Here is a 115343-nt window from a genome sequence, read left to right as displayed (position 1 = left end):
GTTCGACCAGGGCGGGCTCGTCCCAGAGGCGGACGACCCCGATGACCGCCATCGCCGGGTAGTCGCGGCCGGCCAGCCGGCGCCAGACACGGCCGAGTTCGGGCGCATGAGTGCGGTATGCATCCACGTCGACCGTGTAGACCGTCACGCGGGCCAGGTCGGCCGGGGTGCCGCCGGATGCGGCGAGGGCCGCCAGGAGGTTGGCCAGAGCGCGTTCGAATTGCTCGGGCAGGGTGTCCCCGACCACCTTGCCCGAGGCGTCGAGCGCGGTCTGGCCCGCCAGGAAGACCAGCCGGGAGCCGCTCGCGGCCACGGCATGGGAGAAGCCCGCCGGCGGGGAGAGCTCCGCCGGGTTGATCCGCTCGAGGCTCACCGGTACAGCTCCTTCGCGATGATCGTGCGCTGGACCTCGCTCGCGCCCTCGTAGATGCGCGGGGCCCGGACCTCCCGGTAGAGGTGCTCCAGCAGGTGGCCGCGCTGGAGGGCGACGGCCCCGTGCAGCTGGACCGCGTGGTCCACCACGTACTGGGCCGTCTCCGTGGCCAGGAGTTTCGCCATCGCCGACCGGCGCGGGACGTCCGGCGAGCCGGCGTCGTACGCGCCCGCCGCCGCGTAGACCAGGAGCCGGGCGGCCTCGGTGCGGGTGGCCATCTCGGCCACCCGGTGGCCCACCGCCTGGAGGTCGCCCAGTACCCCGCCGAACGCGGGCCGCGCCGCCGTGTAGGCCAGGGTCGCGTCCAGGGCGGCCCTGGCCATGCCGACGGCGAAGGCGCCCACGCTCGGCCGGAACAGGTTCAGCGTGTCCATCGCCACCCGGAAGCCCCGGCCGGGCTCGCCCAGCAGGTCCTGCGGGCCGACCGGGACCCCGTCGAAGGACAGCCGGCCGATCGGATGCGGGGAGAGCATGTCCAGGGGCTCCCCCGACAGGCCGGGGCGGTCGGCCGGGACCAGGAAGGCGGTGACCCCCTTGGCGCCCGGACCCTCGCCGGTCCGGGCGAACACCGTGTAGAAGTCGGCCTCGGGGGCGTTGGAGATCCAGCACTTCTCGCCGCTGAGCCGCCAGCCGTCCCCGCCGACGCCACCGTCCTGTACGGCCTCCAACGCCAGCGCCGCCGCGTCCGAGCCCGCCCCCGGCTCGCTCAGCGCGAAGGCCGCCACCGCGCGCCCGGCCCGCACCTGCGGCAGCCAGCGCGCCCGCTGCTCCGGTGTCCCCGAGCTGAGCACCGGATGCGCCCCCAGGCCCTGGAGGGCGAGGGCCGTCTCGGCCTCCGTGCACCCGTACGCGAGGGATTCGCGGAGCAGGCACAGCTCCAGCGCCCCCGAGGTGAACACCCGCTCCAGCAGGCCCAGCTCACCGAGTGCCGCGAGCAGCGGGCGGTTGACCCGTCCCGGCTCCCCCTTGTCGGCGAGCGGCCGCAGCCGGTCCGCCGCCAGCGCGCGCAAGTGCCCGCACCACTCCTCTTGTTCCGCCCCGAGCGCGAATCCGGTCATCCGAATATCCCCGCTTCTATCGCGTCCTGTTGACTGCCGTCACCATCACGATACGCTCGTAGCGCACGTGCACGGCCTGCTCCGCCACTTCGGTCCCCCACCCGGGGGCCGCTGCCGTTGCAAGGGGGCGAACCCGCCTTGGAGCTCAAGCCTTCCGCCCACGCCGACACCTTCGCGCGCGACCACCTGCCGCCGCCCCACGCCTGGCCGCGGCTGCTGTTCGAGCTCCCCGAGCTGGCCTACCCGGACCGGCTCAACTGCGGCGCCGAGCTGCTCGACACCACCGTCGCCCGGTTCGGCCCCGACCGCCCGGCCTTCCGCAGCGGCACGGGCGAGGTGTGGTCGTACGGGGAGCTGCGCGAGCGCGTGGACCGCCTCGCGCACGTGCTCACGGCCGACCTCGGCGTGGTCCCCGGCAACCGGGTGCTGCTGCGCGGCCCCACCGGCCCGTGGCTCGCCGCCTGCTGGCTGGCGGTGATGAAGGCGGGCGCGGTGGCGGTGACGGTCCTCGCCCAGCAGCGGGCGCAGGAGCTGGCCACGGTCTGTGCGATGGCCCGGGTGCAGCACGCGCTGTGCCATGTGGGCGTGCTGGACGACCTGGCCAAGGCCGAGGTGCCCGGCCTGCGGATCACCCCGTACGGCGGCGAGGCCCCGGACGACCTGCTGCGGCTGGCCGACCGGCACGAGGAGCCGTTCCGCGCCGTCGAGACCTCCGCCGACGACGTGGCCCTGATCGCCTTCACCTCGGGGACCACCGGCCGCCCCAAGGGCTGTATGCACTTCCACCGCGATCTGCTCTCCGTCGCCGACACCTTCTCCCGCAACGTCCTGCGCCCCCGCCCCGACGACGTCTTCGCGGGCAGTCCGCCGCTCGGCTTCACCTTCGGCCTCGGCGGCCTGGTCGTCTTCCCGCTGCGGGCCGGCGCCTCCGCGCTGCTGCTCGACCAGGCGGTCCCGCGCCGGCTGCTGCCCGCCCTCGGCGCCCACCGGGTCACGGTGCTGTTCACCGCGCCCACCGCGTACCGGGCGATGCTGGACGACCTGGGCCCGTACGACGTGGGCGCGTACGACCTGTCCGCGCTGCGCCGCTGCGTCTCGGCGGGCGAGAACCTCCCGGCGGCCACCTGGCAGGCCTGGTACGAGCGCACCGGACTGCGGATCATCAACGGCATCGGGGCCACCGAGCTGCTGCACATCTTCATCTCCGCGGCCGACGAGGACATCCGTCCGGGTACGACCGGCCGCGTGGTGCCGGGCTGGCAGGCGCGGGTGGTGGACGCCTCCGGCCGCCCGGTCGCGGACAACGAGCCGGGGCTGCTGGCCGTACGCGGTCCGGTGGGCTGCCGGTACCTGGCGGACCCGCGGCAGGAGGAGTACGTACGGGACGGCTGGAACCTGACCGGGGACACCTACGTCCGCGATCCGGAGGGCTACTTCCGCTACGTCGCCCGCGCCGACGACATGATCGTCTCGGCGGGCTACAACATCGCCGGCCCGGAGGTGGAGGAAGCCCTGATGCGCCACCCGGATGTGGTGGAGGCCGCGGTCGTGGGCCGCCCGGACGAGCGACGCGGGCAGATCGTGGTGGCGTACACCGTCCTGCGGGCGGGCGCGGCGCTGACGGAGGAGGCCCTGCGCACGTTCATGCGGGCGGAACTGGCCCCGCACAAGTGCCCGCGCTCCTTCGTCTTCCTCCCCGCGCTCCCGCGGACCGCGACGGGGAAACTGCAGCGGTTCCGGCTGCGCGACGCCGCGAGCCCGGGCTGACCGGCAAGACGCCCCCTACAGTGAACCCGTGGTCGAACAGCACACCCCGCGATCCCTGATCGTCACGTTCTACGGAGCCTACGGGCGGGCCTTCGAGGGCCCGGTCCCGGTGTCGGCGCTGGTCCGCCTGCTGGGCGCGGCCGGCGTGGACGCCCCGTCGGTCCGCTCGTCGGTGTCCCGGCTGAAGCGGCGCGGCTTCGTGCTGCCCGCGCGCGCCGCGGACGGCTCGCCGGGGTACGAGCTCTCGGCGGAGGCGCGTCAGCTGCTGGACGACGGCGACCGGCGGATCTACGGGGACCGCGACGCGCACCCGCCGGGGGAATGGCTGCTGGCGGTGTTCTCCGTACCGGAGCAGGAGCGGAGCAAGCGGCACCTGCTGCGCTCGCGCCTCGCCCGGCTCGGCTTCGGCGCGGTGGCGCCGGGGGTGTGGATCGCCCCGGCCCACCTGTACGAGGAGACCGGGCACACCCTGGACCGGCTGCACCTGACGGCGTACGTGGAGCTGTTCCGCGGCGGCCACCTCGGCTTCGCCCCGACCACCGAGTCGGTGGCCCGGTGGTGGGACCTGACCTCGCTGGCCAAGCAGCACGAGGAGTTCCTCGACCTGCACGAGCCGGTGCTGCGCGCCTTCCAGTCGGGCCGGGAGCCCACTCCGGAGGAGGCCTACCGCGGCTACCTCCTGGCCCTGGACACCTGGCGCCGCCTCCCGTACGCCGATCCGGGCCTGCCGCGCGAGCTGCTGCCGGCGGACTGGCCGGGCGACCGGGCGGCGGCGGTCTTCGCCGAACTGCACGCCCGGCTGCGGGACATCGGGGCGGGGTTCCTGGAACCGTAGGTGCCCGGTCGTCCGATCCTTCAGGGAGAAACTGATGTGCGTGGGGAAACGATCCGGCGCCATCATGAGCCATGACCTGGACCTTCACCCATGACCTGGCGGCCTATCTGGCCGCGGCGGGCCCGGCCGTGGCCGGCGAGCCCGTCGCCAACACCTCCCTGCTGACCGTGACCGACGCGCTGGAGCGGCGCGGCCTGGACGCGTACGGATCCGCCGAGCCCTTCTTCGGCTGGTGGACCGGCGCCGACGGGAGCGTCGCCGGCGCCCTGCTGTGCACCCCGCCGCACCCGCTGCTGATCGGGGCGCTGCCGGACGAGGCCGTCCGGGGCCTGGGGGCCGCGCTCGCCGCCGAGCCGCTGCTCGCCGGGGTCGAAGCACTGATCGCCCGCCGCCGCGACGCGGAGGCGCTGGCCGCGGCCTGGGGGAGGCCGAGCGAGGTCACCGAGGAGAACCGCCTCTACCGGCTCGCCGGACTCGTCGCCCCGGATCCCGCCCCGGCCGGGCGGGCCCGGACCGCCACCGAGGCCGATCTGCCGCTGCTGATGGACTGGGCCGGCGCCTTCAAGCGGGAGACCGGGGAGCCGGGCGGCCCCTCCGAGGCCTTCCTGCGCGACCGGCTCTCGTACGGGGGCATGCTGATCTGGGACGATGCCGGGACGCCGGTGTCGATGGCCGGGTTCTTCCGCCCGATCGGCTCGGCCGCCCGCGTCGGCCCGGTGTACACCCCGCCGGAGCTCCGCGGCCGCGGCTACGCCGCCGCGGTCACGTACGCGGTGAGCGAGGCGGCGTACGCGGCCGGAGCCTCGGAGGTGCTGCTCTTCACGGACCTGGCCAACCCCACCAGCAACGGCGTCTACCAGCGCCTGGGCTACACCCCGGTCGAGGACCGCATCGAGGTGGCCGCCCTCTGAGAGGGCAGCAGCGGTATGAGGGCAGCTGGATGAGGGCAGCTGGATGAGCCCCCCTCAGCCGCGGCCGGCCGGCGGTTTGCGGCTGCCGGCCCGGTAGGGGGCGGGCCAGGGGGCCGCCGGGCCGGCGTAGGACTGGTCGGCCGCCGCGTGCAGGGTCCAGTGCGGGTCGTACAGGTGGGGGCGGCCGACGGCGCACAGGTCGGCGCGGCCCGCCAGCAGCAGGGAGTTCACGTCGTCCCAGGAGGAGATGGCGCCGACGGCGATGACCGGGACGCCCAGCGCGTTGCGGATCCGGTCCGCGTACGGGGTCTGGTAGGAGCGCCCGTACTCGGGGGCCTCGTCCGCCACCACCTGGCCGGTCGACACGTCGATCGCGTCGGCGCCGTGGGCGGCGAAGGCGGCCGCGATGTCCACCGCGTCCTGGGCGGAGGTGCCGCCCGGGGCCCAGTCGGTGGCGGAGATGCGGACGGTCATCGGGCGGTCGTCGGGCCAGACCGCGCGGACCGCGTCGAAGACCTCCAGCGGGAAGCGGAGTCGGTTCTCCAGCGGGCCTCCGTAGGCGTCCGTACGGTGGTTGGTGAGCGGGGACAGGAAGCCGGACAGCAGATAGCCGTGGGCGCAGTGCAGTTCCAGCAGGTCGAACCCGCAGCCGGCGGCCCGTACCGCGGCGGCCGCGAAGTCGGAGCGGATCGACGCCAGGTCCTGCGCCGTCAGCGTGCGCGGGACGGCCGAGACGCCCGGCCGGTAGGGCGTGTCCGAGGCCGCCACGACCGGCCAGTTGCCCTCCGGGAGGGGGTCGTCCATGCCCTCCCACATCAGCCGCGTCGAGCCCTTGGGACCTGAGTGGCCGAGCTGGACGCCGAGCGCGGTGCCGGGCGCGGAGGTGTGCACGAAGTCGGCGATCCGGGTCCAGGCCGCCGCCTGCTCCGCCGTGTACAGGCCGGTGCAGCCGGGGGTGATCCGGCCTTCGGCGGACACGCAGACCATCTCGGTCATCACCAGGGCGGCCCCGCCGAGGGCCCGGGCGCCCAGGTGCACCAGGTGGAAGTCCCCGGGCGTCCCGTCGCCGTCCTGCGCGGAGTACATGTCCATCGGAGAGACCACGACCCGGTTGCGCAGGGTCAGCCCGCGCAGCTTCAGGGGCGTGAACATCGGCGGGGTGTCCTCGTCCGGGCAGCCGAAGTCCCGTTCCACGGCCCGGGTAAACCGCTCGTCGCGCAGCCGCAGGTTGTCGTGGGTCACCCGGCGGCTGCGGGTCAGCAGGTTGAAGGCGAACTGCCGGGCGGACTGGTCCACGTACCCGGCGAGTTCCTCGAACCACCGCATGCTGGCGGCGGCGGCCCGCTGGGTCGAGGCCACCGCCGGACGCCGTACGGCCTCGTACGCGGCCAGGGCGGCGGGCACGTCTGGCTGCGCCGCCACGGCTTCGGCGAGCGCGAGCGCGTCCTCCACCGCCAGCTTGGTGCCGGAGCCGATGGAGAAGTGCGCGGTGTGCGCCGCGTCGCCGAGCAGGACGACGTTGCCGTGGGACCACCGCTCGTTGACGACCGTACGGAACTCCGTCCACGCCGAGCGGTTGCCGTGCAGCGGCCGGCCGCGCAGGGCCTCGGAGAAGATCTTGGCGCAGCGGGCGGCCGATTCGTCCTCGTCGCACAGGTCGAGGCCGGCGGCCCGCCACACCTTCTCGTGCATCTCCACGATCACGGTGGAGGCGTCCGCCGAGTACGGGTAGGCGTGCAGCTGCATGACGCCGTGCTCGGTCTCGGCGATCTCGAAGCGGAACGCGTCGAAGGCGAAGTCGGCGGCGAGCCAGATGTAGCGGCAGTGCCCGCTCGTCAGGGTCGGCCGGAAGTGCGCGGCGCCGCTCTGCCGGGTCGGGCTGTGCACGCCGTCGGCCGCGACCACCAGGTCGTACGAGGCCGCCAGCAGCGCGGCGGCCGGCGCCCCGGTGCGGAAGCAGAGCTTCACCCCGAGCCCGGCGCAGCGCTCGTGCAGGATCTCGAGCAGCCGGCGCCGCCCGATGGCGGCGAAGCCGTGGCCGCCGGAGGTCAGCAGCCGCCCGCGGTGGACGATGTCGATGTCGTCCCAGCGCACGAATTCCGCGCCGAGGGCGGCGTAGACCACGGTGTCGGCCGCTTCGATGCCGCCGAGGGTCTCGTCGGAGAGCACCACGCCGAAGCCGAAGGTGTCCTCGGGGGCGTTCCGTTCCCAGACCTCTACGGTGTGGCCCTGGCGGGCCAGCAGTGCGGCGGCGTACAGGCCCCCAGGGCCGCCGCCGACGACGGCGACCCGCAATGCGCTGCCGACCCGCATGGTGCCCGCAGCCATGGCGCTACCTGCCCTTCCACTCCGGGGGCCGCTTCGTGGTGAAGGCGGCGTGGAACTCGGCGTAGTCCCGGCCGTTCATCAGCAGGGCCTGGGTGTTGGCGTCGAGCTCGACCGACGCGGCCAGCGGCATGTCGAGCTCGGCGGTCAGCAGCGCCTTGGTCTGCGCGTACGCGAGGGCCGGGCCCGCCGCGAGGTGCGCGGCGAGTTCGGCGGCCCGTACGCCGGCCTTGCCCTCCTCGGTGACCTCGCTGAGCAGGCCGATGCGCTCGGCCTCCGGCGCGCGTACGGGCTCTCCGAGCATCAGCAGCCGAGTGGCGTGGCCGAGGCCGACGACGCGGGGCAGCAGGTAGGCGGCGCCCATGTCGCCGCCGGAGAGGCCGACGCGGGTGAAGAGGAAGGCGAAGCGGGCGGTGGGGTCGGCGATCCGGAAGTCGGCGGCGAGGGCGAGGACGGCGCCTGCCCCGGCGGCGACCCCGTGCACGGCGGCGATCACCGGGAAGGGGCATTCGCGGACGGCCCGCACCACCTGGCCGGTCATCCGGTTGAAGTCGAGGAGCTGGGCGGTGTCCATGGCGAGGGTGGCGCCGATGATCTCGTCGACGTCCCCGCCGGAGCAGAAGCCGCGGCCCTCGCCGCCGAGCACGAGGGCGCGTACGGACCGCTCCCGGGAGAGTTCGGCGAGCAGGTCGCGCAGGTCGGCGTAGGCGCCGAAGGTGAGGGCGTTGAGCTTCTCGGGGCGGTCGAGGGTGACGGTGGCCACGCCGTCCTGCCGGGTCACCCGCAGGTGGCGCCACTGTTCGGTCGCTGCTGTGGAACCGATGAAGGGGCTCACACGATCGACGGTATCACCGCATCGTGACTGCCGTCACAGAAACGCGACACATGGGTGAGGGTGTGCGCCCCACGCGCGCCGAAAGTCCCGAACGCCCCGACCGCAGTCCGTCGCCGCGGGCGCCGGGGTGGCCTACGGCGACGCCCCGATCGAGCTGCCGACCCGGCCCGCATGACTATGCGGCGCCACGCAGTGTCAGCCCGAACTACCCGAACTAGGCGCCGACCGGCCGGGCGAGGGTCGCGACGAGCACGGCCTTGATGGTGTGCAGCCGGTTCTCGGCCTCGTCGAAGACGAGGGAGTGCGCGGATTCGAACACCTCGTCCGTCACCTCCAGCGACTCCAGCCCGTGCCGCTCGTGGATCTCCCGGCCGACCTTGGTGCCCAGGTCGTGGAACGCGGGCAGGCAGTGCAGGAACTTCACGTCCGGGTTCCCGGTCGCGCGCAGCACGTCCATGGTGACGGCGTACGGGGCCAGGGCGCCGATCCGCTCGTCCCAGACCTCCTTGGGCTCGCCCATGGAGACCCACACGTCGGTGGCGACGAAGTCCGCCTGGGCCACGCCCTCGGCGACGTTCTCGGTCAACGTGATCCGGGCCCCGCTGGCGGCCGCGAGCCGGTGCGCCTCCGACACCACCGACTCGGCCGGCCAGTAGGCCTTCGGCGCGACGATGCGTACGTCCATGCCGAGCAGCGCACCGGTCACCAGGTACGAGTTGCCCATGTTGAAGCGGGCGTCGCCGAGGTAGGCGAAGGTGATCCGGTCCAGCGGCTCGGCGCAGTGCTCGGTCATGGTGAGCACGTCGGCCAGCATCTGGGTGGGGTGCCAGTCGTCGGTGAGCCCGTTGAAGACCGGCACGCCGGAGTGGGCGGCGAGCGCCTCGACGGCCGCCTGGCTGTCACCCCGGTACTCGATGCCGTCGAACATGCGGCCGAGCACCCGCGCCGTGTCCTTGACCGACTCCTTGTGGCCGATCTGGGAGCTGGCCGGGTCGAGGTAGGTGGTGTGGGCGCCCTGGTCGGCGGCGGCGACCTCGAACGCGCAGCGGGTGCGCGTCGAGGTCTTCTCGAAGATCAGCGCGATGTTCCTGCCCTCGAGACGGCGCTGCTCGGCCCCGGCCTTCTTGGCGGCCTTCAGGTCGGCGGCGAGCTCGATCAGGCCGCGGAACTCGGCGGCGGAAAAGTCGAGCTCCTTGAGGAAACTGCGGCCGACGAGGTCGGTGGCCATCGGGGCACTCCAGGGTCGCACTGACAGGGGATGCTGGAAGTGTATACGCTCTTCTGCATTGATATACAGCCCCCCATCCGCCGGTCCGCCGGCCTCCGTTTCCGCCGGTCCCCGATTGCGCGGCCCTCCGGTTCCCCTCCGGGTCAGGCCGGGTCACGCTCCACCGGGCAGCTCATGCACCGCGGCCCGCCCCGGCCGCGCCCCAGCTCGCTGCCCGGGATCTCGATGACCTCGATGCCCTCCTTGCGCAGGTGTGTGTTGGTCGTCACGTTCCGCTCGTACGCCACCACCACCCCCGGCTCGACGGCCAGCACGTTGCAGCCGTCGTCCCACTGCTCGCGCTCCGCCGCGTGCACGTCCTGCGTCGCGGTCAGCACCCGGATCGAGTCCAGCCCGAGCGCTGCCGCGATCGCCCGGTGCATGTGCTCCGGCGGATGGTCGGTCACCTTCAGCTCCTGCAGGCCGGCGCCCGGCTCGATCGTGTAGGAGCGCAGCATGCCGAGGCCCGCGTACTGGGTGAACGTATCTCCGTCCACCATCGTCATCACCGTGTCCAGGTGCATGAAGGCCCGCCGCTTCGGCATGTCCAGCGCCACGATGGTGGTCGCCGAGCCGGCCGCGAAGAGGCCGCGCGCGAGCATCTCCACCGCCTGCGGCGTCGTCCGCTCGCTCATCCCGATCAGCACCGCGCCGTTGCCGATGACGAGCACGTCGCCGCCCTCGATCGTCGACGGGTAGTCCGCCTGCCCCTGCGACCAGTAGTGGAAGGCCCCCGAGGAGGTGAACAGCGGGTGGTGCTTGTAGATCGCCTCGAAGTGCACCGTCTCGCGCTGCCGGGCCGGCCAGCGCATCGCGTTGATGGACACGCCGTCGTAGATCCAGGCGGAGGTGTCCCGGGTGAACAGGTGGTTGGGCAGCGGCCCCAGCAGGAAGTCGTCCAGCTCCATGACGTGGAAGCGGACCGACACCGGCTCGGCGTGCCGCTCCAGGTACTCCCGCTTGGTCATCCCGCCGACCAGCGCCTCGGCCAGCCCGGTCGCCGGCAGCTGGTCGAAGACCGCGCGCAGGTGGTCGGTGGCGAGCGGCCCGTACTCCTTCTCGTCGAACACCCGGTCCAGTACGAGGTGTCTGGCCTCCGGGATGTCCAGGACCTCGCACAGCAGGTCGCCGAAGAGGTGCACCTCCACGCCGCGGTCGCGCAGGACGTCCGCGAAGCCGTCGTGCTCCTGGCGGGCCCGGCGCACCCACAGCACGTCGTCGAAGAGGAGTGCGTCCTTGTTGCTGGGTGTGAGCCGCTTCAGCTCCAGGTCGGGCCGGTGGAGGATGACGCGGCGAAGCCGCCCGGTCTCGGAGTCGACATGGAATCCCATGGCGTACACGTTCGCAGACCGGACGGCTTTTTGACGTGGCGTTCGCTCAGGAGACCGAGCGGAACCGGCAGCCCCTGCAGGCCCGGCAGCCCCCGCGGGATCAGCGCAGACCGAGGAGTGCCGTCGGGGTCCCGATCAGCTCCGGGGTGGTCAGGCCGAGCTTGGGCACGGTCAGGTCCGGGATCCCGAAATTGTCGCCGTTCGGCATCGTCAGCGGGGCGCCGACGACCGCACCGGGGGTGCGGGCGAGCAGGTCGGTGGCCGGAGACTCCAGCGTGCCCTCGCCGTCCGTCTTCGGGTCGCCGAGCAGGTTCGGCACCGGCGTGCCGACCAGGGTGCTGCCGAGCTCGGTGCTGACCGGCAGCACCGGGAGGATCGGGCTGGGGAGCAGATCGCCCGTGTGGTACCGGGGGGCCTCCGGGGCGCCGACGACCGGCACCGGCACCGCGGTGGCCACGCGCGGGGTGTCCACACCCAGCGTGGTCTTCACCGCCTCCAGGGGCACAGCCACCGGCACCGAGTCGGCCACGGCCGGGGTGGCCGCGCCGGCCGCAGCCATACAGGTCATGAGTGCCGCAATGCTTCCGCGCGCGGTCATCTTCATAGGTGACGTTCCGTCCTTCCAGGGTCGCGGACATTCCGCTGCCCTGGATGAACGATCCCGCCGGTGGTTTTCCCGGCGTTCTTCGGGAAAGTTCCCCCATACGACCTAATTCGGGGCCGTACGGGGGCCTCACCTTTACGGCGGCGTGCGACGCGCCGTCACCCTCCGCGTCACTGCCTCTGCGTCACACCTCGGAACACCGCTGCGTCACAACCTGGGGTCGACCGGCTCCGATTCGAGGGCGAGCACCCCGAAGACCGCCTCGTGCACCCGCCACAGCGGCTCCTCGGCCGCCAGCCGGTCCAGGGCCTCCAGCCCGAGCGCGTACTCGCGCAGGGCCAGCGAGCGCTTGTGCCCCAGGAACCGCTGGCGCAGCTTCTCCAGCTGCTCCGGACGCGTGTACTCCGGGCCGTAGATGATCCGCAGGTACTCGCGGCCGCGGACCTTGATGCCGGGCTGGACCAGGCGGCCCTTGCCGTCCCGGGCGTACGCCTGGAGCGGCTTGACGACCATGCCCTCGCCGCCCGCGGCCGTCAGCGCGAGCCACCAGTCGGTGCCCGCACGTACGGAGTCCTCGTCGGCGGTGTCGACCAGGATCCGGCCGGTGCGGCGCAGCAGCCCGGTGCCGGCCGCCTCGTCGGCGGCGACGAGCCGGTCGAGCCAGAACAGCTGCTCGTCGTGCGCTACGTCGGCCAGTGAGCGCCCGGCTGCCGCCAGGAGCTGGAAAGGCGCGAACCGTACGCCGTCCAGCCCGTCGGTGGTCCAGCAGTAGCGCCGGTAGGCGTCGGTGAACCGCTCGGCGTCGGCGGCCCGGTCCTGCTGGCGGGCGAGCAGATCACCGGTGTCGATGCCCCGCCCGGTGGCCGCGGCCAGGGCGGCGAGGGCGTCCGGGAAGACGGCGCGGGAGGCCGCGCCGACGGCGGCGTACTGGTTGCGCAGCAGGCCGGTGGACTTCAGCGACCAGGGCAGCAGCTCCCCGTCCAGCAGCAGCCAGTCGGTGGCCAGCTCCTCCCACAGGCCCGCGTCGGTGATGGCGCCGCGGAGCCGGGCGAGGACCTCCTCGGTGACCTCGGGGTCGTGGAAGAAGGGCCGGCCGGTGCGGGTGTAGACGGACCCGGTCGGGCCCTCGACGCCGAAGCGCTCGCGGGCCGTCTCGGCGTCCTTGCAGACAAGGACGGTGGCACGGGAGCCCATGTGCTTCTCCTCGCAGACGACCTGCGCGATGCCGTCCTTGCGGTACTGGGCGAAGGCCTCGGCCGGGTGCTCCAAATAACCGCCCTCCTGCGAGGTGGCCGTGGGCGCCATGGTGGGCGGCAGGTACGGGACCAGCCGCGGGTCCACCGCGAAGCGGCTCATGACCTCCAGGGCCGCCGCCGCGTTCTCCTCGCGCACGGTGACGTTGCCCAGGTGCCGGGTCTCGACGATCCGGCACCCGTGGACGTCGCCCAGGTCGAGCGGGCGCCCGTCGTGCCCGCCCGGCACCTCGGTGGCGAGCGGCCTGACCGGCTCGTACCAGACCTTCTCGGCCGGCACGTCGACCAGTTCGCGCTCGGGCCAGCGCAGGGCGGTCATCTTCCCGCCGAAGACGGCGCCGGTGTCCAGGCAGATGGTGTTGTTGATCCAGGCGGTGTTCGGGACCGGTGTGTGGCCGTAGACCACGACGGCCTTGCCGCGGTAGTCCTCGGCCCACGGGTAGCGCACGGGCAGGCCGAACTCGTCGGTCTCGCCCGTGGTCTCCCCGTACAGGGCGTGCGAGCGGACCCGGCCGGAGGTGCGGCCGTGGTACTTCTCGGGCAGGCCAGCGTGACAGACCACCAGCTTGCCGCCGTCGAGGACGTAGTGGCTGACGAGGCCGCGGATGAACTCCCGTACCTCCTCGACGAACTCCTCCGGCTCGTGGGACAGCTGCTCGATGGTCTCGGCCAGTCCGTGGGTCTGCTGGACCTTGGAGCCCTTCAGATAACGGCCGAGCTTGTTCTCGTGGTTCCCGGGCACGCACAAGGCGTTGCCGGACTTGACCATGCCCATCACGCGCCGCAGCACGCCGGGACTGTCCGGCCCGCGGTCGACGAGGTCGCCGACGAAGACCGCGGTGCGGCCCTCCGGGTGGGCGCCGTCCTCGTACCCGAGCTTGCCCAGCAGGGTCTCCAGCTCGGAGGAACAGCCGTGGATGTCGCCGATGATGTCGAACGGGCCGGTGAGGTGGGTGAGGTCGTTGAACCTCTTCTCCCGCACCACCTCCGCGCTGTCGGCCTCTTCGGCCGAACGCAGCACGTGCACCTTGCGGAAGCCCTCGCGCTCCAGTCCGCGCAGCGAGCGGCGCAGGTCGCGGCGGTGCCGCTGGATGACGGCGCGGGGCAGCCCGGCCCGGTCGGGGCGGCCGGCGTTGCGTTCGGCGCAGACCTCCTCGGGCATGTCGAGGACGATGGCGATGGGCAGTACGTCGTGCGCGCGGGCGAGCTGGACCAGCTGCCGGCGGGCCTCGGACTGCACGCTGGTCGCGTCGACGACGGTGAGGCGGCCGGCTTCCAGCCGCTTGCCGGCGATGTAGTGGAGGACGTCGAAGGCGTCCCGGCTCGCACTCTGGTCGTTCTCGTCGTCGGAGACGAGGCCCCGGCAGTAGTCGGAGGAGATGACCTCGGTGGGCTTGAAGTGCTTGCGGGCGAAGGTCGACTTGCCGGATCCGGTGGCCCCGATCAGGACGACGAGGGACAGGTCGGTGACGGGAAGTACGCGCGTGCCGGTCGTGGTCATGCGACCTCACCCTCCTTCTGGATATCGATGCTGATCTGAGTGAAAACGGCCATCTGGGTGGGCGGCCCCACCTCGGGGTCGTCGTCGCCGACGGGAACGAACTCGGCGGCGTACCCGTACCGTCCGGCGACCTCGTCGGCCCAGGTACGGAACTCCGCGCGGGTCCACTCGAAGCGGTGGTCGCCGTGCCGGACGTGCCCTGCGGGCAGGGTCTCCCAGCGGACGTTGTACTCGACGTTCGGGGTGGTGACGAGGACGGTGCGGGGGCGGGCCGAGCCGAACACCGCGTACTCCAGGGCGGGCAGCCGCGGCAGATCGAGGTGCTCGATGACCTCGCTGAGCACGGCCGCGTCGTACCCGGTCAGCCGCTTGTCGGTGTAGGCCAGCGAGCCCTGGAGCAGCTGGACGCGGCTGCTCTGCCGCTCCCCCATCCGCTCGAGGCGCAGCCGTTTGGCGGCCATGCCGAGGGCCCGCATGGACACGTCGACGCCGACGATCTCGGTGAAGGCCACGTCCTTGAGGAGGGCCTGCACCAGCTGGCCCTGTCCGCAGCCGAGGTCGAGGACCCGGGCCGCGCCTGCGGTGCGCAGCGCGGCGAGGATCGCCTCGCGCCGCTGCACGGCGAGCGGCACGGGCTTCTCCTCGATCTCACCCACGGCGTTGTCGAGCTCCTCGACCTCACTGCCGTCGGCCTCGGCCAGCCGGACCAGTTCCAGCCGCTCCAGGGCGTCGCGGGTCAGCTTTTTGTGGCGGGCGAGATAACGGGCGCTGATGAGTCCGTTCTCGGGGTGCGCGGCGAGCCAGCCGTCCCCGGCACGCAGCAGCTTGTCGACCTCGTCGGGCGCGACCCAGTAGTGCTTGGCGTCGTCGAGCACGGGCAGCAGGACGTAGAGCTGCCGCAGGGCGTCGGCGAGCCGCAGCTCGCCCTCCAGGACGAGCCGTACGTACCGGGAGTCCCCCCACTCGGGGAACTGCTCGTCGAGCGGCACGGGTTCGGCCTGTACGAGGTCCCAGCCGAGCGGATCGAACAGCCGATGGACGAGCTCCGTCCCGCCGCGCGCGGGCAGCGCCGGTATCTCGATCCGCAGCCGACGCACCTGGCCCGGCAGCTCGGGCCGGGCGGCGCACTTGGCGGCCAGCGCACTGCGGAAGACGGAACTGAGCGCGACGGCGAGCAGCGAGGAGGCCGCGTACGGGCGGTCGTTGACGTACTGCGCGAGCGCGGCGTCGGGCGCCCCGCCCCGCCCCTTGCCCTGCCCGCGCCGCACGAGCGCGACGGGATCCACCTCCAGCAGCAGAGCCGCCGTGCACCGCGCATCCGTGGCCTCGGGGTAGAAGACGTGGGCGGTGCCATGGGAGGTGGAAAAGGCCTGCACCTTCCCGGGATGCTTGTGCAGCAAAAAGCCCAGATCGGTAGCCGGGTGCTCAGCACTGCCAGTGGTGGAGATCGTCAGGAACATGCAGCTCAGCATGGACGCAGCCCGCTACCGGGGGCCACCGGATTTCTCACCGGCACCGCCCGCGCCCGGTCCCACGGATCCCGATCCGGGCAAGTGCCCGACTCCGGCAGCTCGGCATCGGGCGGGCCCTCTTCCGGGGGATCCGCATCCGGGAGATCCGCATCCGGGGGTTCGTCCTCCGGGGGCTCTTCCTCCTCCGGCGGGCGCAGCAGCGGCGGCGCAGGCGCGGGCACCATCACACCCGGAGCGTTCTGCTCCCCGGCCGGGGCAACCGGCGTCAGCAAGAAGGGCGTCGTCTACACCTGCAAGGGTCCCGGTCAGGCCCGCTGGCGCCCCTGACCGGTCCCACCCCCCGAAGTCCATGCGGCCAGTTCGGCGATGTCGGGCGGGCCGATGCGGCAGCAGCCGCCCAGGAGGCGGGCTCCGGTGCGGGTCCAGGCCTGTGTCGGCCAGGGGGCGGGGTCAGGCGGGGCTTGCCAGGTGCCGGTGGCCGGCTTCCAGACGGAGCCGTCGTTGGGGTAGGCCAGGAGCGGCTTGGCGGTGACGGAGGCGGCGGCCTCGAGGGCGGGCAGCACGTCCGCCGGGGCGCAGCAGTTGACGCCGAGGGCGATGATCTCCGGGGTCTCGGCCGCGAGGGCGAAGGCCTCGGGGAGGGGCTGGCCGGCGCGGGTGCGGGCGTCGGCCACGGTGTAGCTCAGCCAGGCGGGCGCGCCGGTGCCGGCGAGGACGGTGAGGAGGGCTTCGGCCTCGTCGGCGTCCGGGATGGTCTCCAGGGCCAGGACGTCGGGGCCCGCCTCGAGCAGCGCCTCGATGCGCGGGCGGTGGAAGGCGGCGAGCTCGCGCACGCTCAGCCCGTACCGCCCGCGGTACTCGGAGCCGTCCGCGAGCACCGCCCCGTACGGGCCGACCGAGGCGGCGACCCAGACCTGGTGGTCCGCGGCGTCGGCCGCCCGGGCGGCGAGTGCGACGCTGCGCTGCAGCAGGGCGGTGGTCGCGGCCCGGTCGTGGCCGTGGGCGGCGAAGGCCTCGTACCCCACCTGGTAGCTGGCGGTGATCAGTACCTCGGCGCCGGCCCGCGCGTACGCCGTGTGGGCGGCCTCCACCTGGTCCGGCCGCTCGGCGAGCACCCGGCCCGACCAGAGGCCGCCCGACAGGTCGCAGCCCTGGTCGGCGAGCTGGTTGCTCAGCCCGCCGTCCAGGAGCACGACCCTGCGGGCCAGGGCTTCGGCGAGCGGGCCGGACGCGCGGGGCATCGGTCGTGCGCCTCCCTCAGCCGAGCTGGGACAGCACCTGGGCCGAGATCAGCTCCAGGTGGTCCAGGTCGTCGAGGTCGAGCAGCTGGAGGTAGACGCGGGAGCTGCCGACGGCCGCGTAGGCGCCGATCTTCTCCACGACCTCGGCCGGGGAGCCGGCCAGGCCGTTGGCCTTGAGCTCGTCCACGTCCCGGCCGATGGCGGCGGCGCGGCGGGCGACCTCGGCGTCGTCCCTGCCGACGCACACCACGAGGGCGTTGGAGTAGACGAGGTCGTCGGCCTTGCGCCCGGCCTCTTCGGCGGCCGAGCGCACCCGGCCGAACTGCCGCTCGCTGTCCGCGATCGACGCGAACGGCATGTTGAACTCGTCTGCGTACCGGGCGGCGAGGCGCGGGGTGCGCTTCGCGCCGTGGCCGCCGATGAGCACGGGCACCTTGGCCTGGGCCGGCTTGGGCAGCGCCGGGGACTTCTCCACCTGGTAGTGGGTGCCGGCGTAGTCGAACGTGGCGCCGGGTTCGGTGGCCCACAGGCCGGTGACGATGGCCAGCTGCTCCTCCAGCCGGGCCATCCGCTCCGCCGGGAACGGGATGCCGTATGCCTTGTGCTCCTCCTCGAACCAGCCTGCGCCCAGGCCCAGTTCGACCCGGCCTCCGGACATCTGGTCGACCTGGGCCACCTGGATGGCGAGTACGCCGGGCAGCCGGAAGGTGCCGGCCGTCATCAGCGTGCCCAGCCGGATCCGCCGCGTCTCGCGGGCCAGGCCCGCGAGGGTGATCCAGGCGTCGGTGGGCCCGGGCAGGCCGTCCCCCGAGCCCATCCGCAGATAGTGGTCGGACCGGAAGAACGCGTCGAAGCCCAGGTCCTCGGTGGCCTTCGCGACGGTCAGGAGGGTGTCGTAGCCGGCGCCCTGCTGGGGTTCGGTGAAAATACGGAGATCCATACCTCCCATCCTGCCTCCCCCGGCCGCCTCCGGCAGGCGCCCCCGTCCCACCCCGGCAGGGTGAATCTGCGTCAAGCCGGCGGCCCACCCCGCACCCGGCCAGTGACCAGCCCGGACGGGGATCGTTGGCTCGGACGGAGCCGGACCGCCCGGCCCGCGCGCCGGCGGCCCATCGCCGGTGCGTCCACCGCCCCCTTCCGCCGTGGAAGGGCCGGGGCCGAGGAGGCCGCCATGTCCCACGAGGCCGTGCCGGAGACCCGCCAGCAGAACGAACAAACCGGACAGGCAGCACCTGACCACGCACGCGAGGAGCCCACGACGGCCGCCCAAGGCGGCGCGCCGAAGGGCCTGCTGCAGCAGATGGAAGAGCTGATGGCGGCGCTGAACGCCGACCTGTCGCAGCTCGACGCCGACCTCCAGTTCTCCACGGACCGCACCCCCGGCACGCCGCCGGCCCCGGGCAGCCGTACCCCCGAGAGCGAGCGCCCGTCCTACCGGTCGTACTGACCGTGCGGGTCCCGTCGCGCGCGGCGGGACCTCGACCCCGTTCTCCCGTCGTACGCCCGCTCCCGTCAGGCCACGCCCGAGGCGGACCCCCGTTCGCGGACCGCCAGGCGCCGCAGGACGGCCCGGACCCGGTCGCTCGATTCGTCGGCCGCGTCGATGGACTCTATGCACTGCCAGTACAGGCCTTCGTCGTCCGTCGCACAGGCCACCCCGACCAGGGCTATCCCCACTTCGCCGAGCAACGCCTGCAGTCCGAGCAGAGCCTGGCGGACATCCACCACCTCGGTCAGCTGCGCCGCTCTCGGCGGATAGTCGGGCGCGCTGCCCTCGCCGCGCAGGGCGGCTCTGTCGAGCACCCCGCAGCCTCTGCCCCCTGCTTCACCCAGTCCCCGCGCCTCCGATCTCAGCTCCGGCGGCCCGGTGACCGCCAGCCAGCTCCCTATCCCCTGCGCGAGCGCCTGGGCCTGCCAGGCCTCGCCCACGATGTCCATCGCCGCCCCGCTCTGCGCCAGCGCGTGCCGGCCGGCCGCGATGAGCCGTACCGCATCCATATGCCGTCCCCCGTCCGCACGACATCCGCCGTTCTCACCACTACCCAGAGTGAGGGCAATGAGCCAGTAAAGCCAGGGGTATTCGGAAATCTATGGACACAAACATGGTTGTGGACGACGCCATCACTCCGAAGAGTGACAATTCGATGTCGGAGGCCCCGTTACCGGGAAGCGGAGCTCGTTCCTCTCGATCTTCGCGGCGAGCGCATCCAGCACATCCACCCCGAGGACCTCACAGAATTGCAGCAGATACGCCAGCACGTCGGCCACCTCATCGGCCACGCGGTGCGCGGTGTCCGGCTTCTCCATGACCTTCGCCGACTGTTCCGGGGTCAGCCACTGGAAGATTTCGACCAGTTCGGAAGCCTCCACGCTCAGCGCCACGGCCAGGTTCTTGGGCGTGTGGTACGGCTCCCAGCCGCGCGCGGCAGCGAACTCGGCCAGCCGCCGCTGCAGTTGTTGCAGCCGCTCGTGCGGGTGCAGCTCGTCCCCGTGCTGTACGTCCTGCTCATCGCTCATGGCGTCAGGTCTATCACCGTCACCCCCGGGGTCACACGGGCGGCCGCGGCCGTCTCCTCCCCCACCGCGGCGACCAGGCGGACATGGCCGCGGCCGCAGCACAGCAGGGCCAGCCGCAGCAGCTCGGCGTTCTGCCGCCGGTCCAGGCCGCGGTCGAAGCCGTCGGCGAGGACGGTCAGCGCCTGCCGGGCGGAGAGCAGTTCGGCGGCCGGATCCATGGCCAGCACCCCCGGACCGGTCAGCAGGACCAGCGCCAGCGCGAGGAACCGGAGCTCGCCCGCGCCCAGCCGGCCCAGTTCCGTGGCGGGCCCGGCGGAGCCGCGGTCCAGCAGCGCCGTGACCGGGCCGTGCGCGGGGGCCCGTACGTCCAGGCCCGCCACCGGGCCCGAACAGCCGGTCCGCGCCGCCGCGGCCAGCAGCGCATGGCGGGTACCGCATTCGTGGCGGGTCCGGCGCAGTACGTCGGCCAGGTTGGCGCAGTCGCCGAGCAGCCGGCCCGCGCCCGGCGGGACGGGGGCCCGCATCCGGTCCGGGCGCGGGTCGCAGGGGAACACCGAACGCAGGGCCACCACCATCTGCTCGGCGGCGGCGAGGACCTGCCGCTGTCCGGCCGTGGCGCCGGCCACGCGCAGCGGGAGCAGGGCGGTGCCGAGCCGGTCGTCGGGCAGCGGGGCCCGGGTGACGCCGATGGCCCCGCCGGTCAGCCAGGAGGCCTGGACGGAGCGCCGGCCGGGGTCGCGCAGGGCGGTGCTGAGCAGGATCTGCCCGTCCACCGAGAGCCGTTCGCCGACGATCCGCAGTGCGGGTTCGGCCTGGACGGCGAGGTCGAGGCGGACGGGCCCGGCCGGGCCGTCGACGGTGCAGCCGATGCGGAATCCGCGCCGCCCCTCGCCGTCGGGCAGGGCCCGGTCGGGGATCCGGGCCCGCGGGTCGGGAAACGCCTCCTCCAGGGTGGCCCCGGATCCGAGCCCGGCCAGGGCCTCGTAGGCGGCGAAGGCCTGGGACTTGCCGCTGCCGCTGGGCCCGGTCAGGAAGGTCACGGGCCCGAGCGGGATGACGGCTGCGCGGTGCGCCCCGAAGGCGGAGAGCCGCAACTCGGTGACGGCGGGACGGTGGTGCACGACGGCAGGCGGGAGCACGTGGTCGGCAGGTACGGCGGATAACCCGGCAGGCGCAGAAGCCGTGGCTCCCTGCGCGTCCAGGTCCAAGGTGGCGTCCATGCGCCGGACGGTACGGCCCGCCGGACCCCGGGTGGGGCCGGCGAACCGTTCCGTCGAGGCGACCTTCCTACGATCGGGGGACGGCCGCGGCCGCGATCCCCTCGACCTCGGTCCCGACGGGCGCCAGCAGGAAGACGTTCCGGTCGACCCGGTGCATCCCGCTGCCCAGTCCGAAGACCACGCCGCTGCTGAAGTCGAGGATCCGCTTGGCCACTTCGCTGTCGGCGCCGGTGAGGTCGAGCAGCACCGGGATCTGCGCGATCAGGTACTCGGCCACCTCCCTGGCATCGGCGAAGATCTGGACCCGGATCACGACGAAGCGCCGCTGTTCCGCCGCGGCAGCTCCCGGCGCCGTGGGGATCGTGCGGTGGTCCACCCGGGAGGGCCACTCGTTGCGACTGCGCAGGGGGACCACCTGCGCGAGCCCCTCCCACTGTTCGTCCGTGACGTCGTACCTGCTCACCGGGCCGCCTCGGCCGTGCGCTTCATGTGCATCCCGCCATCCTCTCGCGTTTCACCCGTTCAGCCCAACAACGACACGAGCGACGCAGGGTACTCCTGCGAAAGCGAATGAGTTAGGTTAGGCATACCTAAGTCACTCGCCCAGGACGATGGAGATCCGCATGCGCATGTCCGGTGCTGCCCCTGCCACCCCGGCCGCCGGCCGGCCCACCGACGCCGAGCGGGTCCGGTCGATCCTGGTCGCCGCACACTCCATGACCGTGGTCACCGACGGGCTGCGCAGCGAGGTCCGCCACCTCGACGGGGCGGACCCGATGGGCCGGCTGCACCTGCACCCCGGCGAGCCCGGCGGCGACGGCGAGTACCGGCCGTCGATCCGGCTGGAGTTCACCGACATCGCCCCCACCCCCGTACGGGACCGGGTGCGCGCCCGCGTCACGATCCTGGGCCGGCTGCTCTCGCCCTACACGGACGAAGGCGCCGACTCCACCTGCATGGAATTCGGCCGCGCCGTCCTCGAGACCGCGGAGGGCCGCTCGTACGTCGGCCTCGAAGAGCTCGACGCGGCCTGCCCCGACCCGCTCGCGCCGTTCGAGGGCGGGATGCTCACGCACCTCTTCGACGACCACGCCGAACTCGTCACCCTCCTGCTGCGACTGGTCCAGCCGCTGCCCACCGGCGCGATCCTGCGGGTACTGCCGCTCGCCATGGACCGGTACGGGATCACCCTGCGCCTGGAGCAGCGGCGCGGGCACCGCGACGTACGGCTGCCGTTCCCCTCGCCGCTCGACGACGTCGAGCAGTCCGGGGTGCAGATCCAGGCTCTGTTCAGCGCGGCCCGGCGGAGCTCGCACCGCAACAGCCTGCCCGCCTGAGGAATACGTCCGTAAGGGGTTCCGTTGGGGACGATCATGAAGGCAATCACGTACAGCGCATATGGAACTTCCGAGAACCTCACGCTCGTTGACGTACCGCAGCCCAAGGTCGGCCCGGGCGAGGTGCTGGTCCGGGTGAAGGCAGCCGGCGTGAACCCGGTGGACTGGAAGCTCGCCGCCGGATATCTCGACCCGATCCTCGAAGTCCGCTACCCGGTCATACCCGGCTGGGACGTCGCCGGAGTCGTCGAGGCCGTCGGCCCCGACACCTTCGACCATGCGGTCGGCGACGAGGTCTACGGGTACGTCCGCAAGGAGTGGGTCGAGCTCGGCACTTACGCCGAACTGGTCACCGCCCCCGTCCGGACGCTGGCCCGCAAGCCGCGCGAGCTGACCTTCGAGCAGGCCGCGGGCATCCCGCTGGCCGGCCTCACCGCGTACCAGTCACTCGTCCGCGTGGGCCTCAAGGCCGGCGAGACCGTGGTCATCCACTCCGCGGCCGGCGGCACCGGCTCCCTCGGCGTGCAGATCGCCGTCGCGCTCGGTCTGCGCGTCATCGGCACGGCCGGCGCGCACAACCACGACTACCTGCGCTCGCTCGGCGCCGAGCCCGTCCTGTACGGGGAGGGCTTGGCGGACCGGATCCGCGCGCTCGCCCCCGAAGGCATCGACGCGGGGCTGGACTTCTTCGGGGACGGCGCCGTCGAGATCCTCCAGTCGCTCGTCAAGGAGCGCAGCCGAGTGGTCTCCATCGCCGACTACGAGGCCGCGGCCAAGGGCGCGCACCAGCTGTGGGTGCGCCCGGACACCGCCGACCTGACGTTCCTCGGGGAACTGGCCGACGCGGGGAAGCTCACGGTCAACGTGGAGCACGCACTGCCGCTCGCCGAGGCCGCGAAGGCCTGGGAACTCAGCGCGGCGGGCCGCACGCGCGGCAAGATCGTCCTGACGGTCTGACGGCGTTCTGCCGCGGGCCGCCGGAGTACGGGTCTCCGGCGGCCCGCGGCAGAGCGGGTCAGGGAGCGGGGTCCATCACGAGGCGGCCTCCGCATACCGGTTCGCCGGGCGCGGGAGGCCGTAGTTCTCGCGCAGGGTCGTGCCGGTGTACTCCGTACGGAACAGGCCGCGCTTCTGCAGGATCGGCACGACGTGGTCGACGAAGGCGGTCAGCCCGGTCGGCAGGACGGGAGCCATGATGTTGAAGCCGTCGGCGGCGCCTTGGGTGAACCACTCCTCCAGCTGGTCGGCGATCTGCTCGGGCGTGCCGGCGAAGACGCGGTGGCCGCGGCCGGCGCCGAGGCGCGCGATCAGCTCGCGCAGGGTGAGGCCGTCGCGGCGGGCCAGTTCGGCGACGAGGGTGAAGCGGCTCTTGTTACCGTTGATGTCCCGCTCCTCGGGGAGCTCGGGCAGCGGGCCGTCGAGGGGGTGGCCGGTGAGGTCGGTGCCGAGCATGCCGGAGAGCTGGGCGAGCCCGTACTCCGGCACCTGGAGGTCGGTGAGCTCCTGCTCCAGGGCCTTCGCCTCGGCCTCGGTGGAACCGATGACGGGCGCGATTCCGGGGAGGACGAGCAGGTCGGACCCGGTGCGGCCGTACTTGGCGAGGCGCGACTTGAGGTCCTTGTAGAAGGTCTGCCCGTCGGCGAGGGTCTGCTGGGCGGTGAAGACGGCCTCGGCGTACTGGGCGGCGAACTCCTTGCCGTCCTCGGAGGACCCGGCCTGCACGAGGAGCGGGTGGCCCTGCGGGGAGCGGGGCACGTTGAGCGGGCCGGCGACACCGAAGTACGTGCCGCGGTGGGCGGCGGGGTGCAGCTTGGCGGTGTCGGCGTAGATGCCGCGCTCCTTGTCGAGAACGATCGCGTCGTCCTCCCAGCTGTCCCAGAGCTTGGTCGCGACGTCGAGGAACTCGCGGGCGCGGTCGTAGCGGAGGCTGTGCTCGAGGTGCTCGTCCTGGCCGAAGTTGCGGGCCTCGTCGACGGTGCCGGAGGTGACGATGTTCCAGCCGGCGCGGCCGTTGCTGATGTGGTCGAGCGAGGCGAACTTGCGGGCGAGGTGGAACGGCTCGTTGAAGGTGGTGGAGACGGTGGCGATGAGCCCGATGTGCTCGGTGACGGCGGCGATGGCGGAGAGCAGGGTGAGCGGCTCGAACCCGCCGAGGGCGTTGTAGCGGGCCTTGCCCCAGAGGGCGAGCCCGTCGGCGAAGAAGACCGAGTCGAGCCGCCCGCGCTCGGCGGTCTGTGCCAGCTCCTGGAAGTACCGCAGGTCGGTGACCCGCTCGGGGCTGCTGCCGGGGTGCCGCCAGGCGGCGTCGTGGTGCCCGGCGTTCATGAGGAAGGCGTTGAGGTGGAGGGTCCGGGGTGCGGTCATGGTGGTGTTCCTCGGGTCGGTGAGTCTGATGTGCCGGGCCCGAGCCCAGCCCCGCACCGCGATTGAGGCGCGGGCCGGGAGTCCGGGCCCGTAGGGCGTCAAGCGGCCGGCACGCGCCAGAGGCTGAGGCGGCGTTCGATCACGACCAGCAACTGGTTGAAGGTCACGCCGATGGCGGAGATGGTGACGATGCCCGCGTACATCTGCGGGATCGCGAAGTTGAACTGCGAGGCGTTGATCAGATAGCCGAGGCCCGCCTTGGCGCCGATCATCTCGGCCGCCACGAGGACCAGGATCGAGACCGCTCCGGCCAGCCGGATGCCGGTGAACACGGCCGGTACGGAGGCCGGGAGGATCACCTTCTGGAACAGGCGGGGCGTGGAGAGGTCCATCGACCGCGCGAGCCGGATCAGAGTGGGATCGGCGTTGCGGACCGCGCTGATGGTGTTGAGCAGCACGGGCCAGACGCAGGCGTAGACGACGATCGACACCTTCGAGGTCTCGCCGATGCCGAGGAGCAGCACGAAGACCGGGAGCAGCGCGAGGGCGGCGGTGTTGCGGAAGACCTCCAGCAGGGGCCCGAGGAAATCGGCGAGGGGCCGGTACCAGCCGATGAGCAGTCCGAGCGGGACGGCGACGGCCACGGCGATCCCGAAGCCGCCGAAGGAGCGGATCAGGCTGGCCTGGGCGTGTTCGGCGAGCTGGCCGTCGACGGCCAGCTCCCACCAGGCCACCGCCACCTCGCTGACGGGCGGCAGGAAGGTGGCGTCGACCAGGCCGGCCCGGGGGGCGATCTCCCAGAGGGCGATCAGGGCGAGGATCGCTGCGCTGCGGAGGCCGATGGCCTTCAGCACCCGTACGACGGCCCGCGCACCGGTCGCGGCACGGGCGCGGCCGGGAGCCGGGGCCTGGGCGTTCCGGGCCGGGGCCTGGGCGTTCCGGGCCGGGGCCTTGCGGGTCGAGGCCTTCCGGGCCGGGCCGCCGGCCGCGGCCGGGTCGGTCCCGGTGGTGGACTCGGACGGGGCCGGGGCGAGCCCCGCGGCGACCCCGGGCGCGGTCGCCGCCTTGCGGGTCGCAGTGCCCGCCCGAGCGGGTTCGGCCGGGGCCGTGAGGCCTGCCGCGGCCAGGGCGGTGGTGTCGGTTCCGGTGGTCATGCTGCTGCCGCCTCCTTCTCCAGTTGCTGGGCTCGGGCCACCTCGTCGTGGAGGAGGTTCCAGATCTCGTGCCGGTAGCGGGCGAACTCCGGGCTGGACCTCAGGGCCTCCCCCACCAGTCCGTCGCTGTCGGCGAAGGAGACCGGGACGACCTCCTTGACCCGGCCGGGCCGGGAGGTCATGACGGCCACCCGCTGCCCGAGGTAGACGGCCTCCTCGATGCCGTGCGTGATGAACACGACCGTCTTGCCGGTGCTCTGCCAGATGCGGCGCAGTTCGTCCTGGAGCGATTCGCGGGTCTGCGCGTCCAGCGCCGCGAAGGGCTCGTCCATCAGCAGCACGTCCGGGTCGTACGCCAGCGAGCGGGCGATCGCCACCCGTTGGCGCATGCCGCCGGACAGCTGGTGCGGGTGCCGGTCCTCGAAGCCGGTCAGTCCGACCAGGTCCAGGAACTCCCGGGCGCGGGCGGCCCGCTGCCGGCGCGGCACGCCGGTGGCCTCCAGGCCGAACTCGACGTTTCCCTGGGCGGTCCGCCACGGCAGCAGCGCGTACTGCTGGAAGACGGTGCCCCGGTCCAGGCCCGGCCCGGTGACCGGCTTGCCGTCCAGCAGGATCCGCCCCTCCGTCGGCTTCGTCAGTCCGCCGAGGAGGTCCAGGAGGGTGGACTTGCCGCAGCCGCTGGGGCCGACGACGACGAGGAACTCACCGCTGCCGATCTCCAGGTCGATGCCGTCGAGGGCGGTGAAGTCCCCGAACGTCTTGTGCACTCCCTCGAACACGATCTTCGCCATTGCGGCCGTCACCCCTTTCCGTATGCGTTGAACTCGTTGGTGTAGAGGTCGGACGGCTTGAACTGCCCCTGCTTGATCTCGCCGCGCTCGCCGAGCCAGTCGAGCCAGAGCTGGAACTCCTTGTCGGGTATCCGGCCGCCGGTCTCCGCGATCCCGTAGGAGCGCCAGTACTGCAGGGCGGTGGTGTCCTCGTTGCGGCCGCGCTTCTTGACGATCTCGGTCATCCGGGCGACGGCCTCCTCGCGCGGGGTGGTGCGGGACCACTCGATGGCCTTGGCCACGCCCGTCACGAAGGTCCGTACGGTGTCCGGGTTCTGCTTGATGAAGCGCTCGGTCATGATGTAAGTGCCGGCACTGAACGCGCCGAGCAGATCCACATCGGTGAACAGCGGGCGGATGCCGCCGGAGGCGACCGCCTTGTCGCGCAGGATGCCGGTGAGCACCCCGACCTCGATCTGCTTCGCCCGCAGCGCCTGTTCGGTGTTGACGGGCGGTATGACCAGGGCCTCGACCTTGGCCGCGTCCGCCTTGGAGAGGCCGTTGCGGCTGAGGTAGGTGTCGAGCAGCGCCTGGTAGTGGGCGCCCAGGGTGTTCATGCCGACCTTCTTGCCGATCAGGTCCCGGGCGGAGCGGATCGGGCTGTCCTCCAGGACGAAGTAGCCGGCGTAGGAGTACTGGTCCGAGCCGTAGGAGGAGATGACCGCCTTGATCGGCGCCTTTCCGGCGGCGAGCTTGATGACCGCGCCGTTGAAGGCGCTGCCGAAGTGGGTCTGGCCGGTGGCGGCGGACTGGATGTCCTGTGGGCCACTGATGGTGTTCCCGACCCATTCGAGGGTGACGTCCTCGAAGTAGCCGAGGTCGGCGGCGAGTTCGGGGAGCGTGACCGCGCCGACGGCGCCCTGGTACTTCAGGTTCTTGATCTGCGAGCCGGAGCCGGAACCGCCGCCGGAGGCGGTGGCCGTGCCGCAGCTCACCGCGGCAGCCGAGATGCCGAGCAGGGTGAGGAACTGGCGTCGGGAGGTGCGCGTGGAGGTGAGGGCTGCGGGCATGGCGGTTCCTTGTCCGGTGTGCGGGATCGCGTGGTCGGGGGTGTCGTTACGGGGCGGTCGCGAGTGCGGCGCGGGCGACGGAGGCCGCGGTGTCCAGCGCCTCGGCGAACTCGTCGACGGCCTGGAAGAGGTCCAGCTCCGCCTCGGGCCGCAGCCGGTCGGGGCCGGTCCCGCGCTCCACGGAGGAGTCCAGGACGAACCGCCCGGCGGTGACGTGCCGGGCGCCGAGGGCGGCGAGTACCGGGCGCAGGGCGTAGTCGAGGGTCAGGACATGGGCGAGGCTTCCGCCGGTGGCGATCGGCAGAACCGTTTTGCCGGCCAGCCCGTCCTGCGGGAGCAGATCGAGGAAGGCCTTGAGCAGGCCCGTGTACGAGGCCTTGTAGACCGGGGTCGCGACGATGATCCCGTCGGCCTCGGCGACGGCTTCGAGGGCCCGGCGGATCTCCGGCTCGCCGCGGCGGGCGGAGAGGAGGTCGGCGGCGGGGAGCTCCCGTACGGCGAGGTGGGCGGTGTCGTACCCGGCGTGGGAGAGGCGGCGCAGGACGTGGTCGGCGACGACGGCGGTACGGGAGTGCGGGGAGGGGCTGCCGGACAGGGCGAGCAGGGTGGGCACGGGGCCTCCTTGGGGCGTCGTACGAGCGGGCGGGCGGGGCGGGTCGGGCGCCGGCTGGTCAGGCGCCGGCGGATGCGCCGGAGGGGATGCCGAAGGACGGGTCGGGCACGGTCTCGGGGCTGATCAGGCGGGACGGGACCCCGTCCGGGCCGACCGGGACGTCGCCGTCCACCGTCACGCGGCGCAGGGTGCGCTCGTGCTCGTCGGAGTCGTCGACGCCGTAGTGCTGGGTGGCCCGGTTGTCCCAGATCGCGACGTCGCCGGCCCGCCACTGCCGGCGGACGGTGTTCTCGGGGCTCTCGATGTGCGCCTGGAAGAGGTCGAGGAGGGCACGGGAGTCGCGGCCGGTGAGGCCCTTGATCCGCTGGACGAAGTTGCCGAGCAGCAGGGTGCGTTCGCCGGTCTCGGGGTGGACGCGGACGACGGGGTGCTCGGTGAGGAACTCGGTGGAGGTGAACACCTCGCGGTACTGGGCCAGCGCCTCGGGGAGGGCGTCGGGCTTCAGGGCGGCGTAGTCGTACGCGTTGGAGTGCACGGCGCGCAGGCTGTCGGCGAGGCTGCGCAGCGGCTCGGGGAGGTTGGCGTAGGCGGTGGCGGTGTTGGCCCAGAGGGTGTTGCCGCCGTACGGGGGGATCGTGACGGCGCGGAGGATGGAGAAGGCGGGGTAGGCGGGGACAAAGGTGACGTCGGTGTGCCACTGGTTGGCGCGGGCGCCGTGGTGGGAGTCGATGCCCAGGGCGTAACGGCCGTCGGCGGAGGGCACGGTGGGGTGGGCGACGGGTGTGCCGAGGAGTTGGGCGAAGGCTTCGTGGCCGGCCTCGTCCAGGTGGTCCTGGTCGCGGAAGAAGACGACCTTGTGGGCGAGGAGCGCGGCGCGGATCTCGGCGACGACATCGCCACCGAGCTCCCCACCGAGCCGCACACCCCCGATCTCGGCACCGATCCGCCCACCGATCCGGGTGACGGTGAGCTGGGTACGGGTGGCAGTGCTCATGGGAACTCCCTTGGGTTGGTATCCGTAGTGGAGGAATGGAGCACGGGCAGACCTGTCGGCCGGGGACCGTGGGCCAGGCCGGTTGACCGAGGCCGAGGCCATGGACAGAGACAGAGGTGCCGCGAGCGAGGCCGGCCTGTGCCGGTTGACGGCGAGGCGAGCGCCGGAGGCCGGGGCCGGGTCGACCGGAGGCTGGTGAGCGGGAGGCCGGGTCAGCTTTGGGCTGGGTGGCCGGACTGAGCCGGTGGCCGGTAGGCCGGGGCCGTACGGACCGGACGCTGGTTGGCCGGGGCCGACAGACCGGAGAGGCCGGTAGGCCGTGGCCGGTCGGACCGGACGCTCGTGGACCAGGGCCGGAGGGCGGTCGGCGAGAGGGGAGAGGCCGGCGCGGAGCCGGGCAGTTCCGGGCCGGGTGGCCGACGGCCGGTTCGGGGGAAGGCCGAACGGTCATCGGTCAGGGCCCGGGGCGGCGCCTAAGCGCGGCGCGGGGCCGGACAGCGGCCCGGACACGAACCCGGCGCGGTACAGGAGCCGGGGGTGTGGAGCCGCGGGGCGGGAAGCTCGAACGCGGACATGGCTCGGAGACTGTCAGCGGCCCGGGCAGCGGTCAAGCCCCGCCCGGCAGGCCGGAACCACCCCCGCCCGAAGCTCCCACCCACCGCGGCACACTGGCTCTGACCTGGCCCTATGCCTTCCCGGGAACGCGTCGCGCAATGCTCCGCGGCGGCCGAAAAGCATGGCCGGATTTCATGCCCCTGCAACGCGACCGCCACGCGTTCGCCGACACCGCCGTCCGTCGCCGCCGGTTCGGATGCCCTCGGGACCGAACCCGCACCCGCCAGGTACTCGCCCGCTCAGGGCGCTCTTTCGTGACCCGACCCGTCTCACATGAGAGGGCGAGATCACACCCTGTCGTTATAGTGGTTCCCAAGGTGACCCCCCTAGCATTCGAGCCATGACGGTCCTGCCTGATGACGGGCTCTCCTTGGCCGCCGAGTTCCCTGACGCGACGCATGAGCAGTGGCAGCGCCTGGTAGAGGGCGTTCTACGCAAGTCCGGCAAGGATGTATCCGGCGATGCTGCAGAAGACGCGTTGTCCACAAAGCTCGAGGACGGGCTCACCACCCGCCCGCTGTACACCGCGCCCGAAACGGCCGCCGAAACCGGTTTCCCCGGGTTCGCTCCGTTCGTCCGGGGCGGCAGCCCCGCGGGCGGTGCCGCCGGCGGCTGGGACGTGCGGCAGCGGCACCTCGGCACTGATCCCGCACGGGTGAACGAGGCCGTTCTCACCGACCTCGAGAACGGGGTCACCTCCATCTGGCTGTCCCTGGGCGGACCCGGCGGGCTCCCGGTCGACGCGCTCCCCCGCGCCCTCGACGGCGTCTACCTCGACCTGGCGCCCGTCTCCCTGGACGCCGGAGCCGAATACGCCGACGCCGCCCGCGCCTTGCTGCGCCTGTACGCCGAGCGCGGGGTGGCCCCCGAGGCCGCCCACGCGAGCCTCGGCGCCGACCCGCTGGGCCACGAGGCCCGTACGGGTGAAGTCCTGGACCTGGCCGGCGCCGTCGGGCTCGCCCGGGAGGCGGCCGCGCACTGGCCCGGCGTCCGCGCCCTCGCCGTCGACGCCCTGCCGTACCACGAGGCCGGCGGTAGCGCAGCCGAGGAGCTGGGGCTGTCCCTGGCCACCGGCGTCGCCTACCTCCGTGCTCTGACCGACGGCGAACGCACGGCCGACACCCTCGACGTCCAGGCCGCCCTCGGCCAGCTCGAGTTCCGCTACGCCGCGACCGCCGACCAGTTCCTCACCATCGCGAAGTTCCGCGCCGCCCGCCGCCTGTGGGCCCGGATCGCCGAGGCCTGCGGGGCCCCCGACGCCGGCGCCCAGCGCCAGCACGCCGTCACCTCGCCGGTGATGATGACCCGCCGCGACCCCTGGGTGAACATGCTGCGCACCACCGTCGCCTGCATGGCGGCGGGCGTGGGCGGGGCCGACTCGGTCACCGTGCTCCCCTTCGACCACGAGCTGGGCCTGCCGGACGCCTTCGCGCGCCGCATCTCCCGCAACACCTCCACCATCCTGCTGGAGGAGTCGCACCTGGCCCGCGTCATCGACCCGGCCGGCGGCTCGTACTACGTCGAGCAGCTCACCGACGAACTCGCGCACGCCGCCTGGGAGTTCTTCCAGACGATCGAGAAGGCCGGCGGCCTGGCCGCCGCCCTGCGCTCCGGGCTGGTCGCCGACCGGCTCGCCGCGACCTGGGCCGAGCGCTCCAAGAAGCTCGCCAAGCGCCGCGAACCCATCACGGGAGTCAGCGAGTTCCCGCTGCTCTCGGAGAAGCCCCTCGACCGCGAGCCCGCCCCGGCGGGTCCCACCGGCGGGCTGCCCCGCGTACGGCGCGACGAGGCGTACGAGGCGCTGCGCGCCCGCAGCGACGCCCACCTGGCCGCGATCGGGAACCGCCCGCGGATCTTCCTCGCCGCGCTGGGCCCGGCGGCCGCGCACACCGCGCGCGCCACGTTCGCCGCGAACCTGTTCCAGGCGGGCGGCATCGAGGCGGTACACGAGCCGGTGTCGGTGAACCCGGCGACGGCCGCCGAGGCCTACGCCGCGAGCGGCGCGGACGGCATGGCCGTGCTGTGCTCCAGCGACGCGCTGTACGAGGAGCAGGCCGAGGCGGTGGCCGAGGCCCTGCGCGCGGCCGGTGCGACGACCGTGTTCCTCGCGGGCAAGCCCGGCACCTCGGCCGGCGCCGTGGACGAGTACGTCTTCGCCGGCTGCGATGCGGTCGCCGTGCTGTCCTCCGTACTCGACCGGATGGGAATCGCGCTGTGAGCATCCCCGATTTCTCCGCGCTCGCTCTGGGCGGCGGCGCCTCCGCGGCCGGCTCCGAGGACCAGTGGCGTGCGGCGGTGAAGGAGTCCACCGGGACCGCCGCCGGCGACCTGCTGTGGGAGACCCCCGAGGGCATCGGCGTGAAGCCGCTGTACACGGGCCGGGACCTGGAGGGCCTGGACTTCCTGCAGACCTACCCGGGCATGGCCCCGTACCTGCGCGGCCCGTACCCGACCATGTACGTGAACCAGCCCTGGACGATCCGCCAGTACGCGGGCTTCTCCACGGCCGAGGAGTCGAACGCCTTCTACCGGCGCAACCTCGCGGCCGGCCAGAAGGGCCTGTCGATCGCCTTCGACCTGCCCACGCACCGCGGCTACGACAGCGACCACCCGCGCGTCACGGGCGACGTCGGCATGGCGGGCGTGGCGATCGACTCGATCTACGACATGCGGCAGCTCTTCGACGGCATCCCGCTGGACAAGATGACGGTGTCGATGACGATGAACGGCGCGGTGCTGCCGGTCCTCGCGCTGTACATCGTGGCGGCGGAGGAGCAGGGCGTCTCCCCCGAGAAGCTCGCCGGGACCATCCAGAACGACATCCTCAAAGAGTTCATGGTCCGCAACACCTACATCTATCCGCCCAAGCCCTCGATGCGGATCATCTCCGACATCTTCTCGTTCACCTCGCAGAAGATGCCGCGGTACAACTCCATCTCGATCTCCGGGTACCACATCCAGGAGGCCGGGGCCACGGCCGACCTGGAGCTCGCGTACACGCTCGCGGACGGCGTGGAGTACCTGCGCGCCGGACAGGCCGTCGGGCTGAACGTGGACGCCTTCGCGCCGCGCCTGTCGTTCTTCTGGGCGATCGGCATGAACTTCTTCATGGAGGTCGCGAAGCTGCGCGCCGCCCGGCTGCTGTGGGCGCGGCTCGTCAAGCAGTTCGACCCGCAGAACGCCAAGTCGCTGTCGCTGCGCACCCATTCGCAGACCTCCGGCTGGTCGCTGACGGCGCAGGACGTCTTCAACAACGTGACGCGTACGTGCATCGAGGCGATGGCGGCGACCCAGGGGCACACCCAGTCGCTGCACACCAACGCCCTCGACGAGGCGCTCGCACTGCCGACGGACTTCTCGGCGCGCATCGCCCGCAACACCCAGCTGCTGCTCCAGCAGGAGTCGGGGACCTGCCGGTCGATCGACCCGTGGGGCGGCAGCGCGTACGTCGAGAAGCTGACGTACGACCTGGCGCGCCGGGCCTGGCAGCACATCCAGGAGGTCGAGGCGGCCGGCGGCATGGCGCAGGCGATCGACGCGGGCATCCCGAAGCTGCGCGTGGAGGAGGCCGCGGCCCGTACGCAGGCGCGGATCGACTCGGGGCGCCAGCCGGTGATCGGCGTGAACAAGTACCGGGTGGCGAACGACGAGCTGATCGACGTGCTCAAGGTCGACAACTCCTCGGTGCGCACGCAGCAGATGGAGAAGCTGCGGCGGCTGCGCGAGGAGCGCGACGAGGCTGTCACGCAGGACGCGCTGCGGGCGCTGACGAACGCGGCCGAGCGGGGGGCCGGGCAGGGCATGGAGGGCAACCTCCTCGCGCTGGCGGTGGCCGCGGCGCGGGCCAAGGCGACCGTGGGTGAGATCTCGGACGCACTCGAGAAGGTGTACGGGCGGCACGCGAGCCAGATCCGTACGATTTCGGGTGTGTACCGCACCGAGGCAGGCGAGTCCCCGAACGTGGAGCGCACCCGTGCGCTGGTCGACCGGTTCGAGGAGGCGGAGGGCCGCCGTCCGCGTGTCCTGGTCGCCAAGATGGGCCAGGACGGCCACGACCGCGGCCAGAAGGTGATCGCGACCGCCTTCGCCGACCTGGGCTTCGACGTGGACGTCGGCCCGCTGTTCCAGACCCCGGCGGAGGTGGCCCGTCAGGCCGTCGAGGCGGACGTCCACGTGGTGGGCGTGTCGTCGCTGGCGGCCGGCCACCTGACCCTCGTACCGGCGCTGCGCGAGCAGTTGGCGGAGGAGGGGCGCGAGGACATCATGATCGTGGTGGGCGGGGTGATCCCGCCGGCCGATGTGCCGACGCTGCTGGAGATGGGCGCTGCGGCGGTGTTCCCGCCCGGCACGGTGATCCCGGACGCGGCCCACGACCTGGTGACGCGGCTGGCCGCGGATCTGGGCCACGAGCTGTAGGCGCGGCCGATGCCTCCGAAGATCGACATCGAGGCCTACGCGAAGGGGGTGCTCGACGGGAAGCGTGCGTTCATCGCGCGCGCGATCACGCTCGTCGAGTCCACCCTGCCCGCTCACCGGGCGCTCGCGCAGGGGCTGTTGACGGAGCTGCTGCCCCACTCGGGGCGAGCCCGGCGGATCGGTATCAGCGGGGTGCCGGGCGTCGGCAAGTCCACGTTCATCGATGCGTTCGGCACGATGCTGACGGGGCTGGGCCACCGGGTCGCGGTCCTGGCCGTGGACCCTTCCTCCACCCGTACGGGCGGCTCGATCCTGGGTGACAAGACCCGGATGGAGCGGCTGGCGGTCGACTCCTCGGCCTTCGTCCGCCCGTCCCCCTCGGCGGGGACGCTGGGCGGGGTCGCCAAGGCCACCCGGGAGTCGATGATCGTGATGGAGGCGGCGGGCTACGACGTCGTCCTCGTCGAGACGGTCGGCGTGGGCCAGTCGGAGACCACGGTCGCGGGCATGGTCGACTCCTTCCTCCTCCTCTCCCTGGCCCGTACGGGAGATCAGCTCCAGGGCATCAAGAAGGGCGTCCTGGAGCTGGCGGACGTCCTCGCGGTGAACAAGGCGGACGGCCCGCACGAGCGCGACGCGAAGGCGGCGGCGCGGGAGTTGTCGGGCGCGCTGCGCCTGATGCACCCCGCCGACGCGGCGTGGACGCCGCCGGTGTTGACGTGCAGTGCGCGGGAGTCGGCGGGTCTGGACGAGGTGTGGAACCGGCTGGAGCAGCACCGGCGGCTGCTGGACGCGGGGGGCCGGCTGGCGGCCAAGCGGGCGGCGCAGCAGGTGGAGTGGACCTGGTCGATGGTCCGGGACGAGCTCCTGGAGCGGTTGCGTGCCGATCCGTCGGTCCGGGACCTGGCCCCGGGCCTGGAGGCCGCCGTCCGCGCGGGCAGCGTCACCCCCACGTCGGCGGCGGACCGGATCCTCTCGGCGTTCGGCCGGGGGTAGCCGCAGCGCGGGGAGACGACACCGCGCAGCGGCACCCGGTCAGGGTCAGACAGTGACCAGGGCGGCCGGGTCCGTCGAGGACAGGGTGCGCTGCAGGATGCGCCCCTGCTCCGCCGGATCCGTGGCAGCCAGCAGCGCCGAGAGGACCGCGATGCGGGCCTGCGGGGCGCGCAGGGTGCCCGTCGGGACCGCTCCCGCCGCCACCAGGTCCACCGCGCCGCCGTGGGTGTAGATCTCCGTCACCGGCCCGGCGGCCACCCGCGTGGTCAGCGCCACCAGCACGCCCCGCGCGACGGCGTCCTTCACCGCGTCCACGATCTCCGGCGTGGCGTTGCCCGCGCCCGTGCCGATCAGGACGATGCCGCGCGCACCGGCCGCGACCGCCGCGTTCAGGAGCACCGGGTCGCCGTCCGCGTGGTGCATCACCATGTCCACCCGCGGCGCCAGCTCCGGCATCGCGGGCAGCGGCAGCGGCTCCGGGCGCTGCGGGGTGCGCAGCATGGTGACCTTGCCGAAGCCGATCTTCCCGCAGAGCTCGGCGGAGGGGTCGGCGAACGCGTCCAGCGCCACCGCCTGGGTCTTCACCGTCCCGCGGGCCGCGTGGACCCGCCCGCCGAAGGCGATCAGTACGCCGAGCCCCCGCGTGGTGGCGGCGGTGAGCAGCGCGTCGTACAGGTTGCCCGGTCCGTCCCCGTCGGCGGTGCCCATGGGCCGCTGGGAGCCGGTGAACACCACGGAGCGGGCGTCGTGGTGGTGGAGGTCGACGAGGAAGGCCGACTCCTCGAGGGTGTCGGTGCCGTGCGTGACGACGATGCCGTCCACGTCCGGGTCGGCGAGCACCTCGTGGACGGTGCGCAGCAGGGTGAGCTGGTGGGCGGTGGTCAGACGGGGGCTGTTCACGCTGAACAGGTCCACCACCTCGACGGTGATGTCCTCGGGCAGCGGCGCGGTGGCCACGACCTCGCTGCCGTCGGCGTCCGCCGCGAAGCCGGAGCCCTGCCAGCGGCTGGCTATCGTCCCACCGGTGCTGATGACGACGATCCGTCCCATGGCCACCCTTTCTCACGTACGGGCGATATATCGCACAGATGTGCCGTAAGCAGCAATGATAGTGAGATCTACGCGCAATGCGATTGCCAGTTTCAGCCGATCTGTTCACACAGGCTCGGTGATAATTGCGCCATGGATGCGATTGACCGTGAAATCTTGCGCGAGCTCCAGGCCGACGGCCGCCTCAGCAACCAGGAGCTCGCCGCGCGCGTGGGCCTGACCCCCTCCCCCTGCATGCGCCGCGTGCGCCAGCTGGAACAGGACGGGGTGATCCAGGGCTACCGCGCCGTGATCTCCCCCGAGGCGGTGGGCCGCGGCTTCGAGGTGCTCGTCTCGGTGGAGGTGCGCCGCGACCGCGCCGCGGTGGAGGCCTTCGAGGCCGCCCTCCAGGGCATCCCCGACGTCATCGAGGCCTACCGCCTCTTCGGCAGCCCCGGCTGCCTGCTGCGGATCGCCGTCGCGGACCTGCGCGCGTACGAGCGCCTGTGGATCGAGCAGCTGACGGCCCTCTCCGGGGTCACCGAGGTCAACTCGCAGATCATCATGAAGCGCATCAAGGAACCGACCGGCCTGCCCGTCTGAGCCGGACGGGGACGCCCTGATCACACTGCGGCAAGGCGAGGTTCCGCGGACCTGACGGCCAGGTGGCGGAGGTACGACCGGACGTTGCGGCGGGTCTCTGCGACGCTGTCGCCGCCGAACTCTCCACCACCGCGTCGGCCAGGACCAGCGCCGCGGCCATCGCCTCGGCCACGATTCCGGCAGCCGGAACCGCGCAGACGTCGGACCGCTGGTGGTGCGCCGTGGCGGCCTCGCCGGTGGCGACGTCGACGGTGGCGAGTGCACGCGGCACGGTCGCGATCGGCTTCATCGCGGCCCGCAGCCGAAGGAGCCCACCCGTGGTCAGGCCGCCCTCGGTGCCGCCCGAGCGGTTCGTCGCCCGCCGCACCCCGTCCCCGGCTGCGAGGATCTCGTCGTGCGCCCGGGAGCCGGGCACCCGCGCGAGGCCGAACCCGTCCCCCACCTCCACTCCCTTGATCGCCTGGATCCTCATGAGCGCGGCGGCCAGTCGGGCATCGAGCCGCCGGTCCCAGTGCACGTGCGAGCCGAGTCCCACGGGCACGCCGTACGCCAGCACCTCGACGACACCCCCCAGCGTGTCTCCCTCCCTGTGGGCCTCGTCGATCTCGGCGACCATCGCCTTCGAGGTGGTCAGGTCCAGGCAGCGCACCGGGTCGGCGTCCAGCCGCTCGACGTCCGCCGGCGTCGGGTGGAGCCCGTACGGGGCGGTGACCGATCCCAGTTCCACGACGTGCGACAGGACCTCGATCCCCGCCGTCTCCCGGAGGAACGAACCGGGCCACCGCACCCAGGGCCACCCGAGCCGCCGTCTCCCGGGCGCTGGCCCGCTCCAGAACGGGCCGGGCCTCGTCGAAGCCGTACTTCTGCATGCCCGCCAGATCTGCGTGCCCGGGGCGGGGCCTGGTCAGCGGCACGTTCCGGGCCAGCGCGGACACCTCGGCCGGGTCCACCGGGTCCGCCGCCATGACCTTCTCCCACTTCGGCCACTCGGTGTTCCCGACCATGACCGCGACCGGCGACCCCAGGGTCGCGCCGTGCCGGACCCCGCCGAGGAACGTGACCTCGTCCCGCTCGAAGTTCATCCGCGTGCCACGGCCGGTCGCCCGGCCGTCTCCACCTCGGGCGGCGGAGCCCGGTCAGCCGTCCAGCTGCAGTCCGAGCCACTCGGCGACCCCGCCGACGCCGGCGTCGGTGAGGTGGACGACGCGCGGGCTCACCCCGTAGCGCAGCCAGTCGAGTTGGAACAGCCGCGCCGTGATGGCCGCCCCCACCGCCCCGGCCAGGTGGTGCTGCTGTTCGCTCCAGTCCACGCAGTACCGGACGAGCCGACGGCGTCCCGGCAGTCCGGCCACGTCGACGCCGAAGCGGCTCAGCGCGTCCCGGCCGGCCGGCGTGAGCCGGTAGTCGCGGTCGTGTCCGTAGCCGGACGCCTGGTCGCGCACCGCCTCCGCCTGACGGTGGGTGCCGTCGTGCCCGGTGAGGATGCCGTGGTCGAGCAGACCGCCCATCAGGGCGACACCGAGCTGGCCGGCGAGGTGGTCGTAACACGTGCGGGACCGGCGCAGCGCGTTCGCGCTGCTGCTCTCGCGCAGGGTCGTGATGGGGAGCGGGGGCGCGATCACCGCGAGGGCCTCCAGGGCGAGGCTGACCTCGGGCCCGACCAGCCGGTAGTACCGGCTGCGCCCGATGCTCTCCACCGTGATCAGGCCGGCCTCGACCAGCTTCGCCAGGTGGACGCTTGCCGTCGGAGCGCCGACCCCCGCCTCCGCGGCGAGCACCTTGGCCGACAGGGCGCGGCCGTCGCTCAGTGACTTCAGGATGCGCGCGCGGGAGGAATCCGCGATCAGGGCGGCCGTACGGGCGATGTCGGGCTGGCGGTTGAGCTGGTCGCCGTGGGGCTTGCTCGCGATGGGCATGGGCCCATGCTATGCGCGCGACACTTCGCCGGCCGGCGAAGCATTCGGCGTCGAGACTGACGGCATGAGTTCTACCGACTTCTCAGCCACACCCGTCCCCGACGGATCGGACGCCCTCGTTCGGCAGGGCGCAGCAGCCGCTCCGAAGCGCCCGAGGTTGCCCTTGCCGCCGCTCGTCGCGCTGAGCCTCGGCTACTTCCTCGTCATGCTCGACGTCACCGTCGTCAACGTGGCGGTGCCGAGCATCCAGAGCTCGCTGGACGTCGGGCCTTCCGGCCTGCAATGGATCGTCGACGGATACAGCACCTTCTTCGCCGGACTGCTGCTTCTCGGGGGCGGTCTCGGCGACCGCTTCGGGCACCGGCCCCTCTACCTCTTCGGACTGGCCGTGTTCACCGTGGCCTCGGTCGGCTGCGCCCTGGCTCCGGTGGACGGTGTACTGATCGCGGCCCGGCTCGCCCAGGGCGCCGGGGCGGCGTTTCTCGTACCGGCTTCGTTCGCCCTGCTGCAGGCGGCCTACCCGGATCGCGCCCTACGCGCCCGGGCGGTGGGCATCTGGGGGCTGGTCTCGGCCGTCGCCTTCGGCGCCGGACCGGCGGTCGGCGGCCTGCTCGTCTCCGGGCTGGACTGGAGGTGGGTGTTCTGGGTGAACCTGCCGGTGGCGGCGCTCGCCACGGTGATGACGCTGCGCCACGTCCAGGCGCCGGCCCGCAAGCGGCAGACCGGCCGCATGGACCCGGCGGGCCAGCTGCTCGGCGTGCTGGGACTCGTCGGGGTGGCCGGCGCGCTCAACGAGGCGGGTTCGGCCGGCTGGACCTCCCCCCGGGTGATCACCGCCTTCGTCCTGGGCGTGGCGGCGCTGATCGCCTTCGTCCTGGTGGAACGGCACCTGGAGAAGGGTGCCGCCGTACGGCCGGAGGGCAGGAAGCCCCTGCTGCCGCTCTCCCTGTTCCGGGACCGCCGGCTCACCACGACGAACGTCATCGGCCTGCTGCTCAGCCTCGGCTACTACGGAATGCTCTTCGTCGCGACGCTGTACTTCCAGCAGGAACGCGGCTTCAGCGCGCTGGAGACCGGCCTGGCCCTGCTGCCGTCCGTCTGCATGGGCTTCCTCGCGGCGCCGCTGTCGAGCCGCGTCACCGCCCGGACCGGGCCGTACGTCCCGATGACCGGAGCGCTGCTGCTCGGTGTGGCCGGCTTCCTGGGCTGGCTCACCGCCGGGCCGCAAACCCCGTACCCCGTACTGCTCTTCGCCCTCATGGCGACGGGCCTCGCGACTCCGGTGACCGTGGTGGCGGCAACCGTGGCGATCATGGAGGCGGCTCCGGCCGAGGGCGCGGGCGTGGCCTCGGCCGTGTTCAACGTGTCGCGCCAGGCGGGCAATGCCATCGGCGTGGCCCTGTTCGGCACACTCATCGGCGCCACGGGCCGGCTCCCCGGCCTCCATGTGTCCGCCCTCATCGCGGCGGGGGCCTTCCTGATCGGCTCCGTTCTCGCCGGCGTCACGGTGCGACGGCTGGGCACCGGCAGTGAACGCTGATCCCGCATCCCGCCGGGAGGCCGTCCCCCGGCGGATCCGCGTGCTCCTCGCGGACCGCAATCCGGTCTGCCGGCACTGGGTCGCCCATGCGCTCGGGCGCGACGTACGGCTGGACGTCACGCCCTGGGTCGGTGCCGACGAGCCGCTGGAGTACTGGCCGCTGGAGGGCATCGACGTCGCCCTGCTCACGGCGCGCCCCCTCGGCGACCCGTCCGTCGTCCGCGCCCTGGCCGCCCGCCGGATCCGGACGCTCGTGGTCGGCACCGGGTGGACCCGGCAGCTGCTCGACGAGGCGTTCGCGTCGGGAGTGCTGGGGTGCCTGACCCAGGACATCGACATCGCCGCGCTGGGAGCGGCGGTACGCGCCGTGGCCGCCGGGCACACGGTGCTCTCGCCGGAGCTGCACGATCTCCACATGCCGGCACCCGGCACGTCCGCCGCCGCTCCGCCCGCCGGGGGCGGCCGTGACGTCGGCACGTTGATGCGGTCGCTCACCGACCGGGAGCTCCAGGTGCTGCACGTGCTGGCGGAGGGGGCCTCGACGGCAGAAGCCGGCGCGCGGCTCAAGGTCGCGCCGGCCACCGTGAAGAGCCATGTCTCGCACATCCTCGCCAAGTTGGGGGCGCGCAACCGCCTCGAAGCGGTGCTTCTCATGCGGCGGTGGCTCGACCGCGGCACATGGAACCGCTCCGTGATCGCGAGGACTTCCTCCCCGGACGGCCGGGCCCGGAACGTGACGGCGCATGTTCAGGGCGCGCTCCGCGGCCACCTGCGCCTGCGCATCGGCGAAGTCGCCGGGGGCGGGCACCCGGCCGTGCATCGGCACGCTCTGGCTCGGGTTGGTACCCCACGAGACGTACGGCACCACGGTCGCGGCGTCGATGACGACTTCCTTGTCGAAGACCGCGTCGTCGTCGGTCCGCACCGACGCCCAGTACGCCAGTTCCGCTTCCCAGTCGGCTCCCCGGGGCATTCCGGGACGCGTGCGCAGGTAGTCGAACGTCACCTGGTCGGGCCCGATCAGCCCCGCCCGCGAACCGGCCTCGACGGACATGTTGCACAGAGTCATCCGGGCTTCCATGGACAGCGCGGAGACCGCCTCGCCCCGGTGTTCGATGACGTGCCCCTGGCCTCCGGCGGTGCCGAGCTGCGCGATCAGCGTCAGCACGAGGTCCGTGGCGGTCACGCCGTCGGCCAGCCGCCCGTCGACCGTGACCGCCATGTCCTTGAGCCGCGGCATGGACAGCGTCTGGGTGGCCAGCACGTGCTCGACCTGGCTGGTTCCGATACCGAAGGCGAGCGCCCCAGGCCCCCAGGGTCGTCGTGTGCGAATCGCAGCAGACGACGGTCATTCCCGGCCGCGATCCTCCCGAGGTTGAGAACAGACGGAGCACCGCTGGAGCCGCCGACGAAAGAAGCCCCGGCGCCCCGGTCGCGTGCAGACGACCGGACCACCAGGGCTTCCGATGCGACGGGCGCGAGAGCACCCGTCACCCTCTCAGGCGTCGTCGCGGATCGGCTCCAGGATCGCCACGCACTCCACATGATGGGTCATCGGGAAGAGGTCGAAGACGCGGAGGGTGCGGACCTTGTAGCCGTTGTCCTTGAAGTAGCCGAGGTCGCGGGCCAGGGCTGCCGGGTCGCAGGCCACGTACGCGATGCGGCGTGCGGAGAGGCCGGCGATGTGGCGGACCGTCTGCTTGCCCGCGCCCGCGCGGGGCGGGTCCAGGACGACCAGGTCGCACTCCGTGATGCCGGTCTTCGGGAGGACCGTCTCGACCTTGCCCTGCTCGATGCGGACCCGGGGGAAGTCCGCCAGGTTGTGCCGGGCGTCCTCGACCGCGCGCTTCGTGGACTCGATGCCGAGCACCGCGCCCGTCTCGCCCAGGCGCTCCGCCAGTGCGCCCGCGAAGATGCCGACGCCGCAGTAGAGGTCGAGGGCCATCTCGCCCTTGCGCGGCATCAGGCCCTGCATGACGGCCTTGATCAGGGTGTCCGCGGCCTGCGGGTGGACCTGCCAGAAGCCGCCCATGCCGACGCGGTACGTACGGCCGTCCGCGCGCTCCCGGACGAAGGGGCGGCCGTGGACCCGGTGGACCCCGCCGTCCTTCTCCTCGACCCGGAGGACCGAGACCGGCTTGTCCAGCTCCACGAGGGGGAGGCGGCCGCCGGGACGCGGGGTGAGGACGACCTGGCGGTCGCCGGAGCCGGAGGCGGCGATCGCCTCGACCGTGGCCATCTGGGGCCAGTCCTGCTTCTCGATGCCCAGCTCGCTGACGCCCGGCGCCGCGATCATGCAGTGGTCGATCAGCTCGATGTCGTGCGAGCGGTGCTTGCGCAGGCCCGCGTTGCCGTCCTCGTCGATGGCGAACTGCACGCGGGTGCGCCACTGCGGCACCTGCCCGGCCGGCAGCTTGTCACCCTCGGCCGGCATGACCGTGCCGTCCCAGCCGGCCTCCTCCGGGGTGAGCCCGGCGAGCCGCTGCAGCTGCTCGGCGACGACCTCGCCCTTGAGCCGGCGCTGGGCGCCCGGCTTGGCGTGCTGCCAGTCGCAGCCGCCGCACTTGCCGGGGCCGGCGTACGGGCACGGGGCCTCGACGCGGTCCTTGGAGGCGTCCAGGACGGTGATCGCGTCGGCGCGCAGGAAGCGGGAGTCCGCCTCGCCCTCCGTGATCTTCGCGATGACCTTCTCGCCGGGCAGCGTGTGGCGGACGAACAGGACCCGCCCGTCGGAGGTCCGGGCGATGCAGTGCCCGCCGTGCGCGACGGGGCCGACCTCGACCTCGTACTCCTCCCCGACCAGTGACTGCTTCTCGTTCTGCTCGGTCATGGTGGGGAGACTCCAAGTTTCAAAGGTCGTCAAGGTTCATGCTTCATGGTTCATGCACAACGGCCGGACAGCCGACCCACCAGTTTACGTGGATCCTGTCCGGCCGTTCGCCACGCCGTACGCCGGGCCTACTTCGCCGTGCGGTCCTTCGGGCGCGGGGTGTCCACCGGTCCGCGGCGCACCGCGCCCGGGGCGTTCCACTCCGCCCGCTTCTTCGCCCGCTTCTTCGCGAGCTCCGAGGACTGAAGCTGGTAGGGCACCGAGGTGACCATGACGCCCGGGGTGAAGAGGAGCCGGCCCTTGAGCCGCAGTGCGCTCTGGTTGTGCAGCAGGTGCTCGTACCAGCGGCCGACGACGTACTCGGGGATGTACACGCTGACCGCGTCGCGCGGGTTCTCGGTGCGCAGCCCCTTCACGTACTCCACCACGGGGCGGGTGATCTCCCGGTACGGCGAGTCGAGGATCTTCAGCGGGACGTTGATCCCGCGCCGCTCCCACTCCTCCTTGAGGGCCTTGGTCTCGACCTCGTCGACGTTGACGCTGAGCGCCTCCAGCCGGTTGGAGTGCAGCAGCTTGGCGTAGGCGAGGGCCCGCAGGGTGGGCTTGTGGAGCTTGGAGACCAGGACGACGGAGTGCACCCGCGAGGGCCGCACGTACTCGTCGGGGCGCTCCTCGGCGGCGGCGATCTCGGTGGCGACCCGGTCGTAGTGCTTGCGGATCGCCGTCATCGTGCCGTAGAAGATCACCATGCCGAGCAGGGCGACCCAGGCTCCGTGGGTGAACTTGGTGGCGAGGACGACGACCAGCACGAGGCCGGTGAAGAAGGCGCCGAAGGCGTTGATCGCGCGGGAGCGGATCATGTGGCGGCGCTTGGCGGGGTCCTTCTCGGCCCTCAGATGGCGGTTCCAGTGCCGGACCATGCCGGTCTGGCTGAGCGTGAAGGAGACGAAGACGCCGACGATGTAGAGCTGGATCAGCTTCGTCGAGTCGGCCCCGTACAGCCAGGTGAGCAGCGCGGCGGCGCCCGCGAGCAGCACGATGCCGTTGGAGAAGGCGAGCCGGTCGCCGCGGGTGTGCAGCTGGCGCGGCAGGTAGCGGTCCTGGGCGAGGATCGAGCCGAGCAGTGGGAAGCCGTTGTACGCCGTGTTCGCGGCGAGGAACAGCACGAGCGCGGTGGCCGCGGCCAGCACGATGAAGAGGAACGAGCCGTCGCCGAAGACCGCCTCGGCCACCTGGGAGATCACCGGGTTCTGGACGTATTCGGGGCCGACCGGCACACCGTTGTGGAGCAGGTCCTCCGCGGGGTTCTCGGCCATCCTGACGTCGGTGGCCATGGCCAGGCCGATGATGCCGCAGAACATGGTCACGGCCAGGGCGCCCATCAGGGCCAGCGTCGTCGCCGCGTTCTTGCTCTTGGGCTTGCGGAAGGCGGGCACGCCGTTGCTGATCGCTTCGACGCCGGTCAGGGCGGCGCAACCGGAGGAGAACGCGCGCAGGAGCAGGAAGACCAGTGCGAACCCGGCCAGCCCCTGGTGTTCCGCCTTGATCTCGAAATCGGCGGTCGGAGCCTTCATCGTGTCGCCGAGGACGATGCCCTGCCAGGCACCCCACGCGATCATGATGAATACGCCCGCGACGAAGACATAGGTCGGAATCGCGAAGAGCTTGCCGGATTCCTTCATGCCACGCAGGTTCATCAGCGTGAGCAGCACGATCATCCCGACGGCGCAGAGCACCTTGTGCTCGACCACGAAGGGGACGGCCGAGCCCAGGTTCTCGACGCCCGAGGCGATCGACACCGCGACGGTCAGGACGTAGTCGACGAGCAGGGCGCTCGCGACGGTGAGACCGGCCCTGGGTCCCAGGTTGGTGTTGGCGACCTCGTAGTCGCCGCCGCCGCTGGGGTAGGCGTGGACGTTCTGCCGGTACGAGGCGACCACGGTGAACATCAGCACCACGACCGCCACGGCGATCCACGGGCTGAATCGGTACGCCGACACACCGGCGATCGACAGAACCAGCAGGACCTCGCCCGGGGCATACGCCACCGAGGAGAGCGGGTCGGACGCGAAGACAGGGAGGGCGATCCGCTTGGGAAGGAGAGTTTCTCCGAGGCGGTCGCTGCGTAGCGCCCGGCCGATCAGGATCCGTTTGGGCACGTCGGTCAGTTTGGACACGCAGAGGATCGTAAGCGTTCGAAATCCGGCTGACGAACCCCCCACCCCTTCCCGCCGCAATTCACCACCGACTGCACACCAAGGGGTCACACTGGTGACCGCCCGTGTGTAGCTTGGGCCATGGTCTGAGACCCTGTGAAGCCAGAGCATGCAATGAGGCTGGGAACCAGCGAGCGCTGACAGCCGGAAGGACGGCCGTGCACATCGTCATTATGGGCTGCGGAAGGGTGGGCTCCGCCCTCGCGCAGACCTTGGAACAGCAGGGGCATACGGTCGCGGTCATCGACCAGGACCCCACCGCATTCCGCCGGCTGGGAGCCGGATTCGGCGGCCGCCGCGTCACCGGGGTCGGCTTCGACCAGGACACGCTGCGCGAGGCCGGGATCGAGGAAGCGGGCGCTTTCGCAGCCGTCAGCAGTGGTGACAATTCCAACATCATCGCTGCCCGCGTGGCGCGCGAGATGTTCGGTGTCGAGAACGTCGCCGCCCGCATCTACGACCCGAAGCGCGCCGAGGTCTACCAGCGCCTGGGCATCCCGACCGTCGCCACCGTGCGGTGGACCGCCGACCAGATGCTGCGCCGGCTGCTGCCGTCCGGGGCCGAGCCGCTGTGGCGCGACCCGAGCGGCGGGGTCCAGCTCGCCGAGGTGCACACCTCCGCCGCCTGGATCGGGCACAAGGTCAGCAAGCTGCAGGACGAGACCGGCGTCCGCGTGGCCTTCCTCACCCGACTGGGCGAGGCCATGCTGCCGACGTCCCAGACGGTGCTGCAGGAGGGCGACCTCGTCCACGTGATGATGCGTACGGACGAGATCGACAAGGTCGAGGCGGCCTTCACCGAGGGCCCCGAGGAGGCACACGCATGAGGGTCGCGATCGCCGGAGCCGGCGCGGTGGGCCGTTCCATCGCGGGCGAGCTGCTGGAGAACGGGCACGAGGTGCTGCTCGTCGACAAGGCGCCGACCGCCATCTCCGTGGAGCGGGTGCCGCAGGCCGAGTGGCTGCTGGCCGACGCCTGCGAGATCACCTCGCTCGACGAGGCCGCGTTGCAGCGCTGCAACGTCGTCATCGCCGCCACGGGCGACGACAAGGTCAACCTGGTCGTCTCCCTCCTGGCCAAGACCGAGTACGGGGTCCCCCGGGTCGTGGCCCGCGTGAACAACCCGAAGAACGAGTGGCTCTTCAACGAGTCTTGGGGCGTCGACGTGGCGGTCTCCACGCCGCGTCTGATGTCGGCCCTGGTCGAGGAGGCCGTCAGCGTCGGCGACCTGGTGCGACTGCTCCGCTTCAGCCACGGCGACGCCAACCTCGTCGAGCTGACCCTGCCCCCCGACTCCTCGGTCGCCGGGACCCAGATCAGCGAGATCACCTGGCCCGAGGACACCTCGCTGGTCACGATCATCCGCGGCAACCGGGTCCTGACCCCGCACGCGGAGGAGACCCTCGAGCCGGGCGACGAACTGCTCTTCGTGGCCGCCCAGGCCCGCGAGGAACAACTGGAGGACCTCCTCCAGGCCCGTCACTGACGGCACGCGACACGACGAAGGGGCGGGCCCGACCATTCGATGGTCGGGCCCGCCCCTTTTCGCGTCACAGTCCGGCAAGCCCAGCCCCGCCGGTGTTTGAGGCGCGGGGGTCCGGGGGCAGCGCCCCCGGCGACGGCGCCTCACCCAACCGGCGGACGGGTCAGGACCTGTGTTCCCGAGCGGCAGCGGCCTTGGCGGCCTCCTCGGCGGCGTCCTTGGCCTCCCACTCCGCGATCACGTCGATCGGCGGCGGCGCCTTCGCCAGGAACACCCACGTGAAGTACACCGCGAGCACCATCGGGGGCAGCTTCAGCGCGATGAGCACCCAGCCCAGCTGCGTCGCGTCCCCCCACCAGTACAGCGGGAAGAGGATCGCGTACTTCGCCAGGAAGATGATCCCCCAGGCCAGACTGGCCTTGGTGTACGCCTTCTTCCGCCCGGGGTTGCGGGTGCGCCAGGACAGGTTCTCCTTGAACACCGGGCCCAGGATCACGCCCAGCAGCGGGAACCCGACGAGCGCGGACAGCGTGAAGGCCACGCCCAGTCCGGCGCCGTAGATCATGCCGGGCAGGTAGAAGCCCTTGGCCGTACCCGTGAACAGGGCGAAGGCCACGCCGACGCCCACGCCGAAGACCCCGCTGAAGGCGTGCTTCACGGTGTCCTTGCGCAGCAGCCGCACGATCACGAGCAGGACCGCGACGGCGCCCGCCGCGATCGCGGACATCTTCACGTCCTTGTTGACCGTGTAGATCATCACGAAGAGCAGCCCGGGGAGCATCGTCTCCACGGTGCCCCTGACGCCGCCGAAGGCGTCGAAGAGCGCCGCCTGGGTCACGGCCTTCTGGTCGGAGGCCGGATCCCGGGACGGCCCGCCCGCGGGGTCCGGGGTGGTCGGTTTGTCGAATGACGTCACCGGTCAGTGCTCCTGTCCGAGCGGTCGGAGTTCGTACTTCGGGTTGAAGAGGACCCGGCGGCCGTGGCTCATCGAGATCCGCCCGGAAGCGATCATGCGCCGTCCGGGCTCGATTCCCACGATCGAGCGACGCCCGAGCCAGACCACGTCCAGCCCGGCCGAGCCGTCGAAGAGCTCCGCCTCCAGGGCGGGCACTCCCGCGCGCGGCCGAAGGGTGACGGTACGCAGGGTTCCCGTCACCTTGACTATCTGGCGGTCGTGGCAGTCGCAGATCCGCGTGCACCCCGCAGCTTCTGCGTCCTCCTGCAGTTCCGCCGAATGCAGCTCCTCCTGCGAGGTGGACAGCCGCTCTATCATCCGCCGGAACCGGCCCGCCGGCCTGACCGGCTTGGCGGACTTCTCGGGACGCGGTTCAGCACTCATACAGGAAGCGTACCGGCGCCCCCGCTACCTCTCGAAGCGGTATCCCATGCCCGGCTCCGTGATGAAGTGCCGCGGGTGCGAGGGGTCCGCCTCCAGTTTGCGCCGCAACTGAGCCATGTAGACCCGCAGGTAGTTCGTCTCCGTGCCGTACGAGGGCCCCCAGACCTCCTGGAGCAGCTGCTTCTGGCTGACCAGCTTGCCGCCGTTGCGAACCAGCACCTCGAGCAGGTGCCATTCGGTGGGCGTGAGCCGTACGTCGCGCCCCTCGCGCACGGCCTTCTTCGCGGCGAGGTCCACCGTGAAGCCGTCGGTCTCCACGATCACCTCGTCCTCGCCGGCGCCCGCGGACGGCTCGGCCCTGCGGACGGCGGCGCGCAGCCGCGCCAGCAGCTCGTCCATGCCGAAGGGCTTGGTGACGTAGTCGTCGGCCCCGGCGTCCAGGGCCTCGACCTTCTCGTCGGAGGTGTGCCGGGCCGAGAGGACCAGGATCGGCACCCGGGTCCAGCCGCGCAGGCCCTTGATCACCTCGATGCCGTCCATGTCGGGCAGGCCGAGGTCGAGGACGACCACGTCGGGGTGGCGGGCGGCCGCGAGCTCCAGGGCGCCGGCCCCGTCCGCCGCGGCGTCGACCTCGTACTTGCGTGCCTTCAGATTGATCACGAGGGCTCGGACGATCTGCGGCTCGTCGTCCACCACGAGCACCCGGGTCATTGAGGTCCTGCTTTCTGTCGTATCGGGTCGAGATCCATGAGGTCGGTGGTGCGTGCTCCGTCGTCCGGCGCGCCGTCCGCCGGTCCACTGTCGCGTGTCACGGCCCGCAGCGTCAGCACCATCGTGAGGCCGCCCCCCGGGGTGTCCTCGGCCGCCAAGGTGCCGTCCATGGCCTCGGCGAAGCCCCGGGCCACCGCGAGGCCGAGGCCCACCCCGGCGCCACGCGGGGCGTCCCCGTGCCGCTGGAAGGGGGCGAAGATCCGGTCCTTGGCCTCGTCGGGCACCCCGGGCCCGCGGTCCACGACGCGCACCTCGACCCGGTCGCCGAGGAAGCTGCCCGCGACCACCACCGGCTCCCCGGCCGGGCTGTACTTGACGGCGTTCTCCACGACGTTGGCGACGGCCCGCTCCAGCAGCCCCGGGTCCACCGCCACCATCGGCAGCGTCTCCGGGACGTCCAGCACCACGCTGTCCTCCGGTACGCCGCCCAGCGCCATCGGGACCACCTCGTCGAGGTCGATCTCCCGGATCAGCGGCGTCACGGTGCCGGTCTGGAGCCGGGACATGTCGAGCAGGTTGCCCACCAGGTGGTCGAGCCGGTCGGCGCCGTCCTCGATGCCTTCGAGCAGCTCGGCCCGGTCCTCCTCGGACCAGTCCACGTCGTCGGAGCGCAAGGACGACACCGAGGCCTTGATGGAGGCCAGCGGTGTACGAAGGTCATGGCTGACGGCGGCCAGCAGCGCGGTCCGGATCCGGTTGCCCTCCGCCAGCCGGCGGGCCTCCTCGGCCTCCCCGACCAGCCGCTGCCGGTCGAGGACCACGGCGGCCTGGGCGGCGAACGCGCCGAGCACGCGGCGGTCCTCGGCGGGCAGCACCCGGCCGGAGAGGGCCAGCGCCATGTGGTCCCCGATGGGCATGTCCACATCGGCCTCCTCGGGGCGGCCGACCGGGCGCGGGCCGACGCTGCCGGCCCGCTTCCAGGGCTCGACGTCGCTCGCCCGCTCCAGCAGGGCCACGGACTCCATGGCGAAGGTCTCGCGCACCCGCTCCAGCAGCGCGTCCAGCGTGGTCTCGCCGCGCAGGACGCTGCCGGCCAGGAAGGAGAGGATCTCGGACTCGGCGCGCAGCCGCGCGGCCTGGTGGGTGCGCCGCGCGGCCAGGTCCACCACCGAGGCCACGGAGACGGCCACCCCGAAGAAGACGGCGATGGCCACGATGTTCTTCGGGTCGGAGATGGTGAGGCGGTGCACGGGCGGGGCGAAGTAGTAGTTCAGCAGCAGCGAGCCGAAGGCGGCCGAGGCCAGCGCCGGCCAGAGCCCGCCCAGCAGCGCGGCGGCCACGGTCAGCGAGAGGAACAGCAGCATCTCGTTGGCCAGGCCCGGGTCGGCGTTCACATGCGTGAGCAGCACGGCCAGCAGGGCGGGGAGGACCATCCCGACGACCCAGCCCGCGATGATCCGGGTCCGTCCGAGCCGGGCCGCCGAGCGGACCACGGGCAGGCCGCGGCCCCGGGCGACCTCCTCGTGCGTGACGATGTGCACGTCGAGGTCGGGCCCCGAGTCGCGGGCCACGGTGGCGCCGACGCCGGGGCCGAAGACGTACTGCCAGGCCTTGCGGCGGCTGGAGCCGAGCACGATCTGGGTGGCGTTGACGCCCCGGGCGAATTCGAGCAGCGCGTCGGGGATGTCGTCGCCGATCACATGGTGAAACGTTCCGCCAAGATCCTCGACCAGCGTCCGCTGGACCGCGAGCTCCTTCGGCGAGGCCGCGGTCAGCCCGTCGCTGCGGGCGATGTAGACGGCCAGGATCTCGCTGCCGGAGCCCTTGGCGGCCATCCGGGACGCGCGGCGGATGAGCGTACGCCCCTCGGGCCCGCCCGTGAGCCCGACGACGATCCGCTCGCGGGCCTGCCAGGTGGAGCGGATGTCGTGCTCGCCCCGGTACTGCTGGAGGTACTCGTCGGCCCGGTCGGCCACCCACAGCAGCGCCAGCTCGCGCAGGGCGGTGAGGTTGCCGGGCCGGAAGTAGTTCGACAGGGCCGCGTCGACCTTGTCGGACCGGTAGATGTTCCCGTGCGCCATCCGCCGGCGCAGCGCCTGCGGGGACATGTCGACGAGCTCGATCTGGTCGGCCCGCCGCACCACCTCGTCCGGCACGGTCTCGCGCTGCCGTACGCCGGTGATGGACTCCACCACGTCGCCGAGCGACTCCAGGTGCTGGATGTTCACGGTGGACACGACGTCGATGCCCGCCTGCAGCAGCTCCTCGACGTCCTGCCAGCGCTTGGCGTTGCGCGAGCCGGGCACGTTGGTGTGCGCGAGCTCGTCCACGAGCGCGATGGCCGGCCGGCGCGCCAGTGCGGCGTCCACGTCCATCTCGGTGAAGGCTGCGCCCCGGTACGAGAGCTCCTTGCGCGGCACCTGTTCGAGCCCGTGCAGCATCACCTCGGTGCGCGGCCGCCCGTGGTGCTCGACGAAGCCGACGACGCAATCGGCACCCCGCTCCACCCGGCGGTGGCCCTCGGAGAGCATCGCGTAGGTCTTGCCCACACCGGGTGCCGCGCCGAGGTAGATCCGTAGCTTGCCGCGTCCCATGCGCCCATTCTCCGGGACGTTTCCGCCGATCACGCACTTTTCCCGGCCGTCCGCCCATCCCTGACGGATCTCTGACACCCCGCGGGTACGACAGCGGGCCGTACCCCGGAGGAGTACGGCCCGTGGCCGGAAACAGTCGCCGAGCAGGCGTCGCCGGGATCCGCCGGGTCAGCGGACCTCGGTGATCGTCGGGCCCTGCTCCAGCTGGCCCATGCCGCCGGAGAAGCGGGAGCCCTCCTGGTCCTCGGTCTGCACGCCGTCCGGCACCATCTGGGCGTCGTTCGGCAGCTTCAGCACGATCGGGTCGCGCGGAGCCATCGGGCCGTCGCCGCGCACGATGACGGTTTCCCGGAAGATCTGCTCGAGCACGCCCGCCGACTCGGGGCGCACCGCGCCCTGGCCGGAGATGACGCCCCGCAGGAACCAGCGGGGGCCGTCGACGCCGACGAAACGGACCAGCTGGGCGCCGGTCTGGCCGTCGGGCATGGGTACGGGCACCTGGGCGCGCAGCTCCCAGCCCAGCGGACCCTCGACCTCGTCGATGATGCCGCCCTGCTGGGTGATGCCCGTGGCGATCTCCTCGCGGACCTCGCCCCAGATGCCTTCCTTCTTGGGCGCCGCGAAGGCCTGCAGCTGTACGGCGCTGTCACCGAGGACGACCGTCGCGGCGACGATCGCGTCACCGGCGACCTCGACGCGCAGCTCCATGCCCTCGACACCCGGTACGAGAATGCCGCCCAGGTCGACGCGACCCTCCTCCGGCGCACCGGGCACCTCGGAGACGTCCCAGGGACCGTCGGGCCGCGGGGCGGGCGGCAGATTCACCCTGCGGGGCGCGGAGTCCTGCTCCTCGCCGCCGTCCTGTTCATCGGCAGCCACGCCGTCCACGACCTGCTCGGCCGCGCCGCCGTCCTTGGCGGAGTCGTTCTTCTTGCGACGTCCGAACACGTCACTGTCCTTCCCGGTCGGATACGACCGAAGCGTAGCCATTCCCACCCTGCTGACCAGCGCCGGATCCGGCCACGGCCGCATGACCGCCGGTGGAGCCGAAACCCCCCTCGGCCCGCGCCGAGCCGGGAAGTTCCGCCACCTCGTGGAAGCGCACCTTCTCGACCCTCTGGACAACCAGCTGGGCAATGCGGTCGAAGCGCTCGAACCGGACGCTCTCGCGCGGGTCGAGATTGACCACGATCACCTTGATCTCCCCACGGTACCCGGCATCCACCGTCCCCGGGGCATTCACGAGCGCGAGCCCGCAGCGGGCGGCCAGGCCCGAGCGCGGGTGCACGAAGGCCGCGTACCCGTCGGGCAGGGCGATGGACACGCCCGTGGGCAGTACGGTGCGCTCACCGGGCTCCAGCACGGCCGCCTCGGTGGTCACCAGGTCGCAGCCGGCGTCGCCGGGGTGCCCGTACGCGGGCAGGGGCACCTCGGGGTCGACGCGGCGGATCAGCACGTCGACGGGCGCGGGGTTGTTGTCAGACATCAGGGGTTCACCTCGAAGGCGCGTGCGCGCCTGACCTGGTCCGGGTCGGACATCGCCGCCCGGATCTCCTCGGGCCGACCGTTGTCGATGAAGTGGTCGACCTTCACCTCGATGAAGAGCGCGTCTGCGCGCACGGCGACCGGGCCCTCGGGCCCGCCTATCCGGCCGACCGCGGTGGAGTAGATCTTGCGCCCGGCGACGGCGGTCACGTCGGCCTCCAGGTACAGCACGGTGTCCACGGGCACCGGCCGCACGAAATCCGTCTCCAGCCGTCCCGTCACCGCGATGACGCGCAGCAGCCAGTTCAGGGAGCCCAGCGTCTCGTCGAGCGCGGTGGCGAGTACGCCGCCGTGGGCGAGGCCGGGAGCGCCCTGATGGGCGGGCTTGACGGTGAACTCGGCGGTGACGCGCACGCCCTCACCGGCACGGGCCTCCAGGTGGAGTCCGTGGGGCTGGCCCTCGCCACATCCGAAGCAGTGCTCGTAGTGCGCACCGAGCAGCTCGCCGGGTGCCGGGGCGTCGGGGTGCCGGACCGGCGCGGCGGCATCGGCCGGGGGCGTCAACGCTGTGTTTCGTCCACTCACAGCCGCAGACCTTACCCGCGCCGCTACCCGCGGGTCGCCTCGTGGCAGGCTTGTTGCCATGCAGCTCTCCCCCGCGCACCACGACGAACGTCTGACCGCCCCCCGCTCGTGGTGGGCCATCGCCGTACTCATCGGCCTCGCGTGCGCGTTGATGCTGCTGCCGCTGGGCACGCTGCCGCTGCTGGCCGGGCTGGTCGGGGGCACCGCGCTGGCGGGGATGCTGGTGAGTTCCTACGGCTCCGCGCGCGTGCGCGTGGTGAACGGTGCGCTGGCCGCCGGTGAGGCGCGGATCCCGGTGGCGGCCCTGGGCGAGCCCGAGGTGCTGGAGCCGGAGGAGGCGCGCGCCTGGCGCACGTACAAGGCGGACACCCGCGCCTTCATGCTGCTGCGCAGCTACGTCCCGACGGCGGTGCGCATCCCGATCACCGATCCCGAGGACCCGACCCCGTACGCGTACGTCTCCACCCGCGAGCCGCAGGCCCTGGCCTCGGCGATCCGGTCGGCCAAGGGCTGATCGGCCGGGGACCGGAGGCCGGGCAGGAGGCCGCACCGCGGGTCAGACCGGGGGCGGGTCGCCGGCCGGACCTTCCAGTGCGGCCCTGGCAGCCTCGGGAAGGGGCTCGGAGGGCTGCTCAAGGGGCGGGAGCTGCGGCAGCGAGTCCCACGCCACGGCCCGGCTCCGCAGGTCGGCACGGACCTTCTCGGCGAGTTTGCGGGTGTCCCGGCGGTTCATGACCGCGCCGACGGCGGCGCCCACCATGAACGGCAGCAGCATCGGCAGGTTGCGGAACGTCCGCTTCATGATCTGTTGGCGCAGTTCGCGCTTCATCTGCCCGCCGAGCGCGATGTTCAGCGTCGTCGGCTTCGTCAGGTCCACCCCGCGCTCCTCCGTCCACGACGTCAGGTAGGCGAGGCTGCGGTCCTTGAGGTTGCCGGGGGCCCGCAGGCCGTACACCTCGTGGAGCTCCGCGATGAGCTTCAGCTCGATCAGTGCGACCCCGGTGACCTCCGCGGCCAGCTCGGCCGGCATGGCGGGCGGCACCGGCAGCATGGCCGCGGCTCCGATGCCCGCGCCGACGGTGGAGGTTCCGTACGAGGCGCCCGCGATCAGCTTGTCGGCAAGCTGATCGGGACCGAGGCCCGGGAACTGCGCGCGCAGGGTCGCGAGGTCCCGAACCGGAACGCGCGGTGCGTTCTCGATGACGCGGTCCGCGATGTGCAGGACGGCGGCCCTGGCATGTTCGCCGCCCTTGCGCACACCACTCTTGACCGCTTGCAGCCGACGAGCCCCGGACCTGCGCCGGGCCGCCTCGTCGGACTCTGTGGCCGACGGCACCGCCGCGGCGGTGCCTGAAGACACGGCGGGTACGCCGGGGGCTCCTGGGCCCGTTTCCGGGCCCGTGGCTCCCGCCTGCGTCTCCGCCGGATCACCAGCTTTCCGGAAGCGCCGCTTCCGAAACGGTGTCGAGCCGGTCACGGCCGACGCCTCTCAGTCGCAGTCGCGGCAGATCGGCTGACCGTTCTTCTCTCGTGCCAGCTGGCTGCGGTGGTGCACCAGGAAGCAGCTCATGCAGGTGAACTCATCGGCCTGCTTGGGCAGCACCCGGACGGCCAGTTCCTCGTTGGAGAGGTCCGCGCCGGGGAGCTCCATGCCCTCCGCCGCGTCGAAGTCGTCGACGTCGACGTTCGAAGACGACTTCTCGTTACGCCGGGCCTTCAGCTCTTCAATGCTGTCGTTGTCGACGTCGTCGTCGGTCTTGCGTGGGGTGTCGTAGTCCGTTGCCATTTTTCGCTCTCCCCCTCTGGGATTTAGCGGTGTCTCAGCGCACGTAACGCGCGAGAGGCCGGACTTGTGCCCGACCTGAGGCGGAGATTTTGCCTCACATCAAGGTCTGTTACTCAATCGACACCCAGCCGCACACCTGAAGGAGCGATTGGCTGGGATGACGACCGGGACCGTACACGGTCCGGGGGCCGTCTTGCACAAACGCCACCCCGTGTATTTCCCGCCGTTCGAGGGGCGGGAAACCCGGACTTCCCGGGCTTTCCGGCCCCCTTCGGGGTCACTGAACGCACATGACCCAACACTCGACAATGTGATCGATCACACAGCCACCACCCTCCCATCCTTCGATCATTCAGCCAACAGCGAACAAATGATGAGGGGGCTCAGAGGGGCAAAGTGACACGCATCACGAGGCCACCGCCCTCGCGCGGCGTCGCGGAGATCCGTCCGCCGTGTGCGCGCGCCACAGAGCGCGCGATCGACAGGCCGAGCCCCACACCCTTGTCACTGCCCGTGCGCTCCGTACGCAGCCGTCTGAAGGGCTCGAAGAGGTTGTCCACCTCGTACGCGGGAACCACGGGACCTGTGTTCGAGACCACGAGGACCGCCTGGCCGTGCTGGGACTCGGTGGTGACCTCGACCCAGCCGTCCTCCGGCACGTTGTACCGGACGGCGTTCTGTACCAGGTTGAGCGCGATCCGCTCCAGCAGGACGCCGTTGCCCTGGACCACGGCGAGCGCCCGCTCGCCGCGGATCTCCACGCCCTTCACCGCCGCCTCCCCGCGCGCCTGGTCGATGGCGCGCGAGGCGACCTCCGCCAGGTCCACGGGCTTGCGCTCGACTATCTGGTTGTCGCTGCGCGCCAGCAGCAACAGGCCCTCGACGAGCTGTTCGCTGCGCTCGTTGGTGGCCAGCAGCGTCTTGCCCAGCTGCTGGAGCTCCACCGGCGCACCCGGATCCGACAGGTGCACCTCCAGCAGCGTCCGGTTGATCGCCAGCGGGGTGCGCAACTCGTGCGAGGCGTTCGCGACGAACCGCTGCTGGGCCGTGAAGGCCCGCTCCAGCCGGTCGAGCATCTCGTCGAAGGTGTCCGCGAGCTCCTTGAGCTCGTCGTCCGGCCCGTCCAGCTCGATCCGCCGCGTCAGGTCGGAGCCGACCACCCGGCGGGCGGTCCGGGTGATCTTGCCGAGCGGCATGAGCACCCGGCCGGCCATGGCGTAGCCGAAGGCGAACGCGATGATGCTGAGGCCGAGCAGGGCCATCAGCGACCGGCTGAGCAGGTCGTCCAGGGCGTGCCTGCGCTGCTCCAGGATGCAGGTGTTGATCGCGGCGTTGAACTCGTCGTACATCTGGGGCTTGCCGACCACGCCGGGACAGGTGCTGGTGACCTGGATGTCCGTACCGCCCACGATCTTGAACGGCAGTCCGTTGCCCTCGCGCAGCGCCTGCGCCGCCAGCAGGTAGATGATCGACAGCAGCAGGATGCCGGCGATCAGGAACATCCCGCCGTACAGCAGCGTGAGGCGTATGCGGATGGTCGGTCGCAGCCAAGGGAAGGGACCCTCGGGCTGGCCGGGGTCCCAGGTCGGTCTCGGCGGCACCGTCGGTGGTGCCGGGGTCGCCGCCACCCGCGTCAGATCCGGTATCCGGAGCCAGGCACGGTCACGATGACCGGCGGCTCCCCGAGCTTGCGCCGCAGGGTCATGACCGTCACCCGCACCACGTTCGTGAAGGGGTCGGTGTTCTCGTCCCATGCCTTCTCCAGCAGCTGCTCGGCGGAGACGACGGTCCCTTCGCTCCGCATGAGAACCTCCAGCACCGCGAACTCCTTGGGCGCCAGCTGTACCTCCCTGCCCTCACGGAACACCTCCCGCCGGTTCGGGTCCAGCTTGATGCCGGCCCGCTCCAGTACGGGGGGCAGGGCCACGGTGGTGCGCCGCCCCAGGGCGCGCACGCGGGCGGTCAGCTCGCTGAACGCGAAGGGCTTGGGCAGGTAGTCGTCCGCGCCCAGCTCCAGGCCCTCCACCCGGTCGCTCACGTCACCGGACGCCGTCAGCATCAGCACGCGGGTGGGCATGCCGAGCTCGACGATCTTCCGGCAGACGTCGTCACCGTGCACGAGCGGGAGGTCCCGGTCGAGCACGACCACGTCGTAGTCGTTCACCCCGACGCGCTCCAGGGCCGCGGCGCCGTCGTACACGACGTCCACGGCCATGGCCTCCCGGCGCAGCCCGGTGGCCACCGCATCGGCGAGCAGCTGCTCGTCCTCGACGACGAGTACGCGCACGTCGTTTCCTTCCATCGGGCCCTGAGGGCACACGTGTATTGCGTCGTCCATCCTGCACGTTTCAGCCGTAAACCGGCTGTAAGGCGTCCCTCGGGGGCCTGCCCGGGCCGGAAGTGTGGATTCCCTCGCCTCTCGAGGTTTCTGGGCCCAGGGTGCCGGGGAGGACGTCAGCACACCCCAACCACTCCCTGACGGCGGACTGCCACGTGCCGCCGCCGACCCACGAAGAGGGGGCGAACCCACCATGGACGCATTCACCGCGGGTCTCCTGCAGCGCATCCGGGCCACGCAGTCGGACCTCAATCAGGCCCGTGAGACGGGCGACGACTTCCTCGTGGAAGTGGAGCAGGCGGAACTGGAAGATCTCCAGCGCCTCGCAGCCGAACACGGAGTCCCCGTCTCCGCCTGCTGACCTATCTCCCTGACCCCGCCAGTCCGACCCGAGCCCCGGCGACCGCGTGCGGCAGCCGGGGTTCCCTCATGCCCGGGCCCGGCCGTACGGGCGCCGCGGCGGCCGGGCCGGGGCCACCGCCCTCAGTCGTGCCAGGCCCCGGCCTCTTCCAGCAGGGGCTGCAGCGACGCGAACACCGCCGGGGTGGCGGCGAGCGCCAGCTCCCCCGAGGCCGGCCGGCCGGGCCGCCCGCCCGTGAGCGCCCCGGCCTCCCGGGCGATCAGCTCGCCCGCGGCCAGGTCCCAGGGGTTCAGACCCCGCTCGTAGTACGCGTCCAGCCGCCCGGCGGCCACGTCGCTGAGGTCCAGCGCAGCCGATCCGCCCCGCCGGATGTCCCGTACCTTCGGGATCACCCGCTGCGCGACGTCCGCCTGCTGCTCCTTGCGCACCTGGAGGTACGCGAACCCCGTCGCGACCAGCGCCTGGTCCAGCGGGGCGGCCGCCCGGCACGCGAGGCGGGCCTCCCCCAGCCAGGCCCCGCCCCCGAGCACCGCGTGGTACGTCTCGCCCCGCATCGGGGCCGCCACGACCCCGACGACGGTCGCGCCCTCGTACTCGGCGGCGATCGACACGCTCCAGCTCGGCAGCCCGTACAGGTAGTTGACGGTGCCGTCCAGCGGGTCCACGACCCACCGCACGCCGCTCGTCCCGGGGCTGTCCGCGCCCTCCTCGCCCAGCAGCCCGTCCTCGGGCCGCCGCCGCGCGAGGACGCCGGTGATCAGCTTCTCCGCCGCGATGTCCATCTCGGTCACCACGTCGATCGGGCTGCTCTTCGTCGCCGCCACCGCGAGATCGGCCGGCCGGCCGTCGCGCAGCAGCTCCCCGGCCTGCCGGGCGGCGTCCAGGCCCACGTCCAGCAGTTCGGCCTTCAGCTCTTCGGAGATCACGCTCGCCCTTTCCTAGACGTACGGGCTGTCGACGCCCGCGGCCGCCGGCCGGGGCCCGCGCGCCGGGCAGCAGCCCACCGCGCACAGATCGTGGCTGGGCCCGAGCAGCCCGAGCGCGCACCGCTCCACCGGCTCGCCCCGCTCCGCCGCGGCGCGCTCCAGCACCAGTTCCCGGACCGCCGCCGCGAACCGCGGGTCGGCCCCGACCGTCGCCGACCGGGCGACCGGGAGCCCGAGCTCCGCCGCCTTCGCCGTGGCCTCCGTGTCGAGGTCGTAAAGGACCTCCATGTGGTCCGAGACGAACCCGATCGGGACCATGACCACCGCGGGCGCCCCGGCGCCGTGCAGGGCCTCCAGGTGGTCGCAGATGTCCGGCTCCAGCCACGGGATGTGCGGGGCGCCGCTGCGCGACTGGTAGACGAGCTCCCAGGACAGCTCCGTGCCCGTCTCGGCCCGCACCGCGTCCGCGATCACCTGTGCGACGTCCAGGTGCTGCCTGACGTAGGCCCCGCCCGCGCCGTCGGCGGTGTGCTCCTCGACCGGGCCGGACGTGTCGGCGGCCGCGGTGGGGATCGAATGCGTGGTGAAGGCCAGGTGCGCGCCGGCGCGCACCTCCTGCGGCAGCGACTCCAGCGCGGCGAGCACCCCGTCGATCATCGGCTGCACGAAACCGGGGTGGTTGAAGTAGTGCCGCAGCTTGTCGACCCTCGGCAGCTCGGCGACGCCCTCCTCGGCCAGCGCCGCCAGCGCGTCCGCGAGGTTCTCGCGGTACTGGCGGCAACCCGAGTACGAGGCGTACGCGCTGGTCGCGAGCACCGCGATCCGGCGGCGCCCGTCGGCGGCCATCTCCCGCATCACGTCGGTGAGGTACGGGGCCCAGTTCCGGTTGCCCCAGTACACGGGCAGGTCCAGTCCGTGGTCGGCGAAGTCCTTGCGCAACGCGTCCAGTAGCTCGCGGTTCTGCCCGTTGATCGGGCTGACCCCGCCGAAGCCGAAGTAGTGCTGCCCGACCTCCTTGAGCCGCTCGCGCGGGATGCCGCGCCCGCGCGTGACGTTCTCCAGGAACGGCACGACGTCGTCGGGCCCCTCGGGGCCTCCGAAGGAGAGCAGCAGGAGGGCGTCGTAGGGGCCGGCGAGGCCTTCGGCCGATGGCGAGGCGGCGGCGCGGAGCTGGTCTGACATGGCTCGAATCCTGCCACCCGGCGTCCGCGCCGGGGAAACGGCCCGGCCACGCGTCCCGTATCGCGACATAGGTAAGGTGACCCTAAGTTCCAATGTTCGAATCTTCCCCGTGCGGGTGCCCTGTCGGCGGTCGTAACCTGTATGGGCCAATGACGTCCCTTACGGAGAGACCTTGCCCAGTCCCTACCGCGCGATCTTCGCGGCGCCCGGCACCAAGGCGTTCAGCGCCGCCGGCCTCATAGGCCGGCTGCCGATATCCATGGTGGGCGTCGGCATCCTCACGATGATCTCCGAGATCACCGGGCGCTACGCGATGGCCAGCGCCCTCACCGGCACCCTGGCCATGGCCGCCGCTTTCATCGGCCCGCAGGTGTCCCGGCTGGTGGACCAGTACGGGCAGCGGCGGGTGTTGCGCCCCGCCACCCTGATCTCCGTCGCCTCCGTCATCGCCCTGGTGCTGGCCGCGGCGAACGGACTCCCCGACTGGACCCTCTTCGTCTTCGCGGCCGTCGCGGGCTGCGTGCCGAGCGTCGGCTCGATGATCCGCGCCCGCTGGACCGTGCTCTACCACGACGCGCCGCGCGAGCTGCACACCGCGTACTCCTTCGAGTCCGTGGTGGACGAGGTCTGCTTCATCTTCGGCCCGATCCTGGCCATCGGACTGTCCACCACCTGGTTCCCGGAAGCCGGGCCGGTGATCGCGGCCGGCTGCCTGCTCGTCGGCGTCTGGCTGCTCACCGCGCAGCGCTCCACCGAGCCGGCGCCGCATCCGCGCAGCCAGGACGGCGACCGGACCTCCGCCCTGCGCTCCCCCGGCCTGCAGGTGCTGACGGCCACGTTCGTGGCGACCGGCGCGATCTTCGGATCCATCGACGTGTCCACCCTGGCCTTCGCCGAGGAGCAGGGCCAGAAGTCCGCCGCAAGTTTCATCCTGGCCATCTGGGCGGCCGGATCCTGTCTGGCCGGCATCGTCTTCGGCCTGCTCCATCTCAAGGGCCGGACCGAACGCAGGTGGGTACTGGGCATCTGTGCGATGGCCGTGAGTATGATCCCCCTCCTACTGGCCGGGAACCTTCCGTTTCTGGCCGTGGCGCTCTTCGTCTCGGGCCTCGCCATCGCTCCCACGATGATCACCACGATGGCCCTGATCGAGGCGCACGTACCACGCGCGAAGCTCACCGAGGGCATGACGTGGATCACCACCGGCCTCGCCGTCGGTATCGCGGTCGGCTCCTCCGTGACCGGTCTGGTCATCGACGCGGCCGGGGCCCAGCGCGGGTTCGTCGTCTCGGTCTCGGCGGGGACCGCCGCGGCGGCGGTGGCGTTCGCGGGTTACCGCCGGCTGACGAGGCCGGCGCAAGGGGAGGAGCCCTCTAGCGATGGGGACGGCGACAGCAGCAGGGAAGAACGGGCCGGCGACAGCGGGCGCGTGGCATAACTGGGCGGGCAACGTCACGGCGGCACCCGCCCGGGTGGTGACCCCGGCCTCGGTCGGGGAGCTTCAGGAGGCGGTCCGCCGGGCCGCCGAGGACGGACTGAAGGTGAAGGCGGTCGGCACCGGCCACTCCTTCACCGCGGCCGCCGCCACCGACGGGGTGCTCGTACGCCCGCAGGCGCTGGCCGGGATCCGGGAGATCGACCGGGCCGCCGGCACCGTGACGGTGGCCGCGGGCACGGTGCTCAAGGACCTCAACCAGGCCCTGGCCCGGGAGGGCCTGTCGCTCACGAACATGGGCGACATCATGGAGCAGACGGTCTCCGGCGCCACCAGCACCGGAACCCACGGCACCGGCCGGGACTCCGCCTCCATCGCCGCCCAGATCCGCGGCCTGGAGCTGGTCACGGCGGACGGGCGGCTGGTGACCTGCTCCGAGAAGGAGAATCCGGAGGTCTTCGCGGCCGCCCGGATCGGCATCGGAGCCCTCGGCATCGTCACCGCGATCACCTTCGCGGTGGAGCCGATCTTCTTCCTGACCGCCCGTGAAGAGCCCATGGGCTTCGACCGGGTGACCGCCGAGTTCGATCAGCACTTCGCGGAGAACGAGCACTTCGAGTTCTACTGGTTCCCGCACACCGGCAACTGCAACACCAAGCGCAACAACCGCAGCCAGGGCCCCGCCGCCCCGCCCGGAGCGGTGAGCGCCTGGGTCGAGGACGAACTGCTGTCCAACGGCGTCTTCCAGGCCGTCAACTCGCTGGGCCGCGCGGTCCCGGCGGCCATCCCCTCCATCGCCCGGATCGCGAGCCGCGCCCTGTCCGCGCGCACCTACACGGACATCCCGTACAAGGTGTTCACCAGCCCGCGCCGGGTGCGCTTCGTGGAGATGGAGTACGCACTCCCGCGCGAGCAGGTCGTCGAGGCGCTGCGGGAGCTCAAGACGACGGTCGACCGCTCCGGGCTGCGGATCAGCTTCCCGGTGGAGGTGCGCACGGCCCCGGCGGACGACATCGCGCTGTCGACCGCCTCGGGGCGGGAGACCGCGTACATCGCGGTGCACATGTACAAGGGCACGCCGTACCAGGCCTACTTCACGGCCGCCGAACGGATCTTCACCGCGCACGGCGGACGGCCGCACTGGGGCAAGGTGCACACGCGGGACGCGGAGTACTTCGCCCGGGTCTACCCGCGCTTCGGCGAGTTCACCGCCCTGCGGGACCGGCTGGACCCGGAGCGGCTGTTCGGCAACGACTACCTGCGGCGGGTGCTGGGCGAGTAACCCGCCCAGCGCTCAGGGGGAGTCCTGCTGCCCCTTTCCGCTCGGAGTGGGTGTGGGCGTCGGGGCCGGGGTGGGCTTCGGGCTCGGCGTCGGCGGGCTCGGACTCGGCGCCGGGCTCCCGGAGCCCGAGTCCGGGGAGTCCGGGGACGACGGCTCGGAGCTGGGGCTCGTGCCCGGGCCCCGGCCGCCGTGCGGAGCCGAAGGGCCCGGGGAGGTCCCGGACTCCGGGGTTCCGCCGCCCTTCCCGCCGGTGCCGGGTTCCTTCCCGGGGCCGGCGGGCCGTTCGTCGTTCACCTTGCGCGTGCCGCCGGACCAGATGGTTCCGCCGCCCTGGCTGATCGCCGTACCGGAGAACGCCTCGTACGCGCCGAGGCCGCCGAGCGCGATGGCGAAGGCCGCACCCGAGGCCACCGCCGTGCGCTTCCAGCCCCGTACGCGGGTGCCGTGCACGGTGGCCTCGCCGAACTCCTCGGAGGGCGGGACCGCACGGAGCAGCAGGGTGCCGTCGGCCGCATTCTCCCCACGGGGCAGCGGGACCTGACGACACCCCCCAGGGCGGGCGCTCTCGCGCAGCCGGTCGCCGGTGCGGTTGAAGAGGTGCTGGATGACGGGGCTGCCGGCGGTGGCGACCACGCTCACCACGCCGGCGCCGAGGATGGTCCCGTAGACGCCGAGCTTCGAGGCGAGCAGGGCCGCCGCGACGGTGGCGAGGGAGGAGCCCGCGATCTGGGCCACGCTCAGATCGAGCTTCTTCTTCTCCGTCCCGCCCGTCCCCTCCGTCCCGCCCGTCCCCTCCGTCCCGCCCGTCCCGTCCGTCCCGGACCCCGGTCCGACTTCCGACGCGGCCTTCCGACCCATCCTCATCCCCTGTGTGTGCTGCCTCTCGCGACCTCTCGCGCTTCACCGCTCTCAGCAGTTACTGACCGCCGATCGAAACGGATGGTTCCGCTTCTGGGGATTCTGTGAAGCAAGACACCCGAAAACGGGCGCGGTCGCAGGTCCGGCCCGATTCAGGGCAGCCCAACTCCCGCCGTCCGCGACAAGTTCGGCGGCGCGGCGGTCCACCCAGGTGGCCCGAATGGAGTACTGTGGCGAGCCCTGGGGCCGTCCTTCCTTACGGATGTCCGGACTCGGGAGAGGGGGCCGACTGATGGAGAAACGGCACTCAAGACCGGTGATCCCGCGGCATTGCACGGATTCCTGCTGCGCACAGTAACCGTTCGGTCACTGTGTGTGCCCAACAGGTAACCGTGCCATAACGGCGATCAAGGGCGCATGCCCGACACGCCGGTTGAACTCGGCAAGGTTGTGGCAGGCTGCACCCGGGCAGGCCACACTCGACTAGCGGAAGCAGCGACGCACGTGACGTCGGCAGGCACCACCCGGGAGGTCCCCATGCCCGAACTGCGTGTCGTGGCCGTCTCAAATGACGGCACACGACTGGTGCTCAAGGCTGCGGACAGCACGGAGTACACGCTTCCGATCGACGAGCGGCTGCGGGCTGCCGTGCGCAACGACCGCGCGCGCCTGAACCAGATCGAGATCGAGGTGGAGAGCCACCTCCGCCCCCGCGACATCCAGGCCCGCATACGGGCCGGCGCCTCCGCTGAGGAGGTCGCTCAACTCGCCGGCATCCCCGTCGACCGCGTACGCCGCTTCGAGGGCCCGGTGCTGGCCGAGCGCGCGTTCATGGCGGAGCGGGCCCGCAAGACCCCCGTACGCCGTCCCGGCGAGAACACCGGACCCCAGCTCGGCGAGGCCGTGCAGGAGCGGCTCACGCTGCGCGGCGCCGAGAAGGAGTCCGTCCAGTGGGACTCCTGGCGCCGTGACGACGGCACCTGGGAGGTCCTGCTGGTCTACCGGGTCGCGGGCGAACCGCACTCGGCCAGCTGGACGTACGACCCGCCGCGCCGGCTGGTCGTGGCCGTGGACGACGAGGCCCGCTCCCTGATCGGCGAGGCGGACGACCTGCCGGCGACCCCGGAGCCGAGCTTTCCGTTCGTGCCGAGGATCGCGCGGCTGCCGCGGGACCGGCCGCTGGACCGCGCGCTCGACCGGCAGCTGGAGCGGCCTGTCGCCCCGGCTCCGGAGCCGGAGGAGGAACGGGACACGCTGACGAGCCTGCTGGAAGCGGTACCGAGCTTCCGCGGCGACCTGGTGGTCCCGGAACGCGCCGAGCCCCCGGCGGAGGAGCCGGAGGCGGAGGAGCCCCCGGCGGCGTCGGCGAGCACCGGTGCGGGTGCCGCGTACGCGGACGTCCTGATGCCGCGCACGGTGGCGGGCCACCGCGACCGCCTGACGGGCACCACGGACCGCCAGGCGGAAGCCGACGGCGTCCGCCCGGGCCGCCGCGCGGCGGTCCCGAGCTGGGACGAGATCGTCTTCGGCACCCGCCGCAAGAAACAGGAGTAGCCACCCCCGCTCGGCCGCGCCGGCGCTGCGCGAGCGGGGTCGGGCTGCGCCCGGCTTCCCGGGGCTCCGCCCCAGGCCCTCCGCCAGACTCCGTCCGGGGGTGCCCTCACGCCGCAAACGCCGGCGGGGCTGCATATTGCCGGCGGGGCTGGAGTGGCTACTGCGGGTCCGGGCCCGTGGCCACCGGGCGGGTCGGGTCCGCGGACCATTCCGACCAGCTGCCCGCGTACAGGGCGGCCGGAACCCCCGCGACCGCGAGCGCCAGCACCTCGTGCGCCCCCGAGACGCCCGAGCCGCAGTACACCCCGACCGGCGCCGCGCCCGTGACACCCAGCCCGGCGAACCTCGCCCGCAGCGCGTCCGCCGCGAGGAACCGCCCGTCCGAGCCCACGTTTTCCGCCGTCGGCGCCGACACCGCCCCCGGAATGTGCCCGCCGACCGGGTCGATCGGCTCGACCTCGCCCCGGTACCGCTCCCCCGCCCGCGCGTCCAGCAGGATCCCGCTGCGCGCGAGCGCCGCCGCGGCGTCCGCGTCCAGCAGCCCCACCGCCCCCAGGTTTGGCTTGAAATCGCCCTCCTCGACGGTCACCGCGTCAGCCGTCACCGGCCCGCCCGCCGCCGTCCACGCGGCCAGTCCCCCGTCCAGTACCCGCACGTCCGTATGACCCGTCCAGCGCAACAGCCACCACGCCCGGGCGGCGGCCCACCCCTGACCCCCGTCGTACACGACCACCGGCATGTCGGCCAAGACCCCGGCCCTGCGCATCACCGCCCCGAACTCCTCCGGCTGCGGCAGTGGGTGCCGGCCGCCCGCCCCCGCCGGACCTGCCAGTTCGCGGTCGAGGTCCACGTACACCGCGCCCGGCAGGTGCCCGGCCTCGTACTCGGACCGCAGGTTCGGGCCGCCCAGCTGCCAGCGGACGTCCAGCAGCACCGGCGGCCGGGACCGAGCCGACTCGGCCATCAGTTCGGGGACGGAAACGATCACAGAGGGTGCAGAGTTCGCAGTCATGCGGCCCATCTTCCTCTCCGCTCCACAGCCCGTGTAACAAGCCCGACATCGACAGGCCGCACCGATTCGGTCATCTCTCCCCGCTCCGGCGAAACCCGGCCGGTCGGGGCGCGCCGGACACGCCGGAGTGGAAGCATCTGGTCCGGGATGAGCGACGACGGAGGAGACGGCTGACATGACCGAGGCACCGGAAGCAACGCGGCGCCCGCCCGGCACACCGTGCTGGTCGAGTCTGATGGTGCACGGCCTCGGGACCACCGAGGCCTTCTACACCGACCTGTTCGGCTGGGAGTACGAGCCCGGCCCCCAGCCCTTCGGCCCGTACGTCCGCGCCCTGCTCGACGGCCAGGAGGTGGCCGGTATCGGGGAGATGCCGCCGGACCGGCATCTTCCGGTGGCCTGGACGACGTACTTCGCCACCGACGACGCGGACTCGACGGCCGAGACGATCCGCTCCTGCGGCGGCACGGTGGCGGTGGGCCCGCTGGACGCGGGGGCCGCGGGACGCCTGGCGATCTGCTCCGACCCGCTGGGGGCGATCTTCGGCCTCTGGCAGGCCGAGGAGCAGATCGGGACCCAGCAGCCCGGGGTCCCCGGCACGCCGGTCTGGAGCGAGCTGGTCACGCAGGACACGTCGACCGTCGGCAAGTTCTACGAGCACGTCTTCGGCCACGAGGCCGAGACGCACGGCACGGCCTCCGCCGACTTCGACTACGTGACGCTGCTGCTGGACGGGCGCCCGGTCGCCGCCGTGCACGGGGTCGGGCGCTCGCTCCCGCACGACCGGGGCCCGCACTGGATGACGTACTTCGAGGTCGAGGACGCCGACACGGCCACGGCCCGGGTCCACCGGCTCGGCGGACGCGTCGTCCAGCCGCCCCGTGAGGGGCTGGCCGGCAGGGTGGCCACGGTCACGGATCCGGAGGGCGCGGTGTTCACCCTCCTGGAGTCGCGTCCCGGCAACGGCCACTGACCGGCGGTCCTCGCCGGCCCTCGCCGTGATGGCTACGAGGGCTTGGCCTCGGACAGGTGCATCAGCGCCTGGGCGGCCAGGCGGTAGCCGAAAGCACCCAGGCCGACCACGACACCGCTCGCCAGGGGGGCGATCACTGACTCGTGCCGGAACTGTTCGCGGGCCCACACGTTGCTGAGGTGCACCTCGACCCACGGCGGTGAATAGCTCGCCAGCGCGTCACGCAGACTCCATCCGGCAATCATCAGGGCACCGGGATTGACGATCGCCCCGACCGTGGTGCCGGAATGCCTGTGAATGGCGCCGACGAGGTCGCCTTCCGAATCGTGCTGGACGGAGCGAACCTCCCACCCCTTGACGCTCACTTCCCGGGCGACCGCCGCTTCGATGTCGGCGAGCGTATCCGTGCCGTATATCTCCGGCTCGCGTCGCCCCAGAATGCCCAGGTTGGGACCGTTCAAGAGAAGAACGACACTCAAGGGGACACCTCGTTATTCATTCCACCGGAGAGTTCCGGAACACCTCCATACTGTCGACGCCCTTCTCGGTGCGCCATCATCAGAATTGATAGTCCGTCGGGCAGCCACGTGATCGTCGTCCTGGCGGGCCGTGCTTCCACCTGGCGCCCACCGGGCCGGCCCTCGCCGAGGGCCTCGGCAAGAGGACCGCTGGGGACCGGCTCGATGCCGCGCGTGTCCGGTGCGAGGGCGATCCGGCGGGCGGCGGACGCGAGACCCCGTGGTGGGCGGCAGCCTCCCGTTCGGCGAGGCTGCCCGGCCCTCGCGAAGCGAACTTCGCCCTTCCGGCAGCTGTCTTGATCTGCACTTGAGCCCGGCTGGAACACCCCGGCCCTGTGGAGCCCGGTGCTGAATCATGACTGGCACGTCCACCGCCACCACTCGGACGAAGCGGCGCGACTGATGATCCGATGACAGGAGATGTGATGCTCGACTCTCTGATTCGCCTGCAGACGCCCCCGGTATTTTCCGTCATGCGCACCTGCGACGGCAACTCCTGCGAGACGGTCAGGTTGTCCGAGCTCTCGTTTTCCGCCTGGTCGCGCGGCGAACTCGTCGAGGCAATTCGCCTGGCGGGCGCAGCCGCCCGGATCAACCCTGAATGCGCGGGCAATTGCGTGGGGCCGGCCATGGTCTGGCATTCCGTACTGCTCGTCCGGGTCCGCGAACTCGCCTCCGGGGCGCGTGTACTCGCCGGCGTGGAGGAGCTGACGGCCCGCGCTGCGGAAACCGGCGGACTGGTGGCGGCTGCGCTGATCTGTTCGGCAGAACTCGCGTTCACCCGGGGAGATGTCGACTCCGCTGCCGATCTGGCGGGCCGGGGCGTCCACAGGGCGCAGCAGGCCGACCTCAACTCCCTGCTTCCGGACGCGCACACCATGTTGGCGCTGAGCGCTCTCCGGCAGGGCAACATGAGCGTGAGCCTGGACTTCGTCGATCAGCTGCGGCAGGACGCCCTTCTCGGCCGGACGGTCGACAGGCCCAGTCAGTGCGCCTGGGCCGCGGCCCAGTTCCTGGAAGTGCAGGGTGGCGCGAAGAGTGCTGCTCATCTCATCGCGGGCATCATCACGGACGACCAGCTCATCCTGGAGCTCCTGGCCTCGCAGCCGGCCGCTGCCGCCTGGCTCGTGCGGACCGCGAGGAAGCTGGGCGACGAATCCCTCGCCGCGCGGGTGGCCTGCGAGGCTTCCGGACTCGCCGCGCGCAACTGCGGGCTCCGGTCGATAGAAGCGGCAGCGGTACACGCCGACGGGCTGCTCGAAGAGAATCCCGAACGGGTCATCGCTGCGGCCGAATCGCATCTGGACCTGTGGGCCGGCGCGTCCGCCTACGAAGATGCCGGGACTCTCCTGTCCGAACTGGACCATGAGCGGGATCGGGCCGTCGAGATCCTCGAACGGGCGGTGGAGGGGTATGCGCATTCCGCGGCCCCGCGAGATGCCCGCAGGGTCGTGAGCAAGCTCCGCTCGCTCGGTGTGCGACGCGGCCGCTATCCGCAGTACGCCGGCCAGGACGGTGTGAGCGCCGGCTCTCTCACCGTCACCGAGGCTGCGGTGGCCGAGTTGGTGAGCCAGGGGTTCACCAACTCCCAGGTCGGCGAGCACCTGTTCATCTCCGGTCACACCGTGGCGTTCCATCTGAAGAAGATCTTCCGCAAGATGAACGTGGCTTCTCGTGTGGAACTGACGCGGACGTGGAGCCGTATTTCGAGTCCGGCTCCTGAGCTCGCACAGGTCGGCTGACGTCCGGCGGTGCTCACCCGGTCACCCGGTCACCCGGCCTCAACGGGCAGTATCCGGCGCAGCCTTCCCGGTGGATCCTGGCGCGTGCGCCACTCGCGGGGATATCCCACGGACACCTCTTCGAAGCGGACTCCCTCGTGGTACGTGGTCCGCGGGATGTGGAGATGGCCGTAGACCATGGCGGCCACGTTGAACCTGCGGTGCCAGTCGGCGGTCAGCCGGGTGCCGCACCACATGGCGAACTCCGGGTACCACAGGACGTCCGTCGGGTGCCGGTCGAGCGGGTAGTGGTTGACGAGGACGGTGGGCAGGCCGTCGGGGAGTTCGGCGAGCCTGCGCTCGGTCTCGGCGACCCGGGCCCGGCACCAGGCCTCGCGGCTCGGGTAGGGGTCGGGGTGCAGGACGTACTCGTCGTTGCAGATGACTCCGGTGCTGTGCGCGTAGGCCAGCCCCTCCTCCTTGGTGGTGCAATCGGCCGGCAGGAAGGAGTAGTCGTACAGCAGGAACAGCGGCGCCACGGCCACGGGGCCGTCCGGCCCCTCCCAGATCGGGTAGGGGTCCTCGGGCGTGGTGACGCCCAGTTCGCGGCACAGCTCGACCAGGTACTCGTACCGGGCGACACCGCGCAGGGTGAGGGTGTCGCTCGGGTGGGTCCACAGCTCGTGGTTGCCCGGGACCCAGACGACCTTGCGGAAACGGCTCGCGAGGGTTTTCAGGCACCAGCGGATGTCAGCCACGTTCTCCGACACGTCCCCGGCGACCAGCAGCCAGTCGTCCTCCGAGCCGGGTCTCATCCGCTCGACCAGGGCACGGTTCTCGGCGTGGCTGAGGTGGAGGTCGCTGATGGCCAGCAACTGTCCCTTGCCCGTACCGCCGGCCATCCCGGTCATCCCTCGTCCCCTTCGGTGCACACGACGGGTGCCAGGAGGGACCTCTCCGCCTGCTTCGCGCACGCAGCTGTCCGCGAGGGGGCGGAGGCCGCGTGCGGCGGCGAACTGGAAGTCATGCCTCTCTCCTCCTGGCACTCGTCGAGTGCCAGTCAGGCCCTCCGCTCGAGGGCGACGACAAATCCTCAGACGGTGGCGGGCGGTTGCGACGCGAGGTCGCGCGGCTTGCCTGCGCCCATACCCAATTCCGTCTCGGCGTTCTCCTCGACCCTGGCCATGGCGGCGCGCAGGATGGGCGGCGCCATGAGCGAGGTCACGATCGCGACGAGGATGATGATGGTGTACGTCTCGGGGCCGAGGATGCCGAGCCGCAGCCCGACCATCGCCACGATCACCTCGATCACCCCGCGGGAGTTCATGCCGGCTCCGAGCGCGAGGGCCTCCCAGCGGTTGAGCCCGCTCACCTTCGCGCCGATGTAGGCACCCACGAACTTGCCGAGGATGGCGACGGCGAGCACCGCGCATGCAGCGGCCAGAACGGCGGGCCTGGTCAGCGCGGTCAGGTCCATCCGCAGGCCGGCCGTGGCGAAGTAGATCGGGGCGAGGAAGGCCAGCACGGTCGTCCGCAGCGGGGCCAGCTTCTCCCGGTCCAGCTCGCCGCAGGTGCTGACCAGCACGCCGCACACGAAGGCGCCGAAGACCGCCTCCAGTCCCAGCGCGTGCGTCGCCGCCGAGCCCAGCAGGACGATCAGCGCCGCCACCGCAACGGTCGGGCCGGCGTCCGGGGACCTGTTGGCCGCCCGCAGCGCGATCTTCACCACGGGGCGCCCCACCAGCACGGCGAACAGCACGACGCCTATGGGGTACAGCAGCGAAGTGGCGATCTTCCCGGTGGTCAGCCCGGCCGTTGCCATCGCCGAGACGATGGAGAGCAGGAACCAGCCGATGACGTCGTCGATCACACCGGAGGCGAGCGTCAGTTGTCCGATGTCGCGGTGGAGGAGGTTCATGTCCATCAGCGTCTTGGCGATCACCGGGATCGCGCTGACGCACAGGGCCACCCCGAGGAACAGGGCGAAGACCGTCGGGTCGGTGTCGCCCGGCAGGAGCGAGGCGGGCAGCAGGAGGCCCGTGCCGACGCCGAGAACCAGGGGCAGGATCAGACCGGCGAGACTGACCCGCATCGCGGTGGCCCCGCGCCGTTTGACGAGGTCGAACTTCAGCTCCATGCCGGTGACACCGACGAGCAGCAGAACACCCAGCTGACCCACCGCATCGAGGAGGTGCATCTGGCCGGGCTGCTTCGGCAGCAGCCAGTCGGCGAAATCGGGCAGCACGTGGCTGAGGACCGAAGGACCGAGAAGCACTCCGGCGAACAACTCTCCGACGATGGCAGGCATCTTGAACCATGCGGCCAGCTGCCCGAGGGTGATGGCCAGGAGAAGGAGGAGCGCCAGCTGGAGAAGGAGCACCAGCAGCGAGTGGTGGGCGATGGTGGGTACGGGTACGGAGCTCATCTCACATCACCTCGGCTCGGGCCAACCGGGCGTCAGGACGCTCTCGCGGAGCAGTCTCTCCGTCAGCAGTTCGATCACGTCTGCGCTCTGGTCGGTGAGGAAGAAGTGGCCTCCCGGGAACACCCGGAGCTCAGTCGGCCCGGTGGTGTGCGCTTCCCAGGACGCCGCTTCGTCGATCGAGACCCGGGGGTCGCTGTCTCCGGTGAGCACCGTCACCGGGCAGTCCAGCTTCCGTCCGGGTTCGTACTGGTACGTCTCGACAGCACGGTAGTCGCTGCGGATGGCCGGCATGATCATTTCCAGCAGTTCCGGGTCGGCCAGCATGGCCGTGTCGGTTCCGCTCAACTTGCGGAGCTCGGCCACCATCTGTGCGTCCGACCCCAGGTGGACCACGTCGTCGCGGTGGCGGGAGGGGGCCCGCCGGCCGGACGCGAAGAACCGCACGGGCGAGGGGAGGCCGGCGTCCTGCATGCGCAGCGCGAGCTCGTAGGCGAGAACCGCGCCCATACTGTGCCCGAACAACGCCAGGGGCATATCGTCGAGGTGGCGCACGGCCGCGAAGATCTGGTCCGCCAGGTCGGGGATGCTGGGGATGTTCGGCTCGTGGCGTCGGTCCTGCCGCCCCGGGTACTGAATCGCCAGCACCTCCACCGCAGGCGCGAGCTCCTTGGACACGGGGAAATAGAAGCTCGCCGATCCGCCTGCGTGCGGCAGGCACATGAGGCGGACTTTGCTGTTCGGCGCCGGATGAGATCGGCGGACCCATTTTTCGAATTGCTCCGCTGACTGAGGCACGGCAATAAATTCCTTTCAGGAATCACCCTTGGCACACTGCTGCCCCACCGCGGGTCGACCAACGATCGATGGCGGGAACCGTGCCGATCCCGAGACTTGTATCTTCGTTCAGGAGGGTAGGACAGGTGCGACCGGCCGGACATCCCTCGATCTGATAGCTCGTCCGAAAAATGCTGCGCTCCGCTTCGAAGACATCCGGACATGTGTCAGTCTGTGGTTTCCGGAACGCGCAGGAGGCAATCACCATGAAGATCATCGCAGACGTCGACAAGTGCATCGGTGCAGGTCAATGCGTGTTCACCGAGCCTGAAATGTTCGACCAGAGCGAGCATGACGGCACGGTCATCGTGCTGAATGCCGAACCCGAGAGTGAACTCCTCGCACAGAAGGCCCGTGAGGCGTCCTACGTCTGCCCGGGCCGGGCCATCTCGCTGGTGGAATGAGCCGAGCGGGCCCGGTTAGCGCAGAAATCGCCGCCTGAACATCCCTCAACCTGATAGGGTTTCCTGCTCCTTGACACGCATCAAAAAGCCGGAATACCATTCTGACAATTTTCCGGCGTGGCGGAATTCAGCCCTTCAAACAGCGCGGACCTGTGAAGTCTTCCTCGACGCCGTTTTTCGAAGTGCGCGCTGATCTGCCCACAGCATGCGAGTAGGGGCACGATGCCAACCATGCGAACGCACGATACGCACCCGAATCCGACGGACACCGACGTCGTCATCGTGGGCAACGGGCCGATCGGTGCCGCACTCTCGGTGCTGCTCGCCCGGCGCGGCTGGCGGGTGACCGTACTCGAGCGCCGCGCCCGGCCGTACCGGCTTCCCCGGGCGACCAGCTTCGACGGGGAGACCGCGCGGCTCCTGGCGGCCACCGGGATCGGCCCGGATCTGGGCCGGGTCACCGAGCCGGCCAACGGCTACCAGTGGCAGACCCCCTCCGGCGCGGCGCTGCTGGACATCGAGTTCACCACGGCCGGTCCCTACGGCTGGCCGGACGCCAACACGATGCACCAGCCGGCCCTGGAGGAGCTGATCGCCGCCAGGGCAGCGGCACTTCCCGGTATCACGGTGCTGCGCGGGCACGAGGTCGTGAAGATCGCCGACGGCGAGGAACGGGTTGAGGTGACGGCGGCCACCGACGACGACGCGACACGCGTCCTCTCCGCACGGTGGGTCGTGGGGTGCGACGGAGCCAACAGTTTCGTGCGCGACCACCTCGACGTCTCGGTGACGGACCTCGGGTTCTCCTACGAGTGGCTGCTCTGCGACGTCGAACTGCGCCGGCCGCGCGAGTTCACCCCCACCAACGTGCAGATCTGTGATCCGGCCAGGCCCACGACCGTGGTGGCCAGCGGCCCCGGGCGCCGACGCTGGGAGTTCATGCGCCTGCCCGGCGAGAGCACCGCCGAGCTCAACCGGGACGAGACGGCCTGGCGGCTGCTGGCGCCGTTCGGCGTCACCCCCGACACGGCCACCCTGCTGCGCAGCACCACGTACATCTTCCAGGCCCGTTGGGCCGACCAGTGGCGCGTGGGCCGTGTCCTGCTGGCCGGAGACGCGGCCCATCTCATGCCGCCCTTCGCCGGGCAGGGCATGTGCTCCGGCATCCGGGACGCCGTCAACCTGGCGTGGAAGCTGGACCTGACGCTCCGCGGCCTCGCGGACGAGTCCGTACTGGACAGCTACACGGAGGAACGCCGGGCGCAGGCCAAGGAGGCGATCCTGGCGTCGGTCCAGCTGGGCCGGGTGATCTGTGTGACGGACCCGGCGGCGGCCGCCGACCGGGATGCCACGGTGCTGGCCAACCGGCGCGGCAAGCCGGCGGGGCGGCCGGAGCCGGCGAAGGCGCTCTCGGGCGGGCTGCTGCACCGGCCGGCCGGAGCGGAGGCGGCCGAGGCGCCCGCGGGTGCCGTCGTACCGCAGGGACGCGTGGCGCGCCAGGGCTCCGTTGGGCTGTTCGACGATGTCGTCGGCCGTGGTTTCGTCCTGCTGACCACCGACGATCCGCACACCCTGCTCGACGAGGAGCGGCTGTCCTTCCTCGCCGGCCTCGGGGCCCACGTGGTGCGGCTGCTGCCGCCCGGACAGGCATCCGACGGGCACGGCTCGGCCGATGCGATCGGCGTGGTGGATACGGACGAGGTCTACGGGCCGTATCTGGCGCGGTTCGGGGCGAGTTCGCTGCTCGTCCGTCCGGACTACCACGTCTTCGGTGCCGCGAGCGGCCCGGACGGCACCGAAGCGCTGGTCGACGACCTGCGGGACCAGTTGCGCGCCGCGGTGCCGGCCGGTGCACCGCACCGGGCCGGCTGACGGTCGTACGCGGTCAGGGCGCGGCCAGGCGGGCGAGCGCCACCGCGCCGCGCAACGAGGAAAGGCCCCCCAGCGCTGCCGGCTCCACCGGCAGCGGGGGTTGGCCCGGGCGGGCCAGCTCGGCGAGGTGATCGGACACCAGCCCGACGAGCTCGGGGAGGCCGGCCGCGAAGCCGCCGCCGATCAGGGCGAGCCGGGGATGGACCAGTTCCTGGACGTCGGCCACCGCGGCGGCCAGGGCCCGGGAGGTCTCCTCGACTGCGGTGACCGCCCACGGCGCCCCTTCGCGCAGCGCCCGCCGCAGTTCCTCGAAGGGGACGGGCGCTCCCCGCACAAGGGCCGCGCGGCCCAGGGTGGCCGGTCCGGAGGCGACCGCCTGGAGGCATCCCCGGCGGCCGCAGACGCACTGCGCACCGCCCATCGCGACGATCACGTGTCCGATCTCGAAGGAGCCGCGGCCGAGCCCGGGGCACAGCGCCCCTTGCAGGACGAGGCCGCCGCCGATGCCGGTGCCCACCCCGAGGTAGAGCAGGTCGTCGCAGCCCGACGCCTGGGCTTCCGCGAGGGCACCGAGGTCGCCGTCGTCCGCCCAGGCGACGGCTGCTTCGGGGAACAGCGCGCGCAGCGACGCGTCCAGGTCGAGCCCGTTCCACTCCGGCCGGCTGGGCCAGGCGGTGACCCGGCCGGCCGGGTCGACCGTGCCGGGCATCGCGACGCCCACCGCGCGGAGCGGTACTCCGAGTCTCGCCCGCAGTTGCTCCACATGGTGGGCGAGTTGGGCGAGGTCCCGGTCGGCGCTGTGCCGCGGGCCCCACCGGAAGGCGGACTCCTCGACGCACTCCGCGCCGGCCTCCACCCGGAAGGCGACCTTGGTGCCCCCGATGTCGACACCGAGGTGATGTGCCTTCTCCATGCCCTTGGACGACCCTCAGCCGCGGGGCACGGAGGGGCACAGCGCCAGCAGTTCGGCCGGGCGGTGCAGGACGGCGCCCGGCAGAGCGCCCAGCAGTGCGTCCTCGTCGTCCACCTCGGCCCACAGCGCGGCGGCCGAGGCCACACCGGCGCCGTGGGCGCTGGCGATGTCGGTCGGTGCGTCACCGATCATGATCGCCTCCTCGGCCGGCAGCCCCAGCAGCTCGAGAGCGCGCACGACGATGTCCGGGGCGGGCTTCGGGTGGGCGACCTCGTCCGAGCCGATCACGTGGTCGAAGAAGGGGAGCAGGCCCAGCTGTTCGAGCAGGGACCGCGCCCGCGGCCCGCTCTTGCCGGTGGCCACTGCGAGCTTGTACCCACGCGTCCGCAGGGTCAGCAGCAGCTCGGCCATGCCCTCGAAGACCGGCACCTGGTGCGCGAGCCGGTAGCTCTCGCGGACGAAGGGCTCCTCCATCTCCAGCGGGAGGCTCATGATCCGCATGATGTCCGGGAAGTAGCGCCCCTGGTGGCGTCGGTACTCATCGAACGGCGCCTGGCCCTCCCCCACGACCTCCTTGTAGGCGATGGCGAAAGCCTCTTCCATCACCGCGAAGCTGTCGACGATGACCCCGTCCAGGTCGAAGATCACGGCGCGCCTGACCGACGGGCGCGTCTGTGTCACCGTCGCTGATGTCCCTGCCATTGAAACTGTCACGTCATGCCATCCCGTACGTCTGCTCGTTGTCTTGGAACCGTGGTTCCACTGGTCTTCCGCGCCGTCTACCGGTAGGCGGGCACGGCATTCCGGGCGCGCACGGAGCGGGCCGACGCGTAGAAGTCCTCGATGACGCGGACCGTCGTACGGGCCTCGCCGATGGCCCTGCCGCGGTTGCCCGGATCCCCCAGGACTCCGGCGAGGCGGCACAGCTGGCGCCGGTACTCGTTGCCGATCGGCTCGTCCGGCACCGGGACCGACGTGGTGGTGCCTTCACGGGTCAGCGTCAGCACCGACCGGGGCTGGCGGTTGGGGCTGAAGCCGAAGGTGCACCTCAGCTCGGCGGTTCCCTCGCTGCCCACCACCTGGATCTGGGACACGTCCCGTGCCTCGTGCGACGCCCAGCTGGCGTGCAGGGCGACGGAGACGCCGTCGTCGCGGACGAAGAAGCCCCGGGCGGTGTCCTCGACGTCACCGGCGGTGTCGGCGACAGGCTGGTCGTGCCGCCATGCCGCGCTCCAGGAACCGACGTTGACGAAGTCGTTCGCCGTCACGCCGACGACCTCTGCGAAGCGGGCCGGACCGAGCAGGGAGGCGAGCGTGTCGAGCAGGTGCCATCCGAGGTCGAACAGCACACCGCCGCCGGCCTTGCTGCGCTGGGTGAACCAGCCGCCGGCCTTGGGAATCCCGCGCGCCCGGACCCAGGACAGGTCGACGTGCCGGATGTGGCCCAGGTCGGGCACCAGGCTCGCCAGGGCTCCCACATCGCTGCGGTAGGGGGCTGCGCTGCCTGCCAGCAGCATGGCACCGCCGCTGCGTTCGGCGGCTGCCAGCATGTCGGCCTCGGCGGAGGTCAGGCACACCGGCTTCTCGAGGAAGACGGAGATTCCCTTGCCGAGCAGGGCCGCGGCCACCTCGGCATGCAGGAAGTTGGGTACGGCGACCACGGCGAGGTCGACCGACTGGGCGGTGAGCGCGTCCACCGTCGCGTGGACGGGAATGCCCGCCACCACGCCGAACGCCTCACGCGCCGCCGGTTCGCTGTCGGCGACGGCCACCACTTCGAAGTCGCCGTGCTCGCTCAGCAGGGGGAGCCACAGCTCACGCCCCGCCCAGCCGAGCCCGACGATGGCCACCCTGACGCTCATACGGCGCTCACAGCGTCGGCGATGATCGCGGCCGTACGGTGCATGTCCTCTTCGGACGCGAGCAGCGTGCGGTGGTGCAGCCAGATGCAGTCCTGGCTGATGGCCTCGGAGTTGGGGCAGCGCTCGGCGAGCTCGTCCGGGGTGGCGTCGGGTGCGCCGATCTCCCAGAAGGCGTCGGTGCGGTAGATCGCGCGGAAACCGGCGAACGCCGGCAGGCCGGCCTCCACCAGCCGGTCGACGAGAGCGTTGCGGTTCTCCTCGCCGATGCCGGGCACCCGGAACATCGCCATGTAGTGCGAGGGGACGTCGGTGCGCTCGTCGCCTCGCTGCGGGACCACCCCGTCGATCGACTCGAGCAGCTTGGACAGCACGGCCCAGCGCTCGTGACGCGTGGCGATCTGCCCGTCCAGGCGGCGCAGCTGCGCGCGCAGCACCGAGGCGGAGAACTCGTTGAGCCGCAGGTTGGAGCCGGCGATCGAGTGGAGGTACCGGCGGTCGGTGCGGGGCCGTCCGCAGCTGTGCCGCAGGAACGCGGTCTCGTACAGCTCCGAGTCCGGGAACAGTACGGCGCCGCCCTCGCCGGCGGTCATCAGCTTGCCGTTCTGGAAGCTGAACGCGGCGACCGAGCCGAGCTCGCCGACCCGCTTGCCCTGCCAACGCGCGCCGTGGGCGTGCGCGGCGTCCTGAAGCAGCGGGACGCCCGTGTCGGCGGAGAGCTTGGCCAGTGCGTCCATGTCCGCCAGGAAGCCGGCCATGTGCACCGGCATGATCGCCCGGGTCCGCGAGGTCACGGCGGCGGCGGCCGCCGCCACGTCGATGGAGTAGGTGTTCTCGTCGACGTCAACCGGTACGGCGACCGCGCCGAGCCGCTGCGCCGCCTGGGAGGACGAGATGAAGGTGAAGGCCGGGACGATGACTTCGGTGCCCGGCCCGACGCCCATGACCTGCAGGGCGAGTTCGAGGGCGTGGGTTCCGTTCGTGACCGCGAGGGCGTGGGCGCCGCCGTGGTGCTCGGCGAACTCCTGCTCGAAGGAGTCGACTTCGCTTCCGCCCATCCGCCACCACTGGCCCTGCTCGAGTGCGCGGATGAGTCCTTCCCGCTCATCCTCGTCATACTGAGGCCACTGGGGGAATTCCGGCGCCTGTCGCACGTTCATGTTTCTCCAAGGAATGGATCTGACTCGACGCGAGGTGCGGAGTGGGCGGGGCACTGTGCTGCTACGGAGGAAGACGCGCGCACACGAGCAGTCGCCGTCGAGATCGCGGAAGAGGCGCACACTCCGCCCCGTGCAGCGTCATGTGCAGTCAGAAATAGGCTGAATTACAAGTCCAAAATAGAGCTCCGCCTGCGACACCGCATCCCTAGATTCGGTAGTCGTGCCGTGAGTTCAGTGCAAGTCGAAGAAGATTCGATAGGAATTCAGTTGCCCCTCGAGCATGTGAATACCGTGATGGACGGGGTGGCCCATTGCGGCTGCTTCACGGAGGAGCCGCGTCTCACGGGGTTTCATGACGATGTCGGCGACCACGCTGCCCGAGGGCAGGGAGTCCAGGGGGAACGGAAGCGGATCATCCGTACGCATTCCGAGCGGCGTGGCGTTCACGGCGATGTCGATGCCGGTGTCGCGCAGCTGCGGTGCGGTCAAGGCGCGTACCCGGCCCGGCCAGTACGCGCCGAGGCGGGTGACCAGCGCGCCGAGCTTCGCGGTGTCCGTGTCGTACACGGACAACCGGTCGACACCGGCCGTCAGCAGCGCCGCGGCGACGGCGCTGCCCGCGCCCCCCGCGCCGACGAGCGCCACCCGTCGGCCGTGGGGGTCGTGCCCGGCCCCGACGAGACCTGCCACGAAGCCCGAGCCGTCGAAGTTCTCCGCGAGCCAGCTGCCGTCGGCCTCCCGTCGCAGCACGTTCGCGCTTCCGACGATGTCCACGGTCGGGCCGCAGCGGTCGGCGAGCCGGCGAACGGCGACCTTGTGTGGCACCGTGACGAACATGCCGTCGAGGTTCTCCACGCGCTGCAGACCGCGCACGATCTGCTCGAGGTGCTCCGGCCGGGCGTGCACCGGAACGAGCACCGCGTCCATGCGCAGGCGCGCGAAGAGCGGATTCATCAGCCCGGGTGCCTGGACCTGGGCGATGGGGTCCCCCAGCACGGCGTACAGCCGGGTGGTGCCTTTGATGGGCGTACCGGTCGGACGGCCGTTCATCGCAGCACTGCTTCGAAGTCGGTGACACCGGCCGCAGCCATCTCCGGGACGGAGAATGCGAGTTCCATCGACTGCCCGGCGTTCAGGCGGGGATCACAGGCCGTGTGGTAGCGGGCCGGCAGGTCGGCTTCCGTTGTTCCGGAGGCGCCGCCGAGACATTCCGTGACGTCGTCCCCCGTCACTTCGATGTGAATTCCGCCCGGGTGGGTGCCCAGCCGCCGGTGGACTTCGAAGAAACCGGCTATCTCGTCGGTGATGTGACTGAGATTGCGTGTCTTGTATCCGTTGGCCGACGTGTACGTATTGCCGTGCATCGGATCGCATTGCCAGATGACCTGGTGGCCGGAGGCGGTGACTTTCTCGACGATCGGCGGCAGGACGTCACGGACCTGCCTGTGCCCCATGCGGCTGACCAGAGTCAGTCGCCCGGGTTCACGGTGCGGGTCGAGCCGCCGCACGTATGCCGCGGCCGTCTCCGGGCTCGTGCCCGGACCGATCTTGAGGCCGATCGGGTTGGACAGCAGTTCCGCGAACGCGATGTGCGCGCCGTCGAGCTGGCGGGTGCGCTCGCCGATCCACAGGAAGTGCCCCAGCCCACTGGCCAGACGGGGCTCAGGCCCACTGGTGTCCACCCGCAGCAAGGACTGCTCGTAGTCGAGCAGGAGTGCCTCGTGACTGACGTAGATGTCACTGTCGCCGTTGCCGACGCCGTCGCTGAACGTGCGCACCAGAGCCATCGCGCGTGCGGCGTCGGCGTGGGCCCGCAGCATCCGGTAGGGATCGGGCGTCCGGGCCGCGAGCGTGGGCTCGACGGAGTTGATCATGTCGCCGCGGTAGACGGGCAGCCCCAGTGCGTCGACGGCCTGGGAACGGGGCTTGGCGTACTGGCCGGCCATGCGGGCGACCTTGACCACGGGCAGTTCGGTGCGGCGGGCGAGCACTTCGGCCATGTCCACGAGCGTCCACAGATTGGCGCGGACATGGGCTTCGGTGTTCGCCGCGAAGGTTTCGGCGCAGTCGCCGCCCTGGAGCAGGAACGCCTCGCCGCGCGCGACCGCGGCGAGCCGGCTGCGCAGCCGTGCCGTCTCGGCCGGCGTCACGATCGGCTCGGCGCGGCTCAGCAGTGCCACCGCGTCTCTCGCCTGTTCCGGGTCGCCCCAGGTCGGCTGCTGCGCGGCCGGCTTGGCGAGCGCCGCCTCCAGCTTGTCGAGCAGCAGGTGGTCCGCCGGCCCGGCGGCGCCGGCCGCTCCGCCGAGACCGGCCGGCCACTGAGTTGCACGTGTCATTTCTGAGCCGCATCGGTCGTGGAGGCTCCGAGCGCGGCGTCGCCGACGAGATCGGCCATGCGTGCTCGGGGCATCCGGTCCAGGACGCGCGCGACCACCTCGTGCGGTACGTCGCTCACCAGTTCCGCGCCGTTCGGGCCGTCCAGAACGAACGAGAGTCCGTTCATCGCCTTCTTGTCGTGGCGCATCAGTTCCATGAGGACCGCGGGCTCGGCCTCTACGGGCAGGGCGGTGGGGAGACCGTAGTACCGGACGACGTCCTGGTGCTCCTCCACCCGCGCCTGATCGATACGGCCCAGGGCGCCGGCGAGCCGCCCCGCGAAGACCGTTCCGATGGCCACGCCCTCGCCGTGGCGCAGCGCGAAGTCGGTCGCCTTCTCCAGCGCATGCCCCAGCGTGTGGCCGTAGTTGAGCGTGTGCCGCAGCCCGGCGTCCCGCTCGTCCGTCTCCACGATGCGGGCCTTGAGGCTCACACTGGCGGTGATCTGCTCCTCCAGCGACAGCCCGCGCAGGTCCGCCGCACCGATGAAGTGGCAGCGGGCGATCTCGCCGAGACCGTTCAGCAGCTCCCGCCGCGGCAGGGTCGACAGGTAGTCCGTGTCGCACAGCACCGCGCTGGGCTGCCAGTACGCGCCGACCAGGTTCTTGCCGGCCGTCAGGTTCACCGCCGTCTTCCCGCCGACGCTGGCGTCGACCTGGGCGAGCAGCGTCGTGGGCAGGTGCACCACGGGCACGCCCCGGTGGTAGAGCGCGGCCGCCAGCCCGACCACATCGGTGGTCGTGCCGCCGCCGCAGGAGACGACGACGTCGGACCGGGTGAGCCCGAACCGCACGAACTCACCGCACAACGCCTCCACCGTGGTGAGGGTCTTGTCCTGCTCGCCGTCCCGGGCCGGCAGCAGCAGGGTCTCCACACCGGTGTCCGGCACCCATTCCTCCGGGCGGGCCGACACGACGACGGCCCGTCTGGCGCCCAGCCGTTGGATGACCTCGGCAAGCGACGTACGCACCCCCGGGCCGATGAGCACATCGTACGAATGATCTCTGAGGCGCAGAGGAATGGAAGCCATGATGTCCCTACCGACCCGCCGTCGCCCTGCGGACGCGCGCCTCGGCCCGCTCCTTGCGGTCGGCCTCGTCCAGCTCGGGGTAGACCGGGCAGCCGAAGACCCGCCGGAACGGCTCGAACGTGTCCCACTCCGTCCGCTTGCGCATCTCCTGGGCCACCGAGTTGTGCTCGCTCCAGAAGTCGCCGCCGATCAGCCGGACGAGGTACCTCTCCAGGGTGTCCCGGTCCGTGGAGCGCGCGGCGTCGGCGGCCATGGCCACCAGCTCGCCGTCGTAGTAGGCGTGGATGAGCCGGATGTACGTGTCGTAACCGGTCTTGAAGAAGCTCGCGTACTTGTCGATCAGGTGGTCCTCCTGCGCGGGATCCTTCAGCGCCGCCCCGATCGTCTCGGCGGCACGGACGGCGGTGGTCGTCGCCACCAGCACACCGCCGGAGAACATCGGGTCGCCGAAGCAGCCGGCGTCTCCGACCATGACCCAGCCCGGCCCGGTGACGGTGTCCGAGTGGTAGCAGTAGTCGGTCTCGACCTTGAGGTCCGTGGTGGGACGGGTTCCGGTCAGGCGCGCGGTGATCCGCGGAATCCTGGCGACGTGCTCCTCGAACGCCTTCTCCGGCGTCGACGCGCGCAGCGCATCGCGCGGCATGACCGTGCCCACGCTGATGTCCTCGGTGGACAGCGGGATCGCCCAGACCCAGCCGTCGTCGTGGGCGCCGACCTGGATGTCGCCCTCGACGCCGAGGTTGTTGCTCTCGTCGAGTCCGGTGTAGTGCCGGAACACGGCCACCATGCGGAGCTTCTCGAGCGTCTTGCGCAGCCCGAAGCGGTTGGCGATCCGGCCGGCCCGACCGCTCGCGTCGATCACGTAGGACGAACGCACCTCGTGGCTCTGACCCTCGCGCTCGTAGCGGACGCCGACCATGCGGTCGCCGTCCATGAGCAGCTCGTTCACGTTCGCACCGAAGAGGACCTTCGCCCCGGCCTCGGCGGCCTGCTCGGTGAGCATCTTGTCGAACTTGGCGCGCTCGACCTGGAACGCGCGGGGGAACCGGCCTTCACCCTGCTTGGTGAAGTCCGCGCGGAAGACGCCCTCGAAGAACTTCTTCTCGGTCGGGTCGATGAACTCGCCGCCGAACTTGGGGACGTAGCCCTGGGCCTCGACCGTCTCGCGCAGGCCGATCTGGTCGAACAGGCCCATCATGTAGGGGAGCAGGGACTCGCCTATGTGGAACCGGGGGAACTCGTCCCGCTCCAGCAGCACCACGGAGTGCCCCTGCCTGGCGAGCACCAGGGCGCTGACCGCGCCGGCCGGTCCTCCACCGATCACAACCACGTCAGCGGTGTCGTTCGTCATCACATTCCCCTTCTGATTCCAACTCGTGCATGTTTCACCCGCGATGAATTGCTGTACGGGGTGCTGGATGGTGCGAATTCAGCCGAGCTCGCCGGACAGAACGCTGGAGATCAGCGTCCGGTGCTCGTCGTCGTCTGTGATCGTGCGGGCCTGCTCACGACCGTCACGGACCGTCAGGTACCGTCGCCCCTTCAGTACGGCCTGGCCGTTCTCGAAACTCCGGCCGCACAGGATTTCCTGGCCGTCATTCGTCCGCGGCTGCGAAAGGATGTCCCGGAGGAGGTCCTCCATTTCCTTCCAATCGGTCCACTGCCGGGATTCCATCGTGAAGGTGTAGACGACACTCCACCGGGTGACCGCTCCGCGGCGTTGCAGAGCGATCTCGGATTCGCTTTCGACCAGCCGGTACTGGCACCCGTACTGGGTCTGCACCGCGTCGGAGATCTGCAACGGCTCGATGAAGGAGGGGCCAGGGTAACCGACGTCCACCAGCCATTCGTCGCCGTTCAGGGCGACACGACTGAACATGTGCTCGACGTCGAGCCCGAAGGCGTCCTGGCCTTCGGCGGTCCTCGCCGCCATCAGCGTGACGTCGTAGCCCAGCTCACGGAGAAGCCGGAAGAAAAGGCGGTTCAGCTGGAAACACGTGCCGCCCTGCCCGTTGACGATCGTCGTCTCGAAGGTGGCGTCCTCGTCGATGTCGACGAGGTGCACTCCGTCGCGGTAATCCTCGGTGACCCCGTTGTACGGAATCGTCATGAGGTGATTCTTGTGCAGCTTTCGCAGCGTTGCGAGGTCCACACCGGTTTTTCCGCCGCAGCCGATCCGCTGCAGATATTTGTCCACGTCGAACATATCATCACCCTCTTTCAGACGGAGATCGCTACTGGATTAGCGGCCTGTTCGCGGCACGTCAGCTCGTACAGGTATGCGGCGAGCATTCCCGGCGTCGGATAGTCGAAGACGAGGTTGGGAGAGAGCTTCGTTTCGGTGATGTTGCGGAGCCGGTTGCGAAGCTCGATGGCGGTCAGGGAGTCGAAGCCGATCTCGAAGAGCCCCTGGTCTGCTTCGAAGTGGTACGTCGCGCTGTAGCCCAGAACCGCGGCCACCTGAGCCCGCACCAGGTCGAGCAGAACCTTCTTCTGCTCGGCGGCGGTCAGTGCGGCCAGCCGGTCGTACAGCTTCCGGCCCTCGTCGGCGGTGTCCGCCGCCTGCGCCTGCTGCCGGCCCACCCGGACCAGGCTGCGCAGCATGTGCGGTACGCCGCCACCGGCGGCCGAGCCGGCCCGGACACCCCGCAGGTCCAGCTTGGCCGGCACCAGCAGCGCCTGCCCGGACCCGACGGCGGCATCGAACAGTTCCATGCCTTCCGCCGGCGACATCGCCTGCAGACCGCCTCGCCGGTTCATGCGCGCCTTGACGATGTCGTCGGTGTCCGCAGCCATGCCGGAGGTCTGGTCCCACAGGCCCCAGGCCAGCGACAGACCGGGCAGGCCCGCCGCCCGGCGGCCGGCGATCAGCCCGTCCAGGTAGGCGTTCGCCGCCGCGTAACTGCCACTGCCCGCACCCATGAAGACGGCCGAGACGGAGGAGTAGACGATGAAGGCGTCGAGGTCCAGGCCTCGCGTCAGCTCGTCCAGGTGACGGACCGCGTCCACCTTCGGCGCGAACACCCGCGCCAGCCGCTCCGGGGTCAGCGTTCCGATCACCCCGTCGTCCGTCACGCCGGCGGTGTGCACGACACCGGTCAGGCGGTGCTCGGCCGGCACCGATGCCAGCAGGGCCTCGACCTGGCCACGGTCGGACACGTCACAGGCCACCACCGAGACCGCAGCGCCCTGTTCGGTGAGTTCGGCGACCAGCTCCTGCACGCCTTCGGCCTCCGGACCCCGACGGCTGGCCAGCAGCAGCTGACGCACCCCGTGCCGGGAGACCAGATGCCGGGCCACCAGGCCACCCAAGGACCCGGCGCCGGAAACCAGGACGGTTCCCTCCGGCCCGAAGACCGCCGGAACGTCCGGAAGGTGACCGGTGGTACGGGCGAGCCGGGGCACGGAGAGGGTGGTTCCGCGCACCGCGATCTGCGGCTCCCCGCTGGCCAGCACCGCACCCAGCACCGGCTCCGCGCCGTCATCGGCAGCGGGGTCGGTGTCCAGCAGGATGATCCGGTCGGGGTTCTCGGCCTGGGCGGCACGCACCAGACCCCACACCGCGGCGCCCGCGGGGTCGGTCACCGTACCCTCGCCACCGGCGGGAACCGCGCCTCGGGTCACGACCAGCAGCCGCGACTCCTCCAGCCCGGACCCGGCCAGCCAGCACTGCAACACGTCCAGCACCCTGGTGGCCAGACCCAGCACCGCATCCTCGCCCTCGGCACCCTCGGTCCCGCCGCTGACGGCTTCCAGGACGGCCAGGGCCGGGGTGGTGTCCGCACCCGACAACACGTCGTAGGCCAGGGTTGCCACCTGTTCCGCGGTGTCCACCGGCAGCCACGAGGGCGAAGGCTCCGCCCCGTGGGCGTGGGGCAGTTCGGTCCACTCCACGCGGAACAACGAGTCGGTGCGCGCCTTGCCCGCCGCGGTCTCCAGCTGCTCGGCGGACACCGCCCGGGACACCAGCGAGTCCATCGTCACCACCAAGCGGCCGGCCTCGTCCGCCGCCTCCAGCGACAGTGCGTCGCGCTCGGGCTGTGCGAGGCGCACACGCAGCACCGAGGCACCTGCCGCGTGCAAGGCCAGCCCGTTCCACGCGAACGGCAGACGCAGTTCCTGCCCGTCGGTTTCCCGTTCGGCTTCGCCGTCAGCCGACGTGGGCTCCGCCGCGGCATTGAGCAGCGGCGAGTGCAGGGCCGCGTCGAGCAGCGCGGGGTGGATGCCGAACCTGCCGGCGTCCTTGCGCTGCTCCTCGGGCAGGGCCACCTCGGCGAAGAGTTCCTCGCCGCGCCGCCACACCGCCCGTACGGCCTGGAACGTCGGGCCGTACCCGTACCCCACCTGGGCAATCAGGTCGTAGCCGCCGGTGATGTCCACCGGCTGCGCGCCGAGCGGCGGCCAGGCGGCGAAGTCGAACCCGGTGCCACCGCCACCCGGCTGGAACGTGGCGGACAGCATGCCGGTGGCGTGCCGCGTCCACACGCCTTCACCGACGGCGTCCTCGCGCTGGGAGTACACCTCCACAGTCCGCGAGCCGGTCTCACCCGGTCCGCCGACGGCGACCTGTACGCGGACTCCCCCGTGCTCGGGCACCACCAGCGGCGCCTCGATCACGAGCTCTTCCAGCACCACACAGCCGGCCTCGTCACCGGCCCGTACGGCCAGCTCCACCAACCCGGTGCCGGGCACGATGACCACACCGTCCACGGCGTGATCGGCCAGCCAGGCGTGCGACTTCAGCGAGAGCCGCGAGGTGAAGACCAGCCCGTCGGACTGCGGCAGGTGCATCACCGCGCCCAGCAGCGGGTGATCGATCCCGGCGAGTCCCAGCGACGCCGCGTCGGTGGCCGACTCGGTCGCCTGGATCCAGTAGTGCTGGTGGTCGAAGGCGTAGGTCGGCAGGGCCAGCCGTGCGGACTTGGCCCGGGCGGGCAGGACACTGCTCCAGTCCACGGCCACGCCCCGGACGAACAGCTCGGCCATCGAGGCCAGCAGCCGTCGCAGGCCACCGTCCTCGCGGCGCAGCGAGCCGGTCACCACCACATCGGTGTCGATGTCGCTCTTGTCGATGGTCTCGGTGATCGGCTGGACCAGCACCGGGTGGGCACTGACCTCGACGAACACCCCGTGGCCCTGGTCGAGCAGCTCGGCCACGGCCGGGCCGAAGCCCACCTGGCCGCGCAGGTTCCGGTACCAGTACCCGCCGTCGAGGACATCGGCGTCCGCCACCCACGTACCGGTCACTGTGGAGTAGAACGGCACCGTCGGAGCCTGCGCGTTGACGCCGGCCAGCGTTTCGGCGAGCTTGTCGCGGATCGCTTCCACGTGCCGGGTGTGCGACGCGTAGTCCACCGCAATCCGACGCGCCCGGATGCCTTCGCCGGACAGCGCCTCCAGCGCTTCCTCCAGTGCCTCGGCGTCACCGGCGATCACCACCGACGACGCGCCGTTGACCGCCGCCACCTCGACCCGGTCCGCCCACGGCTCCAGCCACGCAACCGCGTCGTCGGCGCTCAGCGCGACCGACGCCATACCGCCGCGTCCGGCCAGGTCCTCGGCAATCGCCTGGCTGCGCAGCGTCACTACGCGCGCCGCGTCCTCCAGCGACAGCGCACCCGCCACGCAGGCGGCCGCGATCTCACCCTGGGAGTGGCCGAGCACCGCGTCGGGCTTGACCCCGACCGACGTCCACACGGCGGCCAGAGCGACCATCACCGCGAAGCTCGCCGGCTGCAGTACATCGACCCGGTCCAGGAGCTCGGGCTCGGCCTCGCCGCGCAGTACCTCGGTCAGCGACCAGTCGATCCACGGCTCCAGAGCGGCAGCGCACTCCGCGATCCGCTCGGCGAAGACCGGCGAGGAGTCGAGCAACTCCCGGCCCATGCCGGCCCACTGCGAGCCCTGGCCGGGGAACACCCACACGACCTTGCCCGTGGCTGCCGAGCCGGCACTGCCGGTCACGACACCGGCCGCACTCTCGCCCCGAGCCAGCGCCTGCAGCCCGGCCAGCGCCTCGTCACCCGAGCCGGCCACCACGACCGCACGCTCACCGAAGACCGCACGGTCCGACACCAGCGCCCCGGCCACGTCCGCCGGCGACACCCCATCGGCGCCCTCGACGAACGACGCCAGCCGCCCGGCCTGACCCGCCAGCGAACCGGCACTCCGCGCCGACACGATCAACGGCACCACACCAGCGGACGCCGGCGGCTGCTGCGCCTCTTCCGGGACAGGCTGCGCCACTTCGGCGGGCGCCTCTTCCAGGATCAGGTGCGCATTCGTTCCGCTGATACCGAACGAGGACACACCGGCCCGGCGCGGATGACCGTTCTGCGGCCACTCCCGGGCCTCGGTCAGCAGCTCGACGGCCCCCTCGGACCAGTCCACCTGACGCGTGGGCGCATCCACATGCAGGGTGGGGGGCATGACGCCGTGGCGCAGCGCCTGCACCATCTTGATCACACTGGCCACGCCCGCAGCCGCCTGCGTGTGACCGATGTTCGACTTCAACGAGCCCAGCCACACCGGCTGTTCCGCGTCCCTGCCCTTGCCGTACGTGGCCAGCAGCGCCTGTGCCTCGATCGGGTCGCCCAGCGCGGTTCCCGTACCGTGGCCCTCCACCACGTCCACGTCGGACGGGGAAAGCCCGGCACTGGCCAGGGCCTTGCGGATCACTCGCTGCTGCGACGGACCGTTCGGCGCCGTCAGACCGTTCGACGCGCCGTCCTGGTTGACCGCACTGCCGCGCAGTACCGCCAGCACCTGGTGTCCGCGCTCACGCGCCACCGACAGCCGCTCCAGCACGACCAGACCGACGCCTTCGGCCCAGCCCGTACCGTCCGCGCCGTCCGCGAACGCCTTGCACCGGCCGTCCCCGGCCAGGCCACGCTGCCGGGAGAACTCCACGAAGGAAACGGGTGTCGCCATCACGGTCGCACCGCCGGCCAGCGCCATCGAGCACTCGCCCTGGCGCAGCGCCTGCGCGGCCAGGTGCATCGCGACCAGCGACGACGAGCAGGCCGTGTCCACAGTGACCGCAGGGCCCTCGAAGCCGAACACGTACGACACGCGGCCCGAGGCCACACTCGCCGCCGTACCCGTGCTCGCGAAGCCCACCAGCTCCGGTGCGACCACGCCGGCCCCGTAGCCCTGGCTGGACACGCCGGAGAACACACCGACGTCGGTGCCCTTCAGCGAGAGCGGGTCGATGCCGACGCCCTCCAGCGCCTCCCAGGAAGTCTCCAGCAGCAGCCGCTGCTGCGGGTCCATCGCTAGCGCCTCACGCGGCGAGATCCCGAAGAACCCCGGGTCGAAGAGCCCTGCCCCGCGTACGAAACCACCCTGGCTGGTGTACGAGGTACCCGCACTGTCGGGGTCCGGGTCGAACAGGCCGTCCAGGTCCCAGCCCCGGTCGTCGGGGAAGGACGACATGCCCTCACGGCCCTCGTGGACCAGCCGCCACAGGTCCTCGGGACCCGCGACACCACCCGGCAGCCGGCACGCCATTCCGACGATCGCGATCGCCTCGTCGGGATCCGCGACGACGGCCGCGGCCGAGGCGGGGGTACCGGCCTCCGCGTCACCGAACTCCTCGCGCAGGTAGCGGGCGAGGGCCAACGGGGTCGGGTAGTCGAAGACCAGCGTCGCCGGAAGCTTCAGACCGGTCGCCTCACGTACCCGGTTACGCAGCTCGACCGACGTCAGAGAGTCGAACCCGGCGTCCTTGAACGCCATCTCCGGCCGGACGCCGTCCGGCCCGCTGTGTCCGAGCACGACCGCGGCCTGAGCACGCACCACCTCGAGGAGCAGGGCTTCCTGCTCCGCCGTGGCGAGCCCGGCCAGCCGACGGGCCAGGCCGCCTTCCCCGGTGGATCCGGCGCGCGCCTGCTGTCGGCCCGCGCGGACAAGGCCGCGCAGCAGGTGCGGCACACCGCCACCGGCCGCCGCGCCGGCTCGCGCGCCCCGCAGGTCGAGCTTGATCGGCACCAGCAGTGCCCGTCCGGACACCACAGCGGCGTCGAACAGCTCCATACCCTCCACTGCCGATATCGCCAGCGCACCACCACGGCTCATACGAGCCTGGTCGACGGTGCTGAGGTCGGCGGTCATGCCGGTGGTCTGCTCCCACAGGCCCCAGGCCAGTGACAGACCGGGCACACCTGCCGCCCGGCGGTTGGCCATCAGCCCGTCCAGGAAGGCGTTCGCCGCCGCGTAGTTGCCTTGGCCGGCAGAGCCGAACACGCCCGAGGCGGACGAGAACACGACGAACGCGTCGAGGTCCAGGCCCCGGGTCAGTTCGTCGAGGTGACGGACCGCGTCCACCTTCGGCGCGAACACCCCCGCCAGGCGCTCCGGGGTCAACGCCCCGATCACACCGTCATCCAGCACACCGGCGGTGTGCACCACACCGGCCAGCCGGTGCTCGGCCGGAACCGATGCCAGCAGCGCCTGCACTTGGTCACGGTCGGCCACATCACAAGCCACCACCGAGACCGCAGCTCCATGCCCGGTCAGCTCGGCGACCAGCTGCTCCACGCCTTCGGCGTCCGGGCCGCGGCGGCTGGCCAGCACCAGATGCCGCACCCCGTGCCGGGAGACCAGATGCCGGGCCACCAGAGCGCCCAGCGATCCGGTGCCACCCGTGACCAGGACGGTTCCCTCCGGCGCGAACACTTCTGGAACGTCCGGGACTTGACCGTTGGTACGGGCGAGCCGGGGGGCGTGGAGAGCGGCGCCACGTGCCGCGACCTGCGGTTCACCGCCGGCCAGCACCGCGCCCAGCACAGCTCCCGCTCCGTCGCCGGAGGCCGGGTCGGTGTCGATCAGTACGATCCGGTCGGGGTTCTCGACCTGGGCGACACGCACCAGACCCCACACCGCGGCGCCCGCGGGATCGGTCACCGCGCCGTCACCGGCGGGCACCGCGCCCCGGGTCGCCACCACCAGCCGCGACTCCTCCAGCCCGGACCCGGCCAGCCACGCCTGTACGACCTCCAGCACCCGGGAGGTCAAAGCCAGCACCGGGCCCTCGCCGGCACCACCGACGGCTTCCAGGACAGCCGCCGCCGGCACAACTGCGCCGGAAGCCACGCCGTCGACCAACGCGGCCACCTCGTCGGCGGTGGCCACCGGCACGGATGCGGGCGAAGCCTCCGTCTCCTGAGCCGGGGGCAGTTCGGTCCACTCGACCTGGAACAGCGAGTCGGCGACCGCCGTGCCCGCTGCGGCGCCCAGCTGCTCGGCGGACACCGGACGCGACACCAGCGAGTCCAACGTCACCACCAGGCCGCCGGTCTCGTCCGCCGCCTGCAGTGACACGGCGCCGGGCCCGCCGGGCACCAGTCGCACCCGCAGCACCGAGGCACCCGCGGCGTGCAGTGCCAGCCCGTTCCACGCGAACGGCAGCACCGCCTCTGCGGTCTCCTCGGCCGGCGCGCCCGCCGGGGTGCTGAACATCCCGGTGTGCAGGGCCGCGTCGAGCAGCGCGGGGTGGATGCCGAACCTGTCGGCGTCCTTGCTCTGCTCTTCGGGCAGGGCAACCTCGGCGAAGAGTTCCTCGCCGCGCCGCCACACCGCCCGCAGGCCCTGGAACGCCGGCCCGTAGCCGTAACCGCGCTCGACCAGGTCGCCGTAGAACTCGCCGGGAACCACGTCCACCGGCTGCGCGCCGGGCGGCGGCCAGGCGGCGAAGTCGAACCCGGCGCCGCCGGCCGGCTGAACCGCGGCTGACAGCATGCCGGCGGCGTGCCGCGTCCATACGTCCGCGCCACCGTCGCCGGCGGCGTCCTCGCGCTGGGAGTACACCTCCACCGTGCGCGAACCGTTCTCACCCGGTCCGCCGACCGCGACCTGCACCCGTACGCCGCCGTGCCCGGGCACCACCAGCGGCGCCTCGATCACCAGCTCTTCCAGCACCCCGCACCCGGCCTCGTCACCGGCCCGAACAGCCAGCTCCACCAGCCCGGTGCCCGGGACGAGCACGACACCGCTCACCGCGTGATCGGCGAGCCAGGGGTGCGACCGCAGCGAAAGCCGCGAGGTGAAGACGAGCCCGTCGGACTGCGGCAGCTGCACCACCGCGCCCAGCAGCGGGTGATCGGCCGCTGCCTGTCCCAGCGACGTCGCATCCGTCGCCGACCCGGAGTCCTTCAGCCAGTAGTGCTGGTGCTCGAAGGCATACGTGGGCAGGTCCACCCGCCCAGGCTGCGCCGTCTGCCCCAGCACACGGCTCCAGCCCACGGCCACACCGCGGACGAACAGCTCGGCCACCGACGTGAGCAGGGTCTGCTCTTCCGGGCGGCCGTCGCGCAGGGCCGCGACGCACGCCACGTCGGCAGCTGCGGCGGTGGCCGTCTCCTCGACCAGGCCGGTCAGGGCCGCGCCCGGACCCATCTCCACGAACAGCGTGCCACCGTACTCCACCGCGGCCGCGATCCCCTCGGCGAACCGCACCGGCCGGCGCACGTGCCCGGCCCAGTACTGCGGGTCGGCGAGCTCATCGGGCTCGGCCAGCCGCCCGGTCACGTTCGAGATCACCGGAATCACCGGCGGCTGCCACACGACCTCGGCCAGCTCTGCGGCGAACTCGGCCAGCATCGGCTCCATCCGCAGGGAGTGGAACGCGTGCGACACCGCCAGCCGCTTCGTCTTGCGTCCCTGCGCCCGCAACCGGTCGGCTGCTGCGAGGACCGCCTCCTCCTCACCGGAGAGCACGACCGAGGACGGGCCGTTGACCGCCGCGACCTCCACGCCTTCGCCCAGCAGCTCGGCAACCTCCTCCTCGGCGGCAGCCACGGCGACCATCGCCCCGCCCAGCGGCAGCGCCTGCATCAGCCGGCCCCGGGCCGCGACCACGCGCGCCGCATCCTGCAGCGACAGCGCCCCCGCCGCATACGCGGCAGTGATCTCGCCGACCGAATGCCCGATCACGACATCCGGCCGCACATCCCAGGACTCCACGAGCCGGAACAGAGCGCTCTCGACTGCGAACAGCCCCGCCTGCGTGAAGACCGTCTGGTCCAGGAGTGCAGCACTGCCCGGCACCCTGCCCAGAACCACATCCCGTACCGGATGGTCGACCCACCCGGCCAGACGCGCGTCCAGCTGCTCGCACGCCTCGTCCAACGCCTGTGCGAACAGCGGGTACCGGGCGTACAGCTCCCGGCCCATCCCCACCCGCTGCGAGCCCTGGCCCGGGAACACCCACACGGTCTTGCCCGGCGCCGAAGCGGCACTGCCGGCCACGACGCCGGCCGCGTTCTCCCCGCGAGCCAGTGCTTCCAGCCGTGTCAGCGCCTCCTCGGCGGAGTCGGCCACCACGACCGCACGGTCACCGAAGGTGGCACGGTCCGACGCCAGCGCCCCGGCCACCGACGCGAGCGACGCTCCGCCGGCACCGGACTCCAGATGCGACGCCAGCCGCCCGGCCTGACCCGCAAGCGACTCGGCGCTGCGCGCCGACACCACCAGCGGCACCGCACCGGCAGGCTGCGCCTCTTCCGTGTCGGGCTCCGCCTCCTCCTGCGGCGCCTCCTCGAGGATCAGGTGGGCGTTCGTGCCGCTGATGCCGAAAGAGGAGACCCCGGCCCGGCGGGGCTGGCCGTTCTGCGGCCACTCGCGGGCCTCGGTCAGCAGCTCGACCGCACCCGCCGTCCAGTCCACCTCGGTCGAGGGCTTCTGCACGTGCAGGGTGGGGGGCATGACGCCGTGGCGCAGCGCCTGCACCATCTTGATCACACTGGCCACGCCGGCAGCGGCCTGCGTGTGGCCGATGTTCGACTTCAACGAGCCCAGCCACAGCGGCCGGTCCGCGTCGCGGCCCTGGCCGTAGGTGGCCAGCAGCGCCTGCGCCTCGATCGGGTCGCCCAGGGCCGTGCCGGTCCCGTGCCCCTCCACCACGTCCACATCCGCCGCCACCAGCCCGGCGCTGGCCAGCGCCTTGCGGATCACCCGCTGCTGCGACGGCCCGTTGGGCGCGGTCAGACCGTTCGAGGCGCCGTCCTGGTTGACCGCACTGGCACGCAGTACCGCAAGCACCCGGTGGCCACGCTCACGTGCCACCGACAGCCGCTCCAGCACCACCACGCCGGCACCCTCGGCCAGCCCCATGCCATTGGCGCCGTCCGCGTAAGCCTTGCACCGGCCGTCCGTGGCCATGCCCCGCTGCCGGGAGAAGGCGACGAAAGTACCGGGCGTCGACATCACCATCGCGCCGCCGGCCAGCGCCACCGAGCACTCGCCCTGGCGCAGCGCCTGCGCGGCCAGGTGCATCGCCACCAGCGACGAGGAACACGCCGTGTCCACCGTGACCGCAGGACCCTCGAAACCGAACACGTACGACACACGGCCCGAGGCCACACTGGGTGCCACCCCCGTGCCCGTGAAACTCTCCAGCTCCGGCGCGATCGCACCGGCACCTGCCCCGTAGCCCTGACTGCACACACCGGAGAACACGCCGACGTCGGTGCCCTTCAGCGAGACCGGGTCGATGCCGGCCCCCTCCAAGGCCTCCCAGGAGGTCTCCAGCAGCAGTCGCTGCTGCGGGTCCATCGCCAGCGCCTCACGCGGCGAGATACCGAAGAACCCCGCGTCGAACTGGCCCGCCCCGTGCAGGAAACCGCCCTGGTCGGTGTACGAAGTACCCGCGTGGTCAGGGTCCGGATCGAACAGGCCGTCCAGGTCCCAGCCCCGGTCCTCGGGGAACCCGGAGACGGCGTCCCGGCCCTCGGAGACCAACTGCCACAAGTCCTCCGGCCCCGCCACACCACCCGGCAAGCGGCACGCCATGCCCACGATGGCGATCGGCTCGTCAGCGTGGCTCGAGCCCTGCTTCTTCAGGTTGTGCAACTCGGTCGTGACGCGCTTCAGGTACTTGAGGAGTTTTTCGTCCGTGGCCATTCTTTAAGTCCTTACGAAGGTTTGATGGAACCGCAATGCCTTGAACTTCTTTCAGATGAGGCCGAATTCACCGTCAATGAATTCGAGGACCTCATCGGCGGACGCGGATTCCAGCTGCTCCGCCACCGTGGAAGCGTCCACGTTCTCGAGCACTCCGTTGCACCTGGCCACCAAACCCTGAAGGCGGAGCGCGATACTGGATTTCATGGATTCATCGAGCAGCAGACCGCTGATCAGCGCCTCGACGTCTTCGATCTTTGCGTTCACGCGAGAAAGCGCGTCGTCGCTGATGCCGAGCTCGTCGCGCAGGTGGCGGGCGAGGGTCAGCGGCGTCGGGTGGTCGAAGACCAGCGTGGCGGGAAGCTTCAGACCGGTCGCCTCACGCATCCGGTTACGCAGTTCCACCGACGTCAGCGAGTCGAACCCGACGTCCTTGAACGCCGTCTCCGCCCGGACGCCCTCCGGCCCGGTGTGCCCGAGCACGAGCGCGGCCTGACCGCGCACCAGGTCAAGAAGCAGGGCCTCCTGCTCCGCTTCGGCGAGCCCGGCGATCCGACGGGCCAGATCGCCTTCCTTGGCGGATCCCGCTCGGGCCTGCTGCCGGCCTGCCGGTACCAGGCCGCGGAGCAGGTGCGGCACCCCACCACGGGCCGCTGCGCCTGCGCGCACGCCCCGCAGGTCCAATTTCACCGGCACGAGCAGCGACTGTGCAGACACCACAGCGGCGTCGAACAGCTCCATGCCCTCTGCAGGCTTGAGCGCCACGACTCCGTCACGGCTCGCGCGCCGGCTCATGCGCACCTGGTCGTCGGTGGTGAGGTGAGTGGTCATGTTGGTGGCGTATTCCCACGTGCCCCAGGCGAGGGACAGCCCGGGCAGACCGGCCGCCCGGCGGGTGTCCATCAGCCCGTCCAGGAAGGCATTGGCCGCCGCATAGCCGCTGCTGCCGGCGCCCATGAAGACGGACGAGGCCGAGGAGTAGACGATGAAGGCCTCGAGGTCCAGGCCTCGGGTCAGCTCGTCGAGGTGCCGCACCGCGTCCACCTTCGGCGCGAACAGGCCCGCCAGCCGCTCCGGCGTCAGCCCCTCGATCAGCCCGGAGTCGAACACACCTGCGGTGTGCACGACACCGGTCAGGCGGTGCTCGGCCGGAACCGATGCCAGCAGGGCCTCGACCTGGTCACGGTCGGACATGTCACAGGCCGCCACCGTCACCGCAGCACCCTGTTCGGTGAGTTCGGCGACCAGCTCCTGCATGCCTTCGGCCTCCGGACCCCGACGGCTCGCCAGCACCAGGTGCCGCACGCCGTGCCGGGAGACCAGGTGCCGGGTGATCAGCTCACCCAACGAACCGGCGCCGGAGACCAGGACGGTTCCTTCCGGCCCGAAGACCGCCGGAACGTCCGGGCCTTCAGCCGTGGTACGGGCGAGCCGCGGCACGGAGAAGGTGGTTCCGCGCACCGCGATCTGCGGCTCCCCGCCGGCCAGTACCGCACCCAGCACCGCACCCAGCACCGCCTGCGTACCGCCAGCGGCAACGGGATCGGGGTCGGTGTCCAGGAGGACGATCCGGTCGGGGTTCTCGGCCTGGGCGGCACGCACCATGCCCCATACCGCCGACCCGGCCGGGTCGGTCACCGCGCCGTCGCCGGCGGGAACCGCGCCCCGGGTCACGACCACCAGCCGCGACTCCTCCAGCCCGGACCCGGCCAGCCACGCCTGTACGACCTCCAGCACACGGGAGGTCAAAGCCAGCACCGCGTCCTCGCCGGCGCCGCCGACGGCTTCCAGGACGGCCACGGCCGGGACCCCTGCGCCGTCGGCCAAGGCCGCCACATCGTCAGCGGTGGCCACCGGCAGCCACGACGGAGCAGCCCCGGCACCCTGAGTCTGGGACAGCTCGGTCCACTCCACCTGGAACAGCGAGTTGGCGACCGCCGCGTCCGCTGCCGTCTCCAGCTGCTCGGCGGACACCGCCCGGGACACCAGCGAGTCCATCGTCACCACCAGGCCGCCGGTCTCGTCGGCCGCCTCGACCGACAGGGCATCCGGACCGCTCGGCGCCACGCGCACCCGCAGGGCCGAGGCACCCGCGGCGTGCAGCGCCAGCCCGTTCCACGCGAACGCCAGCACCGGATCCCCGGACTCCTCCTCCGCCGTGCCCGCCGCGGCGCCGAACGTCGCGGCCTGCAGGGCCGCGTCCAGCAGCGCGGGGTGGAGACCGAACCTGCCGGCGTCCTTGCGCTGCTCCTCGGGCAGGGCAACCTCGGCAAACACCTCGTCGCCGCGCCGCCACACCGCCCGCATGCCCTGGAACGACGGCCCGTACGCGACACCGCGCTCGCGCAGATCGGCATAGAAGTCGTCGGCGTCCACCTCGACCGGCTGCGCGCCGGCCGGCGGCCAGGCGGCGAAGTCGAACTCCGTCCCACGGGCCGCCTGCGACGCCGACAGCATGCCGGTGGCGTGCCGCGTCCATACGTCCGCGCCACCGTCGTCGGCGGCGTCCTCGCGCTGGGAGTACACCTCCACCGTGCGCGAACCGTTCTCGCCGGCTGCACCCACCGCGACCTGCACGCGCACGCCGCCGTGCTCGGGCACCACCAGCGGCGCCTGGATCACCAGTTCTTCCAGCAGCCCGCACCCGGCCTCGTCGCCGGCCCGTACCGCCAGCTCCACGAGCCCGGTGCCCGGGGCGAGGATCACACCGCCGATCGTGTGATCGGCCAGCCAGGGGTGCGACTTCAGCGACAGCCGCGAAGTGAAGACGAGCCCGTCGGACTGCGGCAGCTGCACCACCGCGCCCAGCAGCGGGTGATCGACCGTCGTCTGGCCCAGCGACGCCGCATCCGTGGCCGACTCGTCCGCGTGGAGCCAGTAGTGCTGGTGGTCGAAGGCGTAGGTCGGCAGGTCCACTCGAACGGAAGCCGCCGACTGCGGCAGTACGCCGCTCCAGTCCAGCGTGACGCCTCGGACGAACAGCTCCGCCATCGACGCGAACAGCCTTCGCAGACCGCCGTCTTCACGGCGCAGCGAACCGGTCACGACCACATCGGTGTCGATGTCGCTCTTGTCGATGGTCTCGGTGATCGGCTGGACCAGCACCGGGTGGGCGCTGACCTCCACGAACACCCCGTGGCCCTGACCGAGCAGATCCGCCACGGCCGGGCCGAAGCCCACCTGGCCGCGCAGGTTCCGGTACCAGTACCCGCCGTCCAGGACATCGGCGTCCGCCACCCAACCGCCGGTCACGGTCGAGTAGAACGGCACCGTCGGAGCCTTCGCGCCGATCCCGGCCAGCGTCTCGGCGAGCGTGTCGCAGATGGCCTCCACGTGCCGGGTGTGCGACGCGTAATCCACCGCGACCCGACGCACCCGGACGCCATCGCCCGACAGCGCCTCCAGCACCTCGTCCAGAGCCTCGGCATCGCCGGCGATCACCACGGAGGTCGGGCCGTTGACCGCGGCGACCTCGACTCGATCCGCCCAGGGAGCCAGCCGTGCGACCGCCTCGTCCACGGTCAGCGCCACAGAAGCCATACCGCCACGCCCGGCCAGTTCCTCGGCAATCGCCCGGCTGCGCAAGGCCACCACGCGCGCCGCGTCCTCCAGCGACAGCGCACCCGCCACACACGCGGCCGCGATCTCACCCTGCGAGTGACCGAGCACCGCATCCGGCTCCACGCCCACCGACGCCCACACTGCGGCCAGACCGACCATCACGGCGAAGCTCGCCGGCTGCAGGACGTCAACCCGCTCGATGAGCTCAGCGTCGGTTTCACCGCGCAGCACGTCGATCAGCGACCAGTCGATCCACGGCTCCAGAGCGGCAGCGCACTCCGCGATCCGCTCCGCGAACACCGGCGAGGAGTCGAGGAGTTCCCGGCCCATGCCCGCCCACTGCGAGCCCTGGCCGGGGAACACCCACACGACCTTGCCCGAAGCAGTCGCACTCCCGGACACCACACCGGCCACACTCTCACCGCGCGCCAGCGCCTGCAGCCCGGCCAGTGCTTCCTTGCCCGATTCGGCGACAACCACCGCACGCTCACCGAAGACCGTACGGCCCGACACCAGCGCTCCGGCCACGTCCGCCGGCGACACCTCATCGGCGCCCTCGACGAAGGCCGCCAGCCGCCCGGCCTGACCCGCAAGCGAACCGGCACTCCGCGCCGACACGACCAGCGGCACCACACCGGCAGGCTGCGCCTCGCCGAGCTCCTGCTCCGCTTCCTCCTGCGGCGCCTCTTCCAGGATCAGGTGGGCGTTCGTGCCGCTGACACCGAACGAGGACACACCGGCCCGGCGCGGATGGCCGTTCTGCGGCCACTCCCGGGCCTCGGTCAACAGCTCCACTGCACCCGCAGACCAGTCCACCTGGCTTGAAGGCTCCTGCACATGCAGCGTGGGAGGTATCACTCCGTGGCGCAGCGCCTGCACGATCTTGATCACACTGGCCACACCCGCGGCCGTCTGCGTATGACCGATGTTCGACTTCAACGAGCCGAGCCACACCGGCTGCTCCGGGTCGCGGCCCTTCCCGTACGTCGCCAGCAGTGCCTGCGCCTCGATCGGGTCACCCAGGGCCGTACCCGTGCCGTGCCCCTCCACCACGTCCACGTCGGACGCGGTGAGCCCGGCACTGTCCAGCGCCCTACGGATCACCCGCTGCTGGGAGGGACCGTTCGGCGCGGTCAGGCCGTTGGAAGCACCGTCCTGGTTGACCGCGCTGCCCCGCAGCACCGCCAGCACCCGGTGCCCGCGCTCCCGCGCCACCGACAGGCGCTCGAGCAGCACCACACCGACACCCTCGGCCAGGCCCATGCCGTCCGCACCGTCCGCGAACGCCTTGCACCGGCCGTCGGTGGCCAGGCCACGCTGCCGGGAGAACGCCATGAAGGAGCCGGGTGTCGCCATCACCATCGCGCCGCCGGCCAGCGCCATCGTGCACTCGCCCTGGCGCAGCGCCTGCGCCGCAAGGTGCATCGCCACCAGCGACGACGAACACCCCGTGTCCACCGAAACCGCCGGACCCTCGAAACCGAACACGTACGACACCCGGCCCGACGCCACGCACGACGCCGCTCCCGTGCCCGCGAAACCTTCCACCTCCGGTGTCACCACACCGGCACCGGCCCCGTAGCCCTGACCGGACACCCCGGAGAACACCCCGATGTCGGTGCCCTTCAGCGAAAACGGGTCGATGCCGGCACTCTCCAGTGCCTCCCACGAGGTCTCCAGCAGCAGTCGCTGCTGCGGGTCCATCGCCAGCGCCTCACGCGGCGAAATCCCGAAGAACCCCGCGTCGAAAAGCCCTGCCCCCTGCAGGAATCCGCCCTGATCGGTGTACGACGTACCCGCATGGTCGGGGTCGGGGTCGACCAGACCCTCGAGGTCCCAGCCGCGGTCGTCGGGGAACCCGGAGACGGCGTCGACCCCGTCGGCCACGAGCTTCCACAGGTCTTCGGGCGAGGACACACCACCTGGGTAGCGGCACGCCATGGAGACGATGGCGATCGGCTCCCGCGCCTGGTCCTCGACCTCGCGCAGCCGCTTGCGGGCGTCGCGGGCGTCGGCGATGGCCCTCTTGAGGTAGTCGCGGAGTTGTGCCTCGTCAGCCACTGGATTCAGCTCCAAGGAAAATTTGAGTGAGCGATTGCTGAGGGGGGTCCCCGCACCGGGTGTGGGGTGAGTACGGCCGGGCCCACCCGGGCCCGGCCGTACGAGGTCCGGCTCAGTCAAGCCGGTCGAAGATCGCGAACAGCTCCTCGTCGTCAGCGGTTTCGAGATCCTCGTTGGACGTGTCCGCAGTTCCCGTCGCCGCATCGGGACCGCCCGCCGACTCGGCTGCCTTCAGCAGCTCCCGCAGGCGTACGGTGATCCGGTCGCGGGCCTCGTCATCGGAAGCCGCGGCCTCGATGGACGCCTCCAGACCGGCGAGACCGGCCAGCACCGGATCGGCGGCGGAGGCCTCGTCGACGGCGCACTCCTCGCGCAGGTGGCGGGCGAGGGCCAGCGGGGTCGGGTAGTCGAAGACCAGCGTCGCCGGAAGCTTCAGACCGGTCGCCTCACGCACCCGGTTACGCAGTTCCACCGACGTCAGCGAGTCGAAACCGGCTTCCTTGAACGCCATCTCCGCACGGACACTGCCGGAGTCGGAATGCCCGAGCACGACCGCGGCCTGAGCACGCACCAGGTCGAGAAGCAGGGCCTCCTGCTCCGCCGCGGTGAGTCCGACCAGCCGGTCGGACAGCTGCCGACCCTCGTTACCGGTGGCCCCGGCGTTCGCCAGTTGCCGGCCTGCCGGTACCAGGCCGCGCAACAGGTGCGGCACCCCGACACCGGTCGCGGCGTCGGCACGCACACCCCGCAGGTCCAGTTTGACCGGCACCAGCAGTGCCTGTCCGGACCTCACGGCCGCACCGAACAGCTCCATACCCTCGGCGGACTTGAGCGCCATGACTCCCCCACGTCCCTCACGCCGGCTCATCTGAGTCAGGGTGAGGTCGTCGATGCTGTCGCCCAGACCTGTGGCCTGCTCCCACGGGCCCCAGGCCAGCGACAGACCCGGCAGGCCCGCCGCCCGGCGGCAGGCCATCAACCCGTCCAGGAAAGCATTGGCCGCTGCGTAGCCACCACTACCAGCTCCCATAAAGATGGACGATGCGGAGGAGTAGACGATGAAGGCGTCGAGGTCCATTCCGCGGGTCAGTTCGTCGAGGTGACGGACCGCGTCCACCTTCGGCGCGAAGACCCCGGCCAGCCGCTCCGGGGTCAGCGCCCCGACCACGCCGGGATCGAAAACGCCTGCGGTGTGCACCACACCGGACAGCCGGTGCTCGGCCGGAACCGATGCCAGAAGTGCCTCGACCTGGCCGCGGTCGGACACGTCGCAGGCGACCGCCGAGACCGCCGCACCCAGCTCGGTGAGCTCGGCGACCAGCTCCTGCACACCTTCGGCCTCCGGACCGCGACGGCTGGCCAGCAGCAGGTGCCGCACGCCGAGCCGGGTGACCAGGTGCCGGGCCGCCAGCGCGCCCAACGACCCGGCGCCGGACACCAGGACGGTCCCGTCCGGCCCGAACACCGCGGGAGCATCCGGGATCTCGCCGGTGACCCGGACGAGTCGGGGTACGGAGAGAATCGTTGCGCGCATCGCGATCTGCGGCTCACCGCAGGCCAGCACCGAACCCAGCACGGAGTCCAGCGCCGAATCCGTGCCGCCTTCGGCAGCGGGGTCGGTGTCCAGCAGGACGATCCGGTCGGGGTTCTCGGCCTGGGCGGCACGCACCAGGCCCCACACCGCCGACCCGGCCGGGTCGGTCACCGCGCCGTCGCCGGCGGGAACCGCGCCACGCGTCAGAACCACCAGGCGCGACTCCTCCAGCCCGGCGTCGGCCAGCCACGCCTGTACGACCTCCAGCACCCGGGAGGTCAGAGCCAGCACCGCGTCCTCGCCGGCGCCGCCGACGGCTTCCAGGACGGCCGCGGCCGGGACCCCCGCACCGCCGGACAGGGCCGCCACCTCGTCAGCGGTGGCCACCGGCACCCACGACGGCGACAGCTCGGCCCCCTGGGCCTGGGGCAGCTCGGACCACTCCACCTCGAAGAGCGAGTTGGCGGCCGCGGTGTCCGCAGCCGCGCCCAACTGCTCGACGGACACCGGCCGCAGAACCAGCGAGTCCAACGTCACGACCGGGCCACCGGTCTCGTCTGCAGCCTTGACCGACAGCGCGTCGGGACCGTTCGGCGCCACGCGTATCCGCAGTGCCGAGGCACCGGCGGCGTGCAGCGCCAGCCCGTTCCACGCGAACGGCATCACCGGTTCCGCGGATTCCTCCGTGGCCGTGCTCGCTGCGGCGCTGAACATCCCGGCCTGCAGGGCCGCGTCCAGCAGCGCGGGGTGGAGGCCGAACTTGCCGGCTTCCTTGCGCTGGTCCTCGGGCAGGGCAACCTCGGCGAAGAGTTCCTCGCCGCGCCGCCACACGGCCCGCATGCCCTGGAACGCCGGGCCGTACGCATACCCCACCTGCGCGAGCAGGTCGTAGCCACCGCTGATGTCCACCTGCTGCGCGCCGGGAGGCGGCCAAGCGGCGAAGTCGAACTCCTGCGCCGCTCCCTGTGTCGCCGGCGATGCCGCCAGGAGACCGGTGGCGTGTCGCGTCCACACGTCCACGCCACCCTCGCCGACGGCGTCCTCGCGCTGGGAGTACACGTTCACCGTGCGCGAACCGGTCTCGCCCGGTCCGCCGACGGCGACCTGCACGCGCACGCCGCCCTGCTCGGGCACCACCAACGGGGCCTCGGTCACGAGTTCTTCCAGCAGCCCGCACCCGGCCTCGTCACCGGCTCGTACCGCGAGTTCCACCAGCCCGGTGCCCGGGAGGAGCACCACACCGCCGACCCTGTGATCGGCCAGCCAGGGGTGCGACTTCAGCGACAGCCGCGAGGTGAAGACCAGACCGTCCGACTGCGGCAGCCGCACGACCGCACCCAGCAGCGGGTGATCGGCTGCCGCCTGGCCCAGCGAAGCCGCATCGGTGGCCGCCTCGGCCAGGTGCAGCCAGTAGTGCTCGTGGTCGAAGGCGTATGTCGGCAGGTCGATGCGTGCAGACACCGCTCCGGCGGGCAGGACCTTGGCCCAGTCCACGGCCACACCGCGTACGAACAGCTCGGCCATCGAGGCCAGCAGCCGTCGCAGGCCACCGTCCTCGCGGCGCAGCGAGCCGGTCACCACCACATCGGTGTCGGTGTCGGTGTTGTCGATGGTCTCGCTGACCGGCTGGACCAGCACCGGGTGGGCGCTGACCTCCACGAACACCCCGTGGCCCTGACCGAGCAGATCCGCCACGGCCGGGCCGAAGCCCACCTGGCCGCGCAGGTTCCGGTACCAGTACGCGCCATCCAGGACATCGGCGTCCGCCACCCAACCGCCGGTCACGGTGGAGTAGAACGGCACCGTCGGGGCCTTCGCGCCGATCCCGGCCAGCGTCTCGGCGAGGGTGTCGCGAAGGTCTTCCACGTGCCGGGTGTGCGAGGCGTAGTCCACCGCGACCCGACGCACCCGGATGCCGTCGGCGGACAGCGCTTCCAGCGCCTCGTCCAGCGCCTCGGCGTCACCGGCGATCACCACCGACGACGGGCCGTTGACCGCGGCCACCTCGACCCGGTCCGCCCACGGCACCAGACGGGCGACCGCCTCGTCCGCGCTCAGCGCCACCGACGCCATACCGCCACGGCCGGCCAGGTCCTCGGCAATCGCCTGGCTGCGCAAGGCCACCACGCGTGCCGCATCCTCCAGCGACAGCGCACCCGCCACACACGCGGCCGCGATCTCACCCTGGGAGTGGCCGAGCACCGCGTCGGGCTCCACGCCCACGGACGCCCACACCGCGGCCAGGCCCACCATCACGGCGAAGCTCGCCGGCTGGAGTACGTCGACCCGCTCGATGAGCTCGGGGTCGGCCTCGCCGCGCAGTACGTCGATCAGCGACCAGTCGATCCACGGCTTCAGCGCAGCCGCGCACTCCGCGATCCGCTCGGCGAAGACCGGCGAGGAGTCGAGGAGTTCCCGGCCCATGCCCGCCCACTGCGAGCCCTGGCCGGGGAACACCCACACGACCTTGCCCGAAGCAGTCGCACTCCCGGACACCACACCGGCCGCGTTCTCGCCGCGCGCCAGCGCCTGCAGCCCGGCCAGTGCTTCCTTGCCCGAGTCGGCGACAACCACCGCGCGCTCACCGAAGACCGTACGGCCCGACACCAGCGCTCCGGCCACGTCCGCCGGCGACACCCCATCGGCGCCCTCGACGAACCCCGCCAGCCGCCCGGCCTGACCCGCAAGCGAACCGGCACTCCGCGCCGACACCACGAACGGCACCGCACCGGCAGGCGCCGGCGCTTCCGCGACGGTCCCAGCCTCTTCAGCGGGTGCTTCCTCCAGGATCAGGTGGGCGTTCGTGCCGCTGACACCGAACGAGGACACACCGGCCCGGCGCGGGTGACCGTTCTGCGGCCACTCCCGGGCCTCGGTCAACAGCTCGACCGCACCCGCCGTCCAGTCCACTTCGGTCGTGGGCTTCTGAGCATGCAGCGTGGGGGGCATGACGCCGTGCCGCAGCGCCTGCACCATCTTGATCACACTGGCCACACCGGCAGCTGCCTGCGCATGACCGATGTTCGACTTCAGGGAACCCAGCCACAGCGGCTGCTCCGGATCCCGGCCCTTCCCGTACGTCGCCAGCAGTGCCTGCGCCTCGATCGGGTCACCCAGGGCCGTACCCGTGCCGTGCCCCTCCACGATGTCCACGTCGGACGTGGAAAGTCCGGCGCTGGCCAGAGCCTTGCGGATCACCCGCTGCTGCGACGGACCACTCGGCGCGGTCAGGCCGTTGGAAGCACCGTCTTGGTTCACCGCACTGGCACGCAGCACCGCGAGAACCCGGTGTCCGCGCTCACGCGCCACCGACAGGCGCTCGAGCAGCACCACACCGACACCCTCGGACAGCCCCATGCCGTCCGCACCGTCCGCGAACGCCTTGCACCGGCCGTCGGTGGCCAGGCCACGCTGCCGGGAGAAGGCCATGAACGCACCGGGCGTCGACATGACCATCGCACCGCCGGCCAGCGCCATCGAGCACTCGCCCTGCCGCAGCGCCTGCGCGGCCAGGTGCATCGCCACCAGCGACGACGAGCACGCGGTGTCCACCGAAACCGCCGGGCCTTCGAAGCCGAACACGTAGGACACCCGGCCCGACGCCACACTCGGCGCCAGCCCCGTGCCCGCGAAACCTTCCACCTCCGGCGCGACGACGCCGGTCCCGTAGCCCTGGCTGGACACGCCGGAGAACACACCGACGTCGGTGCCCTTCAGCGAGACCGGGTCGATGCCGGCCCCTTCCAGCGCCTCCCAGGAAGTCTCCAGCAGCAGCCGCTGCTGCGGGTCCATCGCCAGCGCCTCACGCGGCGAAATCCCGAAGAACCCCGCGTCGAACTGGCCCGCCCCCTGCAGGAAGCCACCCTGGTCGGTGTACGACGTACCCGCATGGTCGGGATCCAGGTCGAACAGACCCTCCAGGTCCCAGCCGCGGTCGTCGGGGAAGGACGACACCGCGTCCCGGCCCTCACACACCATGCGCCACAGGTCCTCGGGACCCGCCACGCCGCCCGGCAGGCGGCACGCCATACCCACGATCGCGAGCGGCTCACCCGAATCGGCCGCCACGACCGTCGGTTCCACCGGCGCCGGCGCCACGTCACCGAACTCCTCGCGCAGGTAGCGGGCGAGGGCCAGCGGGGTCGGGTAGTCGAAGACCAGCGTCGCGGGAAGCTTCAGACCGGTCGCCTCACGCACCCGGTTACGCAGCTCGACCGAGGTCAGGGAGTCGAACCCGGCGTCCTTGAACGCCGTCTCCGCGCGGACGCCGCCCGGCCCGGTGTGCCCGAGCACAACCGCCGCCTGGGTACGCACCAGCTCGAGGAGCAGGGCCTCCTGCTCCGCCGCGGTGAGTCCGGCCAGCCGGTCGGAGAGCTGGCGCCCCTCGTCGGCGGCGCCCCCCGCGCTCGCCTGCTGTCGGCCCGCGCGGACCAGGCCGCGCAGCAGGTTCGGCACCCCACGACCGGCGGCCGCGTCGGCGCGCACCCCGCGCAGGTCAAGCTTGACCGGCACCAGGAGCGCCTGCCCGGACACCAGACCGGCATCGAAGAGCTCCATGCCCTCCGCCGCCGAAATCGCGAGCACACCGCTACGGCTGGCACGCGCCTGGTCGACGGTGCTGAGGTGCGTGGCCATGCCGAGGGTCTGGTCCCACAGGCCCCAGGCCAGCGACAGGCCCGGCAGGCCCACCGCCCGGCGGTTGTTCATCAACCCGTCCAGGAAAGCGTTCGCCGCCGAGTAGTTGCCCTGGCCGGCGCCTCCGGACAGGCCCGCGACAGACGAGAAGACGACGAATGCGTCGAGGTCCAGGCCCCGGGTCAGTTCGTCGAGGTGACGCACCGCGTCCACCTTCGGCGCGAACACCCCCGCCAGCCGCTCCGGGGTCAGCGCCCCGATCAACCCGTCGTCGAACACGCCCGCGGTGTGCACCACACCGGTGAGGGGGTGCTCGGCCGGCACCGATGCCAGCAGGGCCTCGACCTGGCCACGGTCGGACACGTCACAGGCCACCACCGAGACCGCAGCGCCCTGCTCGGTCAGCTCGGCAACCAGTTCCTGCACTCCGTCGGCGTCCGGGCCGCGACGGCTGGCCAGCACCAGATGCCGCACCCCGTGCCGGGAGACCAGATGCCGGGCCACCAGACCACCCAAGGACCCGGCACCCGAGACCAGGACGGTTCCCTCCGGCCCGAAGACCGCCGGAACGTCCGGAACGTGACCGGTGGTACGGGCGAGCCGGGGCACGGAGAGGGTGGTTCCGCGCACCGCGACCTGCGGCTCGCCGCAGGCCAGCACCGAGTCCAGCACCGTGTCCATCACCGAATCCGTGCCGCCTTCGGCAGCGGGATCGATGTCCACCAGGACGATCCGATCGGGGCTTTCCGTCTGGGCAGCCCGCACCAGACCCCACACCGCGGCGCCCGCGGGATCGGTCACCGCGCCGTCACCGGCGGGCACCGCACCCCGAGTCGCCACCACCAGCTGCGACTCCTCCAGCCCGGCGCCGGCCAGCCACGCCTGCAAGACCCCCAGCACACGTGAGGTCAACGCCAGGACCGCGTCCTCGCCGCCGTCCTCATCGCCCACAGCTTCCAGGACCGCCACCAGCGATACTCCGGGGACCGCAGCCATGCCTTCGGCCAGCGACGTCACCTCATCAGCGGTGGCCACCGGCGCCCACGACAGCGAGGGCTCGGCCTGAACCTCGGGCAGCGCGCTCCACTCCACCTGGAACAGCGAGTTGGCGACCGCAGCGTCCGCCGCGCCGCCCAACTGCTCGGCGGAGACCGGCCGGGACACCAGCGAGTCCAGCGTCAGGACCAAGCCGCCGGTCTCGTCGGCAGCCTGGAACGTCAGCGCATCCGGGCCGCTCGGCGCCACACGTACCCGCAGTGTCGAGGCACCCGCGGCATGCAGCGCCAGCCCGTTCCACGCGAACGCGAGCACCGGTTCCCCGGCTTCTTCCTCCTGTGCCGTGCCCGCCGCTGCGCCGACCGTCCCGGCCTGCAGGGCCGCATCGAGCAGCGCCGGGTGGATGCCGAACTTGCCGGCGTCCTTGCTCTGCTCCTCGGGCAGGGCAACCTCGGCGAAGACCTCCTCGCCGCGCCGCCACACCGTCCGCAGGCCCTGGAACGCCGGACCGTACGCGTAACCGCGCTCGAGCAGGTCGGTGTAGAAGTTCCCGACCTCGACCGGCTGCGCACCCCGCGGCGGCCAGGCGGCGAAGTCGAACCCCGTCCCATGGGCCGCCGGCGACGCCGACAGGAGTCCGGTGGCGTGCCGCGTCCACACGTCCGCGCCACCGTCGCCGGCGGCGTCCTCGCGCTGGGAGTACACCTCCACAGTCCGCGAACCGTTCTCACCCGGTCCGCCGACCGCGACCTGCACGCGGACTCCGCCCTGCTCGGGCACCACCAGCGGCGCCTCGATCACCAGCTCTTCCAGCACCCCGCACCCGGCCTCGTCACCGGCCCGAACAGCCAGCTCCACCAGCCCGGTGCCCGGGACGATCACCACACCGCACACCGCGTGATCGGCCAGCCAGGCGTGCGACTTCAGCGACAGCCGCGAGGTGAAGACGAGCCCGTCCGACTGCGGCAGGCGCACCACCGCACCCAGCAGCGGGTGATCGGCCGTCGTCTGGCCCAGCGAGGCCGCATCCGTGGCGCCCCCGACCGCCTCGAGCCAGTAGTGCTGGTGCTCGAAGGCGTACGTCGGCAGGTCCACGTGTGCGGACTTGGCGTCGGCGGGCAGGACACCGCTCCAGTCCACGGCCACACCGCGGACGAACAGCTCGGCCATCGAGGCGAACAGCCGTCGCAGGCCACCGTCCTCGCGCCGCAGCGAACCCGTCACCACCACATCGGCGTGGCCGGCATCGACGGCCTCGGTGATCGGCTGGACCAGCACCGGGTGGGCGCTGACCTCGACGAACACCCCGTGGCCCTGGTCGAGCAGCTCGGCCACGGCCGGGCCGAAGCCCACCTGGCCGCGCAGGTTCCGGTACCAGTACGCGCCGTCCAGGACGTCGGCGTCCGCCACCCAACCGCCGGTGACGGTCGAGTAGAACGGCACCGTCGGCGCCAGAGCACTCACCTCGGCCAGCGCTTCGGCGAGCGCCTCGCGGATGTCCTCCACGTGCCGGGTGTGCGAGGCGTAGTCCACCGCGACCCGACGCACCCGAACGCCGTCGGCGGACAGCGCTTCCAGTGCCTCGTCCAGGGCCTCGGCGTCCCCGGCGACCACCACGGAGGACGGGCCGTTGACCGCGGCCACCTCGACCCGGTCCGCCCACGGCACCAGACGGGCAACCGCCTCGTCCACGTTCAGCGCCACCGACGCCATACCGCCACGGCCGGCCAGGTCCTTGGCGATGGCCTGGCTGCGCAGCGCCACCACGCGTGCCGCATCCTCCAGCGACAGCGCACCCGCCACACACGCGGCGGCTATCTCACCCTGGGAGTGGCCGAGCACCGCATCGGGCTCCACGCCCACGGACGCCCAGACCGCCGCCAGACCGATCATCACGGCGAAGCTGGCCGGCTGCAGGACGTCGACCCGCTCCATGAGCTCGGGATCGGTCTCGCCGCGCAGCACGTCGATCAGCGACCAGTCCACCCAAGGCTCCAGAGCGGCAGCGCACTCCGTGATCCGCTCGGCGAAGGCCGGTGAGGAGTCGAGGAGTTCACGGCCCATGCCCGCCCACTGGGAGCCCTGGCCGGGGAAGACCCACACGACCTTGCCCGAAGCAGTCGCGCTCCCGGACACCACACCGGCCGCGTTCTCGCCGCGCGCCAGCGCCTGCAGACCGGCCAGCGCCTCGTCGGCAGAGTCGGCCACGACCACCGCACGCTCGCCCAGCACCGCGCGGCCCGACACCAGCGCCCCGGCCACGTCCGCCGTCGCCACCCCATCGGCGCCCTCGACGAAGGCCGCCAGCCGCCCGGCCTGAGCCGAAAGCGCACCGGGGGTCCGCGCCGACACCACCAGCGGCACCGCACCAGTGGGGAGCGCCTCGCCGGAGTCCTGCTCCGCCTCCTCCTGCGGCGCCTCCTCCAGGATCAGGTGGGCGTTCGTGCCACTGACACCGAACGCGGACACACCGGCCCGGCGCGGCCGGCCGTTCTGCGGCCACTCCCGGGCCTCGGTCAGCAGCTCCACCGCACCCGCAGACCAGTCGACCTCAGTCGTGGGCGCATCCACGTGCAGCGTGGGAGGCATCACGCCGTGCCGCAGCGCCTGCACCATCTTGATCACACCGGCCACACCGGCAGCAGCCTGCGCGTGACCGATGTTCGACTTCAACGAGCCGAGCCACAGCGGCTGTTCCGCGTCACGGCCCTGGCCGTACGTCGCCAGCAGCGCCTGCGCCTCGATCGGGTCACCCAGGGCCGTACCGGTCCCGTGACCCTCCACCACGTCCACATCCGCCGCCACCAGCCCGGCGCTCGCCAGCGCTCCGCGGATCACCCGCTGCTGGGAGGGACCGTTCGGCGCGGTCAGGCCGTTGGAAGCGCCGTCCTGGTTGACGGCGCTGCCGCGCAGCACCGCCAGCACCCGGTGCCCGCGCTCACGTGCCACCGACAGCCGCTCCAGCACCACCACACCGACGCCCTCGGCCCAGCCCGTGCCGTCCGCGCCATCGGCGAATGCCTTGCACCGGCCGTCGGCGGCCAGGCCACGCTGACGGGAGAACTCCGCAAAGACGCCGGGCGACGCCAGCACCGTCGCGCCGCCGGCCAGCGCCATCGAGCACTCGCCCTGGCGCAGCGCCTGCGCGGCCAGGTGCATCGCGACCAGCGACGACGAGCACGCGGTGTCCACCGAAACCGCCGGACCCTCGAAACCGAGCACGTAGGACACCCGGCCCGACGCCACACTCGTCGAGCCGCCCGTGCCCGCGAACCCCTCGAGCTCGGGCGTCACCACACTGGCTCCCGGCGCGACGTAGCCCTGGCCGAACACCCCGGAGAACACCCCGACGTCGGTGCCCTTCAGCGAGACCGGGTCGATACCCGCCCGCTCCAGCGCCTCCCACGAGGCCTCCAGCAGCAGCCGCTGCTGCGGGTCCATCGCCAGCGCCTCACGCGGCGAAATCCCGAAGAACCCCGCGTCGAAGAGACCCGCCTCGTGCAGGAACCCACCCTGATCCGTGTACGAGGTACCCGCACGCTCGGGGTCCGGGTCGAACAGGCCCTCCAGATCCCAGCCCCGGTCCTCGGGGAACCCGGAGACCGCGTCCCGGCCGTCGGACACCATCTGCCACAGGTCCTCCGGCCCCGCAACGCCACCGGGCAGACGGCAGGCCATGCCCACGATGGCGATCGGCTCACGGGAAGCGTCGAGGAGTTGGCGGTTCTGCTTCTTCAGCGAGCCGACCTCTTCCAGCGACTTCCTCAGCGCCTGGACGACCTTTTCATACGACGCACTCACTTAATTGCCCCAATCATTCAGCGGTTCCGAAGGTTGTTATTCGCCGAGCGCCAGTTGCACGAGATCGTCGACGTCCAGCTCAGCGATCGCCCTCTCCTCGTCGGCGTTGTCGATCCCGCCGATTTCCGGTGCGCCATCGCCACGGGCGACCAGCTTGACCAGGGCTTCCATCAATCCTGCTTCCCGGAACCGGGCCAGCGGCAGAGATGCGAGTGCGTTCCGCAGTCGCCCCTCATCCACTTCCATCTCAATTGCGTCGTTGTCCGGCAGCAATTCCTGGTGCAGGTGGCGGGCGAGGACCTGCGGAGCCGGATAGTCGAAGACCAGCGTGGCCGGAAGCTTCAGACCGGTCGCCTCACGCAGCCGGTTGCGCAATTCCACCGACGTGAGCGAATCGAAGCCGGCATCCTTGAACGCCATGTCCGTCCGCACGCTCTCCGGCCCGGCATGTCCGAGCACGGCGGCCACCTGAGTCCGCACCAGGTCCAGGAGGACCTTCGTCTGGTCGGCGGCGGTCAGTGCGGCCAGCCGGTCGTACAGCTTCCGGCCCTCGTCGGCGGTCTCCGCCGCCTGCGCCTGCTGCCGGCCCACCCGGACCAGGCTGCGCAGCATGTGCGGTACGCCGCCACCGGCGGCCGCGTCGGCGCGGACACCCCGCAGGTCCAACTTGGCCGGCACCAGCAGCGCCTGTACGGACCCCAGAGCGGCTTCGAACAGCTCCATACCCTCTTCCGGCGGCATCGCCTGCAGACCACCGCGCCGGTTCATCCGGTTCCTGGTGAGGTCGTCGGTGTTGGCCGCCATGCCGGAGGTCTGGTCCCACAGGCCCCAGGCCAGCGACAGACCCGGCACACCTGCGGCCCTGCGGTTGGCCATCAGCCCGTCCAGGTAGGCGTTCGCCGCCGCGTAACTGCCACTGCCCGCACCCATGAAGACGGCCGAGACGGAGGAGTAGACGATGAACGCGTCGAGGTCCAGGCCTCGCGTCAGCTCATCCAGGTGCCGCACCGCGTCCACCTTCGGCGCGAACACCCGCGCCAGCCGCTCCGGGGTCACCGTTTCGATCACCCCGGCATCCAGCACACCGGCGGTGTGCACGACACCGGTCAGCCGGTGCTCGGCCGGCACCGACGCCAGCAACGCCTCGACCTGGCCACGGTCGGACACGTCACAGGCCACCACCGAGACCGCAGCGCCCTGCTCGGTGAGTTCGGCGACCAGCTCCTGCACGCCTTCGGCGTCCGGACCTCGACGGCTGGCCAGCAGCAGCTGACGCACCCCGCGCCGGGAGACCAGATGCCGGGCCACCAGGCCACCCAACGACCCGGTACCACCCGTGACCAGGACCGTCCCCTCCGGCCCGAACACCGCCGGAACATCCGGGGCCTCACCGCCGGCCCGGACGAGCCGGGGGGCGGAGAGGACCGTGCCACGGACCGCGACCTGCGGCTCCCCGCCGGCCAGCACCGCACCCAGCACCAGCTCCGCGGCGCCTTCGGCAGCGGGGTCGGTGTCCAGGAGGACGATCCGGTCGGGGTTCTCGCCTTGGGCGGCACGCACCATGCCCCATACCGCCGACCCGGCCGGGTCGGTCACCGCGCCGTCGCCGGCGGGAACCGCGCCCCGGGTCACGACCACCAGCCGCGACTCCTCCAGCCCGGACCCGGCCAGCCACGCCTGTACGACCTCCAGCACCCGGGAGGTCAAAGCCAGCACCGCGCCCTCGCCGACACCACCGACAGCCTCGAGAACCGCCACCGCCGGGGCATCTGCGCTCCCGGCGAGAGCCGCCACATCGTCGGCATCTGCCACCGGCAGCCACGAGGGAGCGAGCCCGGCCCCCTGAGCCTGGGGCAGCTCGGTCCACTCCACCTGGAACAGCGAGTCGGTGCGCGCCGTGCTCCCCGCGGTCTCCCACTGCTCGGCGGAGACCGGCCGGGACACCAGCGAGTCCAGCGTCAGGACCAGGCCGCCGGTCTCGTCGGCAGCCTCGACCGCCAGCGCATCCGGGCCGAGGGGCGTCAGCCGTACCCGCAGTGCCGAGGCACCCGCGGCGTGCAGCTCCAGACCGTTCCAGTCGAGCGGCTGCAGCTGTCCGTCCGACGCCGCGGCGTCGGACGTCCCTGCGTGCAGGGCCGCGTCCAGCAGCGCGGGGTGGATGCCGAACCTGCCGGCGTCCTTGCGCTGGTCCTCGGGCAGGGCCACCTCGGCGAAGAGTTCCTCGCCGCGTCGCCACACCGCCCGTACGCCCTGGAACGCCGGACCGTAGCCATGACCACGCTCGACCAGGCCGGAGTAGAAGTCCCCGACCTCGACCGGCTGCGCGCCGGCCGGCGGCCAGACGGCGAAGTCGAACCCGGTGCCACTGCCGCCCGTCCGAGCCGATGCCGACAGCACACCGGTGGCGTGCCGCGTCCACAGGCCCTCACCGGCAGCGTCCTCGCGCTGGGAGTAGATCTCCACGGTCCGCGATGCGTTCTCACCCGGTCCGCCGACGGCGACCTGTACGCGGACTCCGCCGTGCTCGGGCACCACCAGCGGTGCCTCGATGAGGAGTTCGTCCAGGACCCCGCAGCCGGCCTCGTCGCCGGCCCGCACCGCGAGCTCCACCAGCCCGGTGCCCGGAAGGAGCACCACGCCACCGATCGTGTGATCGGCCAGCCAGGGGTGCGACTTCAGCGACAGCCGCGAAGTGAAGACGAGCCCGTCGGACTGCGGCAGCTGCACCACCGCGCCCAGCAGCGGGTGATCGGCCGTCGTCTGGCCCAGCGACGCAGCGTCCGTGGCCGACCCGGCCGTCTGGAGCCAGTAGTGCCGGTGGTCGAAGGCATAGGTCGGCAGGTCCACGCGCCGGGAGGGCGCCGTCTGCGGGAGCACGCCGCTCCAGTCGACGGCCACGCCCCGTACGAACAGCTCGGCCATCGAGGCCAGCAGCCGTCGCAGGCCGCCGTCCTCGCGGCGCAGCGAGCCGGTCACGACCGCATCGGTATCCGTGCCGTCGACGATCTCGCTGACCGGCTGGACCAGCACCGGGTGGGCGCTGACCTCCACGAACACCGCGTGGCCCTGACCGAGCAGATCGGCCACGGCGGGACCGAAGCCCACCTGGCCGCGCAGGTTCCGGTACCAGTAATCGCCGTCCAGGACGCCGGCGTCCGCAACCCAGCCGCCGGCGACGCTGGAGTAGAACGGCACCGTCGGGGCCTGGGCGTCGATCCCGGCCAGGGTTTCGGCGAGCGTGTCGCGGATGGCCTCCACGTGCCGGGTGTGCGACGCGTAATCCACCGCGACCCGACGCACCCGGACACCGTCAGCGGACAGCGCCTCCAGCACCTCGTCCAGAGCCCCGGCATCACCGGCGATCACCACGGACGACGGCCCGTTGACCGCGGCGACCTCCACACGGTCGGCCCACGGCTCCAGCCACGCAACCGCTGCGTCCGCGCTCAGCGCGACGGAAGCCATGCCGCCGAGCCCCGCCAGCTCCTTGGCAATCGTCTGGCTGCGCAGTGTCACCACACGCGCGGCATCCTCCAGCGAGAGCGCACCTGCCACACAGGCGGCGGCGATCTCACCCTGGGAGTGGCCGAGCACCGCGTCGGGCTTGACCCCGACCGACTCCCAGACCGCCGCCAGGCCCACCATCACGGCGAAGCTGGCCGGCTGCAGGACGTCGACCCGCTCCATGAGCTCGGGGTCGGCCTCGCCGCGCAGTACATCGATCAGCGACCAGTCGATCCACGGCTCGAGCACGGCAGCGCACTCCGCGATCCGCTCGGCGAAGACCGGCGAGGAGTCGAGGAGTT

General features: G+C 71.8%; 79 protein-coding genes and 3 pseudogenes (2 of these 82 running past the window's edge). 23 read left to right on the top strand and 59 right to left on the bottom strand.

The features are described 5' to 3' along the window. Together AB0M76_RS19990 and AB0M76_RS19985 are read right to left on the bottom strand one after the other, a co-directional pair. Positions 1–373: the 5' portion of a RidA family protein gene (locus AB0M76_RS19990; RefSeq protein WP_365954093.1), read on the bottom strand. Its footprint begins 53 nt before the window's first position; 373 of the gene's 426 nt are visible here — the first part of the coding sequence; the start codon lies at positions 371–373; its stop codon lies off the left edge, out of view. Then, the gene (locus AB0M76_RS19985) at positions 370–1491 is read right to left on the bottom strand and encodes an acyl-CoA dehydrogenase family protein (protein WP_365954092.1); all 1122 of its coding nucleotides are present in this window, start codon (positions 1489–1491) and stop codon (positions 370–372) included. Before AB0M76_RS19985 ends, AB0M76_RS19990 begins: the two co-directional genes overlap by 4 nt. Before the next feature lie 138 nt (positions 1492–1629). Here AB0M76_RS19985 and AB0M76_RS19980 point away from each other — a divergent pair, with 138 nt between their 5' ends. The 3 genes from AB0M76_RS19980 to AB0M76_RS19970 all read left to right on the top strand — a co-directional run bounded on the left by AB0M76_RS19980 (position 1630) and on the right by AB0M76_RS19970 (position 5004). Further along, positions 1630–3258 carry an AMP-binding protein gene (locus AB0M76_RS19980; RefSeq protein WP_365954091.1) on the top strand — a complete coding sequence of 543 codons (1629 nt, stop codon included), beginning with the start codon at positions 1630–1632 and terminating at the stop codon, positions 3256–3258. Between the two features lie 28 nt (positions 3259–3286). Then, positions 3287–4093, top strand: a complete 807-nt coding sequence (locus AB0M76_RS19975; protein WP_365954090.1) for a PaaX family transcriptional regulator C-terminal domain-containing protein — start codon at positions 3287–3289, stop codon at positions 4091–4093. A gap of 71 nt (positions 4094–4164) precedes the next feature. Further along, positions 4165–5004: a GNAT family N-acetyltransferase gene (locus tag AB0M76_RS19970; RefSeq protein ID WP_365954089.1), complete on the top strand. Its 840-nt coding sequence runs from the start codon at positions 4165–4167 to the stop codon at positions 5002–5004. Positions 5005–5058: 54 nt separating this feature from the next. On the opposite strand, the gene AB0M76_RS19965 is transcribed toward AB0M76_RS19970, so the two are convergent. The 9 genes from AB0M76_RS19965 to AB0M76_RS19925 form a co-directional block, all read right to left on the bottom strand. Continuing rightward, positions 5059–7332 (bottom strand): bifunctional salicylyl-CoA 5-hydroxylase/oxidoreductase, encoded by a 2274-nt coding sequence (locus tag AB0M76_RS19965; RefSeq protein ID WP_365954088.1) that lies wholly within the window; start codon positions 7330–7332, stop codon positions 5059–5061. A 4-nt stretch (positions 7333–7336) separates the two neighbouring features. Further along, positions 7337–8164 carry an enoyl-CoA hydratase family protein gene (locus AB0M76_RS19960; protein ID WP_365954087.1) on the bottom strand — a complete coding sequence of 276 codons (828 nt, stop codon included), beginning with the start codon at positions 8162–8164 and terminating at the stop codon, positions 7337–7339. Between the two features lie 214 nt (positions 8165–8378). After that, entirely contained in the window at positions 8379–9392 is a 1014-nt protein-coding gene (gene argF / locus AB0M76_RS19955; RefSeq protein WP_365954086.1) for an ornithine carbamoyltransferase, read from the bottom strand. Positions 9393–9535: 143 nt separating this feature from the next. Next, positions 9536–10762, bottom strand: coding sequence for an arginine deiminase (locus AB0M76_RS19950; RefSeq protein WP_365954085.1), 1227 nt, complete (start codon positions 10760–10762; stop codon positions 9536–9538). 100 nt (positions 10763–10862) lie between these two features. Continuing rightward, positions 10863–11330 (bottom strand): hypothetical protein, encoded by a 468-nt coding sequence (locus AB0M76_RS19945; protein ID WP_365954084.1) that lies wholly within the window; start codon positions 11328–11330, stop codon positions 10863–10865. A 243-nt stretch (positions 11331–11573) separates the two neighbouring features. Then, positions 11574–14120 (bottom strand): polynucleotide kinase-phosphatase, encoded by a 2547-nt coding sequence (locus tag AB0M76_RS19940; protein WP_365954083.1) that lies wholly within the window; start codon positions 14118–14120, stop codon positions 11574–11576. Further along, positions 14117–15580: a 3' terminal RNA ribose 2'-O-methyltransferase Hen1 gene (locus AB0M76_RS19935; protein ID WP_365954082.1), complete on the bottom strand. Its 1464-nt coding sequence runs from the start codon at positions 15578–15580 to the stop codon at positions 14117–14119. Before AB0M76_RS19935 ends, AB0M76_RS19940 begins: the two co-directional genes overlap by 4 nt. A gap of 317 nt (positions 15581–15897) precedes the next feature. Next, positions 15898–16833, bottom strand: coding sequence for a homocysteine S-methyltransferase (mmuM, locus tag AB0M76_RS19930; protein ID WP_365954080.1), 936 nt, complete (start codon positions 16831–16833; stop codon positions 15898–15900). Between the two features lie 16 nt (positions 16834–16849). Then, on the bottom strand, positions 16850–17773 hold the full coding sequence (locus AB0M76_RS19925) for an LLM class F420-dependent oxidoreductase (protein ID WP_365954079.1): 924 nt from the start codon (positions 17771–17773) through the stop codon (positions 16850–16852). 231 nt (positions 17774–18004) lie between these two features. On the opposite strand from AB0M76_RS19925, the gene AB0M76_RS19920 reads away from it, so the two are divergent. Beyond that, a complete protein-coding gene (locus AB0M76_RS19920; RefSeq protein ID WP_365954164.1) occupies positions 18005–18280 on the top strand; it encodes a hypothetical protein in 276 nt (91 codons plus the stop codon). Between the two features lie 65 nt (positions 18281–18345). Here the strand turns inward: AB0M76_RS19920 and AB0M76_RS19915 are convergent, their stop codons facing one another. The 4 genes from AB0M76_RS19915 to AB0M76_RS19900 all read right to left on the bottom strand — a co-directional run bounded on the left by AB0M76_RS19915 (position 18346) and on the right by AB0M76_RS19900 (position 21033). Further along, positions 18346–18831: a DUF6099 family protein gene (locus AB0M76_RS19915; protein ID WP_328620066.1), complete on the bottom strand. Its 486-nt coding sequence runs from the start codon at positions 18829–18831 to the stop codon at positions 18346–18348. Between the two features lie 123 nt (positions 18832–18954). Further along, positions 18955–19350, bottom strand: a complete 396-nt coding sequence (locus AB0M76_RS19910) for a nucleotide pyrophosphohydrolase (RefSeq protein WP_365954078.1) — start codon at positions 19348–19350, stop codon at positions 18955–18957. Beyond that, complete coding sequence (locus AB0M76_RS19905) at positions 19347–20570, bottom strand: ATP-binding protein (RefSeq protein WP_365954077.1); 1224 nt, start codon at positions 20568–20570, stop codon at positions 19347–19349. Before AB0M76_RS19905 ends, AB0M76_RS19910 begins: the two co-directional genes overlap by 4 nt. Before the next feature lie 67 nt (positions 20571–20637). Then, positions 20638–21033, bottom strand: coding sequence for a cell division protein SepF (locus AB0M76_RS19900; RefSeq protein WP_030293940.1), 396 nt, complete (start codon positions 21031–21033; stop codon positions 20638–20640). 160 nt (positions 21034–21193) lie between these two features. Between AB0M76_RS19900 and AB0M76_RS19895 the strand changes: the two genes are divergently transcribed. Next, complete coding sequence (locus tag AB0M76_RS19895; protein WP_365954076.1) at positions 21194–21907, top strand: DUF2470 domain-containing protein; 714 nt, start codon at positions 21194–21196, stop codon at positions 21905–21907. A gap of 36 nt (positions 21908–21943) precedes the next feature. Then, positions 21944–22864 carry an NADP-dependent oxidoreductase gene (locus AB0M76_RS19890; RefSeq protein ID WP_365954075.1) on the top strand — a complete coding sequence of 307 codons (921 nt, stop codon included), beginning with the start codon at positions 21944–21946 and terminating at the stop codon, positions 22862–22864. Positions 22865–22939: 75 nt separating this feature from the next. On the opposite strand, the gene AB0M76_RS19885 is transcribed toward AB0M76_RS19890, so the two are convergent. The 6 genes from AB0M76_RS19885 to AB0M76_RS19860 form a co-directional block, all read right to left on the bottom strand. Beyond that, the gene (locus tag AB0M76_RS19885) at positions 22940–24271 is read right to left on the bottom strand and encodes an LLM class flavin-dependent oxidoreductase (RefSeq protein ID WP_365954074.1); all 1332 of its coding nucleotides are present in this window, start codon (positions 24269–24271) and stop codon (positions 22940–22942) included. Positions 24272–24369: 98 nt separating this feature from the next. Next, complete coding sequence (locus AB0M76_RS19880; RefSeq protein WP_365954073.1) at positions 24370–25425, bottom strand: ABC transporter permease; 1056 nt, start codon at positions 25423–25425, stop codon at positions 24370–24372. After that, on the bottom strand, positions 25422–26216 hold the full coding sequence (locus AB0M76_RS19875) for an ABC transporter ATP-binding protein (RefSeq protein WP_365954072.1): 795 nt from the start codon (positions 26214–26216) through the stop codon (positions 25422–25424). The genes AB0M76_RS19880 and AB0M76_RS19875 overlap by 4 nt, the downstream gene beginning before the upstream one ends. Before the next feature lie 8 nt (positions 26217–26224). After that, positions 26225–27265 carry an ABC transporter substrate-binding protein gene (locus AB0M76_RS19870; RefSeq protein WP_365954071.1) on the bottom strand — a complete coding sequence of 347 codons (1041 nt, stop codon included), beginning with the start codon at positions 27263–27265 and terminating at the stop codon, positions 26225–26227. A gap of 46 nt (positions 27266–27311) precedes the next feature. Then, complete coding sequence (ssuE, locus tag AB0M76_RS19865; protein ID WP_365954070.1) at positions 27312–27878, bottom strand: NADPH-dependent FMN reductase; 567 nt, start codon at positions 27876–27878, stop codon at positions 27312–27314. A gap of 58 nt (positions 27879–27936) precedes the next feature. After that, a complete protein-coding gene (locus tag AB0M76_RS19860) occupies positions 27937–28872 on the bottom strand; it encodes a TauD/TfdA family dioxygenase (protein WP_365954069.1) in 936 nt (311 codons plus the stop codon). A gap of 955 nt (positions 28873–29827) precedes the next feature. Between AB0M76_RS19860 and AB0M76_RS19855 the strand changes: the two genes are divergently transcribed. From AB0M76_RS19855 to meaB, 3 genes are read left to right on the top strand one after another with little or no spacing between them, the layout of a single operon-like run. Beyond that, on the top strand, positions 29828–31705 hold the full coding sequence (locus tag AB0M76_RS19855) for a methylmalonyl-CoA mutase family protein (RefSeq protein ID WP_365954068.1): 1878 nt from the start codon (positions 29828–29830) through the stop codon (positions 31703–31705). Continuing rightward, positions 31702–33903, top strand: a complete 2202-nt coding sequence (gene scpA / locus AB0M76_RS19850) for a methylmalonyl-CoA mutase (RefSeq protein WP_365954067.1) — start codon at positions 31702–31704, stop codon at positions 33901–33903. Before AB0M76_RS19855 ends, scpA begins: the two co-directional genes overlap by 4 nt. A gap of 9 nt (positions 33904–33912) precedes the next feature. Then, complete coding sequence (gene meaB / locus AB0M76_RS19845; protein ID WP_266662754.1) at positions 33913–34899, top strand: methylmalonyl Co-A mutase-associated GTPase MeaB; 987 nt, start codon at positions 33913–33915, stop codon at positions 34897–34899. A gap of 45 nt (positions 34900–34944) precedes the next feature. Here meaB and AB0M76_RS19840 read toward each other — a convergent pair whose 3' ends face one another. After that, entirely contained in the window at positions 34945–35949 is a 1005-nt protein-coding gene (locus AB0M76_RS19840; RefSeq protein ID WP_365954066.1) for an asparaginase, read from the bottom strand. Between the two features lie 132 nt (positions 35950–36081). Between AB0M76_RS19840 and AB0M76_RS19835 the strand changes: the two genes are divergently transcribed. After that, a complete protein-coding gene (locus tag AB0M76_RS19835) occupies positions 36082–36531 on the top strand; it encodes an Lrp/AsnC family transcriptional regulator (protein WP_266662758.1) in 450 nt (149 codons plus the stop codon). A gap of 20 nt (positions 36532–36551) precedes the next feature. Here the strand turns inward: AB0M76_RS19835 and aroC are convergent. Both aroC and AB0M76_RS19825 read right to left on the bottom strand, forming a co-directional pair. Further along, a pseudogene (gene aroC / locus AB0M76_RS19830) lies at positions 36552–37628 on the bottom strand (chorismate synthase); the annotation flags it as partial. 39 nt (positions 37629–37667) lie between these two features. Then, a complete protein-coding gene (locus AB0M76_RS19825) occupies positions 37668–38447 on the bottom strand; it encodes a winged helix-turn-helix domain-containing protein (RefSeq protein WP_365954064.1) in 780 nt (259 codons plus the stop codon). A 64-nt stretch (positions 38448–38511) separates the two neighbouring features. Here AB0M76_RS19825 and AB0M76_RS19820 point away from each other — a divergent pair, with 64 nt between their 5' ends. Together AB0M76_RS19820 and AB0M76_RS19815 are read left to right on the top strand one after the other, a co-directional pair. After that, positions 38512–39987 carry an MFS transporter gene (locus AB0M76_RS19820; RefSeq protein WP_365954063.1) on the top strand — a complete coding sequence of 492 codons (1476 nt, stop codon included), beginning with the start codon at positions 38512–38514 and terminating at the stop codon, positions 39985–39987. 415 nt (positions 39988–40402) lie between these two features. Continuing rightward, positions 40403–40579: pseudogene (locus AB0M76_RS19815) on the top strand (LuxR C-terminal-related transcriptional regulator); the annotation flags it as partial. Positions 40580–40735: 156 nt separating this feature from the next. Here the strand turns inward: AB0M76_RS19815 and AB0M76_RS19810 are convergent. The 3 genes and pseudogenes from AB0M76_RS19810 to AB0M76_RS19800 form a co-directional block, all read right to left on the bottom strand. Beyond that, positions 40736–41357 (bottom strand): annotated as a pseudogene (locus tag AB0M76_RS19810) (aconitase family protein); the annotation flags it as partial. Positions 41358–41485: 128 nt separating this feature from the next. Continuing rightward, positions 41486–42817: a TRAM domain-containing protein gene (locus tag AB0M76_RS19805; RefSeq protein WP_365954062.1), complete on the bottom strand. Its 1332-nt coding sequence runs from the start codon at positions 42815–42817 to the stop codon at positions 41486–41488. Positions 42818–42945: 128 nt separating this feature from the next. Next, positions 42946–44994 carry an APC family permease gene (locus AB0M76_RS19800; protein ID WP_365954061.1) on the bottom strand — a complete coding sequence of 683 codons (2049 nt, stop codon included), beginning with the start codon at positions 44992–44994 and terminating at the stop codon, positions 42946–42948. Between the two features lie 197 nt (positions 44995–45191). Between AB0M76_RS19800 and AB0M76_RS19795 the strand changes: the two genes are divergently transcribed. After that, positions 45192–45860: a TrkA family potassium uptake protein gene (locus AB0M76_RS19795; protein WP_266662847.1), complete on the top strand. Its 669-nt coding sequence runs from the start codon at positions 45192–45194 to the stop codon at positions 45858–45860. Beyond that, complete coding sequence (locus tag AB0M76_RS19790) at positions 45857–46519, top strand: TrkA family potassium uptake protein (protein ID WP_365954060.1); 663 nt, start codon at positions 45857–45859, stop codon at positions 46517–46519. Before AB0M76_RS19795 ends, AB0M76_RS19790 begins: the two co-directional genes overlap by 4 nt. A 160-nt stretch (positions 46520–46679) precedes the next feature. On the opposite strand, the gene AB0M76_RS19785 is transcribed toward AB0M76_RS19790, so the two are convergent. The 7 genes from AB0M76_RS19785 to AB0M76_RS19755 form a co-directional block, all read right to left on the bottom strand. Then, positions 46680–47432, bottom strand: coding sequence for a DUF3159 domain-containing protein (locus AB0M76_RS19785; protein WP_365954059.1), 753 nt, complete (start codon positions 47430–47432; stop codon positions 46680–46682). Positions 47433–47435: 3 nt separating this feature from the next. Continuing rightward, positions 47436–47855, bottom strand: a complete 420-nt coding sequence (locus AB0M76_RS19780) for an OB-fold nucleic acid binding domain-containing protein (protein ID WP_266662853.1) — start codon at positions 47853–47855, stop codon at positions 47436–47438. Positions 47856–47879: 24 nt separating this feature from the next. Then, a complete protein-coding gene (locus AB0M76_RS19775; protein WP_266662855.1) occupies positions 47880–48566 on the bottom strand; it encodes a response regulator in 687 nt (228 codons plus the stop codon). Continuing rightward, positions 48563–51160, bottom strand: coding sequence for a sensor histidine kinase KdpD (locus AB0M76_RS19770; RefSeq protein WP_365954057.1), 2598 nt, complete (start codon positions 51158–51160; stop codon positions 48563–48565). Before AB0M76_RS19770 ends, AB0M76_RS19775 begins: the two co-directional genes overlap by 4 nt. A 168-nt stretch (positions 51161–51328) precedes the next feature. Further along, positions 51329–52108, bottom strand: a complete 780-nt coding sequence (locus tag AB0M76_RS19765) for a DUF3710 domain-containing protein (RefSeq protein WP_030293862.1) — start codon at positions 52106–52108, stop codon at positions 51329–51331. 1 nt (position 52109) lies between these two features. Next, a complete protein-coding gene (gene dut / locus AB0M76_RS19760) occupies positions 52110–52646 on the bottom strand; it encodes a dUTP diphosphatase (protein WP_266633983.1) in 537 nt (178 codons plus the stop codon). Beyond that, positions 52646–53230, bottom strand: a complete 585-nt coding sequence (locus tag AB0M76_RS19755) for a PaaI family thioesterase (protein ID WP_365954055.1) — start codon at positions 53228–53230, stop codon at positions 52646–52648. Before AB0M76_RS19755 ends, dut begins: the two co-directional genes overlap by 1 nt. Before the next feature lie 58 nt (positions 53231–53288). On the opposite strand from AB0M76_RS19755, the gene AB0M76_RS19750 reads away from it, so the two are divergent. Then, a complete protein-coding gene (locus tag AB0M76_RS19750; protein WP_030293855.1) occupies positions 53289–53744 on the top strand; it encodes a DUF3093 domain-containing protein in 456 nt (151 codons plus the stop codon). A gap of 42 nt (positions 53745–53786) precedes the next feature. Here AB0M76_RS19750 and AB0M76_RS19745 read toward each other — a convergent pair whose 3' ends face one another. The 4 genes from AB0M76_RS19745 to AB0M76_RS19730 all read right to left on the bottom strand — a co-directional run bounded on the left by AB0M76_RS19745 (position 53787) and on the right by AB0M76_RS19730 (position 57303). Further along, on the bottom strand, positions 53787–54707 hold the full coding sequence (locus AB0M76_RS19745) for a hypothetical protein (RefSeq protein ID WP_365954054.1): 921 nt from the start codon (positions 54705–54707) through the stop codon (positions 53787–53789). Between the two features lie 12 nt (positions 54708–54719). Further along, positions 54720–55016, bottom strand: coding sequence for a DUF4193 domain-containing protein (locus tag AB0M76_RS19740; protein WP_053676268.1), 297 nt, complete (start codon positions 55014–55016; stop codon positions 54720–54722). 383 nt (positions 55017–55399) lie between these two features. Continuing rightward, a complete protein-coding gene (locus tag AB0M76_RS19735; protein WP_266662868.1) occupies positions 55400–56644 on the bottom strand; it encodes a HAMP domain-containing sensor histidine kinase in 1245 nt (414 codons plus the stop codon). 5 nt (positions 56645–56649) lie between these two features. Then, complete coding sequence (locus tag AB0M76_RS19730) at positions 56650–57303, bottom strand: response regulator transcription factor (RefSeq protein ID WP_030154340.1); 654 nt, start codon at positions 57301–57303, stop codon at positions 56650–56652. 244 nt (positions 57304–57547) lie between these two features. Between AB0M76_RS19730 and AB0M76_RS19725 the strand changes: the two genes are divergently transcribed. Then, on the top strand, positions 57548–57715 hold the full coding sequence (locus tag AB0M76_RS19725; protein ID WP_199920421.1) for a hypothetical protein: 168 nt from the start codon (positions 57548–57550) through the stop codon (positions 57713–57715). Between the two features lie 122 nt (positions 57716–57837). On the opposite strand, the gene AB0M76_RS19720 is transcribed toward AB0M76_RS19725, so the two are convergent. Both AB0M76_RS19720 and AB0M76_RS19715 read right to left on the bottom strand, forming a co-directional pair. Then, complete coding sequence (locus AB0M76_RS19720) at positions 57838–58638, bottom strand: inositol monophosphatase family protein (RefSeq protein ID WP_365954157.1); 801 nt, start codon at positions 58636–58638, stop codon at positions 57838–57840. 15 nt (positions 58639–58653) lie between these two features. Beyond that, positions 58654–59823 (bottom strand): ferrochelatase, encoded by a 1170-nt coding sequence (locus AB0M76_RS19715; RefSeq protein WP_365954053.1) that lies wholly within the window; start codon positions 59821–59823, stop codon positions 58654–58656. Between the two features lie 172 nt (positions 59824–59995). Here AB0M76_RS19715 and AB0M76_RS19710 point away from each other — a divergent pair, with 172 nt between their 5' ends. Together AB0M76_RS19710 and AB0M76_RS19705 are read left to right on the top strand one after the other, a co-directional pair. Beyond that, a complete protein-coding gene (locus AB0M76_RS19710) occupies positions 59996–61261 on the top strand; it encodes an MFS transporter (RefSeq protein WP_365954052.1) in 1266 nt (421 codons plus the stop codon). Then, on the top strand, positions 61203–62540 hold the full coding sequence (locus tag AB0M76_RS19705; protein WP_365954051.1) for a D-arabinono-1,4-lactone oxidase: 1338 nt from the start codon (positions 61203–61205) through the stop codon (positions 62538–62540). Before AB0M76_RS19710 ends, AB0M76_RS19705 begins: the two co-directional genes overlap by 59 nt. A gap of 12 nt (positions 62541–62552) precedes the next feature. On the opposite strand, the gene AB0M76_RS19700 is transcribed toward AB0M76_RS19705, so the two are convergent. Further along, complete coding sequence (locus tag AB0M76_RS19700; RefSeq protein ID WP_365954050.1) at positions 62553–63404, bottom strand: hypothetical protein; 852 nt, start codon at positions 63402–63404, stop codon at positions 62553–62555. 531 nt (positions 63405–63935) lie between these two features. Here AB0M76_RS19700 and sepH point away from each other — a divergent pair. Further along, positions 63936–64952 carry a septation protein SepH gene (gene sepH, locus AB0M76_RS19695; RefSeq protein WP_365954049.1) on the top strand — a complete coding sequence of 339 codons (1017 nt, stop codon included), beginning with the start codon at positions 63936–63938 and terminating at the stop codon, positions 64950–64952. 157 nt (positions 64953–65109) lie between these two features. Here sepH and AB0M76_RS19690 read toward each other — a convergent pair whose 3' ends face one another. Next, positions 65110–65964 carry a sulfurtransferase gene (locus AB0M76_RS19690; protein WP_365954048.1) on the bottom strand — a complete coding sequence of 285 codons (855 nt, stop codon included), beginning with the start codon at positions 65962–65964 and terminating at the stop codon, positions 65110–65112. 175 nt (positions 65965–66139) lie between these two features. Between AB0M76_RS19690 and AB0M76_RS19685 the strand changes: the two genes are divergently transcribed. Further along, on the top strand, positions 66140–66937 hold the full coding sequence (locus tag AB0M76_RS19685) for a VOC family protein (protein WP_365954047.1): 798 nt from the start codon (positions 66140–66142) through the stop codon (positions 66935–66937). A gap of 32 nt (positions 66938–66969) precedes the next feature. Here the strand turns inward: AB0M76_RS19685 and AB0M76_RS19680 are convergent, their stop codons facing one another. Next, entirely contained in the window at positions 66970–67416 is a 447-nt protein-coding gene (locus AB0M76_RS19680; protein WP_365954045.1) for a type II 3-dehydroquinate dehydratase, read from the bottom strand. A 464-nt stretch (positions 67417–67880) separates the two neighbouring features. Between AB0M76_RS19680 and AB0M76_RS19675 the strand changes: the two genes are divergently transcribed. Beyond that, complete coding sequence (locus tag AB0M76_RS19675; protein ID WP_365954044.1) at positions 67881–69197, top strand: LuxR C-terminal-related transcriptional regulator; 1317 nt, start codon at positions 67881–67883, stop codon at positions 69195–69197. A gap of 29 nt (positions 69198–69226) precedes the next feature. Here the strand turns inward: AB0M76_RS19675 and AB0M76_RS19670 are convergent, their stop codons facing one another. The 3 genes from AB0M76_RS19670 to AB0M76_RS19660 all read right to left on the bottom strand — a co-directional run bounded on the left by AB0M76_RS19670 (position 69227) and on the right by AB0M76_RS19660 (position 72321). Further along, the gene (locus AB0M76_RS19670; protein WP_365954043.1) at positions 69227–70087 is read right to left on the bottom strand and encodes a metallophosphoesterase; all 861 of its coding nucleotides are present in this window, start codon (positions 70085–70087) and stop codon (positions 69227–69229) included. 182 nt (positions 70088–70269) lie between these two features. Beyond that, positions 70270–71601 carry a cation:proton antiporter gene (locus AB0M76_RS19665; RefSeq protein WP_365954042.1) on the bottom strand — a complete coding sequence of 444 codons (1332 nt, stop codon included), beginning with the start codon at positions 71599–71601 and terminating at the stop codon, positions 70270–70272. A gap of 6 nt (positions 71602–71607) precedes the next feature. Then, positions 71608–72321 (bottom strand): alpha/beta fold hydrolase, encoded by a 714-nt coding sequence (locus AB0M76_RS19660; RefSeq protein WP_365954040.1) that lies wholly within the window; start codon positions 72319–72321, stop codon positions 71608–71610. 320 nt (positions 72322–72641) lie between these two features. On the opposite strand from AB0M76_RS19660, the gene AB0M76_RS19655 reads away from it, so the two are divergent. Both AB0M76_RS19655 and AB0M76_RS19650 read left to right on the top strand, forming a co-directional pair. Next, on the top strand, positions 72642–72839 hold the full coding sequence (locus tag AB0M76_RS19655; protein ID WP_365954039.1) for a ferredoxin: 198 nt from the start codon (positions 72642–72644) through the stop codon (positions 72837–72839). Positions 72840–73070: 231 nt separating this feature from the next. Next, positions 73071–74711, top strand: coding sequence for a bifunctional 3-(3-hydroxy-phenyl)propionate/3-hydroxycinnamic acid hydroxylase (locus AB0M76_RS19650; RefSeq protein WP_365954038.1), 1641 nt, complete (start codon positions 73071–73073; stop codon positions 74709–74711). Between the two features lie 13 nt (positions 74712–74724). Here AB0M76_RS19650 and AB0M76_RS19645 read toward each other — a convergent pair whose 3' ends face one another. From AB0M76_RS19645 to AB0M76_RS19585, 13 genes are all read right to left on the bottom strand, one after another. After that, entirely contained in the window at positions 74725–75624 is a 900-nt protein-coding gene (locus AB0M76_RS19645) for an ROK family protein (protein WP_365954037.1), read from the bottom strand. A gap of 15 nt (positions 75625–75639) precedes the next feature. Continuing rightward, positions 75640–76305: an HAD-IA family hydrolase gene (locus tag AB0M76_RS19640; RefSeq protein ID WP_365954036.1), complete on the bottom strand. Its 666-nt coding sequence runs from the start codon at positions 76303–76305 to the stop codon at positions 75640–75642. Between the two features lie 98 nt (positions 76306–76403). Further along, entirely contained in the window at positions 76404–77486 is a 1083-nt protein-coding gene (locus tag AB0M76_RS19635) for a Gfo/Idh/MocA family oxidoreductase (RefSeq protein WP_365954035.1), read from the bottom strand. Continuing rightward, complete coding sequence (gene rifK / locus AB0M76_RS19630) at positions 77483–78643, bottom strand: 3-amino-5-hydroxybenzoate synthase (protein WP_365954034.1); 1161 nt, start codon at positions 78641–78643, stop codon at positions 77483–77485. Before rifK ends, AB0M76_RS19635 begins: the two co-directional genes overlap by 4 nt. Before the next feature lie 231 nt (positions 78644–78874). After that, positions 78875–79693, bottom strand: a complete 819-nt coding sequence (locus AB0M76_RS19625; protein WP_365954033.1) for a shikimate dehydrogenase — start codon at positions 79691–79693, stop codon at positions 78875–78877. Beyond that, positions 79690–80979: a 3-deoxy-7-phosphoheptulonate synthase class II gene (locus AB0M76_RS19620; RefSeq protein ID WP_365954032.1), complete on the bottom strand. Its 1290-nt coding sequence runs from the start codon at positions 80977–80979 to the stop codon at positions 79690–79692. The genes AB0M76_RS19625 and AB0M76_RS19620 overlap by 4 nt, the downstream gene beginning before the upstream one ends. Continuing rightward, positions 80976–82049, bottom strand: a complete 1074-nt coding sequence (locus tag AB0M76_RS19615; protein WP_365954031.1) for a 3-dehydroquinate synthase family protein — start codon at positions 82047–82049, stop codon at positions 80976–80978. Before AB0M76_RS19615 ends, AB0M76_RS19620 begins: the two co-directional genes overlap by 4 nt. Before the next feature lie 7 nt (positions 82050–82056). Then, positions 82057–83400: an NAD(P)/FAD-dependent oxidoreductase gene (locus AB0M76_RS19610; RefSeq protein WP_365954030.1), complete on the bottom strand. Its 1344-nt coding sequence runs from the start codon at positions 83398–83400 to the stop codon at positions 82057–82059. A gap of 78 nt (positions 83401–83478) precedes the next feature. Next, complete coding sequence (locus AB0M76_RS19605) at positions 83479–84255, bottom strand: arylamine N-acetyltransferase (RefSeq protein ID WP_365954029.1); 777 nt, start codon at positions 84253–84255, stop codon at positions 83479–83481. A gap of 14 nt (positions 84256–84269) precedes the next feature. Then, positions 84270–94949 (bottom strand): type I polyketide synthase, encoded by a 10680-nt coding sequence (locus AB0M76_RS19600; protein ID WP_365954028.1) that lies wholly within the window; start codon positions 94947–94949, stop codon positions 84270–84272. A 51-nt stretch (positions 94950–95000) separates the two neighbouring features. Then, on the bottom strand, positions 95001–100571 hold the full coding sequence (locus AB0M76_RS19595) for a type I polyketide synthase (RefSeq protein WP_365954027.1): 5571 nt from the start codon (positions 100569–100571) through the stop codon (positions 95001–95003). A gap of 112 nt (positions 100572–100683) precedes the next feature. Then, positions 100684–111537, bottom strand: a complete 10854-nt coding sequence (locus AB0M76_RS19590; RefSeq protein ID WP_365954026.1) for an SDR family NAD(P)-dependent oxidoreductase — start codon at positions 111535–111537, stop codon at positions 100684–100686. 36 nt (positions 111538–111573) lie between these two features. Continuing rightward, positions 111574–115343 carry the 3' end of a type I polyketide synthase gene (locus AB0M76_RS19585; RefSeq protein ID WP_365954025.1) on the bottom strand. It continues 6985 nt past the right edge of the window, so the window shows 3770 of its 10755 coding nt (coding positions 6986–10755); its start codon lies beyond the right edge, outside the window — the gene reads right to left on this strand; it ends in the stop codon at positions 111574–111576.

It is taken from the genome of Streptomyces sp. NPDC051364, assembly GCF_040682115.1.
Lineage (GTDB): Bacteria > Actinomycetota > Actinomycetes > Streptomycetales > Streptomycetaceae > Streptomyces.
The sequence above is the reverse complement of the archived record's forward strand: the minus strand, read 5'-3'. Positions and strand labels throughout refer to the sequence as shown.

Coding starts and splice junctions, on each gene's coding strand:
- AB0M76_RS19790 (WP_365954060.1), top strand. CDS start 45,857: ATGAGGGTCGCGATCGCCGGAGCCGGCGCGGTGGGCCGTTCCATCGCG.
- AB0M76_RS19855 (WP_365954068.1), top strand. CDS start 29,828: ATGACGGTCCTGCCTGATGACGGGCTCTCCTTGGCCGCCGAGTTCCCT.
- AB0M76_RS19890 (WP_365954075.1), top strand. CDS start 21,944: ATGAAGGCAATCACGTACAGCGCATATGGAACTTCCGAGAACCTCACG.
- AB0M76_RS19645 (WP_365954037.1), bottom strand. CDS start 75,624: ATGGAGAAGGCACATCACCTCGGTGTCGACATCGGGGGCACCAAGGTC.
- AB0M76_RS19925 (WP_365954079.1), bottom strand. CDS start 17,773: ATGGATCTCCGTATTTTCACCGAACCCCAGCAGGGCGCCGGCTACGAC.
- mmuM (WP_365954080.1), bottom strand. CDS start 16,833: ATGCCCCGCGCGTCCGGCCCGCTCGCCGAAGCCCTGGCCCGCAGGGTC.
- AB0M76_RS19825 (WP_365954064.1), bottom strand. CDS start 38,447: ATGCCCATCGCGAGCAAGCCCCACGGCGACCAGCTCAACCGCCAGCCC.
- AB0M76_RS19655 (WP_365954039.1), top strand. CDS start 72,642: ATGAAGATCATCGCAGACGTCGACAAGTGCATCGGTGCAGGTCAATGC.
- AB0M76_RS19690 (WP_365954048.1), bottom strand. CDS start 65,964: ATGACTGCGAACTCTGCACCCTCTGTGATCGTTTCCGTCCCCGAACTG.
- AB0M76_RS19905 (WP_365954077.1), bottom strand. CDS start 20,570: ATGGACGCCACCTTGGACCTGGACGCGCAGGGAGCCACGGCTTCTGCG.
- AB0M76_RS19805 (WP_365954062.1), bottom strand. CDS start 42,817: ATGACCGAGCAGAACGAGAAGCAGTCACTGGTCGGGGAGGAGTACGAG.
- AB0M76_RS19670 (WP_365954043.1), bottom strand. CDS start 70,087: ATGACCGGGATGGCCGGCGGTACGGGCAAGGGACAGTTGCTGGCCATC.
- AB0M76_RS19660 (WP_365954040.1), bottom strand. CDS start 72,321: ATGTGCCTGCCGCACGCAGGCGGATCGGCGAGCTTCTATTTCCCCGTG.
- AB0M76_RS19685 (WP_365954047.1), top strand. CDS start 66,140: ATGACCGAGGCACCGGAAGCAACGCGGCGCCCGCCCGGCACACCGTGC.
- AB0M76_RS19620 (WP_365954032.1), bottom strand. CDS start 80,979: ATGACACGTGCAACTCAGTGGCCGGCCGGTCTCGGCGGAGCGGCCGGC.
- AB0M76_RS19705 (WP_365954051.1), top strand. CDS start 61,203: ATGGGGACGGCGACAGCAGCAGGGAAGAACGGGCCGGCGACAGCGGGC.
- AB0M76_RS19875 (WP_365954072.1), bottom strand. CDS start 26,216: ATGGCGAAGATCGTGTTCGAGGGAGTGCACAAGACGTTCGGGGACTTC.
- AB0M76_RS19920 (WP_365954164.1), top strand. CDS start 18,005: ATGTCCCACGAGGCCGTGCCGGAGACCCGCCAGCAGAACGAACAAACC.
- AB0M76_RS19870 (WP_365954071.1), bottom strand. CDS start 27,265: ATGCCCGCAGCCCTCACCTCCACGCGCACCTCCCGACGCCAGTTCCTC.
- AB0M76_RS19935 (WP_365954082.1), bottom strand. CDS start 15,580: ATGTTCCTGACGATCTCCACCACTGGCAGTGCTGAGCACCCGGCTACC.
- AB0M76_RS19915 (WP_328620066.1), bottom strand. CDS start 18,831: ATGGATGCGGTACGGCTCATCGCGGCCGGCCGGCACGCGCTGGCGCAG.
- AB0M76_RS19635 (WP_365954035.1), bottom strand. CDS start 77,486: ATGAGCGTCAGGGTGGCCATCGTCGGGCTCGGCTGGGCGGGGCGTGAG.
- AB0M76_RS19910 (WP_365954078.1), bottom strand. CDS start 19,350: ATGAGCGATGAGCAGGACGTACAGCACGGGGACGAGCTGCACCCGCAC.
- AB0M76_RS19880 (WP_365954073.1), bottom strand. CDS start 25,425: ATGACCACCGGAACCGACACCACCGCCCTGGCCGCGGCAGGCCTCACG.
- AB0M76_RS19860 (WP_365954069.1), bottom strand. CDS start 28,872: ATGAGCACTGCCACCCGTACCCAGCTCACCGTCACCCGGATCGGTGGG.
- AB0M76_RS19970 (WP_365954089.1), top strand. CDS start 4,165: ATGACCTGGACCTTCACCCATGACCTGGCGGCCTATCTGGCCGCGGCG.
- AB0M76_RS19725 (WP_199920421.1), top strand. CDS start 57,548: ATGGACGCATTCACCGCGGGTCTCCTGCAGCGCATCCGGGCCACGCAG.
- AB0M76_RS19740 (WP_053676268.1), bottom strand. CDS start 55,016: ATGGCAACGGACTACGACACCCCACGCAAGACCGACGACGACGTCGAC.
- AB0M76_RS19945 (WP_365954084.1), bottom strand. CDS start 11,330: ATGACCTGTATGGCTGCGGCCGGCGCGGCCACCCCGGCCGTGGCCGAC.
- rifK (WP_365954034.1), bottom strand. CDS start 78,643: ATGAACGTGCGACAGGCGCCGGAATTCCCCCAGTGGCCTCAGTATGAC.
- AB0M76_RS19940 (WP_365954083.1), bottom strand. CDS start 14,120: ATGACCACGACCGGCACGCGCGTACTTCCCGTCACCGACCTGTCCCTC.
- AB0M76_RS19600 (WP_365954028.1), bottom strand. CDS start 94,949: ATGGCCACGGACGAAAAACTCCTCAAGTACCTGAAGCGCGTCACGACC.
- AB0M76_RS19615 (WP_365954031.1), bottom strand. CDS start 82,049: ATGGCTTCCATTCCTCTGCGCCTCAGAGATCATTCGTACGATGTGCTC.
- argF (WP_365954086.1), bottom strand. CDS start 9,392: ATGGCCACCGACCTCGTCGGCCGCAGTTTCCTCAAGGAGCTCGACTTT.
- AB0M76_RS19665 (WP_365954042.1), bottom strand. CDS start 71,601: ATGAGCTCCGTACCCGTACCCACCATCGCCCACCACTCGCTGCTGGTG.
- AB0M76_RS19820 (WP_365954063.1), top strand. CDS start 38,512: ATGAGTTCTACCGACTTCTCAGCCACACCCGTCCCCGACGGATCGGAC.
- AB0M76_RS19835 (WP_266662758.1), top strand. CDS start 36,082: ATGGATGCGATTGACCGTGAAATCTTGCGCGAGCTCCAGGCCGACGGC.
- AB0M76_RS19650 (WP_365954038.1), top strand. CDS start 73,071: ATGCGAACGCACGATACGCACCCGAATCCGACGGACACCGACGTCGTC.
- AB0M76_RS19885 (WP_365954074.1), bottom strand. CDS start 24,271: ATGACCGCACCCCGGACCCTCCACCTCAACGCCTTCCTCATGAACGCC.
- AB0M76_RS19675 (WP_365954044.1), top strand. CDS start 67,881: ATGCTCGACTCTCTGATTCGCCTGCAGACGCCCCCGGTATTTTCCGTC.
- AB0M76_RS19775 (WP_266662855.1), bottom strand. CDS start 48,566: ATGACCCGGGTGCTCGTGGTGGACGACGAGCCGCAGATCGTCCGAGCC.
- sepH (WP_365954049.1), top strand. CDS start 63,936: ATGCCCGAACTGCGTGTCGTGGCCGTCTCAAATGACGGCACACGACTG.
- AB0M76_RS19985 (WP_365954092.1), bottom strand. CDS start 1,491: ATGACCGGATTCGCGCTCGGGGCGGAACAAGAGGAGTGGTGCGGGCAC.
- AB0M76_RS19895 (WP_365954076.1), top strand. CDS start 21,194: ATGCGCATGTCCGGTGCTGCCCCTGCCACCCCGGCCGCCGGCCGGCCC.
- AB0M76_RS19840 (WP_365954066.1), bottom strand. CDS start 35,949: ATGGGACGGATCGTCGTCATCAGCACCGGTGGGACGATAGCCAGCCGC.
- dut (WP_266633983.1), bottom strand. CDS start 52,646: ATGTCTGACAACAACCCCGCGCCCGTCGACGTGCTGATCCGCCGCGTC.
- AB0M76_RS19950 (WP_365954085.1), bottom strand. CDS start 10,762: ATGGGATTCCATGTCGACTCCGAGACCGGGCGGCTTCGCCGCGTCATC.
- AB0M76_RS19965 (WP_365954088.1), bottom strand. CDS start 7,332: ATGGCTGCGGGCACCATGCGGGTCGGCAGCGCATTGCGGGTCGCCGTC.
- AB0M76_RS19610 (WP_365954030.1), bottom strand. CDS start 83,400: ATGACGAACGACACCGCTGACGTGGTTGTGATCGGTGGAGGACCGGCC.
- AB0M76_RS19780 (WP_266662853.1), bottom strand. CDS start 47,855: ATGAGTGCTGAACCGCGTCCCGAGAAGTCCGCCAAGCCGGTCAGGCCG.
- meaB (WP_266662754.1), top strand. CDS start 33,913: ATGCCTCCGAAGATCGACATCGAGGCCTACGCGAAGGGGGTGCTCGAC.
- AB0M76_RS19770 (WP_365954057.1), bottom strand. CDS start 51,160: ATGGGACGCGGCAAGCTACGGATCTACCTCGGCGCGGCACCCGGTGTG.
- AB0M76_RS19700 (WP_365954050.1), bottom strand. CDS start 63,404: ATGAGGATGGGTCGGAAGGCCGCGTCGGAAGTCGGACCGGGGTCCGGG.
- AB0M76_RS19625 (WP_365954033.1), bottom strand. CDS start 79,693: ATGAACGGCCGTCCGACCGGTACGCCCATCAAAGGCACCACCCGGCTG.
- AB0M76_RS19605 (WP_365954029.1), bottom strand. CDS start 84,255: ATGTTCGACGTGGACAAATATCTGCAGCGGATCGGCTGCGGCGGAAAA.
- AB0M76_RS19750 (WP_030293855.1), top strand. CDS start 53,289: ATGCAGCTCTCCCCCGCGCACCACGACGAACGTCTGACCGCCCCCCGC.
- AB0M76_RS19715 (WP_365954053.1), bottom strand. CDS start 59,823: ATGTCAGACCAGCTCCGCGCCGCCGCCTCGCCATCGGCCGAAGGCCTC.